The organism is Pseudoalteromonas sp. Bsw20308, from assembly GCF_000310105.2.
Lineage (GTDB): Bacteria > Pseudomonadota > Gammaproteobacteria > Enterobacterales > Alteromonadaceae > Pseudoalteromonas > Pseudoalteromonas fuliginea.
On the sequence record NZ_CP013139.1, the window covers coordinates 634383 to 749725 of the forward strand.

111 protein-coding genes (2 of these 111 cut by a window edge) are annotated in these 115343 nt (G+C 38.0%); 59 read left to right on the top strand and 52 right to left on the bottom strand.

Features of this window, described 5'->3' with window-relative positions; translation table 11 throughout:
• A protein-coding gene (locus D172_RS19990) for a hypothetical protein (RefSeq protein ID WP_007377594.1) crosses the window boundary here: on the bottom strand, positions 1–114 show its beginning. Its footprint begins 306 nt before the window's first position; 114 of the gene's 420 nt are visible here — the first part of the coding sequence; its start codon is at positions 112–114; its stop codon lies beyond the left edge, outside the window.
• Positions 115–382: 268 nt separating this feature from the next.
• On the opposite strand from D172_RS19990, the gene asd reads away from it, so the two are divergent.
• Together asd and D172_RS20000 are read left to right on the top strand one after the other, a co-directional pair.
• Positions 383–1522: an aspartate-semialdehyde dehydrogenase gene (gene asd / locus D172_RS19995; protein ID WP_007377593.1), complete on the top strand. Its 1140-nt coding sequence runs from the start codon at positions 383–385 to the stop codon at positions 1520–1522.
• A gap of 253 nt (positions 1523–1775) precedes the next feature.
• Entirely contained in the window at positions 1776–2900 is a 1125-nt protein-coding gene (locus tag D172_RS20000; protein ID WP_007377592.1) for a DUF748 domain-containing protein, read from the top strand.
• A gap of 88 nt (positions 2901–2988) precedes the next feature.
• On the opposite strand, the gene D172_RS20005 is transcribed toward D172_RS20000, so the two are convergent.
• A complete protein-coding gene (locus tag D172_RS20005; protein WP_007377591.1) occupies positions 2989–3798 on the bottom strand; it encodes an ion transporter in 810 nt (269 codons plus the stop codon).
• A 100-nt stretch (positions 3799–3898) separates the two neighbouring features.
• Between D172_RS20005 and D172_RS20010 the strand changes: the two genes are divergently transcribed.
• The 5 genes from D172_RS20010 (at position 3899) to D172_RS20030 (ending at position 6101) form a co-directional block, all read left to right on the top strand.
• Positions 3899–4111 (top strand): hypothetical protein, encoded by a 213-nt coding sequence (locus tag D172_RS20010; RefSeq protein ID WP_007377590.1) that lies wholly within the window; start codon positions 3899–3901, stop codon positions 4109–4111.
• Between the two features lie 17 nt (positions 4112–4128).
• Positions 4129–4410: a hypothetical protein gene (locus D172_RS20015; RefSeq protein ID WP_007377589.1), complete on the top strand. Its 282-nt coding sequence runs from the start codon at positions 4129–4131 to the stop codon at positions 4408–4410.
• Between the two features lie 69 nt (positions 4411–4479).
• Positions 4480–4671 carry a YwbE family protein gene (locus D172_RS20020; RefSeq protein ID WP_007377588.1) on the top strand — a complete coding sequence of 64 codons (192 nt, stop codon included), beginning with the start codon at positions 4480–4482 and terminating at the stop codon, positions 4669–4671.
• Positions 4671–5189 (top strand): DUF4240 domain-containing protein, encoded by a 519-nt coding sequence (locus D172_RS20025; RefSeq protein ID WP_007377587.1) that lies wholly within the window; start codon positions 4671–4673, stop codon positions 5187–5189. Before D172_RS20020 ends, D172_RS20025 begins: the two co-directional genes overlap by 1 nt.
• Positions 5190–5630: 441 nt before the next feature.
• On the top strand, positions 5631–6101 hold the full coding sequence (locus D172_RS20030; protein WP_007377586.1) for a hypothetical protein: 471 nt from the start codon (positions 5631–5633) through the stop codon (positions 6099–6101).
• Positions 6102–6112: 11 nt separating this feature from the next.
• Here the strand turns inward: D172_RS20030 and D172_RS20035 are convergent, their stop codons facing one another.
• The 3 genes from D172_RS20035 to D172_RS20045 all read right to left on the bottom strand — a co-directional run bounded on the left by D172_RS20035 (position 6113) and on the right by D172_RS20045 (position 8273).
• Positions 6113–7372, bottom strand: a complete 1260-nt coding sequence (locus D172_RS20035) for a Y-family DNA polymerase (protein WP_007377585.1) — start codon at positions 7370–7372, stop codon at positions 6113–6115.
• Complete coding sequence (locus D172_RS20040) at positions 7360–7773, bottom strand: S24 family peptidase (protein WP_007377584.1); 414 nt, start codon at positions 7771–7773, stop codon at positions 7360–7362. The genes D172_RS20035 and D172_RS20040 overlap by 13 nt, the downstream gene beginning before the upstream one ends.
• 80 nt (positions 7774–7853) lie before the next feature.
• Entirely contained in the window at positions 7854–8273 is a 420-nt protein-coding gene (locus D172_RS20045) for a MarR family winged helix-turn-helix transcriptional regulator (RefSeq protein WP_007377583.1), read from the bottom strand.
• A gap of 134 nt (positions 8274–8407) precedes the next feature.
• Between D172_RS20045 and D172_RS20050 the strand changes: the two genes are divergently transcribed.
• From D172_RS20050 to D172_RS20060, 3 genes are all read left to right on the top strand, one after another.
• Positions 8408–9151 (top strand): siderophore-interacting protein, encoded by a 744-nt coding sequence (locus D172_RS20050; protein WP_007377582.1) that lies wholly within the window; start codon positions 8408–8410, stop codon positions 9149–9151.
• A 141-nt stretch (positions 9152–9292) separates the two neighbouring features.
• Positions 9293–10282 carry an LLM class flavin-dependent oxidoreductase gene (locus tag D172_RS20055; protein ID WP_007377581.1) on the top strand — a complete coding sequence of 330 codons (990 nt, stop codon included), beginning with the start codon at positions 9293–9295 and terminating at the stop codon, positions 10280–10282.
• A 297-nt stretch (positions 10283–10579) separates the two neighbouring features.
• On the top strand, positions 10580–11593 hold the full coding sequence (locus D172_RS20060; RefSeq protein ID WP_007377580.1) for a patatin-like phospholipase family protein: 1014 nt from the start codon (positions 10580–10582) through the stop codon (positions 11591–11593).
• A 93-nt stretch (positions 11594–11686) separates the two neighbouring features.
• On the opposite strand, the gene D172_RS20065 is transcribed toward D172_RS20060, so the two are convergent.
• Positions 11687–12118 carry an Lrp/AsnC family transcriptional regulator gene (locus D172_RS20065; protein WP_007377579.1) on the bottom strand — a complete coding sequence of 144 codons (432 nt, stop codon included), beginning with the start codon at positions 12116–12118 and terminating at the stop codon, positions 11687–11689.
• A 172-nt stretch (positions 12119–12290) separates the two neighbouring features.
• On the opposite strand from D172_RS20065, the gene D172_RS20070 reads away from it, so the two are divergent.
• The 5 genes from D172_RS20070 to D172_RS20090 all read left to right on the top strand — a co-directional run bounded on the left by D172_RS20070 (position 12291) and on the right by D172_RS20090 (position 17972).
• Entirely contained in the window at positions 12291–13361 is a 1071-nt protein-coding gene (locus tag D172_RS20070; protein ID WP_007377578.1) for an ornithine cyclodeaminase, read from the top strand.
• On the top strand, positions 13358–14269 hold the full coding sequence (ctlX, locus tag D172_RS20075) for a citrulline utilization hydrolase CtlX (protein ID WP_007377577.1): 912 nt from the start codon (positions 13358–13360) through the stop codon (positions 14267–14269). The genes D172_RS20070 and ctlX overlap by 4 nt, the downstream gene beginning before the upstream one ends.
• Before the next feature lie 121 nt (positions 14270–14390).
• On the top strand, positions 14391–15797 hold the full coding sequence (locus tag D172_RS20080; protein ID WP_007377576.1) for an alanine/glycine:cation symporter family protein: 1407 nt from the start codon (positions 14391–14393) through the stop codon (positions 15795–15797).
• Between the two features lie 138 nt (positions 15798–15935).
• Positions 15936–16985, top strand: a complete 1050-nt coding sequence (locus D172_RS20085) for a patatin-like phospholipase family protein (protein WP_007377575.1) — start codon at positions 15936–15938, stop codon at positions 16983–16985.
• Positions 16986–17036: 51 nt separating this feature from the next.
• Positions 17037–17972 carry a DUF2971 domain-containing protein gene (locus D172_RS20090; protein WP_007377574.1) on the top strand — a complete coding sequence of 312 codons (936 nt, stop codon included), beginning with the start codon at positions 17037–17039 and terminating at the stop codon, positions 17970–17972.
• Between the two features lie 176 nt (positions 17973–18148).
• Here D172_RS20090 and D172_RS20095 read toward each other — a convergent pair whose 3' ends face one another.
• From D172_RS20095 to D172_RS20155, 13 genes are all read right to left on the bottom strand, one after another.
• On the bottom strand, positions 18149–18442 hold the full coding sequence (locus D172_RS20095) for a hypothetical protein (protein ID WP_033023742.1): 294 nt from the start codon (positions 18440–18442) through the stop codon (positions 18149–18151).
• Positions 18432–18869, bottom strand: coding sequence for a hypothetical protein (locus tag D172_RS20100; protein ID WP_033023741.1), 438 nt, complete (start codon positions 18867–18869; stop codon positions 18432–18434). The genes D172_RS20095 and D172_RS20100 overlap by 11 nt, the downstream gene beginning before the upstream one ends.
• A gap of 2 nt (positions 18870–18871) precedes the next feature.
• Positions 18872–19288 (bottom strand): hypothetical protein, encoded by a 417-nt coding sequence (locus D172_RS20105; protein WP_007377571.1) that lies wholly within the window; start codon positions 19286–19288, stop codon positions 18872–18874.
• 350 nt (positions 19289–19638) lie between these two features.
• Entirely contained in the window at positions 19639–19824 is a 186-nt protein-coding gene (locus D172_RS20110; protein WP_007377570.1) for a hypothetical protein, read from the bottom strand.
• An 86-nt stretch (positions 19825–19910) separates the two neighbouring features.
• Complete coding sequence (locus tag D172_RS20115; protein ID WP_007377569.1) at positions 19911–21209, bottom strand: zonular occludens toxin domain-containing protein; 1299 nt, start codon at positions 21207–21209, stop codon at positions 19911–19913.
• Positions 21209–21625, bottom strand: coding sequence for a DUF2523 family protein (locus D172_RS20120; RefSeq protein ID WP_007377568.1), 417 nt, complete (start codon positions 21623–21625; stop codon positions 21209–21211). The genes D172_RS20115 and D172_RS20120 overlap by 1 nt, the downstream gene beginning before the upstream one ends.
• The gene (locus D172_RS20125) at positions 21622–23097 is read right to left on the bottom strand and encodes a hypothetical protein (RefSeq protein WP_007377567.1); all 1476 of its coding nucleotides are present in this window, start codon (positions 23095–23097) and stop codon (positions 21622–21624) included. The genes D172_RS20120 and D172_RS20125 overlap by 4 nt, the downstream gene beginning before the upstream one ends.
• Before the next feature lie 120 nt (positions 23098–23217).
• Positions 23218–23442 carry a hypothetical protein gene (locus D172_RS20130; RefSeq protein WP_007377566.1) on the bottom strand — a complete coding sequence of 75 codons (225 nt, stop codon included), beginning with the start codon at positions 23440–23442 and terminating at the stop codon, positions 23218–23220.
• Positions 23443–23460: 18 nt separating this feature from the next.
• Positions 23461–23703 (bottom strand): hypothetical protein, encoded by a 243-nt coding sequence (locus tag D172_RS20135; RefSeq protein WP_007377565.1) that lies wholly within the window; start codon positions 23701–23703, stop codon positions 23461–23463.
• Positions 23703–24032, bottom strand: a complete 330-nt coding sequence (locus D172_RS20140; RefSeq protein WP_033023740.1) for a hypothetical protein — start codon at positions 24030–24032, stop codon at positions 23703–23705. The genes D172_RS20135 and D172_RS20140 overlap by 1 nt, the downstream gene beginning before the upstream one ends.
• Positions 24033–24035: 3 nt before the next feature.
• Positions 24036–24344, bottom strand: a complete 309-nt coding sequence (locus D172_RS20145; protein ID WP_007377563.1) for a hypothetical protein — start codon at positions 24342–24344, stop codon at positions 24036–24038.
• Complete coding sequence (locus D172_RS20150; RefSeq protein WP_007377562.1) at positions 24341–25753, bottom strand: replication initiation factor domain-containing protein; 1413 nt, start codon at positions 25751–25753, stop codon at positions 24341–24343. Before D172_RS20150 ends, D172_RS20145 begins: the two co-directional genes overlap by 4 nt.
• Complete coding sequence (locus D172_RS20155; RefSeq protein WP_033023739.1) at positions 25737–25952, bottom strand: hypothetical protein; 216 nt, start codon at positions 25950–25952, stop codon at positions 25737–25739. The genes D172_RS20150 and D172_RS20155 overlap by 17 nt, the downstream gene beginning before the upstream one ends.
• Positions 25953–26085: 133 nt before the next feature.
• On the opposite strand from D172_RS20155, the gene D172_RS20160 reads away from it, so the two are divergent.
• Positions 26086–26424, top strand: coding sequence for a DUF3693 domain-containing protein (locus D172_RS20160; protein WP_007377561.1), 339 nt, complete (start codon positions 26086–26088; stop codon positions 26422–26424).
• Between the two features lie 101 nt (positions 26425–26525).
• Here the strand turns inward: D172_RS20160 and D172_RS20165 are convergent, their stop codons facing one another.
• Complete coding sequence (locus D172_RS20165) at positions 26526–27089, bottom strand: YSC84-related protein (RefSeq protein WP_007377560.1); 564 nt, start codon at positions 27087–27089, stop codon at positions 26526–26528.
• Between the two features lie 149 nt (positions 27090–27238).
• Between D172_RS20165 and D172_RS20170 the strand changes: the two genes are divergently transcribed.
• Positions 27239–28450, top strand: coding sequence for a tyrosine-type recombinase/integrase (locus D172_RS20170; RefSeq protein WP_007377559.1), 1212 nt, complete (start codon positions 27239–27241; stop codon positions 28448–28450).
• The gene (locus D172_RS20175) at positions 28450–29649 is read left to right on the top strand and encodes a cation:proton antiporter (RefSeq protein WP_007377558.1); all 1200 of its coding nucleotides are present in this window, start codon (positions 28450–28452) and stop codon (positions 29647–29649) included. The genes D172_RS20170 and D172_RS20175 overlap by 1 nt, the downstream gene beginning before the upstream one ends.
• A 138-nt stretch (positions 29650–29787) precedes the next feature.
• On the opposite strand, the gene D172_RS20180 is transcribed toward D172_RS20175, so the two are convergent.
• Positions 29788–32835 carry a D-2-hydroxyglutarate dehydrogenase YdiJ gene (locus D172_RS20180; protein WP_007379093.1) on the bottom strand — a complete coding sequence of 1016 codons (3048 nt, stop codon included), beginning with the start codon at positions 32833–32835 and terminating at the stop codon, positions 29788–29790.
• A 145-nt stretch (positions 32836–32980) separates the two neighbouring features.
• Between D172_RS20180 and D172_RS20185 the strand changes: the two genes are divergently transcribed.
• Positions 32981–33190: a PGPGW domain-containing protein gene (locus D172_RS20185; protein ID WP_007379094.1), complete on the top strand. Its 210-nt coding sequence runs from the start codon at positions 32981–32983 to the stop codon at positions 33188–33190.
• Positions 33191–33261: 71 nt separating this feature from the next.
• Here the strand turns inward: D172_RS20185 and ppsA are convergent, their stop codons facing one another.
• Positions 33262–35637, bottom strand: a complete 2376-nt coding sequence (gene ppsA, locus D172_RS20190; protein ID WP_007378803.1) for a phosphoenolpyruvate synthase — start codon at positions 35635–35637, stop codon at positions 33262–33264.
• 157 nt (positions 35638–35794) lie between these two features.
• Here ppsA and ppsR point away from each other — a divergent pair, with 157 nt between their 5' ends.
• Positions 35795–36604: a posphoenolpyruvate synthetase regulatory kinase/phosphorylase PpsR gene (gene ppsR / locus D172_RS20195; RefSeq protein ID WP_007378804.1), complete on the top strand. Its 810-nt coding sequence runs from the start codon at positions 35795–35797 to the stop codon at positions 36602–36604.
• A gap of 63 nt (positions 36605–36667) precedes the next feature.
• Here the strand turns inward: ppsR and D172_RS20200 are convergent, their stop codons facing one another.
• On the bottom strand, positions 36668–38017 hold the full coding sequence (locus tag D172_RS20200) for a class II 3-deoxy-7-phosphoheptulonate synthase (RefSeq protein ID WP_007378805.1): 1350 nt from the start codon (positions 38015–38017) through the stop codon (positions 36668–36670).
• A gap of 856 nt (positions 38018–38873) precedes the next feature.
• On the opposite strand from D172_RS20200, the gene D172_RS20205 reads away from it, so the two are divergent.
• Positions 38874–39749, top strand: coding sequence for a DNA replication terminus site-binding protein (locus D172_RS20205; RefSeq protein ID WP_007378806.1), 876 nt, complete (start codon positions 38874–38876; stop codon positions 39747–39749).
• Positions 39750–39816: 67 nt separating this feature from the next.
• Here the strand turns inward: D172_RS20205 and D172_RS20210 are convergent, their stop codons facing one another.
• The gene (locus D172_RS20210; protein ID WP_007378807.1) at positions 39817–41031 is read right to left on the bottom strand and encodes a hypothetical protein; all 1215 of its coding nucleotides are present in this window, start codon (positions 41029–41031) and stop codon (positions 39817–39819) included.
• Between the two features lie 774 nt (positions 41032–41805).
• Between D172_RS20210 and D172_RS20215 the strand changes: the two genes are divergently transcribed.
• From D172_RS20215 to D172_RS20235, 5 genes are all read left to right on the top strand, one after another.
• On the top strand, positions 41806–43044 hold the full coding sequence (locus D172_RS20215; RefSeq protein ID WP_007378808.1) for an AAA family ATPase: 1239 nt from the start codon (positions 41806–41808) through the stop codon (positions 43042–43044).
• A 15-nt stretch (positions 43045–43059) separates the two neighbouring features.
• Complete coding sequence (locus tag D172_RS20220; RefSeq protein WP_007378809.1) at positions 43060–44022, top strand: transcriptional regulator; 963 nt, start codon at positions 43060–43062, stop codon at positions 44020–44022.
• A gap of 423 nt (positions 44023–44445) precedes the next feature.
• The gene (locus tag D172_RS20225) at positions 44446–47592 is read left to right on the top strand and encodes a DEAD/DEAH box helicase (RefSeq protein ID WP_007378810.1); all 3147 of its coding nucleotides are present in this window, start codon (positions 44446–44448) and stop codon (positions 47590–47592) included.
• A gap of 939 nt (positions 47593–48531) precedes the next feature.
• Positions 48532–49998: a DNA recombination protein RmuC gene (gene rmuC, locus D172_RS20230; protein ID WP_007378811.1), complete on the top strand. Its 1467-nt coding sequence runs from the start codon at positions 48532–48534 to the stop codon at positions 49996–49998.
• Between the two features lie 103 nt (positions 49999–50101).
• Positions 50102–50293, top strand: a complete 192-nt coding sequence (locus D172_RS20235) for a DUF3185 family protein (RefSeq protein ID WP_007378812.1) — start codon at positions 50102–50104, stop codon at positions 50291–50293.
• A gap of 75 nt (positions 50294–50368) precedes the next feature.
• Here D172_RS20235 and D172_RS20240 read toward each other — a convergent pair whose 3' ends face one another.
• Positions 50369–51409, bottom strand: a complete 1041-nt coding sequence (locus D172_RS20240; RefSeq protein ID WP_058230579.1) for an IS481 family transposase — start codon at positions 51407–51409, stop codon at positions 50369–50371.
• A gap of 133 nt (positions 51410–51542) precedes the next feature.
• The gene (locus D172_RS20245; RefSeq protein WP_007379075.1) at positions 51543–51950 is read right to left on the bottom strand and encodes a MerR family transcriptional regulator; all 408 of its coding nucleotides are present in this window, start codon (positions 51948–51950) and stop codon (positions 51543–51545) included.
• Positions 51951–52050: 100 nt separating this feature from the next.
• Here D172_RS20245 and D172_RS20250 point away from each other — a divergent pair, with 100 nt between their 5' ends.
• On the top strand, positions 52051–53301 hold the full coding sequence (locus D172_RS20250) for an NADH:flavin oxidoreductase/NADH oxidase family protein (RefSeq protein ID WP_007379074.1): 1251 nt from the start codon (positions 52051–52053) through the stop codon (positions 53299–53301).
• Positions 53302–53387: 86 nt separating this feature from the next.
• Positions 53388–53963: a DJ-1/PfpI family protein gene (locus D172_RS20255; RefSeq protein WP_007379073.1), complete on the top strand. Its 576-nt coding sequence runs from the start codon at positions 53388–53390 to the stop codon at positions 53961–53963.
• Positions 53964–54008: 45 nt separating this feature from the next.
• Here D172_RS20255 and D172_RS20260 read toward each other — a convergent pair whose 3' ends face one another.
• Complete coding sequence (locus tag D172_RS20260; protein WP_007379072.1) at positions 54009–54914, bottom strand: LysR family transcriptional regulator; 906 nt, start codon at positions 54912–54914, stop codon at positions 54009–54011.
• Positions 54915–55020: 106 nt separating this feature from the next.
• On the opposite strand from D172_RS20260, the gene D172_RS20265 reads away from it, so the two are divergent.
• The 10 genes from D172_RS20265 to D172_RS20310 all read left to right on the top strand — a co-directional run bounded on the left by D172_RS20265 (position 55021) and on the right by D172_RS20310 (position 66910).
• Positions 55021–55797: a DODA-type extradiol aromatic ring-opening family dioxygenase gene (locus D172_RS20265; protein WP_007379071.1), complete on the top strand. Its 777-nt coding sequence runs from the start codon at positions 55021–55023 to the stop codon at positions 55795–55797.
• Between the two features lie 75 nt (positions 55798–55872).
• Positions 55873–56571, top strand: a complete 699-nt coding sequence (locus tag D172_RS20270; RefSeq protein ID WP_058230580.1) for a haloacid dehalogenase type II — start codon at positions 55873–55875, stop codon at positions 56569–56571.
• Positions 56572–56655: 84 nt separating this feature from the next.
• On the top strand, positions 56656–57696 hold the full coding sequence (locus D172_RS20275) for an IS481 family transposase (RefSeq protein WP_058230581.1): 1041 nt from the start codon (positions 56656–56658) through the stop codon (positions 57694–57696).
• 590 nt (positions 57697–58286) lie between these two features.
• The gene (locus D172_RS20280) at positions 58287–59144 is read left to right on the top strand and encodes a hypothetical protein (RefSeq protein WP_007378776.1); all 858 of its coding nucleotides are present in this window, start codon (positions 58287–58289) and stop codon (positions 59142–59144) included.
• Between the two features lie 3 nt (positions 59145–59147).
• On the top strand, positions 59148–60656 hold the full coding sequence (locus tag D172_RS20285) for a glycosyltransferase (protein WP_007378777.1): 1509 nt from the start codon (positions 59148–59150) through the stop codon (positions 60654–60656).
• 13 nt (positions 60657–60669) lie between these two features.
• Positions 60670–62052 carry a glycosyltransferase 87 family protein gene (locus D172_RS20290; protein WP_232224839.1) on the top strand — a complete coding sequence of 461 codons (1383 nt, stop codon included), beginning with the start codon at positions 60670–60672 and terminating at the stop codon, positions 62050–62052.
• A gap of 29 nt (positions 62053–62081) precedes the next feature.
• Positions 62082–64436, top strand: a complete 2355-nt coding sequence (locus tag D172_RS20295; RefSeq protein ID WP_007378779.1) for an NAD(P)-binding domain-containing protein — start codon at positions 62082–62084, stop codon at positions 64434–64436.
• The gene (locus D172_RS20300; RefSeq protein ID WP_007378780.1) at positions 64429–65181 is read left to right on the top strand and encodes a glycosyltransferase family 2 protein; all 753 of its coding nucleotides are present in this window, start codon (positions 64429–64431) and stop codon (positions 65179–65181) included. Before D172_RS20295 ends, D172_RS20300 begins: the two co-directional genes overlap by 8 nt.
• Before the next feature lie 241 nt (positions 65182–65422).
• Positions 65423–66169 (top strand): TIGR04282 family arsenosugar biosynthesis glycosyltransferase, encoded by a 747-nt coding sequence (locus D172_RS20305; protein WP_007378781.1) that lies wholly within the window; start codon positions 65423–65425, stop codon positions 66167–66169.
• Positions 66170–66196: 27 nt separating this feature from the next.
• The gene (locus D172_RS20310) at positions 66197–66910 is read left to right on the top strand and encodes a glycosyltransferase (protein ID WP_007378782.1); all 714 of its coding nucleotides are present in this window, start codon (positions 66197–66199) and stop codon (positions 66908–66910) included.
• Between the two features lie 10 nt (positions 66911–66920).
• Here D172_RS20310 and D172_RS20315 read toward each other — a convergent pair whose 3' ends face one another.
• Positions 66921–67787, bottom strand: coding sequence for a LysR family transcriptional regulator (locus tag D172_RS20315; RefSeq protein ID WP_007378783.1), 867 nt, complete (start codon positions 67785–67787; stop codon positions 66921–66923).
• Between the two features lie 114 nt (positions 67788–67901).
• Here D172_RS20315 and D172_RS20320 point away from each other — a divergent pair, with 114 nt between their 5' ends.
• On the top strand, positions 67902–68402 hold the full coding sequence (locus D172_RS20320; protein WP_007378784.1) for a lactoylglutathione lyase family protein: 501 nt from the start codon (positions 67902–67904) through the stop codon (positions 68400–68402).
• A gap of 78 nt (positions 68403–68480) precedes the next feature.
• Here D172_RS20320 and D172_RS20325 read toward each other — a convergent pair whose 3' ends face one another.
• Together D172_RS20325 and D172_RS20330 are read right to left on the bottom strand one after the other, a co-directional pair.
• Positions 68481–69452: a hypothetical protein gene (locus tag D172_RS20325; RefSeq protein WP_007378785.1), complete on the bottom strand. Its 972-nt coding sequence runs from the start codon at positions 69450–69452 to the stop codon at positions 68481–68483.
• 186 nt (positions 69453–69638) lie between these two features.
• Positions 69639–70397, bottom strand: coding sequence for an RES family NAD+ phosphorylase (locus D172_RS20330; protein WP_007378786.1), 759 nt, complete (start codon positions 70395–70397; stop codon positions 69639–69641).
• 609 nt (positions 70398–71006) lie between these two features.
• Between D172_RS20330 and D172_RS20335 the strand changes: the two genes are divergently transcribed.
• The 5 genes from D172_RS20335 to D172_RS20355 all read left to right on the top strand — a co-directional run bounded on the left by D172_RS20335 (position 71007) and on the right by D172_RS20355 (position 75391).
• Positions 71007–71630 carry a fused MFS/spermidine synthase gene (locus tag D172_RS20335; RefSeq protein WP_033015969.1) on the top strand — a complete coding sequence of 208 codons (624 nt, stop codon included), beginning with the start codon at positions 71007–71009 and terminating at the stop codon, positions 71628–71630.
• The gene (locus D172_RS20340) at positions 71623–72507 is read left to right on the top strand and encodes a spermidine synthase (protein WP_007378788.1); all 885 of its coding nucleotides are present in this window, start codon (positions 71623–71625) and stop codon (positions 72505–72507) included. The genes D172_RS20335 and D172_RS20340 overlap by 8 nt, the downstream gene beginning before the upstream one ends.
• Positions 72508–72791: 284 nt before the next feature.
• Positions 72792–73277 (top strand): MarR family transcriptional regulator, encoded by a 486-nt coding sequence (locus D172_RS20345; RefSeq protein WP_007378789.1) that lies wholly within the window; start codon positions 72792–72794, stop codon positions 73275–73277.
• Positions 73267–74331 carry an HlyD family secretion protein gene (locus D172_RS20350; RefSeq protein ID WP_007378790.1) on the top strand — a complete coding sequence of 355 codons (1065 nt, stop codon included), beginning with the start codon at positions 73267–73269 and terminating at the stop codon, positions 74329–74331. The genes D172_RS20345 and D172_RS20350 overlap by 11 nt, the downstream gene beginning before the upstream one ends.
• Positions 74332–74341: 10 nt before the next feature.
• Entirely contained in the window at positions 74342–75391 is a 1050-nt protein-coding gene (locus D172_RS20355; protein WP_007378791.1) for a DUF2955 domain-containing protein, read from the top strand.
• 773 nt (positions 75392–76164) lie between these two features.
• Here D172_RS20355 and arfB read toward each other — a convergent pair.
• Positions 76165–76578 (bottom strand): alternative ribosome rescue aminoacyl-tRNA hydrolase ArfB, encoded by a 414-nt coding sequence (gene arfB, locus D172_RS20360; RefSeq protein WP_007376712.1) that lies wholly within the window; start codon positions 76576–76578, stop codon positions 76165–76167.
• Between the two features lie 227 nt (positions 76579–76805).
• Here arfB and D172_RS20365 point away from each other — a divergent pair, with 227 nt between their 5' ends.
• Positions 76806–77375, top strand: a complete 570-nt coding sequence (locus tag D172_RS20365; RefSeq protein WP_007376711.1) for a hypothetical protein — start codon at positions 76806–76808, stop codon at positions 77373–77375.
• A 122-nt stretch (positions 77376–77497) separates the two neighbouring features.
• Entirely contained in the window at positions 77498–77830 is a 333-nt protein-coding gene (locus tag D172_RS20370) for a hypothetical protein (protein ID WP_007376710.1), read from the top strand.
• Positions 77831–77888: 58 nt separating this feature from the next.
• Here the strand turns inward: D172_RS20370 and D172_RS20375 are convergent, their stop codons facing one another.
• The 8 genes from D172_RS20375 to D172_RS20410 all read right to left on the bottom strand — a co-directional run bounded on the left by D172_RS20375 (position 77889) and on the right by D172_RS20410 (position 87386).
• The gene (locus D172_RS20375; protein ID WP_050554128.1) at positions 77889–81077 is read right to left on the bottom strand and encodes an SdrD B-like domain-containing protein; all 3189 of its coding nucleotides are present in this window, start codon (positions 81075–81077) and stop codon (positions 77889–77891) included.
• Between the two features lie 3 nt (positions 81078–81080).
• Positions 81081–81848: a hypothetical protein gene (locus tag D172_RS20380; protein ID WP_008139447.1), complete on the bottom strand. Its 768-nt coding sequence runs from the start codon at positions 81846–81848 to the stop codon at positions 81081–81083.
• A gap of 102 nt (positions 81849–81950) precedes the next feature.
• On the bottom strand, positions 81951–82460 hold the full coding sequence (locus D172_RS20385; RefSeq protein WP_007376707.1) for a hypothetical protein: 510 nt from the start codon (positions 82458–82460) through the stop codon (positions 81951–81953).
• A gap of 324 nt (positions 82461–82784) precedes the next feature.
• On the bottom strand, positions 82785–83531 hold the full coding sequence (locus D172_RS20390) for an SDR family oxidoreductase (RefSeq protein WP_007376705.1): 747 nt from the start codon (positions 83529–83531) through the stop codon (positions 82785–82787).
• Positions 83532–83543: 12 nt separating this feature from the next.
• Positions 83544–84248, bottom strand: a complete 705-nt coding sequence (locus tag D172_RS20395) for a histidine phosphatase family protein (protein WP_007376704.1) — start codon at positions 84246–84248, stop codon at positions 83544–83546.
• Complete coding sequence (locus tag D172_RS20400; protein WP_007376703.1) at positions 84248–85321, bottom strand: phosphotransferase family protein; 1074 nt, start codon at positions 85319–85321, stop codon at positions 84248–84250. Before D172_RS20400 ends, D172_RS20395 begins: the two co-directional genes overlap by 1 nt.
• 13 nt (positions 85322–85334) lie before the next feature.
• The gene (locus tag D172_RS20405; RefSeq protein WP_007376702.1) at positions 85335–86156 is read right to left on the bottom strand and encodes an SDR family oxidoreductase; all 822 of its coding nucleotides are present in this window, start codon (positions 86154–86156) and stop codon (positions 85335–85337) included.
• Between the two features lie 9 nt (positions 86157–86165).
• Positions 86166–87386 carry an acyl-CoA dehydrogenase family protein gene (locus D172_RS20410; protein ID WP_007376701.1) on the bottom strand — a complete coding sequence of 407 codons (1221 nt, stop codon included), beginning with the start codon at positions 87384–87386 and terminating at the stop codon, positions 86166–86168.
• Between the two features lie 121 nt (positions 87387–87507).
• Between D172_RS20410 and D172_RS20415 the strand changes: the two genes are divergently transcribed.
• Positions 87508–88416, top strand: a complete 909-nt coding sequence (locus D172_RS20415) for a LysR family transcriptional regulator (RefSeq protein ID WP_007376700.1) — start codon at positions 87508–87510, stop codon at positions 88414–88416.
• 401 nt (positions 88417–88817) lie between these two features.
• Here the strand turns inward: D172_RS20415 and D172_RS20420 are convergent, their stop codons facing one another.
• From D172_RS20420 to D172_RS20430, 3 genes are all read right to left on the bottom strand, one after another.
• The gene (locus D172_RS20420; protein WP_007376699.1) at positions 88818–89684 is read right to left on the bottom strand and encodes a bile acid:sodium symporter family protein; all 867 of its coding nucleotides are present in this window, start codon (positions 89682–89684) and stop codon (positions 88818–88820) included.
• 304 nt (positions 89685–89988) lie between these two features.
• Positions 89989–90570: a uracil-DNA glycosylase family protein gene (locus D172_RS20425; protein ID WP_007376698.1), complete on the bottom strand. Its 582-nt coding sequence runs from the start codon at positions 90568–90570 to the stop codon at positions 89989–89991.
• 150 nt (positions 90571–90720) lie between these two features.
• Positions 90721–91077, bottom strand: a complete 357-nt coding sequence (locus D172_RS20430) for a VOC family protein (protein ID WP_007376697.1) — start codon at positions 91075–91077, stop codon at positions 90721–90723.
• A 345-nt stretch (positions 91078–91422) separates the two neighbouring features.
• Here D172_RS20430 and D172_RS20435 point away from each other — a divergent pair, with 345 nt between their 5' ends.
• Genes D172_RS20435 through D172_RS20445 form a run of 3 tightly spaced genes read left to right on the top strand, consistent with a single transcriptional unit; the run spans position 91423 to position 93709 of the window.
• Positions 91423–91779 (top strand): hypothetical protein, encoded by a 357-nt coding sequence (locus tag D172_RS20435; RefSeq protein ID WP_007376696.1) that lies wholly within the window; start codon positions 91423–91425, stop codon positions 91777–91779.
• Positions 91776–93377 carry a PepSY-associated TM helix domain-containing protein gene (locus D172_RS20440; RefSeq protein ID WP_007376695.1) on the top strand — a complete coding sequence of 534 codons (1602 nt, stop codon included), beginning with the start codon at positions 91776–91778 and terminating at the stop codon, positions 93375–93377. Before D172_RS20435 ends, D172_RS20440 begins: the two co-directional genes overlap by 4 nt.
• The gene (locus tag D172_RS20445; RefSeq protein WP_007376694.1) at positions 93374–93709 is read left to right on the top strand and encodes a DUF3325 domain-containing protein; all 336 of its coding nucleotides are present in this window, start codon (positions 93374–93376) and stop codon (positions 93707–93709) included. Before D172_RS20440 ends, D172_RS20445 begins: the two co-directional genes overlap by 4 nt.
• 475 nt (positions 93710–94184) lie before the next feature.
• On the opposite strand, the gene D172_RS20450 is transcribed toward D172_RS20445, so the two are convergent.
• The gene (locus tag D172_RS20450; RefSeq protein WP_007376693.1) at positions 94185–94706 is read right to left on the bottom strand and encodes a lipocalin family protein; all 522 of its coding nucleotides are present in this window, start codon (positions 94704–94706) and stop codon (positions 94185–94187) included.
• Between the two features lie 130 nt (positions 94707–94836).
• Between D172_RS20450 and D172_RS20455 the strand changes: the two genes are divergently transcribed.
• From D172_RS20455 to D172_RS20465, 3 genes are all read left to right on the top strand, one after another.
• Complete coding sequence (locus tag D172_RS20455; RefSeq protein WP_007376692.1) at positions 94837–95292, top strand: YaiI/YqxD family protein; 456 nt, start codon at positions 94837–94839, stop codon at positions 95290–95292.
• A 1-nt stretch (position 95293) separates the two neighbouring features.
• Positions 95294–95857 carry a DUF6942 family protein gene (locus D172_RS20460; RefSeq protein ID WP_007376691.1) on the top strand — a complete coding sequence of 188 codons (564 nt, stop codon included), beginning with the start codon at positions 95294–95296 and terminating at the stop codon, positions 95855–95857.
• Between the two features lie 218 nt (positions 95858–96075).
• Positions 96076–96468, top strand: coding sequence for an ACT domain-containing protein (locus D172_RS20465; RefSeq protein WP_007376690.1), 393 nt, complete (start codon positions 96076–96078; stop codon positions 96466–96468).
• Positions 96469–96556: 88 nt separating this feature from the next.
• Here the strand turns inward: D172_RS20465 and D172_RS20470 are convergent, their stop codons facing one another.
• Both D172_RS20470 and D172_RS20475 read right to left on the bottom strand, forming a co-directional pair.
• Positions 96557–97021, bottom strand: a complete 465-nt coding sequence (locus tag D172_RS20470) for a hypothetical protein (RefSeq protein ID WP_007376689.1) — start codon at positions 97019–97021, stop codon at positions 96557–96559.
• A 126-nt stretch (positions 97022–97147) separates the two neighbouring features.
• Complete coding sequence (locus tag D172_RS20475) at positions 97148–98029, bottom strand: LysR family transcriptional regulator (protein ID WP_007376688.1); 882 nt, start codon at positions 98027–98029, stop codon at positions 97148–97150.
• Positions 98030–98177: 148 nt separating this feature from the next.
• On the opposite strand from D172_RS20475, the gene D172_RS20480 reads away from it, so the two are divergent.
• On the top strand, positions 98178–98783 hold the full coding sequence (locus D172_RS20480; RefSeq protein ID WP_007376687.1) for a short chain dehydrogenase: 606 nt from the start codon (positions 98178–98180) through the stop codon (positions 98781–98783).
• A gap of 454 nt (positions 98784–99237) precedes the next feature.
• Here D172_RS20480 and D172_RS20485 read toward each other — a convergent pair whose 3' ends face one another.
• The 6 genes from D172_RS20485 to D172_RS20510 all read right to left on the bottom strand — a co-directional run bounded on the left by D172_RS20485 (position 99238) and on the right by D172_RS20510 (position 106206).
• Positions 99238–99630 carry a hypothetical protein gene (locus tag D172_RS20485; RefSeq protein WP_007376685.1) on the bottom strand — a complete coding sequence of 131 codons (393 nt, stop codon included), beginning with the start codon at positions 99628–99630 and terminating at the stop codon, positions 99238–99240.
• A 309-nt stretch (positions 99631–99939) separates the two neighbouring features.
• Positions 99940–100596 carry a class I SAM-dependent methyltransferase gene (locus tag D172_RS20490; RefSeq protein ID WP_007376684.1) on the bottom strand — a complete coding sequence of 219 codons (657 nt, stop codon included), beginning with the start codon at positions 100594–100596 and terminating at the stop codon, positions 99940–99942.
• 28 nt (positions 100597–100624) lie between these two features.
• Positions 100625–104275, bottom strand: a complete 3651-nt coding sequence (locus tag D172_RS20495; RefSeq protein ID WP_007376683.1) for an AAA family ATPase — start codon at positions 104273–104275, stop codon at positions 100625–100627.
• Entirely contained in the window at positions 104272–105519 is a 1248-nt protein-coding gene (locus D172_RS20500; RefSeq protein WP_007376682.1) for an exonuclease SbcCD subunit D C-terminal domain-containing protein, read from the bottom strand. Before D172_RS20500 ends, D172_RS20495 begins: the two co-directional genes overlap by 4 nt.
• 79 nt (positions 105520–105598) lie before the next feature.
• A complete protein-coding gene (locus D172_RS20505; protein ID WP_007376681.1) occupies positions 105599–105835 on the bottom strand; it encodes a hypothetical protein in 237 nt (78 codons plus the stop codon).
• A gap of 134 nt (positions 105836–105969) precedes the next feature.
• On the bottom strand, positions 105970–106206 hold the full coding sequence (locus D172_RS20510; protein WP_007376680.1) for a hypothetical protein: 237 nt from the start codon (positions 106204–106206) through the stop codon (positions 105970–105972).
• Between the two features lie 322 nt (positions 106207–106528).
• On the opposite strand from D172_RS20510, the gene D172_RS20515 reads away from it, so the two are divergent.
• The 4 genes from D172_RS20515 (at position 106529) to D172_RS20530 (ending at position 111265) form a co-directional block, all read left to right on the top strand.
• On the top strand, positions 106529–108976 hold the full coding sequence (locus tag D172_RS20515; RefSeq protein WP_007376679.1) for a M1 family metallopeptidase: 2448 nt from the start codon (positions 106529–106531) through the stop codon (positions 108974–108976).
• Entirely contained in the window at positions 108976–109470 is a 495-nt protein-coding gene (locus tag D172_RS20520) for a DUF6702 family protein (RefSeq protein ID WP_007376678.1), read from the top strand. The genes D172_RS20515 and D172_RS20520 overlap by 1 nt, the downstream gene beginning before the upstream one ends.
• Positions 109471–109801: 331 nt before the next feature.
• Positions 109802–110407, top strand: coding sequence for an HAD family hydrolase (locus D172_RS20525; protein ID WP_007376677.1), 606 nt, complete (start codon positions 109802–109804; stop codon positions 110405–110407).
• 132 nt (positions 110408–110539) lie between these two features.
• Complete coding sequence (locus tag D172_RS20530; RefSeq protein WP_007376676.1) at positions 110540–111265, top strand: YebC/PmpR family DNA-binding transcriptional regulator; 726 nt, start codon at positions 110540–110542, stop codon at positions 111263–111265.
• Positions 111266–111489: 224 nt separating this feature from the next.
• Here the strand turns inward: D172_RS20530 and D172_RS20535 are convergent, their stop codons facing one another.
• Positions 111490–113670 carry a malate synthase G gene (locus D172_RS20535; protein WP_007376675.1) on the bottom strand — a complete coding sequence of 727 codons (2181 nt, stop codon included), beginning with the start codon at positions 113668–113670 and terminating at the stop codon, positions 111490–111492.
• A gap of 404 nt (positions 113671–114074) precedes the next feature.
• On the opposite strand from D172_RS20535, the gene D172_RS20540 reads away from it, so the two are divergent.
• Positions 114075–115343 carry the 5' portion of an isocitrate lyase gene (locus D172_RS20540; protein WP_007376673.1) on the top strand. The gene runs 333 nt beyond the window's last position, so only the first 1269 of its 1602 coding nucleotides appear in the window; the start codon lies at positions 114075–114077; the stop codon falls past the right edge of the window.

Genomic DNA, 115343 nt, shown 5'->3' on the forward strand with positions numbered 1-115343 from the left:
GGATACTTTTTCATTTTCTTTTAGCGTTATTGTGCTTGCTGAAAGCGTAGTATCTGCAAATACATTAAGTGATACTGAACTTAAAGTAAGTAGAGCAAGAGTGAATGTCTTCATTATCTTTTCCTTTAGTTGAATGTAGAATTACACAAAACATCTTTATTCAATGTGTCTATTAAGCTTGGTAAATATAAGTTTCAACAAGGTTAAGCTTTTATTAAAGTTTAAAATAAGCACTGCATGCCTTTGCATTTTTTACACTATGAAAAAAATTTGAGTTCTACTTTATTCACTAGTTTTAGGGGGCTGGTGGTGTTATTTTGACGTTAATGAAAATTAAATCTCACGCAATGAATTTAATTTTTAATGTATTAAGGCATCTTTTATGAACAAAACAGTGGAAAAAACAATGAAAAAAGTAGGATTAGTCGGTTGGCGTGGCATGGTAGGCTCCGTGTTATTAGAACGTATGCAGCAACAAAGTGATTTTGCCCATATCGACACTACCTTCTTCACCACCTCGCAAGCGGGTCAGTTAGGACCGGACATTGCAGGCGATGCAAAACCATTGCTTGATGCAAGTGACATTAGCGAACTTGCTAAAATGGATATTATTGTTACTTGCCAAGGCGGCGATTACACCAATTCCGTATATCCAAAACTTAGAGAATCTGGTTGGGATGGCTACTGGATTGATGCCGCTTCAGCACTTCGAATGAGTGACGATAGCATTATTGCGCTGGATCCTGTAAACAAAGATGTTATTGAACAAGGCTTAGCGCAAGGCGTTAAAACGTTTGTGGGCGGTAACTGTACAGTATCGCTAATGCTACTTGCATTAGGTGGTTTATTTGAGCAAGACCTAATTGAATGGGTAAGCCCAATGACTTACCAAGCGGCGTCGGGCGCCGGTGCACGAAATATGAAAGAGCTTATTGCACAAATGGGCGCTATTCATGCAAGTGTCGCAGATAAACTAGATAACCCAAGCTCTGCTATTTTAGAAATTGATAAGATAGTAAGCGAAAAAATGGCTTCAAGTGATTTGCCACAAGACCAGTTTGGTGTGCCATTAGCAGGCAGTTTAATTCCGTGGATTGACGTACCTATGCCAAGCGGTCAGTCTAAAGAAGAATGGAAAGCGCAGGTTGAAGCCAATAAAATTTTAGGCTCTTCTAAGCAACCAGTGCCAATTGATGGTTTATGTGTACGTATTGGTGCAATGCGCTGTCATAGCCAAGCAATGACCATTAAACTACGTGAAGATATTAGCGTAGACAAAATTGAAGAAATTTTAGCCTCGCATAATGAATGGGTTAAAGTTATTCCAAATGAGCGCGAAATTAGCGCTACTGACTTAACCCCAGTTAAAGTAACGGGGACATTAAGTATTCCTGTTGGCCGTATTCGTAAATTAGCCATGGGCCCTAAATACATAAGCGCGTTTACAGTGGGAGATCAGCTCTTATGGGGCGCCGCAGAGCCATTGCGCCGCATGTTACGCATTATTATTGATGATGAGTAAACATTGTTAGTAAATTTTATTTTTCAGGGTTAGCAATTTGCTAACCCTTTTTATTTAACCTGCTTTACCAGTTTATAAATCGGGCTTTATAAACTGGTACATCATTTGCTGTAATTCCCATGTTAACCAGCTAACTACAACAAACCTTATAGAATACGTATTTTACTCGCATTATATGTACTGCTATTACAAAATTGCGTAGTTTTTACATGTTTAAAATACTGCTTTGTAGGTGGAAATAAAGGAAATTACAATGCGTTCATTTTTAAATTCATTACACCGTAAATGGTTCAGCTTTCTTGTCGTAATTGTATTACTGCTAATTACCCTCAGAATAGCTGCGCCTTATGCAGTGCAGCAGTATGTAAATTACCAGCTAAAACATACGCAAGGTATTACGGGACATATAGGTGATGTAGATTTGTTTTTATATCGTGGCGCTTATGCCATTGACGATGTAGAAATTTACGCTACTAACGCAACCACAGCACCTAGACCTTTACTTGCGGTAGAAACACTTGATTTTTCACTTGCATGGTCGGCGCTTTTAAAAGGGAATCTGGTAACAAATATGGCTTTTATGCGCCCCGAAATTGTTATTTATGATAAAAACCCAAACGCAGCAGAGCAAAATCAACGTGTAAAAGATGAAACAACTTGGATCGGACTCGCCAACGATTTAGTGTTGTTCTCAATCGATACCTTAACTATTGAACAAGGTAAGTTGTCCCTAGTTAATGCAACTAGTCAGGGTGAAAAACCCACTTTTATATCAAATATTAATGCCAGAATTGAAAACATAACGAATGCGCAAAACCTATCAAAAACACTTGTGACTACTCTAAACGTAGAAGGTGCGTTAATGGGGGAGGCGGCATTAAGGTTTAATGGCAAATTAGACCCTTTTAGCAAGCACGCTAATTTTGATTTTAACGCAGAGGTACAGCGCTTCTCAGTTAAAAATCTCGACACTGTATTTAAAGTGTATACACCGTTTGATATTGAAGCGGGGGGCATTGATGGCGCAATGGAACTTGTGGCTAAAGATAATAACTTAAATGGTTATGTAAAAGCGGGTGTTCAAAACCTTAGTGTATTTTCTTGGCGCGAAGATATAGAAAAAGATGATGACGGCATATTTACTGCCATATTTGAAGGCAGTGTTGATTTACTCGGCTCTATACTCGAAAACGATGAATCTAAACTTGTTGCTGCACGCATTCCTATTGAAGGTCAACTAGATAATACGGATGTTTCGACTTTCCAAGCCGTTATTTCTGTACTAAAAAACGCATTTTTTGATGCGTTTAAAATGAAAGTAGATAACATCATTTCTTTTGAAGATACGGATAACAAATCTAATAACGAGGAAAATTAAAGCATTTTGGGAATGCATGTTTTAGTTGAATGCCTAAGCTGCACCCACTTTTTAAACTTTAAGTGGGTGCTTTAGTACTCTTATCAGATTAGTTTTTGCGGTTACTCAATAGCGCTTTAAGCTCAGCAATTTGGGATTGTAGTTCGTTTACTTGTCCTTGCGTTGCAGGTAATGAGCTGTCGTCTGCGAGCTCTTCTCGCGCTTTTCGGTGCTCCTCGCTCATAACTTCTAAAATGGCACCTACCATCATATTTAAAAATACAAATGCGGTTAAAAATATAAATGTAAGGTAGTAAATCCAGCTTAATTCGTACACCGCCATTGTTTCGTACATTATGTCGGTCCAATCTTCAAATGTTGCTACCCTAAACAAGGTAAGCATTGATATTGAGACGTCTTGCCAAAGTACGGGGTTTATTTCAGCAAACATCATGCTGCCCATAGCGGCGTAAATATAAAAAATAACAAACATTAATAAAGCGATATAACCCATTTGCGGAATAGCTTTAAGCAGAGAGTTAACCAATAAGCGCAGCTCTGGGATCATCGAAACCAATCGCAGTACTCTAAATATGCGCAGTAAACGAGCAATTAACATAGTAGAACCAGCAGCAGGGTATAAGCTACCTAGTACTATAATTGTATCGAATATATTCCATCCCTTAGAAAAGAAGTCTTTTATACCTTTACTTGCAATAAAGCGGATTATTAGTTCAATTAAAAAGAATGCGGTAATGCCAACGTCCATCCAATTTAGAGCAAGCTCTACCGTTGGATGCAGTGAGTAAGTGTGCGCACCTACTGTCAGGGCAGAAACAATAATTACAGCTATAACAAATGATTGAAATATCTTGCTTTTGTCTATACGCTGAAACAACTTTTGTAACTGCGACATCATAATAATGGGTCCTGTGAGTATTAAGGTTTAATGGCGCTAATATACAATAATATTGTAATAATTTAACGCTTTTTCGATATCGAAAGTGTAAGGAAATTTAATGTTTATCAATAAACTAAAAAACAGCGCATTACTTATTATCGGATTTTGTATTTTGGCTGGTTGCAGCTCTGATGCACGTTTTCACGAAGTTCAATCTGCACGTCTTGATGAGTGCAACTATAAAGCGGATAAAGAATATTACGAATGCTTAAATAAACAGGACTCTAATTACGAAGAGTTTAAAAAGCAGCAGCAAGCCCAGACTAAATAAGTAGCGCTAGTACATTTATGACTAAAACTCAAAAACAACGCGATAAGCAAATTCGCTCAGTATTGACTATTGCGTGTGAAACAATAAAAGAAACCGTATTTGGCTTTCACTATTTAACGCATTCAGTGGATTTAAATAACGAAACAAACACGTTAAAAGTGCAGTGCTTTTTTAATGATGATATAGCTCTTGAAAGTGCAAAACCCCAGCTTGACGAATTAAAAGATATTATACTAAATCAGCTAGCAAGTATTAAACTGAATATTAAACCAGCACATATCTTATTTTTCGCCAATTAATAGTGGTTTAGTTGGTTTGACAGCACAGTGATGTTTATAATTACATAAATTACTTTAAAGGTTTCAATTATGGCCGTTCCTACGCGTTCGCAAATTTCACCAGGCATAACAGTAAATATTGTATTAAAAGAAGATCAACGTAGCGGTACATTAACCGAAGGTGTTGTTGAGCGTCTTTTAACAAAATCACCTAATCACCCGCACGGTATTAAAGTACGTTTAGAAGATGGTCAAGTTGGCCGAGTAAAAGAGATTTTATAATGGCAGCGTTAACAGAACAGGCTTTTTGGGAATTAGTAACCACGCCTGATTTAGGGCTCGATCCGCAAAGTGTGAGCGATAACCTAAAAACTAAACTTAATGATTTAAGCGATCAACACCTTATTGATTTTGATAAGCACTTTGGCATACATATGCGCAAATGCTTTACCTGGGATTTGTTTGGCGCTGCCTTTGTGATGGCTGGGTGTAATGACGATTACGGTTTTAGCGAGTTTAGATGTTGGTTAATTTCTCGCGGTAAAACAGTATTTGAAAACGCCTTAGAAAATGCTGACTCGATAGCGCAGTGTACACCTGTTTATTATTTAAACGAGCAGCCTTACCCGTATATTGATGAGTATGATTTAATAGCCGGTTTATTATTTGAAGAACGCAGCGAAGACGAATTGCCGTTTATTCCATCAGGCAGCGATGAACCCAAAGGTAAACGTTTTAAAGACAAACCTAAGTTTTTAAAGCAAAGCTACCCTTTATTATTTGCAAAGTACTGGCAATAAAATAAACAGTAATTTTTGTACTACTTAAACAATTTAATGAGTCCAATGTCTCCTTACAGGTAAGTGCATTGATATAAATCGTTTTGTTGTTTAAGTACGTATTAACTAAAGTACTTAACAGCAAAACGGTTTGTAATGCAGTATCTAGGAGGAATCTTTGTGGATTTAAACGTATTCAATCTAGAGGGATTTAATCGCGGCACGAGGTGTGTAACCTAGTGAGCTCGGTAATTGCTTCTGCGTTACCTTACTGGCTTACACATGTAAGAATAAGTAATAGTCGAGCAAAGCTTCCGCTAGCTGCTCACGCCTTGGTTCCTGAATACGACTTCTCTCCTTTTATAGTAAATCTCTGTTATAGTTGTTAAAAGTTATAAAAGCTAAGTGATTAGGCATTTTGCTATTATTTAACACGCTGACTCACGAGGATACACCCACGAAATGAAATATTTAACACTCGCTTTATTAACTGTCGCTTTTACAAGTGCAAATGCTTTTTCTGAGCCGAGTAATAAAACACGATTTATACCGCTTTTAAAGTCAAAATTGGGAGCCTACGAAGTTGTGTCGGCTAATTCTGGATTATGTGTTAATAGTAATTTGAGTTTGACAGATGAAAGTGATGCAAGTGCGGGTTTTAAACTAGGTAAGCAAATTATATTTGGATCGCTCCACAATGGTACCCGAACCATTAAAAAACCAAACTTTTGTTTTATAACCAGCACACTTAAATATAAAAGTGATGGCCTTGAAAACGGTTTAAGAATGAGCCGTTGTGAAGATGCAATAAACGAAAAAACAATTAGCCAAAGTATCCGATTTTTAGCTGATAACACACTAAAGTACACATTGAGCAAACCCAGTGTAGAGTGCACATTTAAAAAAGCAGATGAAAGTAAACAAAGTATCTAGTAAGTAGTAAATCATTTGCAGTATATTTTAGGGATATCGCGCCAACGCGTGGTGTACTGCGGCGACAAAAAATCACGGTTCATGTGCCACCGGTCATTTAATTTACTACTAGCTAAACTAAGCATTCCTTTCCCATACCGTGTATTTATAGCATCTAGGCAACTCATTAATTGTGGGTTGTCAGTACGTTGGTTAAACAAATCACTTTGTTGAAATTGCTGTGACGTAAGTTCTAAAGCGCCTACACCACACTTGTAAAACCTAACTGCAGGTTGGTATATTTGATCAAATACCTCAGATACAGCATTAGCCATCACGCAGGTGTCGTTAGTGGGTGAGGGGAACTTATACACAAACGACTTTTTATAATATCTATTTTCGTGCGCGCCACTGGCTGCAAAAATATAAAGCTGGTGAGTGAGCGAACGTTGCGCTCTTAGTTTATTAGCCACTGTGGTTACATGGTTAATTAGCGCCGTTTTAAGGGCTGTTGGCTCACATATGCGCTCTCCAAAACTACGGGTCGAATAAATTTCCCGCTTGTCTTGTCGTACATCATCCCAGTTTAAACATGTTATCCCGTTAAGTTCGCTTACAGTACGTTCAACAACCACACTAAATGCACGGCGCATTGCTTTAGGGTTTTGCTGAGCAAGATCCCAGGCGGTGTGTATATTCATTATTTTAAGCTTTTTAGCTAGTCGCCGGCCTATTCCCCATACATCTTCGCAGCTCATTCTTTGTAAAATAGCTTGGCGAGTTTGTTCGCTATTTATGACTGCTACACCATTAAAACCACTGAGTTTTTTAGCGGCGTGGTTAGCGGCTTTTGCTAAAGTAGGGGTTGGGCCAAAACCTACACCTACAGGAAGCTTCGTTTCGCGCCACACTGTGCGCCTTATTGTATGGCCGTATTCGTGCCAGTCTTTAATTAATGATGTGTAGCCATTAAAGTGCAAAAACGATTCATCAATACTGTATATGTGTTGTGTATCGCAAAAGCGGCCAATAATATTCATCATCTTGTCGCTTAAATCAGCATAAAGCTCGTAATTGCTAGAACGAATAACAACGTTGTTTTGCTCAAGTAAATGTTTAACTTTAAAGTACGGGCCAAATTTAGGAATATTTAAGCGCCGAGCAATAGGGCAAATAGCGCATACACAGCCATCGTTATTAGTAAGTACAACCACGGGTTTGGATCGAATAGCAGGGTCGAATACTTTTTCTGCACTGGCATAAAATGACACAGCATCAACTAAGGCATACATTTTAGTAACTCTGGGCTTTGCCTGTGCATTCTTATTGATAGCGTTACTACGCCTTCTAGCTGAAACTCGTCTGCAGAGGTGAGTTGTACAGGCTTATGTAAAGAGGAAGCTGAAAGCAGCCGCGCATTGGTTTTATCAAGCAGTTTGCATACAAAAAGACCATTTAAGTTAGCAACAATAACGTCACCATTTTTTACCGGCTCTGCACGGTCGATAACTAATAAGTCACCTTCAAAAATTCCGACTTCTTGCATAGAGTTACCCGATGCAATACCAATAAACGTAGCATCTGGATGCTTTATTAAAAGCTCATCAAGGGTTACACCTAGCTCGGTGTACTGCGCTGCGGGTGATTCAAAACCACACACGCCTGCTTCTATATAAATGGGAATGACAAACATAACACAACCTAAAACGCATACACTGTATAAGTGTACAGTATATGAGTTTTGTGTAAGTTATGCCAAGAATGTATGGCTGATCAATCCATGTTTTTGATCATTTGTTGTGCGGTATCTAAAAAGTCTTTGATTTGTTGAGGGTTTAAGTTTTTACACATTTGATTATTTATTTTTTGCTCTGAGGCTAATAACTTATCAAAAAGAACTTTACCTTGCTCTGTGAGCGATAAAATAAAGCAGCGTTTATCGTGCTCACTCGCCTGTTTATTAATTAAATTTAAGCTAATAAGATCTTTAATTAAACGTGCTATTTGCGCTTTATCGCGCTGCGTTTTAGTAACAATATCGTTAGCCGTACAGTTATTTACGTTCGCGATAATATGTATGCAGCGTACGTGCATAGCATTAATACCCAGTTCGCCTGCGTTAATTGCTTCACGAATTGTTACACGGTAATTTTGCATTAATTCAAACAGCGTATTTGATAAAGGTGTATTCATAGAACTCTCAATATAGTTGACAAAGTCAATTAACTTGTTATAGTTGATTTTATCAACCAATGGGGCGTTGTGCAATGCCTGCTTTTTATAGCAGGTTGGTATTAAAGTCTAAGTTTTGTAAAACGAGGTAATACATGAGTAAACAAGTTCGCAAAGCCAACGTATTAAGTACAGAGCAAATCACACCGCATTTACAGCGCATTGTTGTAGGCTCTGAAGATTTTAACGACTTAACCTCACAGTACATTGGTAACTATGTAAAAGTACTATTTCCAAAAGATGGTGAAGTAGATTTTAACTTAAAAACAGCCTGTATGCGATCATACACAATAAGGCATGTAGATGCACAAACAGGCGCGCTAACACTTGATTTTGTTATAAATATGCACCAAGGCCCTGCAACTGACTGGGCTAAAATTGCAAAAGTAGGCGACGAGTTAGGTATTGCAGGTCCTGGCCCTAAAAAGCTAGATAATTATGCGCATTCGCATTATGTATTGCTCGGCGATTTAACATCGGTAAATGCAATAAAAGGGTATGTGCAGCAATTACCTTTAATTTCAAAAATTGATGCCTTTGTACATGTACCCACCGAAAAAGATATTATTGATTTAGAAACAAGCCGCGATGTTAATTGGCTTGTTACCGACAACGCTGACGAGGCGCTACTTAGCGCGCTTCAAAATTTGCACATTACAGCAGAGCCTCCCATTGTATTTATGGCATTGGAAGCTGGGCTTGTTCGTAAAGCAAAAGCACTGCTAACAGAGCAATTTAATATACCACGCGGTAATATTTTTTCCTCAGGGTATTGGAAAAAAGGCGTGGATTCAGAAGGCTATAAAAAGCTGCGCCAACGTGATGCACAGCTTGCCTGAATACCTTAGAGCAAAATAACATATACCTATTTTGTTCTAATACCACTGCGTAACTTGAATTGACCTAATAGCAGACCCATTTAAGTGTTTTATGCTAATGATGTAATCCATTATTAGCATGCATTTTTAGGAGCTGCTATTTTGTTAAATTCCATTCCTTTTTCGTTATTAGAACTTGCCCCCATGATCAAAGGGGACAGCGTTACTAACACTCTTCATAAAAGTACTAAATACGCTCAACGTGCTGATGAGCTTGGCTTTAACCGTTTTTGGCTTGCTGAGCATCATAATATGCCAGGTATAATTTGTGCGGCCACTTCAATTTTGGTTGGTCACATTGCAGGTAATACCAAAAAGATACGCGTTGGATCGGGCGGTATTATGCTGCCAAACCACTCCCCATTAGTTGTTGCTGAACAATTTGGTACATTAGAGAGCTTATATCCAAGGCGAATAGATTTAGGGCTAGGGCGTGCCCCAGGTAGCGACCCTGTAACGAGTCGTGCATTAAACAACGATATGAGCCGTGCAGAAAACTTCCCAGGTGAAGTAACTGAACTGCAAACATTGTTAGGTCCTTACAATGGTACGCATCCTATACGTGCTATACCGGGGGAGGACACAAGCGTGCCTATTTGGTTATTAGGTTCGAGTTTATTTAGCGCGCAACTAGCGGCGCAAAAAGGGTTACCGTACGTATTTGCAGGGCATTTTGCACCGCGCTTTGTGCACGAGGCAATAGCGGTGTATAAGCGCGAATTTAAAGCATCAAGCGTACTTGATAAGCCATACGTAATGCTTGCACTGCCTTTAGTGGCAGCAGACACCGACGATGAAGCGCAATACTTGTCGACTACTTCTAAGCAACGTGTACTCGAACTTATACGCGGTAATGAGCTGTGGCTAAAACCACCTGTTGAAAGCATGGACGGGTTATGGAGCGAACAAGAACGCGCTCATGTAGAGAACTTTTTAAGCCTAAGCGTAGTAGGAGGACATGTAAGTATTAAACACAAGTTAGAGATGATAGCGAAACAGCTAGAAGTAGATGAGTTTATATTTACCAATGATGTATTCGATAGTGAAAAACGCCACCGTGCACTCGAAATTTTAATGGAAATAAAACATTAGCTCAAAAACTATTAGTTTAGATAGTGTAGTTAAGCAAGCGTACACCTTGCCTCTGTTAATGTTGCAGGCATCAATTAAAGAACATTCATTTATACATTGAATTAATTTATGTGATGTCTGCAAAGTTTAAAACCAGTCTTTTTTTAAATAACTAGCTTATAGTAAGTGGATTTAGTAACTATATAGCGTTCTGTTTTATCAATCGAACTGATTTAAACAATCCGTTTTAAGATATCACTTTTATTTTTTATAATGTATGTATTAAACCAAACATCATTAAATAAAGGTAGGTTCACCGTGAAGTCTCTAAATAGCGCAACAGCTAATTCAGTTAACAAAACAGCGCAACCAAAAGTTGCACTGGTTGCTGAAGGTGGCGGGCAGCGAGGGATCTTCACAGCGGGCGTACTTGATGCGTGGTTAGAGCAAAGCTATGACCCTTTTGATTTATTCATTGGTACTTCAGCGGGTTCGCAAAACTTAACTAGCTACTTAGCGCGTCAAAAAGGCTACGCTAAACGCCTGATTAGAGGGCTTTCGCGTAATAAGCGTTTTTTTCAGCTTGGTCGCGGATTAGTGGGTAAGCATATAGTTGATTTAGATTGGTACTTTGACAAAACCACTGAAGTAAACAGAGCTATAGATTTCAAAACAGCGAAAACTAGTTTAGGTGAGCGCGAGTTACTTATAACAGCTACAAATGCACGAGACAGAAAAGCTTATTACTTATCGCCAACTGGTGATAGTGGTCAATGGCGTGATTTGTTAAAGGCTTCTAGCGCACTGCCGTTTTTATACAAACAAGGTGTAAAGTTAACACCTTGGTTAAACGCAAAAGCAGCGAATGAAACACATCTTGTTGAAGAGCAAGCACAGAGCGACTTTTATCTAGACGGCGGTTTAGCCGCTCCACTACCAGTGCGTGAAGCTTACAACCGAGGCGCTCGTAAAATTGTGGTAATAAGAACGGTTGACGCTAATTTTCAAGCGCAATCTGCATGGGTACAAAAGCTAAGAACATTTGCTATAGCATCAGGTTATTGTCCAAAAACATTGGACTACTTAATACAGCACGAAAAAGCGTATTTAGATGAGCTTGAGTTTATTGCAAATCCACCAAGTGATGTGGAAATAATACAAATTTTTGCAGACGAAAAACTGCATAGCAAATTATTAGGTAGTTCAAATAACGATTTACGTTTTGATCATAAATTAGGCTTGGCTGCAGGTCGGTCTTATTTAGCGAAGCAAAGCCAATTTGAGATAAGCAATACGCATAACTACTCACAAAGCGAGTATCGTTACAATTAAGCCAATCGGATACCCAAATCATGAATAATACTGGAACTTGAAGTTGCGGTATTATTCATTCCAAAATTTTTAAATTGAAATATTAAAAATAACTTAAGTTGATGAAAGCAATATGCTTGTTTCACTATTTAAAATACCGTCAATTTCGCGTACTTGCCTTAACACTCCATCAAACTCACTTAAATTTGCAGCTTGTAGTTCTGCAACTAAATCCCATGCACCATTGGTGGTGTGTAATTTTATAAGCTCGGGTATTCCGCGCATTGTTTTAATAACTTGTGAAGTAGATTTACCAACGACTTCTATCATCATAATTGCGCGCACGGCTTCTGTTTCTATGTGTTCGTGAACGCGTACAGTAAACCCTAATATTGCGCCTGAGCTAACTAATCTGTCTAACCTATTTTGCACTGTCCCACGTGATACATTTAAAGAACCGGCTAAAGCTGAAATAGAAGCGCGGCCGTCTTTTCGTAATTCTGCTATTAAAGCATTATCAAGAGAGTCATAAATATAGGGAGTCATAAATCAAACCTTTAAAAGAAGTTACTGACCGAAATACATAAATTGTACATAACTACATAGCAAAATGATAAAAATTAGTACTATTTGTGTAATTAATTGCCATATTAAATAGCACGTAGCCTCGCTAAACTTGTTTTAAATTAACTAATACATTTATTCAAGAGGTTTCCACATGAGTCATTTTATAGCACAGCCAAAACAAGGCGTTCCATTTGTTAGCGTTCAGGCAATGGCTAAGCTTATAAATAGCTTAGGGGTCGAAAACGTTTTGCTAGATCTAACACATAAATTAGAAACCGACTTTGCCCGTTGGACGGAGTTTGATAAGTCACCTCGCTATGCAGCACACTCACCAGAGGGTGTAATAGAGCTAATGCCAGTGAGTGATGGCCAAATGTTCAGCTGTAAATATGTAAATGGTCACCCAAAAAACACCTTTAGAGAACTTCAAACAGTCGCTGCATTTGGTATTTTAGCCGATGTAGATAGTGGCTATCCGGTTATGATAAGCGAAATGTGTTTACTAACAGCACTACGTACAGCCGCAACTTCTGCAATGGTAGCTAAATATTTAGCACCTAAAAACTCAACAACCCTTACTTTAATAGGCAATGGCGCTCAATCAGAGTTTCAGGCACTCGCTTTTAAAGCGGTACTAGGTATTACGCATATTCGTTTATACGATATAGATAAAAGCGCCTCTAAAAAAGCATTTGCTAATTTAAGTGCATGCGGATTAAACGTGGCTATTTGTAATAGTGTACAAGAGGCAGTAAAAGGGGCTGATATTATCACTACCTGTACTGCTGATAAAACTAACGCTACTATTTTAACAAACGACATGATCCCACAAGGTGTGCACATTAATGCCATAGGTGGTGATTGCCCAGGTAAAACAGAGTTAGATGCTAGATTGCTTGAGCGTGCTAATGTATTTGTTGAGTACGAGCCGCAAACTCGAATAGAGGGCGAAATTCAACAAATGAGTCCAAGCTTTACAGTAACTGAGTTTCATAACGTTATTAATAAGCAGTCGCTTGGGCGTACTAGCCAAGATGAATTAACCATTTTTGACGGCGTTGGCTTTGCGAGCGAAGACTTTACCGCACTGGTATTTATACGCGATGAGTTAATTAAAACGGGCGAGTTTGCTTTGCTTGATTTAATTACACAACAAGCGGACCCTCGTAATTTATTTTCAGTGCTTAGTGATCAACCATTAGTAAAAGAGCATGTGGCATGAGCGAAGTAAACCAAGCCCCCAGAGCTGTAGTGATGGTAAGACCGCATCACTTTACATCTAACCCACACACAATGCTCGATAACGCATTTCAAAGTGAATGTTTAGCACAAAATCAAAGTGAACAAGCATTTAAAGAAGTGACTAATGCCGTACAAATATTAAAAAATGAAGGGGTAACAGTTCACCTTTTTGAAGATGAGCAAACACACACTCCCGATTCAGTTTTTCCTAACAATTGGTTTTCAACTCATCAAAGTGGCCAATTAATAATCTATCCAATGTTTGTAGAAAACAGAAGGTTAGAATATCGAAAAGATATTATTGATTTTTTAACGGATCACTATAAAGTGTCTTCAGTGACTGATTATTCATTTTTATCGAAAGAAAATTCATTTCTTGAAGGCACTGGTTCACTGGTTATCGATCATCAAAATAAACTCGCTTACGCGGTAGAATCAAAAAGAACTACCAAGTCGGTGGTTAATACAATATGTGAGCAATTAAAACTATCACCCATAGTGTTTAACGCATATGACGAGCAAGGAACTGCGGTTTATCACACTAATGTTTTAATGTGTATTGCTACAAAATTTGTAATGATCAGTTTAAATATGGTGCCAATTAATCAACGTGCACAGTTAGCTAAACATTTTTTAAAAAGCCATCATCAAGTGATCGATTTAACGCTTGAGCAAATTAATAACTTTTGTGGCAATGCTATTGAGCTACAAGGTAAAAATGGTCGTATTTTAGCCTTATCGCAAACTGCGTTTAATGCACTTACACCGGCACAAATAACAGTTATACAAAAAACGGCTAAGCTTGTGCCATTACCAATACCTACTATTGAGTCGGCTGGTGGCTCAGTTAGGTGCATGATTGCAGGAGTTCATTTGCAAAATAAATAATGTATAGTTTTAAGGCAGCTTAGCTGCCTTATTTGCATTAAATTTTTAGTCGATGTCGTAAGCAAATGCCGTTATACCCAAAAAAGGGTATTAATATAAAAAATATAAGAAGGAATTAGCAATGTTCGATACCGTCGTCAAAAGCGTAAACAACCTTTTATGGGGAGAAGGGCAAGTACTTATTTATATACTCTTGTTTACGGGGGTATGGTTTTCAGTACGACTAAAAGCAATTCAAATACTTAAATTTAAACATATGTTTAGTCTTTTAAAAGGCAGTAGCAAATGTAAAAAAGACGATATTTCATCATTTCAAGCGTTGTGTACAGGGCTTTGCGCACGGGTAGGTACCGGTAATTTAGCTGGTGTAGCGGTTGCAATTTCACTTGGTGGCAGCGGCGCTATATTTTGGATGTGGGTAATAGCCATATTGGGCATGGCTACAGGCTTTGCCGAAAGCGTACTTGGGCAAGTATATAAAGTACGCGATAGTGGTGGCGAGTTTAGAGGCGGGCCTGCGTATTATATTCAACAAGGTTTGGGTAGCCGAGCGTTTGCAATTGTGTTTGCCGCATGTTTATTTTTAGGTTACGGCTTCACGTTTAGTGCAATGCAAACTAACACAATTACCGACGCACTTAATTACGCGTTTGAAGTTCCTACATTTTATTCAGGCCTAGTTATTACAGTACTAGCAGGCTCAATTATACTCGGTGGCTTTAAAGCAATTGCCCGATTTGCAGAGCGTGTTGTGCCAATAATGGGCATTGTGTTTGTACTTGCTGCGGTAATTATTACGATTATAAATTTCACGCAAGTACCTGCCATGCTTAAAGATATATTTTTATCAGCGTTTGGTTTACAAGAAGCCGGAGCGGGTGCAATGGGCGCTGCCATTAAAAACGGTATTCAACGTGGTTTATATTCTAATGAGGCCGGTGCAGGTAGTGTGCCGCATGCTTCAGCAAGTGCCAGCCCAATTCCTAATCACCCAGTAACGCAAGGTTACATACAAATGCTAGGCGTATTTTTCGATACAATAGTACTGTGTAGCTGTACCGCGGTGATCATTTTATTAGCCGATATAGACATAAGCGGTGAAATGGAAGGCATTCGTTTAACACAAAGCGCGATGACCGCTCATTTAGCACAAGGTGGTGTTTATTTTGTCGCAGCTGCTATTACCTTATTTGCTTTTACATCGGTAGTGGCAAACTACGCCTATGCAGAGAGCAACTTGCACTTATTTAAACTCGACAACAAAGTAGGGCGCGGTATTTACACTTTGCTTTATTTATCAATGATGTTGTGGGGCGCGTCGGCCACATTAAAAGAAGTCTGGGATTTAGCCGATATTGCCTTAGGGTTAATGACAGTGGTTAACGTTATCGCTATTATACTGTTAACGCCGACTATTTTGTCTGTTACGAGCGATTACCACGCACAAAGAGACAAAGGTTTAGAGCCCGAATTTAAAGTAAAAGATGTAAAAGTACAGGGTAAATGCGAAGATGGCATTTGGGATTAACTCACGTACTTTAAGCACACTTAACTATAAAAAGCGGTTTTATGGCAACATAAATCCGCTTTTTACTTTGCATAAATATTCACTTTCAGTATTGTAAAAATAACTGAAGCAACCAAAATAAAAGGCATTATTTTTTAGATGATCGAGATTCACGCAGGGAAAACAGCGGCTAAAATTATTAACGAACAGGGCTTTAAACCTGAACTTTTCACCTCTTTTTTAGGTGCAAGTGGCGGTCCTAAATGGTTTACATTATTTGGCTTAGATAAATATATTTTTGGTGAATTTTTTAAAAACCGCACCCAACCACTTAATTTAATTGGCTCATCTGCCGGCGCTTTTCGATCTGCATGTTTTGCACAAAGCGATCCCGTTGCTGCCATTGAGCGATTAGCAAAATCGTATTCGCAAACCCGATATTCAAGTAATAAACCAACACCAAATGAAATAACAATAAAAGCGCGCGCATTACTTGAAGATGTTTTTGGCGATAACGGCGTAACCGAAATTATAAATAACCCAATATTTAAAGCGCACTTTATAGTAGCAAAATCGAATGGCTTTATTGCCAGCGAAAATAAACTTATACAACTACTGGGCTTGTCAAAAAGTTACATGCTTAACCGCGTTAACCGAAAATTATTAGGCTCACAGTATGAGCGTTTTATATTTGGCCCAGCAACAAGTGACTTATCAATTACCGATACCTACAATTTTAAAACGCAAAATATAGCGCTTACTCAAAATAATTTAAAAGACGCGTTACTTGCATCGGGTTCAATACCACTTGTTATGCAAGGCATAAAAAATATTGCAGGCTCGCCGCAAGGAATATATCGCGACGGCGGAATTATCGATTACCACTTTGATTTAAAAATTAATAACCCAGGACTTATTTTATATCCGCATTTTAATTCAGAGCCAAAAGCAGGGTGGTTCGATAAAAATTTAAAACGTAAAGTATCACCACTTAATTACGATAACGTGGTAATGATTACTCCATCAAAAGAATTTATAGCAAGCTTACCGTACGGAAAAATTCCAGACAGAAATGATTTTACCGATCTTGATGCAGATACACGCATTAAATATTGGAATACTGTTTTTAGTGAAACAGAAAAGTTGGCTGAAGCGTTAGATAAAAATTTAGAAAATAAATTATTTAGTACCATAGATATAATGGGATAGGATTATTTATTTAGTTACTTGTTATAAATAAGAAATTAAAAAGGAGATTTTATGAAACTATACAAATATTTATCTGCTGATGCTGCTACGGCATTCTTAACAGAGCCTACACTTAGGCTAAGTCAGAACAATAGTCAGAATGATCCTTTTGAAGTTTTACCAACAGGAATAGATATAAATAAAATAAAAGATGTCAGCCAAGAGACTATAAAAATTTGTGGGAGAGAATTTAATTCGCACAGAGATATAAATCCATATTTAGATTTATATGGTTATGTGTCTTTAAGCAAAAATAAAGAAAGTATGCCAATGTGGGGTAACTATGCAACTAACAGTAAAGGTATATTAGTTGAATTTGAAGTTGATGAAGAAGATCCATTTTCTATTTTTGATATAGATAAAACTAATGATATTGAAGCCTACCTGAGTGACAATGTTATTTATAATAGAGAGCGAAGCTATAGCAAAAATATCACTACTTTATCAGATGATGAGGTTAATAATTTTTCGAAACATTATTTCTTTAGTAAACATGAATCTTGGAAGCACGAGGAAGAGTATAGATTTGCACTACCATTTACGAACTGCAATAAAGTCATAACACTTGGTAATTCAGACGAAACCAAAAATAAACTGAGCTCACTGGGTTATAAAGGTGATTTAAGAGAAAAAATTAATGATCTATCTAATGTGTTTTTTCTAGCAGGCTTTTGTGAAAATGACCTTTCAAGATGGAATTCAGTTTGGAGAAATTATGAAGCTTATCAAGTGATGTTCTTAATTAAAGTTAATCCAAGTAAAATATCTAAAATTTACTTAGGAGTAAATTCAGATGTAAAGAAAATGAAAGAAGCAATAATAGAGGGGACTAAGTTAGCATCTGGAAATAGAGGAAGGTTTTATAATAGCTATGAGAATTTTAGAAATGTCTATAAATGTAAACTTGACAGCAATTTATTTGAATTGAAATATGAAAAACTTACGTAGAATACTTCAGCATAGAAAGATAGAACACAGCCTATAAATTACGGTATGTAGTTAATAATAAAAGGGCGAAAAGCCCTTTTCTATTAATGGCTTATATTCACAGTCTCCTGTGACAGTTTGGCTTGGTTGATGCCTTTTTAATAAATAAATAGAATGATTTTAGGATATGTGAGTTATTAAAGTTCTTCACAATATTTATCCATGCTTTCTTTAGTTAAACGGATCTGATTTTTAAAAAACTCTTTAGTCCAAAAGTCACATAACTCAGTGTTTTTTCTTTTTTCATTAACTATTTCTATTTGTTTAGATAGTAATTTTAATAAAGGTATTTTATTAATTTTATTATCAGAGATAGAATATGTTGAAACTTTTATATCTATGAAAAATGATTTATAAATAATCATGAGAGATAAACCAGATAAGACAATGCAAAAATATAATTTTATAAAATTCATATTATTAAATCTCATCTTCAAACCATAAATACCCTAAAAATTTAGCTGATTCATTATGGATATCATTAAAAAGACTCAATGCTTCTATATTAATTTTATTTAACCTGTCATCTAAAGAAGCCGCTTGCCACTGCTGATAACCTTCATGTTGATGCATACAAATTGCAATTGCTTTATGACTCAGAAAATTTCTCTCATTCTTAAAACTGTTCAATCTGCTAATTAATTCTCTGTTATCACTGAATTTTTTGAAATGTTTTATTAGCCCCTCAAGTGAAGAATTGTCAAAATCCGAGCCTGACATCCCAAAAAATATTCGCTCACCTAATCGTTTTTTTATAAGAGCGACTGCATTCGTTAGGTAAAGTTTTAATTCAAATTCAACCATTTGACAACCAGAAAGTGCTGTAGATACTTTCAAAAAGAACTCATCTTGTTCCATTTTTAACTCCCTGTTCTTTCGGATATTTCACCAATGATATTAAGCAATTTATCTTGTAAATCAGATAAATATATATCTTGCGTTTTATGATTTTTCTTAAGAGTTTTATACATAGACTCTGATTTTCTCGCAGACCATTTGTACCTTTGAACTAGTTGAACATCAGAAGGATTAACCTTTCCCCAAGGTGTACTCATTGTATGATCATCTACGGAGATTTTACAGTCTGCCCATGCACCTGTCGCAGGTAAATAACCACGGTAAATAATAGCTGTTAACTTTTCAACAGGTAAACTTGCTTTACCTGCTTTAACATACCGTCTTACTTGCCTTTCACTAACACCTAATTCTTGAGCTCCTTTAGCGTAGTCGTAGCCGAATAGAGATAAGAACTGCCTATGAAATTCTGATTTAAACATTGTGATTTTTACTCCTTTTTAAAAAAATCACGATGCAAAATCGGCATAGGTGTTAATTTTCGCTCCCCCCCTATTAGTATACGGGGGGAGGGGTGTTTTTCTTGGCATCTTCATTACTCTAAATTCCGTATGGTTTATCAGTGGGCGCAAGCGCGGCCTTGTGTGACTAAATAGAACGGTAGCGCTTCGCTTATTTGCGGCCAAGTTAGTCAGGAGGAATATTATCATAAGTGTTTGGCCTACATGGCTACGCCATAAGTGATAGGTTCGTTAGTTAAGGTTTTGGCTAGTACGTAATAATTGACAAATTATTACGTACCTTTTTAGAAAGTACGTAATAAGTTACGTACCTAAACAGCTTTTTTCATCCGGCCAGTTTTAACACTTCGTGCCATAAAAGGTATATGGTCTGGGTTATCGATTAAAAACTCCATCATTTGTTTTATTTCAACTTCTGAGTTGTCAGGTATCCAAAGGGTTACTTTCTTTAACCCTTTGTCTTTTTGCTTTTGTTCGTACTTTTGATTTCTAGTCATAGTGTCACCAGTGACATATTGTTAATTTAGGTTGAAAGTTAAACAAGCCGCTACGCTCAGGCTTCGCTTGGCGGCTTGTTTTTAATTTATAAAGATGAAAATAACGTAATTTCATTATCAGATTGTTCTTGTTCTGGCTGTACATAGGGGTTTGGGCTACACAGGGCACGATAGACAAATGAGCTGTTTTTTATAAGTACATTGCATGAACTGAAATACTGAATACTAAAACCCATGCTGGCTAGTTCATAAGAATTGATACTAAAATTGCCGTATTTTTCTGTGATGAATTCAAAAATAAACTCTCTATGCATACGGTCTGGGCGTTTAACTTCTTGAATACCAGTAACAAAAATATCAGTAGCGCCATAAGGTAGGTTTAGAAAAACAGGGCTAGCATCAGAAATCTGAATATCAGCATTAGGGCCAGTAACAACAGAACCTTTTTTAACACCTTCCACAATTTCTGCATTGGGCTTTTCATCATTTTTAGTAACGGTTTCACTACTGGTAAAATACCATAGCCAATAAGATACGCACAAAATGACAGCAACAAGCGGAAAGGCAAAAATAGGAGTGTAAATGAAATTTTTACCTTGTCCTTTTGTAATACCTCCGGTTGCTGTTGATTTGTAGCACTTGTGTACTTCGACTGGGATTTTTTTCCAAGTAATTGTGTTTGCTTTGGTCGGGGTTTTTCCGTCAAGCTTTGGGTTGTGGTCAAAGATTCGCGGTCTTCTGTTGTAATAAGGGATTCCCGCGAGGCCATCGAAATATTTGTGTGAATATGCGTACTGGCTAACGTTTCTAATGTATTTGTGAACACTGGTAATGTCGGGGGTGCAGACGATAATGTCCCAGTTGTATTTGCGGTGTCGCATGTAACACTCTTTAAGTGTTTTGGGGTAAATAATGTGGCCATGTTCGTTAAATAACTCCTTTCCTAAATCGTCAGTATCACCACTAGTTAAATTTTCAGGTTTAAACTTTTCTAGTTGCTCATAATGATATTTATACCAATGCTCGGGTATCAAATCTTTGTAATTATCTACATGTTTGTAGTTGCAAGATTCGGGTTTAAAAGTAGATTCAGTTGGGTAAACGTCTTGCACTTCATCAATTAAAACCAATGCACCTGTAGGCATCCAATGATACCAATTGCGCCAAAGTGATTGTCCTTCCTCATTCTGTGAAGACAAACGCCAAAGCTGAGCGCTCTCAGGGAAAGTTTCTTGTAGCTCTGTTTCGATTTCATCTAAAGGTAAAATACCTTCGATATTGGTAACAACTAAACGGCCTTTTCTTAGTGCTGGTAACACTTCAAACCACGTAGCGCTAGCAGATTTAAAAGAACCAGGTGCACCATGAAAAATTGAGCTAGCCATTACAAGAACCTCATAACATAACGAGCTATAAAAGCTTGAACGATAATGTTTAAACCATCGAATAAACGCAAATCTACTAAAGCGGCTTTTACGTCTTGTGGTAAACCACTTGCAGCGCTTGCGATTTTTGAACCAACTTGAAAACTCTCGATAACACTTTTTGAAATAGACCAAGCAAGTTTCATAGCTTCAATTTGTGCTGTGATTTTAAATAAAACGACCTTTTCAATTATGTAAGCTAAAGCGCGTTTAAAAAAATTAGGGACATCATTATCAAAGAAGTCCCAAAAATCAGACATGAAGTTACCCGCAGAAGTTACAACACCTTGAGCACCTGTAAGTGTTGTGGCTGTTGCGTTGGCCATTAAGAAAAATGGTAAACAAATCAAAATTAAGAATATAGTTTTTTTTATCATTCTTTGTTACTACCTAATATTATAAAAAGAGCTGCAATTGAAGCTATTAAAATAATGGCTGGGGCTATCATCTGATAAAAATTAGAAAATCTACCAACACCCAAATCGACTTCAACGCCTTTAATTATTTCCTTATGTTCAGTATAAGAACCTGAGATATTAGGGTCTAAATCTAAAATTGATTCGGATTCAGATTGAATTGTTTCAATATATTCTGTTAATTCAGTTTTTTTATCTTCTATTTCAGTTTTAACTAATAACAAATCTGCATCACTGAACAAGTCATTCAAACCGCCTTTTTTACGACCAGCAGTAATAGTGAAATCTTCTTTTTCTGTGTTTTCTTTGATTTCATCTAATAAATCAATGCCTTCTTTTTGACCTTCTTTAATGCCATCAAGAATATCAACACCTTCTTTTGTTCCTTCTTTAATGCCATCTAAAAAATCAGTGCTCTCTTTTATCCTATCCCTTATTACGGTTGCTGAATCATCAATATTTAAAGTATTTGCTTTAACAGAAGAAAGTAATTCATTAGAATTTTGTATCTCTAAAGCTACTCTATCCAAGCGCTCTGTATTGGATTCAATCCCAATATTCATATTGTCGTTAATAACATTTAAATTATCATTTACTTGATTGACGGCATCTAAAATATCAGTTTTATCTGAATCATCAGCTTCTTTGGGTTCTTCAGGCTCATCTGGTGCAGGTGTTGGGGTTGGGTCATCAGGGTTATCAGGTTTGTCTGGGTCATCGGGTTCATCTGGTTCTTCCGGTTCTTCTGGCTCTGGGTCAGGAACACATTCAGCGGGTTCAGTAGAACCATAAGAAATAGGAATATAATAACCCCCATTAGAATCCGTTTTTATTTCACATTGACGTCCGTTAGGAGCAGGAAAACAAACAGAACCACTACCACCTGTACCAAAAACAAAGGGGTCATTGTCGGTGGGTTCTGGGCAGTCGGGGTCTTTCTCTGGCTCTTCTGAATCAAGAGATTTAGCACACATGAAAGTAGGCCCTTCTGTTGGCACTGGGCTTAAGGGAACATTAATATCATAATCTGGCTCATGGTCTGGCGGGCATGAATAAACAATATCATTTACTAAATTACCATAAGTAATAGAGGAGTATGTACTAGAGGGAGTACAACCATAAGGTGGATAGGCCTGTTTAATACAAAATTTTGTTATACGTACTGGTCTAGAGCCTGATTGAGGTTTATATCCACATTCAAGAGAATAATTTTTTCTGTCTGAAGTGTCTGGTGGTACATCTGCATTATCAATGTAAGTTAAACATGCTGCTAGAAAGGCGTCGTCCTCTTTATCAGAGCAGCCCTCATATCCAAAAGCAGTAACACAAAAGTTTAACTCTTGCTTTGGCGAAATTAAGTGGCTTAAATCAGGTTCAAAAGCAGAAACGGAAAAAGCGCTTAATAGCGCCAATAAAAATATTAGTAATCGCATGTAAGCGCCTTAAAAAAAGGGCGGTTTTACCCGCCGTTATTAACTGGCTCTTACGCCACTTGAGAATCCTTCGACGAAGCACCACACAAGAAATGAAGCAAGACCAATTGAGGTAACCATCTACTTGTTTAGCTTTGATACAATCATGCCAATAGCAAAACCGATTGCAGCAACAGTAATTACACCTGCAATAACAGCTGTATAGTTTGTTGTGCCATCTGATACAGCGGTACCAATTTCTGCAGAATAATCAGCTGCGAAAGACGAACCAGAGGCAACGATTGAACTGAGTAATAAACCAGCTTTTGCGCGTTTTGAAACTAATATATTTTTAACGTTTTCCATTTGGGTATTCCTTATAAGTTATGTTTTGCCCATTACTCGAACAACGCGCCCGATACAATGTGCAGTTATAAAAGCGACTAATGCCGCCGTATTTATTAGGCCGAAATCGGCCAAGCTAAAAGCGAACAATTCATTAAGAACGTTCACTAATCCGTGTTGCTGTAGCTCTAAGAACTCAGCTTGTGTAACCATCACAAAATCACAAACGCCAGTAACGGCTTTTAATGTTTGGTCGGGTTGGATGGCTACACATTGAGACATTATTTTGTATCCTCGTTGTATTGTTCAATTGCGGCGTGTTGGCCGTCTGTGAATTGGTTTGTGTTTGTGTATTGTTCGACTCGTTCAAGAAGTAAATAACCAAAAATCATAATCAAATTAGAAAAAAACATGACACCGCTATTTTCAAAATCATTCGTAAGAAGAAAGGCTAAACCAAAAATATTAAAAGCTAAAAAAATAAGTATCATGATACTAGCTCCGTGTTGCTGTAGCTCTAAGAACTCAGCTTGTGTAACCATCACAAAATCACAAACGCCAGTAAAGGCTTTTAATGTTTGGTCGGATTGGATGGCGACACATTGAGACATTTTCTATTTCACCAATGAGACATCAGAAACAATGTTACGAGACATGTTTTCTGGGTCAGGCTGTAAAACTAAATCAACTTCACAGATACCATTATCAGAGGTTATTTTTTTAAACTTGTTGTACAGTTCTTGGCTATCAAGCATCGAAACACTTTTAGGCTCATAACCACACTTTTGAATATTATGGTCGCCTTGAATAAAATCTTTCTCTGGTACTAAGTACGAAACAGACGAAAAAGCGTAATGCTTTGGTGCACCCGACTTACTCGAAACGCCTTTACCAGTTGCGGCAGATAATAAAATTACTTTCATGTTGTTAACTCCATTTGGTTGGGTGGTGTAATACAGGCCTTGTTAATAGAGTCGGGTATATCCCAAGGATTTAGGCCTTTGGTTAATCGGTTGATTATTTCTATATCTGATAATTCTTTGATATGACGTAAAAAGTTTAAGTATTTACCGTAAGACTGAACACAATAACGCTCTAAACGCTCAGCAATTAAAGCGCCGTTGTTTTGTCTTTGTCTGCTTGTAGTTCTGATTTCAAGACGTTCAACAGCAATAAAAGCAAAAGCAGGATAGGCAGCAGCAAAAACGGCATCGGTATTGAGTAGTGCATCCAAGGAGATAACACGGTCAATACTGCGCAACTCAAGCTCAGCACGAACCCAATTAGGTTGAGATTCACTTTCCATTTGCTTTCCTTTTTCATACATACGTGCCATTTTTCCATTTTTACGACTCCCTACGTAAAGCGTATTGCCACCATTGGCGACACAGTCATATCGTTTTTGCCAGCCGTGTTTTTTCTTAAACTCAGCTTGCTGTAAATCTGTTAACTTTTTGAGTTCACCCGTTTGTATAAACGAGAAAGAGGGCGCTTGATTGGTTTTACAGAAACCGCCTTCTTCTAAATTTTGGAAGTAATCAAGTACGGTTCTATTGCCTTCATAATCATCATAAGCAATGTCTAAGCGCGTGATTTTTACATTAGGCATTTTTTTTAGCATTGCGTGCAATTTTGGAATATCTAAACCAGCACAACCAGTACCAGAAAATGAAATCATTACGCCGCCATTATTAGCGCCCCAAGCAATTACACCTGAATTAATATCATGGCGATAAAGCGTTGCTGATTTTTCGTAAGTGAACATACCGCCGGAATTATCGCGGTATGACCAGCTAAGTGTGTCACTGGTTAAGCGGTCGGCAGCAGTGGCAACTTCTGTATTTAATAGGTGCATGAATTTGGAAATATCACCCTCAATCAATGATGTAAGTGCTTTATAACGCTTTGTTTTTCTTACAACATTTTTAAGAAAATGCTTGCGTTCATCTTCTGGTATTTCTTTGATTGAGTTGTATTGACGGTACTTTGAAGAGCCTGCAAGGTTACTATCAAACAGTTCGTTGTAGTAATAATCAGAGTTAAAAATCACAGTTTCACTTACATCAACTTCTAAATCGTCAGTTGCAATGTTGTTTTTTAGGTCAAAATTTGATTGATTTGCATCAGCTGTGAAGTCATCAGTTGCAGTGTTTTCGAACATTTCAGCACATAACATGGCGTTATATGCTTCTTTATAGGATGAAAAATCACCATTTCCGAATGCTAATTTAGCATCAAAACGACAGCGAGCAACTTCATTTGGAGAGAAAACGACCGTTAAATAATCGATTTTAGTGAGTTGTTGAGCTGGATTTTTAGCGTTCTGGGTCATAATCGAACACCCCAGAATCGAAAAGTTCTTGCCAATTATTATCGTCTACATCAATAATTTCGAAGCTTTCGCCGTTACAGTAATCAATGCAAAATGCCATTGCTTCCGAACGTGAAGAATACATAAGCGGGTGTTCAATTTTATTGAAACCTAATGCGTATTCTTCTATGCCTTGAATGTATTGAAGATAGAATTTCAATTCGTAAATCCCTGTATAATGACAAAGTGTCAACGTTGACTCTTTTCTGGAGTCTAGCGGTCACTATTGACACTTGTCAACTTTTTTAATTATCAAGATTGACAGTTATAATAGAAGTTAATAGGAGAACAATATGAACTTTAGCTACGAACTTATTGAAAAATATAAAATTTCTCAAGGTTACAGCCAAGACAAACAAGTAATTGCCGATTTTGAAGAATTTAATTCTGGTAACATGAGTAAAATAAAACAGGGCAAAAGACATTTAACAGCGAACCAATGTATAAAAATGGCTAACGCAGTTGGAATAGATCAAAAAGAAGCACTTTTAAATCTTGCTATAGAGAAATCTAAAAGTAAGGAAGAAGGTAAAATCTGGTCTGATATTGTAAAAAAGATTAGTGCAGCATGTGTAGCGCTAACACTAGTTGCAGGTTTAGCAAATGACCCAACAGGGGACGCATTTGCGTAATAGCGATAGCCCATAAATTACGTTATGTTAAATTGATTGTGTTTTAATAAAGCGAGCGTGATTATACAAAACAGCTCGCTTTTAGGAGAGTAATTTGGTGGTTAATTAAGCTCTGAATCAACCCAAAACTTAGTTCCCTTTAATACAGCTTGTAGTGCAAGGCCATTTTCGGTTACAGAATATACAGTCACTTGATCTGCAATCGCTTCGGCAACCAGTGCACCGCCTTTATCTTCATATTTAGCTGCCGCATCAGCGTTTCCGCCAAATGCCCAACCATGTTCAATAAATCTATTTAGTGCAGCTTGATTATGAAAAACCATTACAACGTTAAAATCTTTTACACCTAAACCAAGCCCTAAACCGGCTTCACCCATATTCATGTAAGTCGATTTACCAGTAAGGTTATTTTTAACTACGCCGTAACCGCCACCAAAACTGGCTAAAACAACATTTACGTTCGCGTTATCAAAAACAGCGTAACCAGCCGAATTAGCAATTTGTTTTTTAACGTCAGGTTTTTCAGCGTATAATTTATCTAATGTATTTGTTTTCATACTTTGTACAAGTGAACGTTTTTCGCTTGGTGATGCACTACCTGTAGTAGCACACCCAGTTAACGAAACAGTTAAAGCAAGTACGCTTAGTATAATTAGTTTTTTCATGATTTTTTCCTTAATAAGATATAGCAACCAACAACCATAGAATAATCACGGCATTAAAATAATTAGAGCTTTACTATGTCCAATACTAGACAGTATCGGACTTTAACGTTATTCTGTAAGCCTATTATTTAATTGAATATTTATACATTATGCTTGTTGCTTTGGTTGATACGTTAAAACAATTAAGATATCAAATTGCCCATCTAGATGACGGTACTCTCAATTCAGAATACCCAGAACTTGCATCCTTTATACAGGAAGTTGGCTTGACTGTAACTGAATCAAAAGCCGATCTGACATTCTTATATCAGTTTTTATATGTTTATGGCAGAAAATCAGAAGCTACTTATAGCCGTTTTCGAAATGAACTTGAACGCTTTTATTTATGGTCGTGGTTAATAGCAGAAAAATCAGTATTCGATTTAAAACGTGAAGATATTGAAGCTTACGTTGATTTTATGGTTGAACCTGATAAAGAATGGGCTGCAACTTCAGTGCAATGGCGTTATAAAGATGAGCAAGGAATTCGTAGATTAAATCAAAATTGGCGCCCTTTTATGCTAAAAGAATCAACTGCCAGCCAACAAACTTTATCGGCCATGTTTACTGCCTTAAATGTATTTTATAAGTTTGCCCTACTCGAAGAAAAAACATTCGCGAACTTTGTCCCTGTTGTTAAAAAAAATAGCCCGTATTTAGTTGTTCAATCACAAATTCAAATTCCTGATACATTAAGTGATATTCAATGGGAATACGTTTTTGGTGTAACGCGTGATTTATGCGAACATAACCCTGATTTAGAGCGAAACTTATTTACGCTTGCCTGCTTAAAAGGTCTTTATTTACGAATTTCAGAATTATCTGAGCGCCCACAATGGTCGCCGGTAATGTCTCATTTTTGGCAAGATAATGATGGATTTTGGTTTTTACGTATAATGGGTAAAGGTAATAAATTACGAGATGTAACCTTAAGTGATGATTTTGTTGAATATTTAAAACGATACAGATTATATCGAGGGCTACCTGCCCTTCCTCGGGTTGATGAATCTGAGCCGTTAGTTCATAAAATTCGCGGTCAAGGTGGCATGACCGTAAGGCAAATTAGGCGTTTAGTTCAACAAAGTTTTGATTATGCTCAGCAATCATTACTTGATGATGGTTTTAAAGATGATGCTGAACAACTTGGCGCTGCAACTGCACATTGGCTTCGTCATACTGGTGCCACACATGATGCGCAAACTAGACCGCTTAAACATTTATCAGAAGATTTAGGTCATTCTAAAATTGCGACTACCGATCAAATTTATATTCAAACAAATATTAAAGAGCGAGCAAAATCAGGACTTAAAAGGAAAATTTAATGGAGTATTTAGTAATAGCATTTATAGGCGGACTATTTTTAATTTATTCTTTAACACTTCGCCAGTTAGAAAAAACAGAAGTAACAGGTCCAATGTTTTTTGTTGTCGGCGGAATATGTTTAGCTTTTATGCTACCCAACGAAGGACATAAAATAAAAGAAGGCGTTGATCTTTTATTACCATTTATAGAGCTTACGCTAAGTATATTTTTATTTTCAGATGCAGCTAAATCAAAGCTAAGTGTTTTAAGGCATAGTTTTCAGTATCCTAGTTTACTATTGTTTGTTGCCCTACCCTTAACATTATTACTTGGTATTGCTGTTGCTTTATTTTTCTTTGCTGAGCTTTCACTTATTCAAGCGGCGTTGCTCGCAATTATTTTAACACCTACCGATGCAGCATTAAGTAAAGGGTTACTAGCAAGTACACAAGTGCCTGAAAAAATACGTGAAGGGATAAATACTGAAAGTGGTTTGAACGATGGATTATGCGTGCCCATATTTTTAATATTTATATTACTCGCTAAAAATCCGGATTCAGCTATTACCGCCACACAAACATTAAGCGTGTTTGGACGAGAACTTGGCTTGGCTTTATTAATAGCTATTACAAGTATCGCTGTTTTTATACCGAGTTTAAACTTTGCAATGAAACGTCATTACTTTGCACAAAATACCAGTCCATTTTTATTACTTGGTTTTGCTATGGCTGTGTTTTCTGTCACTCAGTATTTTCATGGCAGTGGATTTATTGCGGTGTTTATTGCAGGTTTACTATTTGATAAATTTTCGACTGAAGAAGTTAGAACAGAATTAATTGAAGACTCAGAGCACATCGCAGATTTTACATCGCTAATGATTTGGTGCTTGTTTGGGTTTGTTTGTGCTTACTTAGTTATTCCAAAATTAAATACTGAAATTATAATTTACGCTTTATTAAGTACAACATTAATTAGAATAATTCCTGTTATGTTGTCTCTGCAGTTTACGGCATTGAATATTAAAGAGCGTTTTACATTTGCGTGGTTTGGACCAAGAGGTTTAGCATCAATTGTTTTTACATTGATGGTGATTGATACGCAAATAGAAAACAAATATCAAATTGCGACAATAGCAATGACGACTATTTTGTTTAGTGTATTTATTCACGGTATAAGTACAAAGCCAATTGCAGACAGTTTCTCTAAAAAATCTAAATAGCTTTTATAAAAATTAGTGAATTTTTTGCCGAGGTATCAAGGCGTTTTTCCAACCTCAAAAACGATCATTTAATTAAGCGAATGGGTATTAATAAAAAAGGCGTAACTTATTTTTAAGTTACGCCTTTTTTAACTTTTATTAGCTAAGTACCTGTGCGAGTAATTCAATTGGGTGTTTTGGTTTAAATTTCTCAAAACGTTTAACTTGGCTACGACAAGAAAAGCCCGTAGATAAAAGTTGCTCTGGTTTATTTTTATCTACAATTGGTTTCCAACTCATTTCGTAAAGCGCACGTGAGTTATCTTGATTTTGTGCTTCGTGGCCATAAGTTCCCGCCATCCCACAACAACCTGTATTTGTTGTTTTTAATGTTAAACCAATATCATTGAAAATTGTTTGCCATACATTTGCTGCTTTTGGCAGCGCAGTTGTTTCAGTACAATGACTCAGTAATGTAAATTCGGTATCTGTATTTTGTTTTGCGCTTAGTGATTTAAACGATTGTGTTTCTAACCACTCATGTGCAAGTTGCACATTAAATTCACCACGGTTATTTTCTAAAATTGTATTATATTCATCGCGGTAACACATAACGAGTGAAGCATCTAAACCGACTAGCGGTGCATTAATATCCTTTAATTTATTTAAAAACTCAGCTGCATTTTTAGCTGTAACTTTAAATTCATGCAAAAAACCTTTTACGTGTTGCGGTTTACCATTTGGTTTAAAAGGTAATAGCATTGGTTTTTTGCCAAGTTGGGTTATTAAAGTAATAAAACTTTCTACTAGTTCTGCTTCGTAAAAGCTCGTAAATGGGTCTTGTACTATTAATACATATTCACTTTGTTGCTCTGCATTTAATTTATTTAATAAATCAAAATCAAATTTTTGTGTTTTAGTAACACGCTTTGAAAGTGCAGGAATACTTAACTGTGGTGTATCAACATAGCCAACTGTTTTTTTAATAACATTGCTTACTAATGATGTTTTAACAATTGGGTTTATAACTTTTGCAAACTTTGCCATTAATGGCGCGCTGTTTTCTATGTTACCAACAAGGTAATCTTTTAGCGGACGTGCATAATAACTATGATAATAATTTAAAAAGCGCGAACGAAAAGTAGGAACATCTACTTTAATTGGGCAAGCAGTTGTACATGCTTTACATGCTAAACATTCATCCATTGACGCTTTTACTTCGTGAGAAAAATCGTAAATACCTTTTCGTTTTTCACGGCTGTGAACAAAACGTTCCCACCAGGTAATGACTTCACCTTTGTTAAGCTGCTTTTCTACTTCGAGTAAATCTACATTTTTTGACTCTTGTAATCGAAGCCATTCGCGCATTAAACTTGCGCGACCTTTTGGTGAATTACGACGATCGCCAGTTACTTTATACGATGGACACATAGGTGAATTTTCATCGTAATTAAAGCATATGCCATTACCATTACAGGTCATTGCATTGTTAAAACTGGTTTTAACTTCTATTGATATTTGCTTATCGAAGTGTGATCTCTTTTGTCCATCAACACTAACTAGTGAGTCTTCACTATCGATAGGAGTGCATATTTTACCGGGGTTAATACGGTTGTTAGGATCGAAAGCTGTTTTTATTTTACGAAGTTGCGTATATAAATGCTCACCAAAAAATTCAGGACTATATTCACTTCGGTAACCTTTACCGTGTTCGCCCCACATTAAACCGCCGTACTTAGCGGTTAGTTTTACTACCTGATCTGAAATAGTTCTAAGTAGTTTTTCTTGTTCTGGGTCGCACATATCAAGTGCTGGGCGTACGTGTAAAACGCCCGCATCAACATGGCCAAACATACCATATTGTAAATTATGGCTGTCGAGTAATGCTCTAAATTCGACAATATAATCTGCTAAATTTTCAGGGGGTACAGCGGTGTCTTCTGCAAAGGCGAGTGGTTTTTGACTGCCTTTTACATTACCTAATAAACCCACTGATTTTTTACGCATTGCGTAAATTTTTAGTATATCGCTTTTATCACTGGTTAACTGATAACCAATAACGCCATTAGTTTGATTTGCTACGCATTCATCTAGAAGCTTACAAAGTGTGTCTACTTTGTCTTTTATATCATCGTTTGATACTGCATTAAACTCGACCATGTTAAGGCCTTGCATATCTTTATTTGGTACGTCGGTTATTAAGTCCGATACTAAATTCCAAATGATGTCTTCACGCGCTAAGTTTAAAACTTTGCTATCAACGGTTTCTACCGATGTTGCGCGTGCATCAACTAAAAACGGTGAATGACGAAGTGCAGAATCAAAACTATCGTATTTGATATTTATAAGGGTTTTAAATTCGGCAATAGGCGTTAGGTTTAATTTAGCTTCAGTTACTATACCTAATGAGCCTTCTGAACCCGTTATTAAGCGGCTCATGTCAAAAGTAAGTAAGTCATCACTTAGCACATGCTCTAGGTCGTAGCCGGTTAAAAACCTATTTAACCGTGGAAACTTAGCTAAAATAGCTGCGCGTTCATTAACTGAAATATCTAAAACTGTTTTATATAAACTACCAATTAGAGAGTCTTGCTCGGCTATAATTTTTGCTTTGTCGATGTCTATTGGTGAGGTACACATAGGTGTACCATCGACTAAATAAGTTGTAAGCCCTAAAACATGATCGCTTGTTTTTCCGTAAACTAACGAACCTTGCCCAGAGGCGTCAGTACTTATCATGCCACCAATAGTTGCCCTGTTACTGGTAGATAAATCGGGCGAGAAGAAAAAACCATAAGGTTTTAAAAAGTCATTAAGTTGATCTTTTATTACGCCGGTTTGAACGCGTACCCAGCCTTCTTCTACATTTATTTCGAGGATTTCGCGCATATAGCGAGACAAATCTACAACAATGCCTGGTGTTAAAGATTGACCGTTAGTACCTGTTCCGCCACCACGAGGGCCAAAAGTTAAAGATAAAAATGGGTCGCGAGATGCAGTTTGCAGTGCGAGTTGAATATCTTTTTCATTTTTTGGAAAAATAACACCTTGGGGTATTTCCTGATACACACTGTTATCGGTTGAAGCAGTAATACGCGTTGCATAACTTGCATCGGTATCTCCACTAAAACCTTGGCTTGCAATGGTACTTAGGTAATTTGCGACAAGTTCTGTCGCGGCATCTTGCTGTGTAATTGTTGCTATCATGACGGCGATATTTTAGGGCATTTGACTAATTATATCATGGTGATGGCGAATAGAAATTGAAGATTTTACAGTTTGTAACACTCTTTTAGTCGATTTTAATGCAGCTTAAATTATACTCAAGTTAACGAGTAATGAGGTGTGTTATATGAAAAAATTACTATTACAGATCAGTGGCGTGCTATTTATTTTGCTAGGGCTATTTTTTGCGGTCGTCCCTGGCCCATCGATTATATTTTTTATGGCGGGTTTATTGTGTTTTTCGTTTTACTACCCTAAAGCGCGACATTACTTATCACTTTGTCAAAAGGCGTTAACTAAATCATGTGCTTATTTAGATAAAAAATTAGCCCGTTAATTTAACTTTTAATTGGTTATAAAAAAATGCCAGCAATACATTGCTGGCATTTTTTATAGCTTACCTATTTATTACTTTGCTAATTTTTTAGCTAGGTATAACCATGTTTCTATTACTGTGTCTGGGTTTAGTGAAACAGAGTCAATGCCCTGCTCTACTAACCATGCTGCAAAGTCTTCGTGATCTGAAGGACCTTGACCACAAATACCTACGTACTTGCCTTTTTCTTTAGCTGTTTTAATTGCCATAGAAAGTAGTTTTTTAATTGCTGGGTTACGCTCATCAAATAAATGTGCGATTAAACCTGAATCACGATCAAGACCAAGCGTTAACTGTGTTAAATCGTTAGAGCCGATAGAAAAACCATCAAACATTTCTAAAAATTCATCAGCAAGTAATGCATTTGAAGGCAGCTCACACATCATGATTACTTTAAGACCATTTTCACCACGTTTAAGGCCATGCTCTTCTAGTAATTCAATTACGCGTTTACCTTCTTCAAGGGTACGTACGAATGGGATCATGATTTCAATGTTTGCCATATCCATGTCGTTTCTTACGCGTTTTATAGCTTCACATTCTAGTGCAAAACAATCGCGGAAGTCTTCAGAGATATAACGTGCGGCGCCTCGAAAACCAATCATTGGGTTTTCTTCTTCTGGCTCGTATTGCTGGCCACCAACTAGGTTTGCGTATTCGTTTGATTTAAAATCAGACATACGCACAATTACACGCTCCGGTGCAAAAGCACAACCAAGCGTTGAAATACCTTCAACCAGTTTTGTTATGTAAAACTCTACTGGTGATTCGTAACCGGCAATCATGTCAGTAATTTCTGCTTTTAATGCATCTGTTTGCGCATCAAAATTTAATAACGCTTTAGGGTGAACGCCAATCATACGGTTGATAATAAATTCAACTCGCGCAAGGCCAACACCTGCATGCGGTAAGCGTGCAAAGTCAAAGGCGCGATCGGGGTTACCCACGTTCATCATTACTTTCATTGGTAGTTCTGGCATTTTATCAACGCGTGACGTTAGTATTTCAAAATCTAAAATACCTTCGTAAATAAAGCCGGTATCGCCTTCGGCGCACGATACTGTTACTTCTTGGCCCGCTTTAATTAAATCAGTTGCATTACCACAACCAACAACTGCCGGAATACCAAGTTCGCGTGCAATGATTGCAGCGTGACACGTACGGCCACCACGATTTGTAACAATCGCTGCTGCACGTTTCATGATTGGTTCCCAATCAGGGTCGGTCATATCGGTAACTAAAATATCGCCTACTTGTACCTGATCCATTTCTTTGATTGAATCAAGAACACGTACAACACCGCTACCAATTTTGTGACCAATTGCACGGCCTTCAACAAGTACATTACTTGTGCCATTTAATTGAAAACGTTCCATTACGTTTGAGTCTTCGTTTGAGCGGACAGTTTCTGGACGTGCTTGAACTATATATAGTTTGCCGTCGTTTCCGTCTTTTGCCCATTCGATGTCCATAGGACGACCGTAATGTTTTTCAATGATTACAGCTTGTTTGGCAAGATCTTGCACTTCTTCATCTGTAATCGAAAATTTATTAGAAAGCTCAGGGTCAACATCTACGATGTCTACTTGCTTACCGTGTGCTTTGTCTTCTGAGTAAATCATTTGAATGGCTTTAGAGCCAATATTACGACGTACTACTGAAGGTTTGTTTTTAAGGAGTGTTGGTTTATGAACATAAAATTCATCAGGGTTAACCGCGCCCTGTACAACCATTTCACCTAAGCCATAGCTTGATGTAATAAATACAACGTCTTCAAAACCAGACTCTGTATCAATACTAAACATTACGCCAGATGCTGATTTATCTGAACGTACCATGCGCTGTATACCTGCTGATAACGCTACACCACGGTGATCGTAACCTTGGTGAACACGATATGAGATTGCGCGGTCGTTAAATAATGAAGCAAATACGTGTTTAATAGCGACCATGACTGAATCGATACCGACAACGTTAAGGAAAGTTTCTTGTTGGCCTGCGAATGATGCATCTGGCATATCTTCAGCGGTAGCTGATGAACGTACTGCAAATGAAACATCTGCTGCAGTATCGCCATGGAGTTGGCTATATGCGTCGCGAATGGCTTGATCTAGGTTTGGTTGGAATGGTGTGTCGATTATCCATTGGCGGATATCGGCACCGACTTTAGCGAGTGTATTTACATCATCAACATCAAGTGTATCTAGGATGTCATGAATTTTGGCGGTGAGTCCTGATTGATCTAGAAACTCATTAAAAGCATCTGCGGTAGTTGCAAAACCACCCGGTACTTGTACACCAGCGTTTGCGAGGTTTGAAATCATTTCGCCAAGTGAAGCGTTTTTACCGCCAACTCGAGGAACATCTTGCATACCAAGCTCTTGATACCAGAGAACGTATTCTTGCACGGATCTTTCTCCAAAAAAAACAAATTGTAGGTCTAACTGTGAGAGTTAAGAAAGAAAACCTTTTATAAAGGTCGTCATCATTCTACACTGGCAACAGTCCTCACGTAAACCGTGGGAAACCCATTTTAGGGATTTAAACGCAATAAAAAGGTTAATTATGAGAACTGCTTTTTATATATCAGATGGAACAGCAATTACTTCAGAGGTGTTTGGGCATGCGACTTTGTCGTTGTTTCCTATCGATTTTAATCATAAAACAATTCCATTTGTAGAAACTGAAGATAAAGCGCACGAAATTAAAGCTTTAATTAATGCAACCGCTGCAAAAACAGGTGAAAAGCCTTTCGTGTTTTTTACTTTTGTGAATCACAATTTAAGTGAAATTATAAAATCGGCTAATGCAGTTACGTATGATTTTTTAACTACGTATAGCGAAAAAATAGAAAAAGAGCTCAATGTAGCCCCTGTTCCAAAAATGCATCGTACGCATTCTATCCACGAAAAAAGTTATGATTTTAGAATTGATGCGGTTAACTATGCTCTTATGAATGATGATGGCGGAAATATTAAAAACTTTTCCGAGGCAGACATCATTTTAATTGGCGTTAGCAGAAGTGGTAAAACACCGACAAGCTTATACTTAGCACTGCAGTACGGCATTAAAGCGGCTAACTACCCTATTACAGAAGAAGATTTAGATAATGAAGGTTTGCCTAAATGTTTAGTCCCTTATAAACATAAGTTATTTGGACTAACGATTGACCCTGAGAGGCTTGCGGCTATAAGGCATCGTCGTATGGCTAACTCTAAGTATGCTTCAATTAAACAGTGCCGTATTGAGGTGCGCGAAGTGGAAATGTTGTATAAGCGTCACAAAATAGCTTTCTTTAATTCTACGCATCATTCTGTTGAAGAAATTTCTGCAAAAATACTGATAGAAACAGACTTGGAGCGACGTAAGTACTAACTTACTCATCAGATTTGAAATAAAAAAACCGCAATTAAGCGGTTTTTTTAGTATCAACAAATATTATTTACGTGCGTCTTTTAGTAAATCTGCGACTAAAAAGCCTAACTCTAATACTTGGTCGGCATTAAGGCGTGGATCACACTGAGTTTTGTAACGCTGTGCTAGGTCATCGTCAGATAAACCGTAAGCACCGCCTGTACACTCTGTTACGTGCTGACCTGTCATTTCTAGGTGAACACCACCTGCATATGAACCTTCTGATTTGTGTACAGCGAAGAACTGACTGATCTCACGCATGATATTATCGAAGTTACGCGTTTTGTAACCTGATGTCGCTTTTTCAGTATTGCCGTGCATTGGATCTGAGCTCCAAATTACTTTACGGCCTTCTTGTTGAACTCTTCTTACTAGCGCTGGGAGTTTTTCTGGCAGTACGTCTGCACCCATACGCGTAATTAGCGTTAAACGACCAGGAATGTTATCTGGGTTTAATGCATCAATTAAACGAATTAGGTCATCTGGGTCCATACCTGGGCCAACTTTAACACCAATTGGGTTTTTAATGCCTTTAAAAAATTCAATATGTGCATGGTCTAGTTGACGAGTACGTTCACCAATCCAAACAAAGTGAGCAGAACAATCGTACCAATCACCCGATAAATGGTCGCGACGAGTAAGCGCCTCTTCGTAACCAAGTAATAAAGCTTCGTGAGAAGTGTATAAATCGGTTTCTTTTAAGCTTGGCGCAATTGTAGAGTTAATTCCGCACACTTCCATAAACTCTAGTGCGTCTTGAATTTTATCTGCAAGTTGTTGGTATTTTTCTTTAAGTGGATTTGCAGCAACAAAGCCCATGTTCCAGCGGTTAACCTGGTGAAGATCGGCTAGGCCACCTTGTGCAAATGCACGTAATAAGTTTAACGTAGCGGCACTGTGATGATAAGCCGTCATTAAACGTTGTGGATCCGGTATACGTGCTTCTTCAGTAAACTCAATATTATTAATGATGTCGCCACGGTAAGATGGTAAAGACACGCCATTAATTGTTTCTAAGTTTGCTGAACGAGGTTTAGCGTATTGACCAGCCATACGCGCTATTTTAACTACAGGGCATTTACCGCCGTATGTTAATACAACTGCCATCTGTAAAATTGTTTTGAATGTATCGCGAATGTTAGCTGCATTAAAATCGCTAAACGACTCTGCACAGTCACCACCTTGAAGTAAAAATGCACGGCCTTCGCACACATCTTCAAGTTGTTTAAATAAGCTTCTTGTTTCTTCAGCAAAAACTAAAGGCGGAGCCGTCTTTAATTGGCCTTCTACTGATTTAAGTATTTCTTGATCTGGGTACTGTGGTTGCTGCAGTATTGGCAGCTCTCTCCAGCTATTTGGGTTCCACGATTGCATGTTCTTTCCTCATTCCTACATTACCTGATAAGAAGAAATTACCGTATGCAGGCCCCTATGTTCAAGGACTAAATTCACTATTTACCAATTATTTAGTTATGAGTTAAGTATAATAGTAATCTTATTTAATCCATGTGGTTATATAACATACACTTTAGTTTTATCTTTAATAAACTAAAGTGTTTAAATACAAGCAATTATAGAGCGCTAATTGCAATTTTAGCGCATTGAGAATAAATAGAGCATAAGGGTTTATTATATGTAACTTAATAAAGAACACATCATACTTAAATGGTAAGTAATGTAGCCTTAACTTTACAGTGAAATTTAATTAATAGTTAGCAACTACTATGTGCAGGCATTAATGTATGATATAGCGGGTGTTAATCATTTATTTGCATAGTAAAGTATTCACAAACAGAACTAGATTCACAAGCGCCAAAACGTAAAGGTGTGGTACGCAATTTACGTTTTCTCTACCAACACGATAGTGTTTATCATGATTAAAAACCCAAATGGTAGAGATATCTTTAGAATGATGCTGAAGTTAAAAACTTTTATATTTAGTCTCATTACCGTGTTACTAATACGATATAAGTTCGTTTAACTCACCTTCCCTACTCTTAGTTAATCAGCCAATTCAGAACTAAGCGCATTAACTGGTTGATGTAATACAAAGATCTAATATGTAAAGTTTAATTCTTAGTTTAGGGATTTCACTTTAGACAAAGAACACATCATACTAAATTTAATTAATAAATATATGTGGCGCTGAGTGAATTTGATTATTTATTTAGACAAAGCAAAGTGCATGTAATAATATTGACCTAGTAAGATGTGTTCTTTGAGGTGGGTAATGGTAACTAAGGTACAAATTAGAAGTCAGTTTGATTTAATGAACGAGTTAACTTTAAGGTTAATTGAAGAACTGAAAGAGTGTGAATTTTCCAAAGCAGAGTACTATCAGTTACCTGATGTTAGTAGTATAGATGAAAGTAAAGTTCCAGAATCTATAATCGTTTCTAAAATATCGGGCGCTCCGGCTCAAAAAGCAATCCTTCACTCCTTTTCTGACATTTATAAAAAATCGGGCTTAAGCAGTCGTGTTTTAAAAAGGCACCCAGGCTTGCTTGTTATTAAAAATGCAGATAAACATGCTTTAAATAATCGTATAGCCCAAGTGAATAAAGCTAAAGCTACATTTAAAGAATGTATTTTAGCTATTGATAGCAACGATGCGCGATTTGAAGCTGTTCACAATGCTATACCAAATTTAATAACGCTTGCTGCATATCGTAAAATTCATAGTGAGAGTGAATCCCCATTTTCAGTTAGGTTTACCTGGATGCACAAACATGCAACAAAAACACTTACTAAAAAAATGGCACTAGAGATGCTTGATAAATCGGCCGGTTATCGAAACCCAAGAATGATCGATCAGCAAAAGTGGCAATTACTTGTAGCTCAAGAACAAGCACGAGTTGCTAGTTTAGGTGAAAAAGAAAAACTACGAATACGCCGCCCTACTCGCGTAAGTCCTCAAGTAAATGTAAGATACACGGCACAAAATAGGTATCACGTTAGTGCAGCATTGCCATTTATCTTAATCAATCCGGAACCCGATGTAAAACTTGGCATATTACAAAACTATGAAAAACCATTAAGCCATCCACGCAAACGAGATTATGACTTTTTAGTCAACAGACTTTACTTAGAACAAGTAGATAAATGATTATGTTAAAAAGGCCACATTAAGTGGCCTTTTAGGTAGTTTATTGGATAATAAAATAAATTCGTTGCTATTTTTCTACTATCTCTTCAATTTTATCTTCATCTATCAAAACCGCATTTTCAACAATGCGTTTACCACCTTGAATCTCAATACGTTTGTTATGCTTATTTAATGTCAGTATTTCGTCACAAAATTGATCAGATGGATGCATCTCATATGTGTAATCAATAATGTTACCAGTTTTGTCATCTTTGACGTTTGTAATGCTGTATTCTGATATCGCACCTTTTTCAATCAAATCTTTCATTGTTGTTGTCATATCACGGCGTAATGCTTTTAATTTATTCTCAGTAATATTGTCAGTAGAATAAATAGAACCGTACTTTTCCATAATAGAAAGCAATCTAAAATGATATGTTTTACCTGGAGCAGCATATCGCCAAAGATGGTACAGACGAAGCATCATCCAACGCGATAATCCCCGTTTTAATTCTTGTGCGCTATTAAAGTAATACCCTTTGTATTCAAGGTTATCAATCATGTTATGAACAAATGCATTTAAACAAGCTACACATTTAACATTGCCGCCTTGACCTTTTTTCCCACTAAAATGTAGTGACGATAAAAAGTTCATGTTTGATTCGTAAAAGGAATCATCAATGTCAGTGTTTTTTGTATCTGTTGCCGAATATTTAAACGAAAGTTTAGAGCCTTGTAATGCTTCAAGTGATTCTTTAATTGCAGGATACGGCATTGATTGCCCTACCGCTTTGAGTTCTTGCGCTAACTCGTTCATAGAAAAAACCACGGCATATTGAATACCGGACTTAAAATTAATTTTTACTATTTTACCTTTTGAAGCCAAACGAATTAAGGCTCGCTCTACTTTTTCTTCTCTATCTGATGGCCAAACCAAATATTCTACATCTTCGCCATCTTTACGAGTACTCACAACAGCAGGTGTTATTTTTATTTCGCCATCGTATAAAATACCGTCCACTTTTTCTGATATTTTACGTGTAATGATTGTTTTTTTCGGTGCTTCTTCAAGCGGCAATTTCTTATGGCCAGAACGAACAAAGCGTCCCCATAAATCATAGTGATTAAACGTATTTGAATAAGCACGTAATCCATGAGCAGCATTTTCAATAGAAATGCGAACATCTTTATTATCTGTAAATAGTGCTAAACTCTCGTTATCAATTGCACTTTCCACCCCGTGAATTTGGCCTCTTAGTGTATCAGGCAAGTTATCTACCGAGATGTTGACCTTTCGGCTCATTGTTCTTATTTCCATTTTTATTGCGACAGTTAATAACAACACATAAAACAAGAAAAGTTAAATGTTTAAGTTAGTATAAAAGTGATCTGACTTTAAATAAAACATTCAGATCACTTTTATACCAACTGTTGTCAATTTTTGGTGTTTTCAGATCATTATTATACTAACAAGTGAGTTATAAATCTCTTTTTTACTAACTCAGCTATTATTTTGTCCAGTGTAATTGATATTTTATTAAATTAAACACGACAAATTACGCCTTTAAGTAATTCTCCTGTGGATAAAGTAATATCGAGTTAGAATAGATCTGATCTGTACTTACTACAGATCAGATCTATACTAATTCAATGCCCCTTTTATCTAGTAGACCCGTGCATAACTTTATAATTTACTTAGTAAAAATCGGATCTAAAGAGGTATTTTTGTTCATAACTTAATGAGTAAGCTGTGCATAACTATATATCTCAATTACTCCTTAGTAAAAAGCTGATCTGAGTGTTAATAAAGATCTGATCTTAACCAAGTATAAAGGTGATCTGCTTTTTTTAATATTATTCTTATTTATCATCAAGTTATATGCTAATTATACACCCTTAATCTTTATTACCTTATATATTTAACCACCTTTAAGCTTCTTTATTTATACTAAGCAATATTAATGATGTAAAAATATTATTAGATGTCTTCTTTTTAAAATGCATGTCGCCATAAATAGTTGTTTACAGCAAATTGAATGGACATTATACTTACTGCCTAACTTTGAGGAAGGAAAGTATGTCTATCAACAATAATGCGCTAAATACCTATCGACTTTTAAAAGCAACTGCTGAAGTTGCAGAAAAGTCATTAGAAGGACGTATTCAACATTATCGCGCTCATCTTAAATCCGAAGAAAAAGAGTTAAGAACATACACCCAAAAAGCTGCAGCCGATTTACTAGGTTGTAATAATCGTACCTTAAAAAGACGCCATGATAATGGTGATTTTGATGATTTAAACATAAAACGCGGTGCAAATGGCCATTATGCTTACACACTTGTAAATATTTTTGCAATGGCTGATATTATGGATATCAAGCCTGATCACCGCACTAGCGACGACAAACTTCAAGTTATTGTTATAAACTCCCTCAAAGGCGGTTGTGGTAAAACAACCAGTATGGTTAATATTGCAGCGGCACTTGCTACAACCAATATTAAACGTTATCGCATTGGTATTATTGATTTAGATCCACAAGGTTCATCATCTAGCTTCTTCCCCTCTAGCGAACATGATCCAATTACTGTTGGTGATTTAATGCGCGATTGCATAGATCTAGACGAAGGCGAAACATGGCCTGAATTTGTATCAAACTCATTTTTACCTACGCATATTCCAAATATTCGCGTTTTACCATCAGGTATGGATGACTTTTATTTTGAGCACGAAACTGCCACTTTATTAAAAGATACTTCAAATTATGAGCAAACTCGCCATTATCATAAGTTATTAGAAAAAGTAATCGAGCCGGTTCAAGATGAGTTTGATATTTTACTTATTGATACAGCTCCAACTCTTAACTTTATGTTTTATAATGCATTAATGGCATCTACAGCGATGCTTATTCCTGTTCATCCTGAAGCTGTCGATTTTGATGCAAACAATAAATATCTAAAAAGGTTAGGCGAGATTTATCATACTGTTGCTGCGCTTGGACATGAAGGTTGGGACTTTATGCAGTTTCTTGTGACCAATTATGTAAAAGGTAACCATTCACAACGCGATATTGTTAAAGATGTTCGAAGTGCATTTGGCCGCCAAGTAATGAGTTACCCAATTAACCACAGTTCTGCAATTACAGCGAGCTCTTCATCTTTTAATACTATTTTTGATCAAAAAGCGTCTGATAGTTTAGCCAGTCGTGAATCGCTTATGCGTGCACAAGAAAACATTAAAGATGTTGTTGACGAACTTGAAATGCTAATTCGATCTAATTGGCAATCCACACAATCAAAATTAAATACGCCTAAGTAAGGATGTTAAATAAAAATGGCTAAAAAACGTAAAAATGACACCCGCTTAGATCCATTTGCAACAGCTGTAGGCAGCAGTAGTCTTGATGCATTACTAGAACAAGCGAATGCTGGCGATGTAATTAGAATGCCTGCACCGAGCGACCCTGCTCGTCAAATTACGCTTGTTTGTAAAGTGATCGCACATGCTGATATTGAATCTACCACTGGTGTATATGGCAAAAATCGTCGCGTACAGGCACTTCTTAACGAAAAGTCAGTATCAGATATTCTTCCTGCAATTAGCGATGATGGTCGAAATCAGCACCCTGCTTTGCTTTGGGATCAAGGTGACAAAAGTTTAGTTCTTGCAGGTTCACGTCGTCGTATGGCCTGTATTCTAGGTAACGCTGATTATTTAGTGCTTAGCTCAAGTGACTTTACTGAACAAGATGCAAAAATTTTAGCTGTTTCATCTGATCAATACATAGCACCAAGTTTATGGGAGTTAGGACAAGCTTATCAACAAACTAAAAATGAATTAATTGAACAAGGTAAAAAAGGATCTTACCGAGAAATAGCTGCTCTTGAAGGTGTTTCGCATACTGCCATTGCAGATGCAATTAAAGCCTATGAACAAATACCAGCTGAGGTTATTGCGCTTTATCCTACGGCTAATCATGTTGGTAGAGAAGTTGCTAAAAAGCTTGTTATTGCAAAGGAGCGTGATCCTGAGAGCTTTAATCGGTTGGTTCAAGAGCTAGCAAGTAACAATGACATTAACGCGATTACAAGCGACGACAAGCGTGCAATGGCTGTTACTAAATGCTTAACAGCTGAACCGCAAACTACAGTAAAACGCGAAGCTGTTCTCGAAAATGATTTTGTTTCACTTCAACGAAATCTTAAAAGTGGCGATGTTTCTATAAAAATAAACAACAAAGTGATGACAGACAAGCGCTTAGAGCAACTTACAAAGCTATTAAGTGCTTTTAATTAGTTAGTAAAATAGCGATCTATCCAGTTTGTTTTGTTAGTTAAATATTGATCTGCAATATTATTTAGTTAGTATAAATCTGATCTGTACACGCCGTTAATGTGCTTATTTAGCCTGTTTTATTGCGTAGATCATTTTTTTACTAACTATTCGCCTCTTTTTTATCTATTCACCATATGTTTTAAAAAGTGTTAGTAAAATTCTGATCTAAAAGCGCTCTAACTATTGTTTAAGTTGTTTTTATTTTTTGAATCAGCAACATTTTGCAATTTATTCAACAAAATCCATTCTAAATTTAGTTATAAACCAATTTTTTACTAACCAATCAACTCCAACCAGTTTATATTGCGTTAATATAGCTTTAGCTCAGAGCACATAAGGCATATACTGGCAGAATTATTTTTAAAAACTAATCCTTAGAGTGACATGTCTGCTAACTTATCAAAAAATGATTTACTGGCTATTTTTGAAGAAATTAAAAATGAGCAGGCTACTCAGTTTCCTCTTTCAGAACGCTTTATAAATAAGCTGTTTCGACCCAATGTGCTAGCCAAAGGTAAAGAGTATTACAAAAACGGAAAAATCAGTTGGTTAGAGCATACTTCTAACTTTTCTGTTGTTGATTCAACTGTGCAAGGTGATAACGGTACACCGTTCAATCAGCGTATAGAGATCAGTAAAATACCAACTGGTTATTCGGTTGATACACATTGTACGTGTAATATAAAAACTAAATGCCGTCACCTAGCAGCAATTTTATTAAAACTAAAAATAGAGCACTCTGGTGAATACGGAGAAGATTACTTTATTAATGATTGGTTTAGTGAGTTAAGCGCACTCAAAAGCGCCGAGCAAACAATACCGTCGCAAGTTTTACTCTTTGTATTAGATATTGAAAATAACAAAGTATTTTTATCACCTAAAATAGCTAATTATGATAAAGATCAAAATTACACATTAGGTCGTAACCTTACCGATCAGCAACTTAATAGCTTTATAACCCCGAATGATTTACTCGAAAGTGATTTTAGACTTTATAGTTGGATCCGTTCACAAAATGCTGTAGGTAATATTGAACTCAAAGGTTTATGGGGTTTTAATGCGTTGCAACAACTTATTGCTACAGAACGATTATTTTTACAACGCTCTCGTGTTGCAATTAAGCCACAAAGTGCCCAAGCGCTGAACTTTAATTGGAAACAAGAAAAAGATTTAACGCAGTTGGGTATTAATTTGGAGCAAAGCAAAAATTGGGCACTGATTAAAACAACGCCACCTACATACATAGATTTAGATTATTTAAAAATAGGGCGTATACGTACGCCATTAAGCGCTGATGAAATCTCACATTTGCAAACAATACCCGCTTTACATAGTGCTAACTTCGATCGGATTTATAAGCAGTTAGCAGATAATTTTGGTGCGGGCGTTATACCACATCCAACAAATTCACAAACAACGCTACCTAAAGCAGCTAGTAATGCTGTTTTAAAAGTAACTACGGGTGAACAAGGCTTAACGCTTTCATTATTATTTAAGTATAAAAACAAGAATTATTTAGCAGGTGCAGCGCCTGCTAGTTTAATAAACAATGCGTTTGAAAATACCGTTAAAAATGAATTAGTGAATTTAGGTTTTGAGTTTTGTAAAGGGGGTTTACAAAGTGAGTTTGTTTTTACCAAGCAGTCCCCTATTCATTTACATTGGCTTACCTATGAAGTATTTCCAAGTTTTAAAGAGCGCGGTTGGAAAGTAGCGATTAGCAAAATGACAGTTGCCAATCCACAAAGCGAAGTTACACTTTATGCGAATAGAGCCGCAGGGCATCAAATGCATTGTAAAGTATTACTTAGTGGTGCAAAAGCTGCGCTACTTTTTAATAATGAAGATTTAACTTATCAATCATTAAATCGTCAAAGTGAGCTATTTCATTACTATCCAATGGGTCGTCAATTTGGCGTTATCAATAAATCAGCTATTAATTTACTAACTGAATTTAAGCAACGCTTTGAGTTTGTAAAAACAAGAGACGAATTTAATATTCCGCTTTCGTACTTGCCTGAGCTTGTAAAACACACCGCAATAAATGTTGAGCTTCATGACGACTCTTTAGAGCTTTACTTACAAGAACTAAATAATACCGACCACGCTATGCCAAAGGTATCTTTACATGGCTTAAATGAGTCGGTAGAGCTTAGAGAATACCAACAACAGGGCCTTGATTGGTTAAGCTTTTTAAAACGTCATAAGCTTGGTGGTATTTTAGCTGACGATATGGGTTTAGGGAAAACACTGCAAGTGATTGCTTTTTTAACTAGCACGTATAATCGTCCGCAAGCTGGCCCTACTTTAATCGTGTGTCCGACAAGTTTGGTGAGTAATTGGGAAAATGAAATAACTAAGTTTGCTAAAGGCTTAAAAGTGACAACTATTTTTGGTTCTCATCGAAACGAGCCACTACAGCACCTTGCTCAATCGCAATGCATACTGACAACTTATCCGCTGTTAAAACGTGATATAGCATATTACTCGCCATTATATTTCGAAAATATAATTCTCGATGAAGCGCAATACATTAAGAATGACACAGCACAAGTATCGCGCTTAGTTAAACGACTTAATGCTGATTTTAAGTTATGTTTAAGTGGTACGCCAATCGAAAATAATTTACTTGAGCTTAAATCTTTACTCGATTTTGCTATGCCATCATTACTTGGTTCACAAGCCCATTTTAAGCAACATTTTCAAACTCCAATTGAACGTGAAGCTGACATGGAACGTGCTGAACAGTTAAAAGCGTTGATTATGCCTTTTATATTGCGCCGTACTAAAGCGCAAGTAGCTCAAGAGTTACCTGAAAAAACAGAGATAACAAAAGAGTTTGAGTTTGAACCTAAACAAAAAGAAATGTATCAGGGGATTACACGCTCTCTTGAAGAAAAGTTAATAGACTTATTTGCAGAGCAAGGTGTTCAAAAAAGTAAACTAGCCTTTTTAGAAGCATTATTAAAGCTTAGGCAAATTTGTTGTCACCCTAAATTAATAGAGCCTGATACGCAAGCTGGCTCTGCTAAATTAGAATGGCTCACGACCCATTTACCATTGATGTTGAGCCTTGGTCGTAAAGTAATTATATTCAGCCAGTTTACTTCGGCACTCGACTTAATTGCTAAGCGCCTAGATGAAATAAATATAGATTTTAGTCTACTTACAGGACAAACTCGCCATCGAGATAAAGTAATTGATGAATTTACTAGCGGTAAAACATCGGTATTTTTAATTAGTTTAAAGGCCGGCGGCACAGGTCTTAATTTAACGCAGGCAGATACCGTTATACATTTTGACCCTTGGTGGAACCCCGCAGTAGAAAAACAAGCAACCGATCGCGCTTATAGAATTGGACAAACGAACCCTGTGTTTGTATATAAACTCATAATGAGTAACTCAATTGAGCAAAAAGTATTTAAAATGCAAGAAGATAAGCAAGCTTTAGTTGATGCATTATTTACCGATAAATCAATGAGTTTTACCCAGTTTGATGAACAGCAAATGTTGTCATTAATAAAAAACTAGAATCTTTTTTGAACTTAATTAATTAAAGTGCGTCTACTACTTTGCTTGTTGTTAAATTGCAGTTTACACAAGCGATAATGTTGATTTCCCTATTTAGTTACTAATTTTAGTAATGATTGAGCCAGCCCATTTTGAGTTGGCTTTTTTTATGTCTAAAATTTAGCGTTAAGCACTTATTTTAAAATTTTTTATTTTTTTATGAACTTAATTTAAAAGCAGGCGTCTACTATTATGCTTGTTGATTAATTGCAGTTAATACAAGTTTTATGTTGATTTCCCCCTATTTAATTACTAACTTTAGTAATAATTAAGCCACTTCATTTTGAACTGGCTTTTTTATGGTCAAAATTCATCATTTAAATATTATTTAAATTTTTTTGAGTTTTTACTGAACTTAATTTAAAAACAGGCGTCTACTATTATGCTTGTTGATTAATTGCAGTTAATACAAGTTTTCATGTTGATTCCCCCTATTTAATTACTAATTTTAGTAATAATTAAGCCACTTCATTTTGAACTGGCTTTTTTTATGCCTAAAATTTGCCAATTCCAATCAACCACTACTCAGATAAACGAATTTGTACCAATCTGCTTTGGTATGAAGTGATTTAATTCGTTCAGTTGTTCAAATACTTATGCTGATTGGTATCACTTAAAGTTATTAAATTATTTTTGAATTAATTACTTCATTTACCGGTCTACTGTAATATCTGTTGTTATACAACTTAGCCAAATAATGTAATTTATTTTGGCAAATGTGTATTTAAGTTGCAGCTTGCTCGGGTACATGTTGATTTTCCCTTTGATTACTTAATTTAGTAATATTTAGCCAGCTTATTTGAGCTGGTTTTTTTATGTCTGTAATTTCTTTGCTCCTCTACTTCTATTGCTTGTTATTGGTTATGATGGCATGTCTCTAAATCTTATAAGTTTATTTTTATGCTCACTCAAATACTCACTAACATCGATTGGTTAAGTGCAGGCGCTGGTGCTATTTTAGGTATTGTATTTTATGGTGTTATATCTGCGCAGCTTAGCAAAAAGCTACACCTAAAAATAAGCGAACAACAACAACAGCTTTCACTCTTACAAAATCAGTTTGATAATAAAGAGCTACAATACAGCACCTTACTTGAGGATCACGAACTACTCGAACATACTCACCAAGAGCAGCGCGATGAGGCGCAGCATTTTAAAACGCGTTTTAGCGAACAAGAAAAACAAAGCATTCAATACAACCATTTTTGGCGCAAAGCCGAAGACGAGCTTACAATGCTTCGTGAGCAATATAATCAACGCGATGTTGAGTATAATAATATGCGCACCACCCTTGAGCAGAAACAGCAAAGCTTTAGCGAGCAACTCGCGCAAATTGAGCAAAGTAAAAATATGCTCAAAAAAGAGTTTGAAAATCTAGCCAATAAAATTCTAGAAGAAAAATCACAAAGCTTTAAAACCTTAAATCAAGAAAGCATTGAGCAATTATTAAAACCAGTTCAAGGCGAGCTAAAAGGTTTTAGAGAAAAAATGGAATCAATACACGTTGAAGATATAAAGCAACGGACCGCGCTAAAAACTGAGCTACTGCATTTACAAGCCAAAAGCCAAGCTATAACAGATCAAGCCGATAAGCTCAGTAACGCGCTACAAGGGCAAAAGAAGACCCAAGGTAATTGGGGGGAACTCATGCTCGAAAACGTGTTAGATAGCGCAGGCTTACGCGCAGGTGTTGATTACAAGCGCGAAGTGTCGTTTAACACTGAAGATGGCCGCTTACGCCCTGATGTAGTTGTGTACTTACCACAAGGCCGCCACTTAGTTATTGATGCTAAAACATCATTAAATGCTTATACACGCTACGTGAATGCTGAAAATGAGTTAGATGCTAATCAAGCGATTAAAGAGCATGTAAATGCGGTTACAGCACGTATTAATGAGCTTGCGAGTAAATCTTACGACCGTTTGCCTGGTATTAACTCGCCAGAAGTGGTGGTTATGTTTGTACCAATAGAATCAGCTTTTGTTGAAGCGCTTAAATATCAAAGTGATATTTACCAACAAGCAATCGAAAAAAATATATTAGTAGCCACCCCCACTACCCTGCTGACTAGTTTAAATATTGTTAAACAGCTTTGGCGTTTTGAAGAGCAAACCAAATATTCAAAAGAGTTGGCAAATCGAGCTGAGCGTTTTTATAACAAGCTCAATGGTTTTTTATTGAGTATGGAAGGCGTAGGTAAGCAGCTTGATAAAGCGAAAGAAAGTTACGACAAAGCGTTCTCGCAATTATACCGCGGTAAAGGTAATTTAATTAAACAAGCATCAGAGTTTAAAGAGCTTGGTGTATCGGTACAAAAAGAGTTACCTAGTGAGAGCGTTGAACGTGCGCAGCTAGAGCTCGATTAAATTATTTTAAGTGTTTTGACTTAAAATAAAAACTTACCTTAAGTTTTAAAGCACACTTAAGTAAATATTATTAAATAATGTACGTTAGAGATTAGAGGTGTTTATGAGTAATAAGATTATAGGTATTGTTTTAATCGTTATAGGTATCGCTTTAATTATGTGGGGATATGACGTGTATGATGCGGCGGTTTCGCAGTTAAGCCGTGCATTCAGTGGTGATACACCAATAGAAGCATGGGCGGGTATTATTGGCGGTGCCATCTGTGTATTAATTGGCATTAAAAAGCTTAAGTAATATAAAATACAGCTTATTTGTACTAGCTCAGACTTGATCTGACAGTTACCCATTTTTCTAATGGTGACTGTTAGTTTAGATTTGAGCTAAATTCTTTTCTGCCCAAACCTTTTTTCCATCCAGTAATGTTTCAAGTGGTGTTCGACCGCAACATACTTTTCCTTGATGAGTCCGATCATTGTTGTAGTAATCCATCCATTCGTCCAGATCTTTTTGTAGTTCTTCCATTGAATCGTACAACTTTTTGCGGAATGTGATTTGATAGAACTCGTTCAAAATCGTCTTATGGAAACGCTCACAGATACCATTTGTTTGCGGGGACATTGCTTTCGTTTTTGTATGATCGATGTCGTTAATTGCCAAATATAGCTGATAATCATGATGCTCAACTCGCCCACAATACTCAGTTCCTCGGTCAGTTAATATTCGAAGCATAGGCAATTTGTGACCTTCGAAATAAGGCAATACTTTATCATTGAGCATGTCAGCCGCTGTAATTGGCGTTTTCGTTGTGTAGAGCTTCGCAAAGGCGACTTTACTGTAGGTATCCACAAAGGTTTGTTGATAGATACGACCAACACCTTTAAGGTTACCAACATAAAATGTGTCTTGTGAGCCAAGATAACCGGGATGCGCTGTTTCAATTTCACCACAGGCTTCATCGTCATGTTTTTTCTTTTCTAGCGCAGCAACTTGAGCGTCAGATAAAATAATGCCTTCATTAGCGACTTTGTTTTCCAATGCTTTCAATCGTTTTTTGAAGTTTTCTAAATCGTGACGCAACCAGATTGAACGAACACCACTACCTGAGACAAACACGCCTAACTTACGAAGCTCATTGCTGGTTCTATGTTGACCGTGAGCAGGATAGTCAACTGCATAGTTAATGACGGCTTGCTCTGTTTCTTCGTCAACGCGATTCTTTATATTTGGTGTACGGCGGTTCTTTTCGATTAATGCATCGATACCACCTTTATTAACGAGTTCTTGATAACGATAAAATGTATCTCGTGATACGCCCATGACTTTACAGGCTCTTGATACATTGCCTAGTTCTTCGGCAAGGTTAAGTAAACCAGCTTTGTGTTTTATGATTGGATTGTTAGTATGCAACATGAGAGTTACCTTTTTGTTTGTTTTGATTTAAAGATTCGACACCTTTATCAAAACGGGTAACTCTCACTTTTTCAAGTTGAATTGTCAGATCTTGTCTGAACTAATACAGCTTATTTTAGTAAGCTGTATTCATTTATTCGTAATCTATCACTTTTAGTAATTCATTCAATTTGCCTTCTGGCAGGCATTCGCCTTTATCCCAATAAGAGTTGAGTAACGTAGTTAAACTGCCAATACGTTGTGACTTTTTCTGCATTTTCTCAATCAAAATTTCAGCTTCTTTTTGTTTTTTTTCTAAACGTTCAATTATTACTGTGTGGTTTAGCTCGTCGTTTTCGTTACGTAATAAAGGTATTTCGTTGAGTGAAAACCCCAAGCTTTGTGAAAATTTAATTAACTGCAATTTTTCTAAGTTTTGTTGGGTGTACAGCCTATAACCATTAGCACTGCGAGTGGTTGGTGTTAATAACCCTTTGCTTTCGTAAAAGCGAATAGTACTGGCGGGTATGTTGGTAAGTTTTGCAAGTTCGCCTATTTTCATAACTAATAATAACTCCACTTTACATAAACTTAGTAGGTTGACCTTCAAGCTAACTTTAAGGTTATAGTCGCTTTAATGTCAATTTAATTAGCCCATAACTATGCGTAACCCTGTATTTACCCCTTTTACCTTGCCAAGTGGTTTAGTATTAAAAAACCGTATTGCCAAAGCCGCTATGGAAGAAAACCTTGCGCAAGAGGATCAAACGCCCTCCCAAATACTCAAAAATGTTTATAGCGCATGGGCAGAGGGGGGAGCAGGGCTAATTATTACTGGCAATGTAATGATTGATCATTTAGCGATGACAGGCCCAAGCGGCCTTGTGCTTGAAAAAAGTACCGATATTACTGCCTTTGCAGAGCTTGCTCGTTTATCGCAGCAAAATAATTGTAAAGTGGTGATGCAAATTAATCACCCTGGTAGGCAAGTATTTAAAAAAATGGGTGGAAAGGCTCTATCAGCGTCAAGTGTTGCACTTAATATGGGTAAGCACTCGCACTTGTTTGGCGTACCAAAAGCGATGACGAAAACTGATATTGACGATGTTATTACCCGCTTTACACAAACTGCGCAGCAAGCTGAAAAAGCAGGTTTTAATGGCGTACAAATACATGCAGCGCATGGTTATTTACTGGCTCAGTTTTTATCGCCACTAACCAATAAGCGCGACGATAAATGGGGAGGGAGTTTACAAAATAGAGCTCGCTTACTTCTCGAAATAACCCGCAGTATTAAAGCAACTTGCTCACTTACCTTTTCGGTTTCGGTAAAGTTAAACTCTGCTGATTTTCAACGAGGTGGGTTTGAACCCAGTGACGCGCAAGTTGTAGTGGACTTATTGAATAAACTCAATGTTGATTTTGTAGAGCTTTCGGGTGGTAGTTACGAAGCACCTGCTATGCAAGGAAAAACAGGTGATCAGCGCACGCTTGCCCGCGAAGCGTATTTTTTAGAGTTTGCAAAAGCGATTAGCCAACGCTCATCAGTCCCAATAATGACTACAGGCGGTATTAGTCGCTTATCTATTGCCAACAACGTGATTGAAAGTGGCGTTGCCCTCGTGGGTATTGCCACTGCGATTGCATACCAACCAAATTTACCAAACAAATGGCAAAATGAGCCACTGCAATCAGCCGTGTTACCCAATGTTACTTGGCAAGATAAAACCCTCGCAGGACTTGCCACTATGGCACTGGTTAAAAGACAAATACGCCGTATAGGCCAAGGCAAACCCGTAAAAATAAATGCCTCACCTGTATTTACTTTAATTAGCGACCAACTACGTTCGGTTAAATTAACTAAGCGTTACCGTAAACGCTTTGCTCATGAGCTTAATGTTGAGGCTAAGTAGGGTTTTTTAAATTAAAATAATACACCAATGATGATTTTATAGGCTAAGGTAAAGCTTCATATTAATTTGAGCTTTTTGAGACCTAAATGAATATAGGCATTTATATTTATGATAACGCAGAAGTACTCGACTTTTCAGGCCCTTTTGAAGTTTTCAGTACCGCTAAGCGTTTAGCTGAAAATAACTGGAATGTATTTTTTATTGCGGAGCAAAGTAAGCCTGTAATAGCGCGCGGAGGTTTTAGTGTAAACCCCCATTACAACTTTTTAGATCACCCCCATATTGATTTATTAATTGTGGTAGGTGGCGATCACACCGCCGAATTTAATAAAAAGCAGGTGATTGATTGGATCAGTAAAAGTGCAAAAACAGCTACTCGTGTTGCGTCTGTATGTACGGGCGCGTTTTTGCTCGCAAAAGCCGATTTATTACATGGCTTAAATGTAACAACGCATTGGGAAGATCAAAATGAATTGGCGTTATTATTTCCTGATTTAAATGTAATTAGTGATAAACGTTGGGTGCAGCATAATCAATTTATCACATCAGGGGGGATCTCGGCTGGCATAGATATGAGCCTGCAATTAGTCGCATTGTGCAGTACTGATGAATTTGCTTGCTTAACAGCAAAAAAAATGGAATATCAGTGGCATAAAAAATAACAGGCCCAAGTAAAACTACTTATACAACTGTTTGTAATCGACATATCACTCCCATAAGTCCCAGTATGGGGTATCGCCATAAAAGTCGCTCGCAAAATCAACAAAAGCACGCACTTTGCTCGGTAAAAACTGTCTATTAGCATACACCATGTAAAGCCCCATTGGGTCGGGTTCATAGTCTTGTAAAATGCGCACTACTTTACCTTGAGCCAGCGCTTCGCCTGCAATAAATGTGGGCTGCATAGCAATACCACCTCCCGCAATGGCTGTATTTAGTAGTAAGTCACCATTGTTAGCCACAAAGTTACTTTCAAGCTTTAGCTCGCTTTTTAGCTCATTAACTCCAAATAGGCGTTTTGTGGGCTCGCTAAGGGAATAGCGTAAATAATTATGCGACTGTAAATCTAAAAGTGTTTGTGGCATGCCATGGCGTTCTAAATAGTCGGGTGACGCAAATACAGATAAACGTATAGGGGCAATTTTTTTAGCTATGAGCGTTGAGTTTTTTAATACGCCAATGCGCAGCGCAATATCAATACCTTGCTCTACTATGTCTACATATTGGTCAGTGAGCCGTAAGTCTAACTTTAAATTTGGATACTGCTTTTGAAAATCAACCAGCAAACCTGCTAAATGCTTAGTACCAAATGACATAGGCGCACTAATACTAAGCACTCCCGAGACATTCTCGCTTAAGTTATTGAGTGAGTTTTCCATATCTTCAATATCAATAATCACCTGCTGACAACGCTGATAATATTGATTCCCAGCCTCTGTTACACTTACTTTTCGCGTTGTACGGTGTAATAAACGCGTGTGTAGATTATCTTCCAGCGCAGAAATATATTTGCTGACTAACTGCGGGGAAATATCGAGCTTATCGGCCGCTTTTGAAAACGATCCTTCTTGCACAACGGCCAAAAAGGTTTTCATGGTGGTGAGTTTATCCATCTTTAACAATACTTTATTGATAATGTATAAATAAATACCATATTTATCGTCAAAATAAAAACTAATATAGTGCTTAATAACACATCTATTTGTTTAAGGTTTTAGCATGACTCAGCCCGCTTTATTTATATCTCACGGTTCGCCAATGATGGCTGTACAGCAATCGGCTACGTCAGATTTTCTTGCATCATTAGGGCAAACGCTTAGTAAACCACGAGCTATTGTGGTGTTTTCTGCCCACTTTGATGAAGCGCACGATATAGTTATTACATCGGGAGATGCGCCGCAGACTATTCAAGACTTTTATAACTTTCCTAAGGCCCTGTATGAAATTCAATACCCAGCACCGGGGGACCCTAAGCTCGCTAATACTATTTGTGAGTACTTTTACAAGGCGGGTATTACAGCCGTGCAAAGTGCCAAGCAAGGTTGGGATCATGGTGTGTGGATCCCGTTGCGCTTAATGTACCCAGCAGCTAATATTCCCATTGTTCAGGTATCTATTAATACACGTCTTGGCACTAAAGCGATGTATAAATACGGACAGTTACTTGCACCACTGCGCAGCGATAACGTATTAATTATTGGCTCAGGCGGTATTAGTCACAATCTACGTGAAATATTTAAAAGCCCCGCTACACCTAACCGTGTTCAAATGGTTAATGAGTTTACCCATTGGGTTGAGCAAAAGTTAATAACGCAAAACACCCAAGCGTTACTTAACTATTTAGATGAAGCACCCCATGCTTTATTTAACCACCCTACTGCAGAGCACTTTTTACCTCTTTTTGCTGCGCTTGGTAGTGGTGACGGTCAAGTTGAAAAAATACATGAAGACATCGAAATGGATATTTTAGCGCTTGATGCATACAAGTTTTATTAAATTGAGCGTTCGTTCAAATTAAGTTAAGCTGTAAGCAAGTACTCTAAAACCAACTTATTTTATTGCGGAGCAAACATGGCAACTACACTTGCATTTGACGTATACGGTACGCTAATAAACACTCACGGCGTACTGTCCCTACTCGACGACATGATTGGCGATAACGCCCAAGCATTTTCAAATACATGGCGCGAAAAGCAATTAGAGTATTCATTTAGACGTGGATTAATGCAAAATTATATTCCCTTTTCGCTATGTACAAAACACGCACTCGATTACGCCTGCTTAGCGCACAAAACCGAGTTAAGTGAAGATCAAAAAGAGCAACTGCTAGAGCTTTATAAAACGCTTCCTGCGTTCGATGATGTAAAAGCAGGTCTTGAGCAACTAAAAGCAAAAGACTACCGTTTGTTTGCATTTTCAAATGGGGCTGCCGACGCAGTTCATACCTTATTAGAAACCGCTGGCATTAGTGAGCTTTTTGAAGGGGTAGTAAGTGCCGACGATGTTAAAACCTTTAAACCAAACCCAGGGGTTTATAGCCACTTTTTACGCGAAACCAATTCGACAGGCGCAAACACGTGGCTTGTATCAAGTAATCCGTTTGATGTAACCGGTGCTATATCACATGGTATGCGTGCAGCGTGGATTCAACGATCTGAAGAGTCTATTTTCGATCCGTGGGAAATACAGCCAAATACAATCGCAAGCGATTTACTCGATTTAAAAGTAAAATTAGAAAGCGTTAACTGTATTAGTTCAGACAAGATCTGACAATTCAACTTGAAAAAGTGAGAGTTACCCGTTTTGATAAAGGTGTCGAATCTTTAAATCAAAACAAACAAAAAGGTAACTCTCATGTTGCATACTAACAATCCAATCATAAAACACAAAGCTGGTTTACTTAACCTTGCCGAAGAACTAGGCAATGTATCAAGAGCCTGTAAAGTCATGGGCGTATCACGAGATACATTTTATCGTTATCAAGAACTCGTTAATAAAGGTGGTATCGATGCATTAATCGAAAAGAACCGCCGTACACCAAATATAAAGAATCGCGTTGACGAAGAAACAGAGCAAGCCGTCATTAACTATGCAGTTGACTATCCTGCTCACGGTCAACATAGAACCAGCAATGAGCTTCGTAAGTTAGGCGTGTTTGTCTCAGGTAGTGGTGTTCGTTCAATCTGGTTGCGTCACGATTTAGAAAACTTCAAAAAACGATTGAAAGCATTGGAAAACAAAGTCGCTAATGAAGGCATTATTTTATCTGACGCTCAAGTTGCTGCGCTAGAAAAGAAAAAACATGACGATGAAGCCTGTGGTGAAATTGAAACAGCGCATCCCGGTTATCTTGGCTCACAAGACACATTTTATGTTGGTAACCTTAAAGGTGTTGGTCGTATCTATCAACAAACCTTTGTGGATACCTACAGTAAAGTCGCCTTTGCGAAGCTCTACACAACGAAAACGCCAATTACAGCGGCTGACATGCTCAATGATAAAGTATTGCCTTATTTCGAAGGTCACAAATTGCCTATGCTTCGAATATTAACTGACCGAGGAACTGAGTATTGTGGGCGAGTTGAGCATCATGATTATCAGCTATATTTGGCAATTAACGACATCGACCATACAAAAACGAAAGCAATGTCCCCGCAAACAAATGGTATCTGTGAGCGTTTCCATAAGACGATTTTGAACGAGTTCTATCAAATCACATTCCGCAAAAAGTTGTACGATTCAATGGAAGAACTACAAAAAGATCTGGACGAATGGATGGATTACTACAACAATGATCGGACTCATCAAGGAAAAGTATGTTGCGGTCGAACACCACTTGAAACATTATTGGATGGAAAAACGGTTTGGGCAGAAAAGAATTTAGCTCAAATCTAAACTAACAGTCACCATTAGAAAAATGGGTAACTGTCAGATCAAGTCTGAGCTAGTACACGTTAACTAATTTTAATCATACCCTTTATACCTTTGGTGCTTGTGCATTTTAGGTGTAAAGGGGGTTTACGTTTGAACCACTATTAATGCTATATTTTTAAGCAAGTGTTTATTTACTCGTCTAGTTTTTTACCCCTACCCTCTTAACTTAATCTCTGTATTAATAAGCGCAATTAATGCCCTATTTCATCTGAATTAGAGCTTATATCAGAGCGCTCATTCCCTATTGATAAAATGTGATAATTTTGTGATTAATTCGTGACACAGTTGCGAAACTTACCTTCCATAATGTTCCTAAATTAAATAACAAACTTTAGGTTTTAGCTTAGAACAGCATTACTTGATATCAACAGGTTTAGATTAATTAAAAAAATTATCAGTTTTTGATTTTTTTCATAAATAAGCATTATTTATTTTATAAACGTCTGGTTTTTTAAACTTAAAGCGAAATAAAACATGCTAATTGAAAATCACGATAAAAATTTAGTTAATTACTTCAAAATTTAAATTTAATAAATTAGTGGAAAATAAAAATGAAATTTAAAAAAGATCACAATGAAAAAAGTTACATATTAAAGGGAATATCTTTTTCAGCCATCGCTCTATCTATCAGCTTAGCGTCAGTTAACGTGTCGGCTGGGGCATGGGTTGGTGAAGAAGGAAGTGGTTATATTAAGTTAGGTTACGCTGATTATACGTCGAGCAAATATCGTGGAAACAACCCAACCTTTGAGCGTTTTGAAGGGCAAAATACATCACTTTACTTGGAGCATGGTTTAGGGAATAACTTCTCTATTTATGGCTCATTATTACATCAAAGCTATGAACAAGAAGATTCTGTAACGGGCACAAGTAGCGCCAGCGGTTTTGGTGATACCGAGGTTGGTATTCGATATCAATGGCAGGCAGAACCTTTTGTTCTATCTACTTCTTTTTTAGTTAAAACCCCTTTTTTATATGATGAGGATGATGGGTTAGGAAATAACCAAGAAGACTACGAAGCCAAAATATTGTTAGGCAAAGGGTTGGATAAGTTTGGTTATATTGGGGCTGAAGTTGGTTATCGGGTTCGTACCGCAGAGCCTTCTGACGAATACAGATACTTGCTTGAGTATGGTTTTAACGTTAATAAAAACATTTATATGCGTGCCAAACTTGACGGAATACTAAGTGCAGAAAATGCAGATTCGTCAACTTCAATCAATGCTGCAAATTTATCAAATCCTTTAGAGTTTGACTCAGGAAAATTTGAACTGGCTACAGGTTGGAATTTTGATAAAAACTCGTCATTAGCTGGCTTTGGTATTGAGCTTACTTTTACACGTGAAATTTACGGTAGCAATATCCTGCAAGGTAATAATATTCAATTTGGTATTACTAAGGTTTATTAAATTATGTCGTTAATTGGTTCGTTAGTACTTGTTGTTCATTTTTTATTATTAGCTATTTTATCTTTATTTGGTTTGCACCGTTTGTCTATGGTATTTCGATGGTTTAAATATCGAAATTTTACACCTCAATCACCTAAAATGTTTGAGAAATTACCAAAGATAACAGTTCAAATTCCACTTTATAATGAAAGGTTAGTTGCCAAAAGGATTGTTGATTCAATTGTATTATTGGAGTATCCGGCTGATCGTTTACAAATACAAATTGTTGATGATTCTAATGACGATACAAGTGAGGTTATTGCTGAACGTGTATCGCATTATAAGCTACAAGGCATAAATATTGAGCACGTACAGCGAACCAATCGTCATGGTTTTAAAGCTGGTGCATTAAAAGAGGCAATGACAACGGCCGATGGTGAATTTATTGCTATCTTTGATGCTGACTTTATACCTACTCCGGATACATTATTAAAAAGTATTCATTTTTTCACTCAAACTGATATTGCCATGGTGCAGTTGCGATGGGAGCATTTAAATCGTCGTAGTAGCTTATTAACAAAAACACAGGCTGTAATGCTCGATGCTCATTTTGGGTTAGAACAGCATGTGCGCTGTGCGAGTGATATGCTTTTTAACTTTAATGGGACTGCAGGTATCTGGCGTACTTCAGCCATTATTGATGCAGGCCATTGGAGTGCTGATACTTTAACTGAGGATTTAGATTTAAGTTATAGAGCTCAACTAGCTGGTTGGAAAATGCAGTATTTAAATCATATAACATGTCCAGGTGAGCTGCCTGCTGATATGAATGCGTTTAAAACTCAACAGTACCGTTGGGCTAAAGGTGGCGTACAAGTCATGCTTAAAATGCTAAAAACAGTATGGAAAGCAAAAATACCGCTTGTTAAAAAACTTGAATCAACGTTTCATTTATCAAATAACCTAGCTTATTTAGTCATGATGCTAGATACATTATTTTTCTTATTACCTAGCTTATATTTACGTGCGCAATATGATTACATAAACGTTTGGTGGATTGATATTGCCTTATTATTGATGTCTTCAGGCGGACACATTGCATACCTATATTTTGGTCAAGTGGTTTTAGGTCGCTCAAAGATACGTGCATTAGCAAAATTACCTAACTTAGTATTGTTAGGTATACAGTTGGCAATTAATAATTCTAAGGCTGGTTTTGAAGCTTTAATGGGCAAAGAAAGTGAATTTGTCCGCACACCTAAAACAGGTGAACTACAAAAAGCAGAACATACTTATAAAAGTGAAAATCAAGCTTCGCAGGGCTTTAAAAATAAGCCGCACTATAAACCTTTACCTCCTAAAGGTGCCATTTTTGAATTTTTAGTTGCAGCTATCTATGTCGTAGTTTTAGTGTGGGCTGTTATTTACCAATATTGGTTTATATTGCCATTTGTATCGTTGTTAGCTCTTGGGTTTGTTATGTCTGCAGTTAATAGCTTTTATAGTCATTATCAGCTATCTAGACACGCTTAAAATGAACCTGCAATTGTTTAAGCCAAGTTTCACAACTAAAAGTAAATCTTGGCTTTATTTTATAAGCTTAGCTAGTTTAATTGCCCTGAGTTTTTCGAGTTATTTTTTAGCAAATACGTCGCAAAGCAATACTGAATTTCCTGTTAGCAGTATTGGAGTTTATACCATTATTCAATATTGTTTAATGGCATTTTTTATGTTGGTAGCTTGGTCTTTATCTCCTAAATCACGTTATTTAAAAAATTATAAGCTGCTACTAATCACCGCTTTTCTAATGCGTATTGTATTGATTGACGTTGAGCCTTATACCTCTAATGACACAAGTCGTTACCTATTTGATGGGCGAATAGCATATGAAGGCTACGACCCTTATAGCATCAGCCATGACGCGATTGAATTAACACAATTGCGAGAACAGTGGCAACCACCTAAAGAGCATGCAGCTTATGTCACTATTTATCCTCCATTAGCGTTGGCTTTATTTACTTTTTCATCATCATTTGGAGTTGAAAAGGCACAGTTGGTATGGCGGTTTTTGCTATTACTTGCAGGGTTATTAACGGTGTACGTGTCGGCTTTAGTATTAAAAAAGGCCAACAAATTAAATAATTTAGCACTTGTTGCGTTGTCGCCACTGCTGATTTTAGAAACTGGTGTTGGGTTACACATAGATGCTTTTTCTGCATTGGCAGTTGTTGTCGCAATTTATTTTTGGCAGCGACAATTACTTTTATATTGCGGTATCGCTATTGGTATTGGTATGTCGCTGAAAATTTTACCCGTTATGTTATTACTGCCATTATTTTTTTTACAAAAATCATTAAAACCCGCTCTAATGTTGGTGCTCAGCTGGGTTACGACTGTCGCGCTAATTTATGGTACTACCATTGCGCTTGGGTACGTACCCGTAGGCAGTATTAGTGTGTTTTTTGAAAAATGGCGTAATGCGTCCCCTATTTTTACTGCACTTGATTCTCTATTAACTAATTCTCAGGTTGTTTTAGCGCTTTTTGTTATGGGAGTTATTGCGGTGTTGTTTATTGCTTATACAAGTTTTAGATACAGTAAAGCCCGCTACATGAGTACATCGGTTATTTATTTTTGTATGCAAGCAGCCTTGGCTTTACCTCTTATGTTAAGCCCTGTGCTTTTTCCTTGGTATTTACTCCCGTTAGTTCCCTTGCTTGCCTTGCGCCCAAATATTTATTTACTTACTTGGTTATTACTTATGCCCATGACATACGAAGTGCTCGGTAATTTCCTTTGCTGTCAACAATGGCAACCTGCGCTTTGGCCTGTTGTACTTTTAGGTGTTTTATACGCGTTAACGTTATTGAGGCTGATTTATCACGGCATCAAAAAGACTTCAAAGCTGAATCACATTGATAATTCATAAACATAAAACTTTATATTGGAATATACAAATTGAATATTATTAATAATTATTATCACTGGTTGCACGGACAATGGCCTGATCGCACTGTAGAAAAGCAACCATTAGTGAATGCCGATGGCACAACCAATATTAAAGGTGTGTATGTTGTTGGTGATTTAACGGGTATTCCTTTACTTAAATTCTCCAGCGATACGGGCGCTAAAGCTATTCGCTCCATTATTGCTGATACTACTTTTAGTACCCGTACGCAAACAGCTGATGTTGTAGATATTATTGTTATTGGTGGTGGTGTTAGTGGGTATTCTGCCGCTATTGAAGGTAAAAAACAGCAGCTTAATGTTACGTTGTTAGAAGGTAATAAACCATTTTCAACGATTGAAAATTTTCCTAATAATAAACCTATTTATACTTACCCCACTGACATGAAGCCTGAAGGCGAATTACAATTTTCAAATAAAGTAAGTCATAAAGAAAACCTGTTGAGCGAACTTAAAGAGCAAACTACTGCCCACAGTATTGAAGCTAAACTGGCGCAAGTTAGCCATGTAAATAAAGAGGGCAACAAACTACGTGTTACTTTAGAGAATGGTGATAGCTTAGTGGCTCACCGTGTGATTGTTGCTATTGGGCGCTCTGGAAATTATCGAAAATTAAATGTTGAAGGTGAAGATTTACCAAAGGTAGCAAATCGTTTTATTGACGCACAATACTATAAAGATAAAGAACTATTAATCGTTGGCGGAGGTGATAGCGCATTAGAGGCTGCGATTGCAACAGCAGAGGAAGGCGCTAAAGTTACTTTATCTTATCGACAAACTCAGTTTAACCGGGCAAAACCAGAGAATGTCGAACAAGTAACACAATTAGTAAAAGATGACAAAGTGACGCTTAAAATGGCGACTCAAGTCAGTAAAATTTCACCACGGTCTGTGCAGTTAAAAAATAAAGATGGTACAGATGAAATATTAGATAACGATAGCGTGTTGTTAGCGACTGGTCGTGAAGCCCCGCTAGATTTCTTCAGACGTTCAAAAATCAATATCAGTGGTGAAAGCACATGGTCTGGCTGGGCTTTCTTTGCCCTGTTTTTAGTCGCATTAACTGCATTATACGATTGGAAAGGCTATGGTTTTTTAAATTCATTTTGGAGTACTTTTTCTTATCCCGATCAAATGCCAACCTTAATTGCAGGCTTTGGCGAATGGTGGCAGTTGCAAGTGAATGATCGCAGTACCTTAATTGGCACAATAGCGGTTTCTTTAAAAAGTCGTTCGTTTTACTACACCGTTCTTTATACCCTATTAATTGGTATTTTTGGTTGGCAACGAATTAAACGACGCAAAACACCTTATGTAACAGTACAAACGTCAGTTTTGTTTGCGATTCAATTGTTTCCATTATTTTTATTGCCAGAAATAATTTTACCATTACTTGGCTATAACGGTGTATTTGATGCAGGAATAGGCAAAAGCTTTGCCGATGCGTTGTTTCCCAGTTATATCTCAGCGCAAGAACTTGCGACGCATACATGGCCTGAATGGGGACACCCACGCGCTTATTGGCATGCATATAGTTTTATCTTCGCTTGGCCGTTAGGTGTGTATACCGTATTTACCGACACTCCCCAAGTTGCTTGGTTAGTTATTGGGGCTATTCAAACATTCGTTATTATTCCAATTATTGTGATGAAGTGGGGCAAAGGCGCTTATTGTAGTTGGATTTGCTCTTGCGGTGCTATGGCTGAAACTATGGGAGATCAGCAACGCCATAAAATGCCACACGGTTCTAAGTGGAATAAGCTAAATATGCTTGGTCAGTTCATTTTATTAATAGCTGCAGTGTTATTAGTCATTCGTGTTTTAGGGTGGATATATCCTGAGTCATGGATGAACCATATGTTTAATCTGTTTTTAAAAGGCGAGAACAAGGACTACCAATTAGTAAACGCATTTAGTTATAAGTGGGTTGTTGATATTTTATTAGCCGGTATTTTAGGGTTTGGCCTTTATTTTAAATATTCAGGGCGTACATGGTGTCGGTTTGCTTGTCCATTAGCGGCATTAATGCATATATACAGTCGCTTTGGTCGCTTTGCTATTGTTAGTGAAAAATCGAAATGTATTAGTTGTAATCAATGTACAACTGTATGCCATCAAGGCATTGATGTTATGGCTTTTGCAAGTAAAGGCCAACCAATGACCGATCCACAATGCGTTCGTTGCTCCGCCTGTGTACAAACCTGCCCAACAGGCACATTGTCTTTTGCTGAAATAAACCGAAAAACTTCCGCCATTATCAAAAAAGATACACTCGCAGCTAGCCCTGTGCAAATGTCTGAAGAATCACGTGGCGGCGTTAACATTATTGAGATTAAAAATGTATAAAGGTCATAAAGTTGCTGTTGTTATTCCTGCTCTTAACGAAGAGCAAGCTATTTCCATTGTGGTCAGAAATTTGATTACTTTAATGTTTGATGAGCAGGCGGTTATTGATAACGTTATTGTTTGTGACAATGGTTCCACAGACAACACTGCAAAAGTAGCAACCGCTAATGGTGCTCAAGTTGTTCATCAAAGTACACCTGGTTATGGTATTGCCTGCTTAACCGCTATTGCTAAGCTTCCCTCATGCGATATTGTACTTTTTGTAGATGGTGATGATTCTTGCTTTGTAGATCAAGCCCTTTCATTACTAAATGGGATTGTTAATGGTGACGATCTTGCTATTGGATCAAGAACCTTAGGCACCATTGAAAATGGAGCTTTAACTAAACCACAACTCTTTGGTAACTGGCTATCTAGCCACTTAATAACACTATTTTGGCAGCAAAAAATAACTGATTTAGGGCCATTTAGGGCCATTCGCTTCTCGTCGCTGCACACTTTAAATATGGCTGATACCTCGTTTGGCTGGACTGTAGAAATGCAGGTTAAAGCGATCATTCTTGGTATGCAAGTGAGCGAATACGCTGTTGACTCTAAAGTGCGAATAGGACAATCAAAAATTAGCGGCACAGTAATGGGCTCAATTAAAGCTGGTATCGGTATTTTATCCATGATTGCAACGTTATTTATTCGCCAATCCAGTGTTAAAAATACAGCGCAGCTTAAAGGTAGTGAGTATGAATAAGCGTGGGCTAAGTAATAACCGAGCAACAAAGAGTAAGTCGTCTTTAGGACGACCTAAGGGCAGTACATGCTTGGCATTGATGTTGCGTTATTGCCTCTTTATGGGAAATAACAACACCACATAGGCTCAGCCCTACCTAAAAACCAAACATACGGCTGCAAACTCAGCCTAGAAAGATAAACAAGCCCTAGTTATAAATGCGAATTACAAAATTATTAGTGCTACGTGAGCTGTGATTAAAATGAATAAAATAAACCAAAGTAATAAAGCGTCAAAACAAACAATTAGATTAGTTATAAATCAAGCGACGTTAGTTGTTTTTTGTAAACGGCCTAAACTCAACCAAGGTAAGCAGCGGCTTGCTGAAGGCTCGAATGCGCAATGCGCACTTAAAATTGCACATGCATTATTAGCATGCGCAATAGAAGATGCTAATAATTGGCAAGGGCCTGTTGTTATTGCTTGTTCAAGCGAAAGCGATATTCAGTGGGCGCATTCTTTAGTAAGTAATGCCCACGTAATAACGCAATTACCGCTTGGGCAGTTAGGCAACTTAGGCGATAGATTAAACTATGTTGATAATCAGCTGCGAGCACAAGGGCATGAGCAACTAGTGTTCATAGGTACTGATGCTCCAATACTTAACCATCAATATTTTGAGGCAACGATTAGTGCATTACAAAGTAATGACGTAGCTTTGCATCACGCTGATGATGGTGGCGTCATCATTATGGCTAACAAAGTAGCTTGGCCAGTACTAACCCATTTACCTTGGAGCACGAATGAATTATCACAATCATTATCACAACAGTGTAGGCAGAATAAATTATCGGTGAAGTATTGCTTACCAGGTTACGATATTGATTATGTCAGCGATCTTAAAAAATTATTTATTGATCTACAGTCAGATACTCGCCCAGCACGTAAAGCTCTATTACATACAATTAATGATCTATTCTCGCTCGCTAAAGTGAGTTTTCATGAGTAATATTCTGAACTATGAGGTTATAAAAGTATGTTAAGTATTATTATCCCTACTTTAAATGAAGAAAAAACAGGGTATTTACAACGGATCCTCAAGGCGTATCAACATTTAAAAAACTGCGAAATAATTTGTGTGGATGGGGGAAGCACCGATAACACCATCGATATAATTAATGCTGCGGGCGTGTGCTTAATTAAAACCGATATAGCATCACGAGCAGGCCGGCTCAATGCGGGTATTGTGCAAGCAAATGCTGACACAATTGTGCTTCATCACCCTCGTAGCATAATTGATATTGCAGGGTTGAATGCGTTAAACAAACACGCAGATCAGATGTCGTGGGGGGCTTTTACCCATAAATTTAATATACGCCATCCATTACTTCAGTTTACCTCTTGGTATTCTAATTATATTCGCGGTGATAAACGGGGAGTGTATTATTTAGACCATTGTTTATTTGCAAAAAAACAACTTCTACTCGACGTAGGTATGTTGCCGCTAATAGATATTTTTGAAGATACAGAGCTATGTTTACGGCTTAAACTCAAATGTAAAGCAAAGCGTCTACCGTTTATTAGCGAAACCTCTGCGATACGCTTTCAAGTTAACGGACTCTATCGACAGGCTTTAACTAATCAGTACATGAAGTGGTTATATTATTTTAACCGTTCAGATACTGCGATGAATCAGCGCTATGAAAAAGGTATTCAGCTTAATACTCAATACGACGAAAGACAAAAATAAGGTATTTACCTTAACTTGACTTAATTAACTCAATCACTGTATTCATCCGTTTTGCCAGTGGCCTATTTCGATGGTGACATGCATAAATAGTCTCATTAACGGGATTGGCTAAATAGTGCGTTTTAATAAGCTCAGGCTTATTAAAAGCACCTACCGCATTGGCAGGTAATACCGTAAAACCTAAGCCTAAACTTACAGGCTCTAGTATTAAGCTAATTTGGTTGGAAAACCCCGTCTGCTTTATTTGCTCAATATGTTCAAATTCATCGTAGTTTTCGCTAAGTAGTAGTTGCGCATGATGGTTTGCATCAGGATGAGCAATAAAACCCAGCTCACACAGTGTTTGCCAATTCGGTGTATTTATACCCGCAGGTGTAATAAGTAATAGCGCTTCTTTATCAATTTTATAACTGATCACTTCGCTAAGTGTAGGGGCTTGGGTTAAAAAGCCAATATCGGCACTGTAATTTGCCACAGCTTGCTCCACACTCACATTTGGCGCAAAGCGGTAATCAATAGTTAGTGCTTTATGCTCACATTGCAGTGCTAATAATTGATTGTAAAACTTTAAACCACAACTGCCCGGCGATTGAATTTTTACTGCTCCGCTAAAAGGTGAATCATCTTTTAATTGCTGCTCTAAAAACTGCCAGTCTTTGATAAGTTGGCTACCCTGCTGATATAAGTTTTGACCCTGTGGCGTGAGTGAAAACTGCTTACCGTGGCGCTCAAGTAAAGCACAATCAACTTGTTGCTCTAGCTTTTTAATATGCTGGCTTACACCAGACTGCGTCATATAAAGGCGCTCAGCTGTTTTGGTAAAATGATTTACCTCAACCAAGGTGCAAAATGTGTTTAACCATGTCGGATTTATCATTACAAAACGTACTCAAAGTTATGATTAATGATAATTTTACTTAATGTTTGTCGATTCGTAAACTAACTCCATCAACGAGTCACAAGATAAGTCACACGTTAAAGAGGAAGCATTATGAGTCATACATACCCACGTAGTTTTTCGCACATTGGTATTTCGGTTCCCGACGTTGAAAAAGCCGTTGAGTTTTACACTAAGGTTATGGGTTGGTACACCATTATGGAACCCACTTTAATAACCGAAGACAAAAGCCCCATTGGCGAAATGTGTACCGAAGTATTTGGTGAAAAATGGGAAAAATTCAAAATAGCGCACCTTTCAACGGGCGATCGTATTGGTGTAGAAATTTTTGAATTTAAAAACCAAGAAAACCCAAAAGACAACTTTGAATACTGGAAAACAGGCATCTTCCATTTCTGTGTTCAAGACCCTGATGTAGAAGGCTTAGCAGAGCGTATTGTAGCAGCTGGCGGTAAAAAGCGTATGCAAGCCCCGCGCTATTACTACCCTGGCGAAAAGCCATACCGCATGATCTACATGGAAGACCCGTTTGGCAACATCCTTGAGATTTACAGCCACAGCTACGAGCTAATTTACAGCGCAGGCGCTTATTAAAAGCATTGAGCTAAAAACAAAGGCCGCAGTATTTATTAGTGCAGCCTTTTTGTTTCAGCTATAGCGCTTTTATTTTTACTAATCGTGAGGGTATACGGTGCCGTTTTTATTTATGATTGCGCTCCACTGCTCTATTATTTCATTTGCACTGGCAAGTTCACTTTCGCTAAGTTGCGGATACTGTCGCTGCTCAAACCACGCATAGCGATTATAAATATCATTATTATCGGTGATTTCCATAATTAATCGGTTTAGCGCGTAAGACTTTGCAAAACTTTTTTCACCAAGCTGCTGTGAATAATACACATTAGATAAAGAGATTAATGCCTTTTCACTACCATGTTGAGCAGCGTATTCTAAAAATACTATTTTTTGTTTATTAAAATTATCTCTTTTTTTAATGAACTCAGCGCGTTTTAGTGTCGAAAAACCTTGCGACTTCATAAAAAACTCAGCCGTTAGATTAACAAATGACTCTTGTGCGGCGACAAACCCATTTTTCGCTGCATCTTCTAAATACGCATAAAATTGGTGACGCTCAATACTATTAATGCCCTTACAATAATCAAACTTTTCTATTTTTCTATCAGCGGCTTCGCCGACATCACTGTACTGAGAGATCTGTTCTAACTCAGCCTGTAGAGCGTTGTCATCAATTGGTGCCGACAAACAATACCTTAAGTTTGTAGCGATGATATATTTTGCTTCGTTATCACCATCGTTTGCTGCCGCTTGTAAACGTTTAAAGTGCTCCCTAAACTCCCCTTGCAGTTTCCATTGCGGTCTGGTCATAATAACTCGCTGATACTTACCTTCGCTTGATGAAAGGGCACTGTTAGTCACCTTTTTGTTTGTCAGTAAGTCAGTATTGACTGCTTTTTCAGGAGTTTTTTGAGGTAATACAGTTAAATAATTAGAGGTTTGCTCTGCTGAAGTCGGTGGAGCCGACGCTTTATTGTAAAAATAACCAACAGTACATAACAGTAGAGAGACTATTAAAAATATAGATAGATAAACCCACCCTAGCTTATGCATGTTATTGTTTTTCAAATCACTTACCTTATAAAAAGAACATAAGAATGGTAATTAAGACGGGTCTCTTGATTATAGATTATTCATTACGGGAGATGAACCGCCCATTGCACTTCCTGCCAATAAAAAGCGCATGATGGTTGGTATGGGCGCTGGAGGTTAGAGACCTCCGGCTACCCGATTAGGTGTTACCACGCTCAGCTGTCAGGATGAGCTTCCATCCAACTTCTCGAAGTCAAATTTAGCCTTGGATACTACAAATAAGTCACACTGAACAACAGCCGCATCATTTAAATTAAAAAGAACATAATTACGCCCTTTAGTTAAAGAGCTTTTATAAATAATCCCGTCATACCCTTTCGATTTAATAAACTCTGATATTATTTGCGTCGGCACATATTCTGACTTGAAATCAGATCCCGTTACAGGCCAAGAAAAAGCAATATCCATCGCAGCCCACACAGCGTCAATTCTCTGATTAATAGAAGGTTCGCCGAAGAAGAAATATGGGTACTGTTCAGCATCAGCCGTCTCCGAAAAATCAATCAACTTCACATCCTTTGTCAAATGCAATTGGGCAATTGTTAAGGTTAATCCAGGCCAAGGTCTCACTTCGTGTATCGCAGTTTCCGCATCTGCTGCTACATATAAACAAGGAATCCCTTTTGAGTTCGCCCTCCCCTCAGAGGCGTTATTGGTCAATGGCTTCATTCGTTCGAATGGGAAAGGAATACGCTTATCAACATGGAACTCTTGCTCTACATTATCAGAAGCCTTCTCCTCACCACATCCAGTTTGTGCGCGCCACACCACAGAACCAACTTTTAAGGTTTTAACCCTGTCACTACAAGTGTCATTAATTGAATTTAGAAATTCACTCGACTCATTATCTAAAATGTAGCGCAGCTTAGAGCACGCTTTTTCAGAAAAGTCAGAATAGCTTAACCAAGATTTGAAGCTCATTCATACTCCTTAGTTTGTAGTAACACATAACATTTTAGTATTTATGCGACACGGAGTTTGTGTTGCAGTGTCGCTTATCGGACTGAGGCGCCACCTGCTCGGTGTTGTTTATGCTATGAACTTTACATTTAAAGAAAGGCTTTTTGTGACATCAACTACATTAAGCCTATTTAATCGGCGCGCCTGTCGTATCTGAGCTGTCCCTGCATTGTTCAGTGTTTATTATGTTGTTATTACACCTAAATTTTGTTTGATAAGCAACTAGGTTATTTAAACACACAGCCGCTAATAGCCTGAACAATTAAGCAGGTTAGCTCATTGAATGTTTGGTTATCGCTTAAGATCATAGTGCTGGGTAGCTCAACATGATCGTACTTTGTTTATTAAGTAACGATTACTCTAAAACATCTACTACGAGTCACCTTTGCCTGCGCTGCGTGTTTCACCACGATAAACTTAGGTTATTACTAAATTACTCTATTGCGCACCGCTAATATGAAACACGGTTAATTTGCTTTTAAAAGGTTTGCCTTGAGTGATTTTTACACTAGCGGGCATGTTTACATCACGTTAGTATGGAACTTTATTAAGTTACAAAACGATAATTACATGACTTTAAAAACAAACGCATTAATTTATTTTTTAGCCTTTTGCAGTGGTTTTTGCATTATGGGGATTGAGCTTTTAGGAGGGCGAATACTTGCGCCTTTTTTTGGGAGCAGTGTACATATTTGGGGCAGCATAATAACGGTGTTTATGCTCAGCTTATCATTTGGTTATTTACTTGGCGGTAAGCTAAGTACTAAAAATGCATCGCTTACTAAATATGGTTTAATATTTTTAGTCGCCAGCATTATGGTGGTGCCTATTACGTTATTTTCGCAGCCAATAATGGAGTTTATATTCACGCATATTGAAGATAGCCGTTATGGTTCGCTGTTAGCTTCAACTGCATTATTTTTTATTCCAACCGTTATTTTAGGTATGATTTCGCCCTACTCAGTACGTTTATTGGTAACCGATAGCGATAAAAGTGGTCAAGTAGCGGGGCGTTTATACTTTGTAAGTACGCTTGGCAGTGCGCTGGGTACTATTATCACCTCTTTTTACTTTGTGCTCGCGTTTGACGTAAATACAATTATTGGCGCTTTTGCTTTAACGCTTGGGTCACTTGGTTTAGTGGCTATTGTTGTTAATAGCTTGGTGAATAACAAGGAGCTTGCTCATGCTTAAATATTTACTACTGCCGTTAATCGTGTTTTCGGGGGTTGCGTTTAGTAAGGTTATTCATGAAGAGCGCTCGCTTTATCGCAATATTATTGTTGAAGACACTAGCGACTTACGTTGTCTTAAATTTAATACTAAAAGTAGCCAAACAAGCCAAAGCTGCATGTACAAAAATGACCCTGACAAACTTGTTTTTAACTACACTAAACTTACTTTTGCCAGCCTTTTAGTAGCCGATAACCCTAAAAATGTACTTATTATAGGATTAGGTGGCGGTACGCTTTCTAATGTTATTCATGAACTATACCCCACAGCAAAAATTCATAATGTTGAAATAGATCCCGCTGTAACTAAAGTTGCACGCGATTACTTTAACTTTATAGAAAACGACTTAGTGACATCAAGCGTGCAAGATGGCCGTATTTTTATAAAACGCGCCGCTATTAAAAAGCAAATGTATGATTGGATAATTTTAGATGCCTTTAACGGCGACTATATTCCGGAGCATTTACTCACTAAAGAGTTTTTTGAAGAGGTACAAAGCGTATTGGCCGAAGGTGGTGTTATAGCTGCAAATACATTTTCAAGTAGTAAGCTTTATGAGCATGAGTCGGCAACTTACCACGCTGTATTTGGCGACTTTATAAATGTAAGCCGTGAAAATCGTAGTAACCGTATTATTTTAGCGGGACTTAAAGCGCCGTCAACTAACGAGCAAATAAAGGCACAGGTTAAAATACTTGAGCCTCGCTTGGCAAAATACGGCATTGATATAAAAGCAATTAGCGAATTTATGCATTTTACAAAAGACGGTCAAGATTGGCCTGCTGATACGAAAGTGCTTACCGACCAATATTCTCCCGCTAATTTACTTAATTTTTAAGGTGCTTTTATAAAGCGCTAAGTAATAGATAAGTTACTTGAGCGCGAAGTAAATTCGCACCTACAAGTTCGGCGTTTATTTAGGTAGGTGAGGTTTTATACCTCGCTTATATTTTTATTTGCAGGCAAGCGCGAAGTGAATTCGCACCTACAAATTCGGCTTTTATTTTGAGACACCTCGCTTTATGCCTTACTGCACATCTTTAATCCATTTTTAACTAATATATTTACGTTGTTTATTAAGTAGTGATATTATAGTTAGCCTGCTAACTAATTAAGTGCGCTATGGTTAAAAACATTCCATTTTATGAAACTCTTGATTTAACACTTTGCGGCAATATGGGCCGTGTGCATCGCTTATGCCGTGAAGCGGTAACTATTGCTGTTGAGCCTTTAGGGTTAACACAGTCGCGCTGGACTGCCTTAATGCATATAAATATGCTCAAAGAGGGCGTTACCCAGTTAGCGCTTTCACAGAGCTTAGGCATAGAGATGCCGTCGCTTACGCGCACGCTCAAACAGTTAGAAGAGCAATCGCTGATTGTGCGCCGCGTAGATGAGCACGATAAACGCAGTAAAAAGCTTTATTTTACCGAGCAAGGTCGCAGCATTTTACACACCTTAAATGAGCGAATAACAGATATTAAAGCGCAGTTATATAATGGTTTTAGTCATGCACAATTAGATGCAATGGCATACGGCTTGGTAAAAATGGAAGAAAATGCACTCAATTGCATTAAATCTCAAACAAAGGCTAAAAATGACACCTGATCAAAAATTTGCCCGCTATGTAAGACTCTCCCTCATTGGGTTTGTTTTAGTGTTTATTTACTATTTAATGGCTGATATTTTTTTACCTGTAACGCCTCAAGCGCGCGTGTATCATCCTGTTGTGCAAATATCGCCACAAATAAGTGGCCGAGTAACTAGTGTATTAGTAAGTAATAACAAACCTGTGAAAGCAGGCGATATTTTGTTTCATATTGACCAAGGACCTTACAACTTAGCGTACGAACAAGCTAAGCTGGCACTTGACGATGCTAAATTACAAAATAAACGACTCGATACAAATGTAAAAGCGCTTGAGGCGCAAATAAGTGCTGCAAAAGCTAAACAACATGAGCAAAAATTATTAAAAAGCCGAGGCGAAAAGCTCTACAAACAAAACTCCATATCAGAGCAAGAGCTTGAAAGCATTCGTGCTAATTATCAAGCAAGCAAAGCAAATGTAGCAGCGTATGAGGCGCAATTATCGGAAGCTATTTTAGCCCGTGGCGAGTCAGGTGATAAAAACTTAGCAATGCGCCATGCTGCAAACCAGTTAGCGCAAGCTGAGTTGAATTTATCGTATACGCAAGTGCGTGCATTGAGTGATGGCATAGTTGCTAACTTACAATTGCTTGATGGTGCATATGCCGTTGCAGGTAAACCGTTATTAGCGATTGTGGCTAAAAAAGCCGACTTAGTTGCCGATTTTAGAGAAAAATCACTGCTGCACATGAAGCGCGGTAGCCTAGCAAAAGTCGTTTTTGATAGTCGCCCTGGAGAGGTTTATGACGCGACACTTGAGACGTTTGAGGCCGGTGTAAGCAATGGTCAGTTAAGTGCCAATGGTTTGCTCAGTACTACAGAGATCAGTAACCGCTGGGTGCGCGATGCGCAGCGACAACGTATTCATCTAAAATTAGTTAACAACCAAAATTTAATTGAAAATATGCCAAGTGGTGCACGTGCTACAGTGCAATTATTGCCAGAGTCAACTATTGGGCAGTGGTTTGGCGCAGCGCAAATTAGGTTTATTAGTTGGTTACACTACATTTATTAATGGAGGAGGTATGACTCAAGTTGTTAGCCAAGGACCACAATTAGATTCTAATGGCCTTCGCCAAGCACTGCGTATCGCTGGCGGATGTACTATCGGTTTTGCCATTAGTAAATTGATGAATTGGCCAAACGGTATATTTTTTACTGTTTATCCTATGTTGTTACTCGGTATGGTGCCTACATTAAGCCGAGGTGTTATCAATCAATTTATAGCGTCGGCGGCTTTTAGTGCATTTATAGTACTTGTAATACAGGGGCTATTTTCTCATTTGCCTGTCGTTATGACGCTACTTGTATTTGGCATATTTTGTTTTTTATTTCATAAAATGAGTAGCGGTAGCGCCTTTTTATTTGGTGCTTTAGGCGTGGTTAGCCTTTCAATTCAACTGCATTTTTCGAGCTATGTTGATCAAGGCAGTAGTATTTATCCGCTGATTTTAAGTAACGGTTTGGCTATCCTATTAACTGTGATTATTGCCGCGATAATGCATGGGGTATTTCCTGATGTAACCGCAAGGCCTGGTCGAGTAATGCCAGCTAAACCTAAAGAAAGCATTCGCCATGAGGTACTACTTTGCGCCAGTGTGGCAACGCTTTCGTTTGTGGTTTTTCAGGTGCTTGATTTACAAGATTCAATTTCAGCACAAGCAGCCTCAGTACTTATTTTATTTTCATTGTGTTGGAAAGCAGCAGGTATGGCAGGCTGGCAACGTGCAATTGGTACATTGATTGGTTGCAATGCAGCGCTGTTATCACAGTTGTTTTTGTACAACCATAGCGATTTTTTACTTTTTCCGGTTGCTATATTGTGGATTTTATCCTTTGTGTTTGCACGGTTTCACATTTTAGGCGGCGGTATTCCTGGTATCGGGTTTGGTGTATTAACCACATTTGGTATTTTATTTGGGCAGTCGTTGGGCCCAGGACAAGACTTAATTTACAGTGCGTTGTATCGATTTAGTTCGGTATCGGTGGCGATTATTTTAAGCTTGTGCGCTGTATATGTTATGCATCATTTACTTAATCGCTTTAGTGCAACGCGCCATCATACCTTTGATTAAATAAATTTTAATTATTAAGCCATTTTAAAAACTGCGTTTTTACACGCCAGCAAGCTGTGCGTCTACCAGTTAACAAGGTTGCACATTTTGTAGACGTAGAGCTTGCTCACGTGAGAAGTAAGGCTTCTAATTATTAAGTTATTTTAAAACTGCGTTTTTACACGCCAGCAAGCTGTGCGTCTACCAGTTAACAAGGTTGCACGTTTTGTAGACGTAGAGCTTGCTCACGTGAGAAGCAAGGCTTCTGATTATTAAGTTATTTTAAGAACTGCGTTTTTACACGCCAGCAAGCTGTGCGTCTACCAGTTAACAAGGTTACACCGTTTTGTAGACGTAGAGCTTGCTCACGTGAGAAGCAAGGCTTCTAATTATTAAGTTATTTTAAAACTGCGTTTTTATACGCCAGCAAGCTGTGCGTCTACCAGTTAACAAGGTTGCACGTTTTGTAGACGTAGAGCTTGCTCACGTGAGAAGCAAGGCTTCTGATTATTAAGTTATTTTAAGAACACACGCCAGCAAGCTGTGCGTCTACCAGTTAACAAGGTTGCACGTTTTGTAGACGTAGAGCTTGCTCACGTGAGAAGCAAGGCTTCTAATTATTAAGCCATTTTAAAAACTGCGTTTTTACACGCCAGCAAGCTGTGCGTCTACCAGTTAACAAGGTTGCACATTTTGTAGACGTAGAGCTTGCTCACGTGAGAAGCAAGGCTTCTAATCATTAAGTTATTTTAAAAACTGCGTTTTTATACGCAAGCAAGCTGCGCGCCTAGCAGTTAAATTTTCACACTGCCACGCAATGCTTTGTTTTGGCCGTGCTTGGTTTTTTTATCCATGCGTTTGCGCTGAGAATTTCTACTTGGCTTGGTGGCTCTTCGAGCCTTGTTCACCACGGTTGCACTTAAAATAAGATCTTTTAAACGCTTAAGTGCATCATCTCTGTTCAATTCTTGGGTCCGGTGGCTTTGGGCTTTAATTATTAAAACGCCATCTTTAGTGATTCTAGAATCTTTTAAAGCGAGTAAGCGTTCTTTGTAAAAGTCAGGTAATTTAGAGCGGTTAATGTCAAAACGTAAGTGTATAGCACTTGCTACTTTGTTAACATTTTGACCACCGGCACCTTGAGAGCGAATAGCTGTAAGCTCTAGTTCCCACTCATCAATTGTGACTGTATTTGAAATTGTTAACATTGTGTTCAGCTCTCGTTGTCAAAAATGCATTATATCATTTGTACATTGACTTAGGGTGAATCAACTAAAATCGTAGTACTTTAGGTCAACTCCCATGAATTGTACTGTAAAATTCGCCAATACATTATTATGTATTGGCATATGCAATTATTTAGTTTCTAATTGCACTGCCCTATCTATTTAGGGCTTCATATAATAATAGCTCCACGATAATAGGAAATGCCTGCATGAAAAAAATACTCGTATCACTTAGTTTGTTAGCAATGAGCTTCTCTGGTGTTGCAAAAGATATCACTGAAGGTGATTTACAAAGCTACATGAAAGCACTACCAGCGGTAACAAGTTGGGCGAGCGCTCAAGATTCTCTAAAAGGGCTGGACCTAGGAAGCATGTTAGGTGCGTCGGCTGACCAAAAAACATCAGAGCAAGGCTCGCTAGCTAACAGCGCGCTTAGCATGATTAAAGAGCAAGACTTATACAAAAGTTTTGAAGGCGTAACGAGTCGTTACGGTTTTACTCCAGAGCAGTTAATTACTGTCGGTTCTGAAGTGTCTATGGCTTACATCGAAAACCTTAAATCTGGCTTATCTACTGAAAATAAAGAAACAGCAGATAAACTAATGGGTGGTTTTCAAAGTATGAAAAGTGTTAAAGACAAAGGCGCTAGCTCGCTAATGGGCTCATTAGGTAACGCATCAAGTGCCGCTAAATCAAGTGAGCCAGTCGTTAGCGAAAGTAACCTTGAGCTTGTGAGCGAGTACATGCCACAACTTAAAAAGCTTTTTGCACTTCTATAAGTTTTTGTTTTATAAAAAGGTGGCTTTTGCCACCTTTTTTAATGCCTAAAATAATCTATAAACAGATGCATAAAGTTTATTTACTTCTACAATTTAATTATCTGTATTTTTAGGTGTAATGTATGAAGCAATGGCATGTGGTTATTGGTTTATTCTTTATTTTTACTGCGTATTTTTCGGTATCCACGTACGCAAAATCAACCCAAGCTTTTAGTGCTGGAGTTATTGCTCAGGAGCAAATATTTCCAATAAAAGTATTGCAGCTTGGTAATTATGCGCGTTGTGCTGTTGTTTCTGCACAAAAAGAAGATGCATTTTATTCTGCTTGTTATATAAAAAAACAGTCTCAATCCAATTGGATTGCAGAATCGGCGGGTGCACGCTGCGAAATAATGTGTATAACGCATCTTGACAAAAATGGCCTCTCACAAACGACATACTTTACAGCTCAATAATACTAATTTTAATTAATACATGAGTATTTTAAGCGCCAAATAACTCATTAATTTAAGGCTATTTGTATAAGTCGCTCCAGGATTTTTTTATTGGTGTAGAGCCTTCGTTTATTTGCCGACTAGTTAAAGCGCTACATGCGCTCTGTGGTTGCTCAATATGTGGGCCTGAGAGTAATAAAAAATATTTTTTACCATTAATATTTCTGTTGATAGTGAACAGTGGGAAATCAGCTTTTATCAATTGAGGTTTTATTGTTTTTTTAGAGGTATACGCGGCATATTGACAATAATAGAGCTCTTTCGTATCACTTTTTTGCTCTCCCCATGCGTGCATTAGTTGCCAATCTGTAGATGTATAACGTCTAGCGTCGACCATAAAGCTGCCATGTAATGCAGGCGTTGAGTAGACATCGTTAATTGTTGTTTGCGCGTCTTGGGCGTTTGCATAAGGGCCTGTTACTAAATAGTAACTGTTGCGGCTTTGATGTTTATATAATTTTAAAGGATGCGCTTTTGAGTCAATTTCCTTTGCTACTATTACTGCCGATTCAAATTTTTTAAATACACCAAGCTGAACAAAAAAAGACTTTTCTGATAACTTATCAACTAACTCTATTGAGTCTATTGCATTGTTTTTAGGTTGTAGAACGATATCTTTTAGAATAATAGTATCACCTGTTTTTGAGGTAACAACGCGCTCTGGTAAGTTTTTAGTAACGAGGCTTTTTATATTTAATGTATTTGCTTCAACTTCAATTTTGTAGTTTCCTTGACTCACATTAGAAAAATAATAATACCCGTCGTACTCGGTAGTTGTTGTGTATTCTTTGTCGCCATTAATTTGCTTTAAAAAAACGGTTACGCCTGAAACAGGCTTACTTTTATCGTTATTTTCAAAATAAACAGTCCCTTCTACTTCATTAAAAATAACCATTGGTACATCAACTTTAGTCTGACCTCCTCGGTGAGCGTAGGTTTTTATTTTTCCAAGTACAGGTTGCAAATATGGATTAGGTAAAGTGCGTAAATCGACCTCTAAAATTTGCCCGCCGTGACTACTTGGCAGTAGCGCTTTACCTGTATTGTTGGTGAATTTATTTCGCCATAAATAATTACCGGTAAAGCGAACGTCTTCTAATGCTTCATCACCTTGATCAAATACTCGATTTTCGTTCCAGTCAATAAAAGCAGATGCTTCAAGCTGTCCGCCGCTAAGAGCTCGTGGGGTGTCAAATATCATATCTAACTCAAGATGATCAAAGCTAAATGTGCCGTTTAAACCTAATGACACGCGCCAGTCACCACGACTATCGTATTGGCCTGAGACTTGAACATTAAAAATATCATAGCGATAAGTATACTGATGGCTTAGTTGCGCGGTCGCTGATGAATCAGGGTTATACGATAACTGGGTTTGGTTAAAGGTCTGTTGTGTTTGCGGCCAACGTAAATTACTACGCAGGCTAACAAGCTTTCCCCCATTTATAGGCAGCCAATCGAGTGTATTTGTCCACTTCCAAGAAGCGATATCAATAGATGAATAAAGTTGATTGGTTAATTCATCTTCTTGCTCATCATAAAACAGGCGTCCAGCCCATGTACCACCAATGTGATTTTTATTGATACCTAATGAAAATGTATTGTTGTTTGATTTATTTTCACGATTTTCGTTAAGCCATTTCATATTCCAGTTTAAAGAGTCAAACGAATCAGAACGACCATTTAAACTAATTGATAATTTATTTTTAAGCACATTATTTTGTGGTAAAAACAATGCGCTCGAGAAATCATCTAAGGCGGTATATTCTAAATTGACGTTTACGTCGTTATAAAAATCATTAGAGAACAAGCCCCTAAAGCCTGCATAATAAGCGCTGCCAGCATTGAGTTGTTTGCTAGATAAAAATCGATAGCTGCCATGCTCCGTAAGTATATTTAATCCTGATGATATATAGCGAGAGCGCTCATCAGATGCTAGTTGGGTGATTTGTGCATCATAGGTTAAATTTTCACTGATCCCATATGAAACACTGGCTTTAAACGTGTCACTAAATGTATTTTGAGTATTTTGGTTGTTATCAAATACGCTTTTATCTGTTTCAATTAACTCAACTTGATAGCTTATTTTCCCTGGTGATAGGGCATCCTGCCCTATCGTGTATTTTTGAGTGCGTGTAATTTGTTCACCTTGGGGGCCAAAAAGCTTTATTTCAAAAATATTATTGCCATAAAATGTTTCTATATCGATAAACTTAACTAAATTATCGTCATTTGCTTGTGTGGTCGCTAAAAATTGCCCATTGCGATATAGCTCAGCTTGCCAACCGGGTAAAGCGGGTTCTTCAATGGTTATTGACGAAAAATTTTGTGCTGAGCGTGGATCGGCATTCGAGATATAAATACCTCTGCCTTGGCTTGAAGCTGTCGTCAGCTGATCTGATTGAGATTGAATATCACCTAATTGATAATGAATGCGAGCTAATGAATGATCTTCATCGGTTAAGCTAAAGTCTTTGCTAATTTTAAAAAACGTATTATCGCTGTTTTCATTTTTATTAAACCGAACCTCTGCTCGATGGTGAAATAAATCAAAATAGCTGTTGAGCCTAATTAAACCCTTATAACGTGCTTGCTCAGATGTGGCACTTGATGAAACCGTGTACTCAGAAATTGGGTATGTTAGTAAACGGTATTGATCTTCAATAAAGTGATCATATTGCGGGGCTATAACCTGCTTATGTGTGACAGTTATGCTTTTTTTATCATTTGTGGTGCTTAATAAATCGCTCATAAAGGTGACTTGCATGAGCGAGTAATCAAATATTGAGTCGGTTTCTAAAAGCGTATTAATAACGGATAAGTCTATGTAGTAGTCGTAATCATCTTTAGCCCAAAAAGATGCTGTTGGTGTTACCGGTTGTTTTGTTAGCAAAGTTGAACTTAGCGTTAGCTCAGTTGCGTCAACTGTTGCAGTTAAGCTATTTTCGGTAACGCTAAAGTTAATGCCCATCGTTGATTTAAGAACACTTATTGGTAGCAACAGCTTATTTGATGGCGTGTAGTAAGCTTCTAAGTCGGATACAACCGATCGGCCATTTACTTTTACATTTACGATCACGAACGCCTCTTCATCAATAGCCCATTGATGAAGAGGCGTTAGCTCATTAGCGACTAATGTTTGAGGCGCAATAACAATGAGCAACAAACTAATTAAAGCGCCATAACGCAATGCGTTTAGCTTAAACACGTGTTATTGAATATTAACGGGTATTGCTAACTCAATATTGCCACCATATTGGGGATTTTCTTTGTATTTAAGTGTAAGCGGACCGACAACAGGCTGTTGCAACGAAATATAGACTTTACGACGCGATAAAGGCGTATAAACGGCTACGTTTGTTACTTCCCCAACAGACAAGTTATTACTATCTAGCAGTTCAAAATTGCCATATAACGAACGATTTCCCGTTAGCGTTTGCCAAAACGTAACGGTTGGTCGACCATTTTGGCTAATTAGTTGCGGGTTGATTAGTTGTGAATCAGCTTCTAACTGCCCATGGCGCACAATTACCGGAACGCTGTAAGATATTTTAGGGCGTATGGTTATTCCTTCTGCATTAGGGGCTGGTGCTTCTGACGCAACTATTTTAAGTACCGCTCTGTATTCTCCTGCGGGTAATTCTGCTTTTTTTCGTACCGTCATTCTTATCGCTTGCATGCCTTTGGGCGCTATAGAACCTCGGCGTGGAGAAAAGCGTAACATGCCAGCAGCAGAACGACCCTCTACTTGCTTAGGTGTTGCATCTATTAGTGACCCTTCTTCGGTCATGTCTTTGTGCGTGATACTAAGCTTAAAGTCGAGGTTTTTATCAGATGTATTTCTGATCATTAATGAATTATTTTTAGTTCGTCCATCAAAATATAAACGATATTCAGATAGAGAAAGATTAGCACTGCAAATTTGAGGTAATAGAAGAGTCAGGCAAAGCGTTGCCCAGCGAAAAAATTTAAAACTCATGAGACAACTCAACAACATGATAAAGCAAAAAATGAGGAGCATTAAGCTCCACACAATTTATATTATTAGTAGCCTAGGGCTATAATAATATAAGAAATAATATTACTGAAAAGATACATCGACAGTGTAGTCTACTTCATAAGCATCGCCAGCTGTAAGATCGGCAGCTACTGTCATATCACCATAAACACCGATTACGATATCAGTTGCGCTTGCATCAGTTGTAAATGCAGAAGCAACAGTATTAGCCGTTGTTACAGTTGAAGTACCATCAGTGGCAGTCGTTACTGGAGCGAAAGTAAGGTTGGCACTTGTACTGCCTGATACAGTGATGTTCATTGCTGAATTTGGAGCCAAACCTGAAACAGTTACGCCACCTAATTGAATGTTTGCGTCTGAAGCATCACAATCGCCCGTTACTGCGCCAGCATTATCCATTGTACAAGTAGAACCTGTAGCTAAGCGAATTTTACCAAAATGTACTTTGTTATTTTCTAAAAAAGTTGGTTCGCTCCAACCATTTACACTTGCTTGTAATGTTTCGCTAGATGCAAGTAAAGAAGTCGAAGTCATAGCAAGTAAAGCGGTTGCTGCAAAAATTTTTTTATTCATAATTTTTCCGTATTTAAATAATTATTATTGTATTACGTCCTTGTTTAATCTCATTTTCTAAGAACTCGTAATCCGTTGGCGCCAATTTAAACACAGGAAGTGCATTTTTTAAATGTTTTATTAACAAATGCAACTTTAAGGATAATAAATAAGAAAAAATCATTAGCAATAAAAGTTGGTTAATTTATTTATGGTTGTTTTTAAAGCAAAAAAAGTATGTTTTTTTACAGATATAAGGCAAGAGGATTTCTTTTTGTTAATATATTGCTAGGTTATTTGCAATGATAAACTTAAGCCCACAACAATTTTGGGGCGTGAGTTTATTTAAGACATTTTACGAAGTGTAGTCAGCGGGGCTATACGTAAAATCCAATGTAAAAATGCCCATGGCCACGTTGGTATAAAGCTGTTGGCTTTTTCTTTATTTATAGCTGTTACAAGTGCTCTACAGCCTGTTTCAGTATCGACAATAAAGGGCACTGTTTTTACTTTTTCGTTTATTTCACTTCTAATAAAACCGGGGTGCACACAACTTACCTTTATTGGTGTATTTATTACGTCTATGCGAATGCCTTCGCTCAGTGATGTTATTGCAGCTTTGGTCGCTGCATATACCGTCATAGCGCGTCTAAAACCACGCACTGCACTAATTGACGAAATAGTCACTAAGTGCCCGTGGTTTTGCGCTCTAAAAATCTCCATTGCAGCTTCGGCCTGCGCCAGTGCTGCTACAAAGTTGGTCTCAGCGGTTTGTTTATTGGCAGTAAAATAGCCTGTACCAATAGATGCGCCCTTGCCCATTCCTGCATTTATAATGATGCGGTCAAGCCCGTTAAACTCTTCATTAAAGGCTTTAAACACGCAAAACACTTGCTCGTGGTTGTTTACATCAAGCACTTTGATGCTGACGGTAATGTTAGGATTTACTTGCTCAAGTTCGGCTTTTAACAGCTCTAATAATTCATATCGGCGAGCGCATAGAGCAAGGTTACAGCCTTTTTTAGCAAACTCTTGTGCCATGCCTTTTCCTAAGCCGGAACTTGCACCTGTTATTAGTATATTTTTGCGCATTATATTTGCTCCTTAGGTATAGGTAATTAATTTTTGTTGTGGGTATTGCTCTAAAAAGTGATACTCGTTTAAGCTGCTTATACCTAACTTACGGCTTGATCCTCTGCCTCGCGCCACAACTTTAGTAACACCTGCGTTAACTAAACCCCAATTAATATCAATAAAGCGCTCAAGCTTTAATCCCATTAAATGACTGGTAATAATACTAATAGGCCCGCCTGAAGTATAAATAATGACTTTTTTACCATCATGTTCTTTGGCTATTTTTTCAAGCGCACCCAATACTCGAGCACAAAAAGCATTAAAGCACTCTTTATAGAGCGTGCTGTCAGGATTAAGCATCCACTGCTCTATGGCGTTAATAAATACTGTTTTAAAATACTCCATTGGATCGATTTGCTTACTAAGCACGGCATGTACTTGGCTTGGAGTGGTAAGCTCAGGATTAGAAACCGCTAAAATATGCTCGTGGTCGTACTCATTTAAGCGCGCATCATTAATTACAGCGGACGTATTATTAAGTGAAGCTAAACTGAGTTCTGCGGTTTGATTGTGGCGCTGCATAGTGCCTGTAATTACTACATCGGGTATGAGTTGTTTTTGCGCTAAATACTCGCCCACTAATGTAGCTTGTTGTTGCCCTTTTACCGAAAGGTTATCGTAATCATCTGCGCCAAAGCTTGCCTGCCCATGGCGTACTAAATATAAAATACACATTAGGCGTTTCCTTGATTGTTAATGGCTTTTTTACAGCGCCATAAAAGGTAATGCACAAATACCCAAAAGTTTTTAAATGCGGGATTTGTTGTTTGCCCATGATGATAACGATAATAAATTTGCTGAACTATGCCTGCTAATCTAAACAAGCCATACACTTCGTAAAAAGTGAAATCGTCGACTGTAATATTCATTTTTTTACAGTAATAAGCCACAACTTCTTTTCGTGTCAGCATGCCTTTTAAATGTGTTGGTTGTCGGCGTGTAGCTTGCGCTAAAAAGTCATCCCCAGGCTCTACCCAATACGCGAGTGTGTTACCCAAATCCATTAATGGATCGCCAAGCGTGGCGAGTTCCCAATCTAAAATACCCCGCACTTTAGTGTAGTCGTTGACATCAAGCACAACGTTATCAAATCTAAAATCGTTATGAGTAATACAAATATGCTCAGTGGCAGGCATATTATTATGAAGCCACTTAATGATTTTTTTACCACTGGGGACATTCCATGTTTTTGCTTTGATAAAGCGCTCACTCCAACCGCTAATTTGGCGTTGTGTATACCCTTCGCCTTTACCTAAGTGACTTAAATTAGCGTGTTTGTAATCAACTTTGTGTAGTTCTACTAAGCAGTCGAGTACATTTTCGCAAAGTTGTTTTGTGCGCTCAGGTGTTGTAGTTAGTTCGCGCGGGAAATTTCTACGCGCAATAATGCCGGTTAGCTTTTCCATTACATAAAAGTCGGTGCCGAGTATGCGCTTATCTTCGCAAAATACTTTCATTGTTGGCACGTAGCTGTAAACCGGTTTTAGTGCTTGTTGTAGTTTAAACTCGCGGCCCATATTGTGAGCGCCTTTGGCTTTAGTGCCTTTTGGGGCACGGCGTAAAATAAGCGACTGCTCTGGGTAGTCAAGGCTGTAGGTCCAATTTGACGCGCCACCGGCATATTGTGTAACATTTGGCTCACCGCTTAAATTACTCATGTGCAGCTTAAGCCAGACATTTACTTTTTGTATATCGAGCTCTTCGCCTTGGCGCACGCTTTTGGCTTGATCTAATAATTGTGTGTTCATCGTTGGCCTTTTATTATTTTGATTTTAAGCGCTGCATAGAACGTGTTTTTTTCAGCATGTTTTTAATGTAGCACTCAACAGGTAATAGCTTTTTCATTAAAAACGCCTGTTTACCTAATTTATGGGTCAAAATTAAAAATGGCCGTTTGAGTGATTGCGTGTAAATAATATCAGCCACTTGCTGGGCATTAATTGGGGAGCGTTCAAATGCACGGTTAAGCATAGTTCGCATAGCAGGCTCGCTTGTGCGCATTGATTCGTTTAAGTTGGTTTTAAAAAAGCTGGGGCACACAACGCTCACATCAATGTTGTCGTGAACTAATTCAAGCTTTAAGGTTTCGCTAAAGCTAACCACGGCAGCTTTTACTGCATTGTAACTACTCATAAACGGAATAGGCGTAAGACCAGCCTGTGAGGCAATGTTAATAAAGTAACCTTTACCTTGTTGTTTAAATACGGGATAAAAGGTTTTACAAACACGCACCACCGAAAGCAGATTAATATCCATTATCCACTGCCATTGCTCAATTGTCTCGCCCTCAAGTGAACCGCCGGTAGCAACGCCGGCGTTATTAATAACGATATCTACGCCTTGCCATTTGGTTTGTATTATATCGCGCAAGCTCTCTATATCAGCTTGCTTAGTTATATCGCAGGCGTAATAAAACGCATCGGCTTTTAATGCTTGCAGCTCGGCAATTGTCGCTGCTGCGCGCTCGGCGTTTATATCGGCAATACAAATTTGTAAGTTGGCGCCTAAGTTATTTGCATAACTTAGTGCTAATGCTTTACCAAGCCCTGTTGCTCCACCTGTTATTATGAGTCTTGTTTTCATGTGGTAGCCTTAGCGGTATTTGTTTATTTCGAGGCGAGAAACCATACCCATATGTACTTCATCGGGGCCATCAGCCAGGCGTAAAATACGCCCCATTGCATTAAACGATGCGATAGGGAAATCGCTCGACACCCCTGCCCCCCCAAATATTTGCATAGCCATATCAGACACCATTTGCAACATGTTTGGTACCACTACTTTTATGCTCGATATTTCGGTCATGGCGTGTTTAACACCAACGGTGTCTATTTTCCATGCTGCATGTAAAGTAAGTAGCCGAGCTTGATCGATTGCCATACGCGCTTGTGCTACTCGCTCTAAGTTACCACCGAGCTTTATAAGCTGCTTACCAAAAGCACTGCGCGACATACCTCGCTTAATCATCATTTCTAAACAGCGCTCTGCTGCGCCAATAGCGCGCATACAATGATGAATACGCCCAGGCCCTAAACGTCCTTGTGCAATAGCAAAGCCTTTACCTAAGCCTAAAATAAGATTTTTTTTTGGTACGCGTACGTTATTAAATTCCATTTCGCCGTGGCCGTATGGAGGGTCAAAATCACCACAAGCACTTAGCATACGTTTAATATTTACACCCGACGTACTTAGCGGCACCAATACCATTGAGTGCTGACTGTGTTTATCGTTTTCTGGATTGGAAAGTCCCATAAAAATAGCCACTTGCGCATTAGGGTGGCCAAGTCCTGTAGTCCACCACTTTTTACCATTTAAAATTAGGTCGTCGCCATCAACATCTATTGTTGCTTGCATATTTGTTGCATCTGAGGAAGCTACCTCGGGTTCGGTCATGGCAAATACAGAGCGTATTTCACCGTTTAATAATGGTGTTAGCCATTGATGTTTTTGCTCATCGTTTGCAAAGTGATATAGCACTTCCATATTGCCGGTGTCGGGGGCGTTGCAATTAAAAACGTCTGATGCAAATAAACAATGCCCCATTTGCTCTGCAATGGGAGCATATTCAAGGCAACTCAAACCTTGTGCTAACGTGCTATCGGGTAAAAATAAATTCCAAAGCCCAGCTTGTTTTGCTCTTGCTTTTAATAGATCAATCTGAGGTGCTAATTGCCAGCTTGTCCAATCGTTTGTGCTATTTTTTGCGTGGTTGTGCGCAACGACTGTTTGCTCAACAGGGAGTACGTGATCTTGCATAAATGCTTTAACACGATTTAAGTAATCTTGGCTCTTTTGGCTTGGCTCAAAGTTCATACGGTTGCTCTGTTTATTTAAAACCTAAATTCAGCATAAAACATTCGATCCAATGAATTAAATGAAATATATTACCAATCAAATGTGAATTATATTCATAAGTTAAAGGGCGTAAACTCGAATGATAGAAGCTAAAAATATTCAGCAGCTCGATTTAAATCTTCTTAAAATATTTGAGAGTTTGTACTTTGAGAAAAACATGAGCGAAACAGCCAAGGTTTTATATATAACCCCTTCAGCGGTAAGCCATGCGATTAAACGCCTGCGCAGCGTATTGAAGGATCCTTTATTTGAACGCCAAGGGCAATTAATGCTGCCAACACCTGCGTGTCAACGCATGGCGCCTGCGCTAATAGATTTACTCGAAAAGTTACGCCAAGTATTACAAGCGTGTGGTGAGTTTGATTTAGCCACTACCGCTCAAACTTTTAAAATAGCGCTGCACGATGCTATTGAGCCAATAGTACTGCCTAAACTACAACTAATACTTGCTGAACACGCGCCAAAGGCAACGCTTGCCAGCGTAAAATTGAACCGTGATGATATGCACAAACAATTGGCTAATCATCAAATTGATATAGCAATAGATGTAGCCAGAGCAATTAAATCACCTATTAGCCATGCCGTACTTTCGAGCGATCACTTTTGTGTATTAATGAAAAAAGATCACTCACTTAAAAACCAATTAAATATAGATAATTACTTAACGGCCAAACATGTAGCTGTATCTAACAGACCAACGGGTACGGTTATTGAGGATATAGCATTATTACAGTTAAGCTTAAATCGTGAGGTTGCTATACGTTGTCAAACGTATTTTTCAGCAAAAGAGGTAATAAAAAATTCACCATTTTTACTCACTTTGCCCTCCATGGTGGCAAGTCAGCTACTTGATGAAACTTTAATTGCGCGTCCAGTACCAACTACCATGCCTACTATTTATCAGCACTTATATTGGCACCAAAATACAGATAAAGACGATGCATTAATATGGCTACGCAGCCAAGTAGAAAGTATATTTAAGCGTTAAGTACAGCTTATAACGACACTTAAAAATCATTCTCAAGTGGATTTGTTTTAAGTCTACAGCAAAGTCTAATAATGAATTTATATTTGTAGATGTCTAGGGCATGTTTATACTAATCTGCTCATATAGGCAGATTAGTATAAACATGCCAAATATGCGGCTGCTCTTTGGAGGCGTCCTTGGGGTGACTTACTCTTTATTGCCTATATGGTGGTAAGGGATATCATCAGGACGCAGGAGCAGTTACCGAGTCTCGTGATTAAATAATCCCTAGATAGAGCAAACTTTAATCCGCAAAGGTTAACAGGTCCAAGCGTGGAGAGTGAAATGTGTCCGTGTAAAGTAAATTTTAAGAATAAACAGAGCTTACACAAGCAATAATAAGCCCTGCTTTTTAGCTATAACTACATGGTGCGTTTATTTTTAAGCTTTAATCCGCCAATTAACAGCAGTGGCCCTATAAACATTGCCAGGCCATAAATACCGCCAGTAACTGCGTATTCTGGTTTATTTAAAAAACTAATCGCAATTAAAATAGCCAGTGATGCATTTTGAATCCCAACCTCAATAGAAAGAGTTAGTGAATCGGTTAAATTTAATTTTGAACACATAGCAATTAACCAACCTACAATCATCGAGCCTACATTCAGTGCTATACATGCCCAAAATACATCGTTAAATGAGCTAACTAATAAAGCGCGCTCTTTTATTACTAGTGCGGCAATCATAATGAGCATAAAAAACAATGAGAAGCGTCTAAAAAACGGTTCTGTTTTAATAGCAAAATCATTTTTAAAATGGCGTAACCAAATACCTACAGCAACAGGCACTAAGGTAATAAAAAATAACCCAAGTGATGTCGTCAAAATAGAAAAACTAGCGTTATCTGCTGGCGCAAACTGGCTCATAGCAAAGCCGATAATAAACGGTGTGGTTATTATACTAATAGCGGTGGAAGCGGCTGTTAAGCTTACCGAAAGTGCTAAGTTAGCTTTAGCAAGCTGGCTTACTACATTTGACATGGTGCCGCCGGGACAAGCGGCTAATATCATTAAACCAATGGCTATAGGTGTTGATAAGTTAAGTAAATAGCATAGGCCTAATGCCAATAAAGGCATTGCTACAAGTTGGCCAATTAAACCCATAACGATGGCGAGTGGGCTTTTAAATAACCGGGTAAAGTCGTTTGTAGTGAGCCCAAGTCCCATGCCAAACATAATAAGTGCAAGGGCGAGCGGAAGTATTACTTCAGTTAATATAGATGCATTCAAATTAGGTAACCTCGTTTGTTATTGTTTTTAATTAGAGTGTTAATTCTTAAGCTAACTGTATACCAATTCGCTTAATTAAGTGATCTATTTTGAGGATGGAAAAACGTGTTGATAGCTAGGCAAAAAATTCGCTATTTAGTTGTTCTCGGCAATTGCTCCTGCATTGCTCTACCTTCTGCATCCATGCAGTCGTAAATGAGAATTTTTTAACACAGGTAGCGACACGTTTAGCCCCGCAAAATGATTAAGTATTATTGCGGATTGGTATAACGCCCCTTTACAATAAATCCTAATGCTAGAAGTGTTACTTATTTAAAATAGTCGCAATTCGTTTACCCAGTTCTGGAAGTACATCTTGTTCAAACCACGGGTTTTTTTTAAGCCATATATTATTGCGCGGACTGGGATGAGGAAGCACTAAATAGTTTGGCCAATACTCACGCCACGATTTTACTAACTCCGTGAGTGGCATTTTTTTAGTGTCCGGTAAGTGATACGCCTGTGCGTATTTACCAAGCACTATTGTCAGCTCAATATTTGGTAGTGCAGCCAATAATTGCTCGCGCCATGTAGGTGCGCATTCTTTTCGAGGTGGTAAATCACCCGACTTCCCCCTACCCGGGTAGCAAAAGCCCATAGGTAAAATGGCTATATTATTGGCATCGTAAAATTCATCTCTTGTTAGCCCAAGCCATTCTCGTAGGCGATTACCGCTTGCATCGTTAAATGGCACGCCTGTTTCGTGAACTTTTATTCCAGGTGCTTGGCCTGCAATTAAAATACGTGCGTTTGGGTTAAATTGTATAACAGGGCGAGCCCCTAAAGGTAAATCAGGTTCACAGATCACGCATTTACTAACTTGCTCTATTAATTGGTGACTATTCATGTCTACTTGGCCTTAAATGCTTAATTTTTATCCCAAATGGCCATTTAGAACAAATGAGTTGGTAAAATATCGGTTTATTTTAATTAAAACGGGCGTTAGTTAGTAAAATCGTGATCTTTAACTACTTCCGGGCTACAGGCCTTATAAAATCTATTGTTTGTCTGCCCATACAGCAAACTCATTGCCGCTTGGCTCTGCAAAGTGAAACCGACAACCACCCGGAAATTCAAAAATGGGCTTTAATATTGTGCCGCCATGCAGCTCTATTTTTTTATAGGTATCGTGGATATCATTACTATAAAAAACTAAGAGTGCAGCCCCGTTTTGAGTTAACGATTTAAGCGGTGCGTTAAAAAATCCACCATCGAGCCCTTGGCCGCTAAACGCCGTATATTCGGGGCCGTAGTCTGTAAATTGCCAATTAAATACATTGCTAAAAAAGGTTTTAGTAGCAGGTAAATCATAAGCAGGGAACTCGACATAATTTAGTTTTTCGTGATCGCTCATCGTTATTAAAGCTCTTATTAAAGTGTAATAAACAACCTTAAACCTTAGTTAGTTGCTAATCAAATATACTGATGTTATTTGAGATCACTATTTTACTAAGTAGCCTGAATTTTGGATAATAAATCTATCTCAAGCAGTTACTTTCAACGTTAACTGCGGTGAGTTTAAATATCATTATGGTTCAATATGTTAAAAAATTACTTTATCAGAGAGCAGGTGAGTAATAAATTTTTTGGTTGGATAAACTTAAATATCACGAATGATAATAACTATCTTTTGTATTTGTAGGCTATATAATAACGCTTTATTTTTTCACCCGCTGTATTTATAAGAGATTAATTCATTATGCAGGCACACCCGTTGAGTGCGCAGCCCACTAAACTACGCGTTATTGAGTTGTTATCGCAATTTTTTAAACTATCACCTATTTTTAGCTATCGTTTTTCAGTGTTTTTACGCTTTTTAATTGCCATTGTTGGCGGCTATTCTTTTACGGCTGCGAGCACTGCTTTGCTGAGTTTTTTATTACCGCTGACCAAATCAGATGCGGTACTGCTGTGTGTATCATTAAGCATTCTAATTTATGCATTAGTTTTTATTTATGCGTTTTATATTAAATCGTTAAAAACAGTTTGGATCAGTATTTTACTAACGACTAGTGCGCAAATTTGTTTATTAGCTGTATTGAAGGGTTGGCTATGAAAGACAGTTTTTTCCGCTCAATGACCTGGCTACATACGTGGGTAGGGTTACTCGTTTGTTGGTTATTATATTTAATATTTTTTGCTGGCACTCTTAGCTTTTTTAGAGACGAAATAACCTTATGGAATCAACCAGCCATACATAATGTGCAAGCCCAAGCACAGCGTATAGAAGCGCAAAAGCAACAAATAATTACCGGATTTGATTACTTAGCTAACCATGGAGCTAACTCATCAAGCTGGCGTATTACATTACCTGAGCCGCGTATTCCTTATTTAATTTATGGTTATGCAAAGCCAAAAGAACCAGGCCAGCGCCGCAGTAAGTTTGAAAACACGCAGCTTAACCCTAATACCATGCAAGAGCTTGAGCCCTTTGTAGATACTAAAGGTGGTAACTTTTTTTATCGGTTGCACTATGATTTACATTACATGGATGCAATAACAGCACGCTGGATTGTATGCTTTGCTAGCTTTTTTATGCTGATTGCCATTATATCGGGCGTGGTTATTCATAAGCGTATTTTTAAAGATATGTTTAGCTTTAGGCGTAACAAAGGTAGCCGTACGTGGTTAGATGCCCATAACTTAAGCTCTGTGCTTGCCCTGCCTTTTCATTTAATGATTACCTACACTGGCATGATTACGCTCATATTTATGTTGTTTCCCTACCCTGCAAAAGTAACTTACGATAACGGCATGCGTGGCTTTTTTAACGATGTAACCCCTCGCAACACCATGACCGATAAAGCTCAAGGCGAATCATCAATGGTGCCGATTCAAAGCATTTTGGATCAGGTTTATACTAAGTGGCCTCATGCAGATATTACTCGCATACAAGTTAACCAACCAAATATGGCAGCTTCAACAATTACCGTATTGGTAAGTGCAGGTAAAACACTACGTGACCAAGCACCACGCTTAATATTTAGTGGTGCTACAGGGCAAATGGTCGCTAAAACTGATGACGAGCTAACTAGCAGCAAAGCGCTTTACGAATCGCTTAATTCTATGCATACAGGGCGTTTAGCTACGTGGTTGTTGCGCTGGTTATACGTATTAGGCGGTATTGCAGGCTGTGTAATGATTGGCTCTGGCTGTATTATGTGGGCAAAACGAATTCGCGAGCGAACTAAAAATAACGTTAAACCTTCGTTTGGTTTAAAACTAGTTGAAGGGTTAAACCTAGCCACTATTATGGGACTACCACTGGCAACGTGTGCATTTTTTATTGCTAACAGACTACTTAGCCCAACTACCGCAGAGCGCGCCGATAAAGAAATACTCGCGTTCTTTTTAACATGGCTAGCGGTTGCTCTTTTAGCACTTATAAAGCGCGACACACTGCAATGGCGAGTTATGGCAGTAATAAATGCTGTTGCATGTTTAAGCGTACCGGTTATTAATGCACTTACAACTAACGGTAATCTAGTTAGCTATTTGATGCACAAACAGTGGGCTTTATTTACTTTTGATGCACTGTTTTTGTTATTTAGTATATTGTTTTTTATACAAACCGAAAAATTACGTACTGCTAAAAACAACTCAAAAATAACCAGCCCTAGTCAATCTAATAACCTTAAAAGGCAAAAACCATGATTGATTTACTCGGTTTTAGCCTATGCCTGCTCAGTTTTAACTGTTTTGCGCTGGCTAAGTATAATCATTTTAAAGACGTATTTAAAAAACGCCCTACAGAATCCCAACGTAAAAAGCTGTTATTAGCTGCTTGGATCAGTATTTTACTAAGCTTAGTGCTTTGTTTAGTTACTCAAGATGGATATGGTGCATTACTATTTTGCGGATTTATGAGCCTAAGTGTCTTAATTATAATGGTTTTTTATAATTTTTTAGTAGACTACGTAAAGTGGTTTAGTGTTTTAAATAGCGTGTTAGTTGTACTAAGTGGGTTGTTTTTAGCATTAAACTAGCCTTAGTTAGTAAAAACGTGATCCGTTATTTTCCTATATATTAGGGCGTGTTGATCTTTGGTGGGTGAATTTGCAGCAGACTGTTTGGTATTTAGGCAAGGCAGAGCCTATGTAGTGTGGTTATTCCCCATAAATAGGCGATAACGCAGCATAAATACCAAACATGCGCTGCCCAAAGGGTTCTTTCTAGGGACGATTAACTCTTTGTTGCTCGGTTTTTACTTAGCCCACTAGGTTACAAACCTCGCGCCGCGATTTAATCGCCCCTAGATTGAACAGATTTCAATCCACAAAGATCAACACGCCCTAGGCAAAAAAAATGGCAAGCTATATAGCTTGCCAACAATAGGGGATATTCAGTGTTTCCAATACTTGCTGTCTCACGGCAAGTACACACAATATAACCATAATATATTTAAGTTACTTTACTGTTAGATGACTCTTTTATGACTACTGTAAAGGGGCTTTACATTGTTTATTGCTCAACCCAAATTATTTCATCGGTAGCAAAGCCCAACTCTTTAGCTTTAGTTAAAAAGTGTTCTTTAAGCTCTTTGCTAACCGTTGGTGTACGCGACAAAAACCACAAGTAATCTTTGTTGTAACTGGTTATAAATGCATATTGATAATCGGGTTGGTCAAGTTCAAAAATCACGTAAGCGCCATAAAATGGACCAAAAAACGAGACTTTAAAATGCCCTGTGTCTGTGCCCTCTACAAACTTGGCTAAGCCTTCGGCGTCATCCCATTTTTTATCATCCGTTAAATACCCTTTGTTAAGGACCTTTACTGTGCCGTCGTCGTTAATTGAATAAGTCGCGGTAACTTGCTCCATACCTTCTTCGAATGAGTGATTAAGACGCGCTATTTCAAACCATTTGCCTTTATATTTTTGTATATCAAAGTTTTTAACGGGTGTTATTCCCTCAGGAGGGCTGGTGCAAGCACTAAGAAAAAATAGCCCTGTAATAAGTAAACCGTATTTAATAGCCTTCATGTAAGCTCCTTTTTAAATTACATAAATAGTACGTATTATCTAAATATATATGGATATAAAGTTTGCTAGCCGATTAAAAAATTTTGCTATAGGATCATATTAATTCTAAAGCAATAAAAATGACCATAGCATGAAAATTTGGGTAGATGCAGACGCGTGTCCTGTTGTTATAAAAGAAATACTTTTTAGAGCTGCAGAGCGTATGAAAATCGAGACTATTTTAGTGGCTAATCACGCAATGCGTATTCCGCCGTCAAAATACATAAGCCGCGTTCAAGTATCGTCGGGGTTTGATGTAGCCGACGACGAAATAGTAAAACGTATTGAAAAAGGCGATTTAGTTATTACGGGCGATATTCCGCTAGCAAGTGAAGTAATTGATAACGGCGGGCAAGCACTCAACCCGCGTGGCGAGCTTTATACCACCGAGAATATCCGCTCAATACTTAACGTACGCGACTTTATGGATACCATGCGCTCAAGTGGCGTAGAAATGAGTGGTGGGCCGCCGCCACTTAGCCAAACCGATCGCCAAAACTTTGCAAATAACCTCGACCGTATTTTAGCGCAAAACAAGGCTAACTAACTTGAATACCCAATTAGTTGGCTTAGGTGATACGCAATTTAGCGTGGCGGTATACGTAGCAAAAGCGCCGCCAATGCCGTTTTTTGAAACACTCGAATGCCTTGAGCCGGTTATAAATGAGCAAATAAATACCATAAACCAGCACTGTGGTAATGGTTGGCGCAAAGTGTTTAACGTGTACGCAAAAGTGCTATTTGCCCTGCCAAGTGAGCATTATTCATTTGCTAAACAAGCCTCTACTTGGCAACAATATCGCGATGAGTATTTACTGCAAAAAAACAGTAAAACTGCCCTGCTATTTAGCGCGCCTAACACTACTATTACGTGTGCAAATAAAGCTACTAGCAATAAAAACCAGTTACACATAATTGCCGGTCGTACGCACGCTAAAAACTTATTACAACAAGGTAAGTTACATGCACAATTTGATTGGCTCGACGACGAGTTTGCAATAGACACCAGTAACAACATTATTGTGTGCCCATATTTTGATTATAGACAGTTAAGTAATATAAAAATTGCGAGATTAAGCGAACTAGTCGCGCAGCTAAAAATGACTAAATAACCTGAACTCTGGATAATAAATCTATCTCAAGCAGCTATTTTCAGCGCTAACTGCGTTGAATTTACTTGCAATAGGCCAGCTATTGACGCGTAAATTCGCCTTGCTTTCACTGAAAATCTCTGGCTAGAGAAAATAAATTTAAATATCAAAATAATTTAATATGTTAGTAAATATCTTAACCAGAGTTCAGGTTAAATAACACATTGTAAGGAACGACTATGGCCGGAATTTTAGAGTTAAACGAATTATTAAAATCAATGCAGCCAGCGCTTAAGCAAGGCGAGTATATTTTTTGTTGCTTAGCAGGCTCACTTGCCGATTATGTTCATTTAGAGCCACTTGCCACTTATGTTGAAGAGGAAGGGCTAACCCTTATTTTAAAAGCTGAAACCGCCGATAAAGCAGGTATTACTTACGAGGGTAAATATAATTTAATTACTCTTAATGTACATTCAAGCTTAGAGGCCGTTGGGCTAACTGCTGCGGTATCGACAAAGCTGACTGAGCATGGCATTAGCGCTAACGTGGTAGCTGCGTTTTATCATGACCATATTTTTGTACAAACAGACAAGGCACAAGCCGCGATGAAAGCACTTGGAGAGATTGGTTAGGATTTGCTGGCACAGCCATGATTTGAGTGATGTGGATATTATAGCCTCGGTGGAGCTTCGCTTAACCGACCTATAAAAACTGATACTGCTATAGAGCAATATCAGTTTTTTTGTGCACATTTGAGCTATTTTCGCAGTATTGCTTATCAACAGGTTCAAGTTTTACTTTATCGCCTGCAGTAACGGCTACACATTGCGTATTTTTATCGAGTTTTTGCTTTTGAATTACAGTAAATTCACCTTCGTTGGCAGCGTATAAATTATATTGATAGGCGTCATTACCGCCTTCAAATAATGCGGTAAATAACCCTCCTATTAAGCCGCCAATTATGGCTCCGCCTACCATTTCTTCAGTGTTACCATCTAAGCTGTCTACAAAGCCAAACCCAGCGCCTGCTGCTATGCCTGTGCCTACTTCTGATGAAAGTGTTACGTATTGCATAGATTCTACCGCTGCATAGTAACGCTTAACTATTTTGTTTTGGTTGTTACGGTCAACCCCTTGTGACGCACAACCTGAGAGTAGCAATACCGCTATAAGATATTTTTTCATGCTGATTTCCCTTTTAATCATTTAATAGGGAAATAATAAGCATCAGAGCATAAAAAATATGTGAGAGCTTTGTTTGTATCTGTCAGAAGTTGTAAGCGTGTGTAGTGAAATTAAAAACATATTTTTTCACTCAACAACCAGCTTTGATACCACCCATTTATGCAGTGGGTTTTTACTGTAACGCGGATGCCATGCGGCTACTACATCAAACGGGGCTGGTAACTGTTGCAAATCAATTTTTACCAGCTCTGAGCTTACTGCGCGTGAGGGTAAAAATGCAATGGAGTCTGTAGTTTCTAGATACATCGGTACAATAGAAAAACACGGAGCCGACACAACAACATTGCGTGTTAAATCAAAGCTTTTAAACCAATCGTCAATAGAGCCTTTGAAATTTGGACGCGAAGGCGAGGCAATAATGCTTGGGTAACTGGCTATTTGTGCAAGCGTTGGTTTAGTCCCTGCTATTGATGAGTTAGGTGAGGTAACGCAAATATGTTGCTCTTCAAATAGCTTAACAATGGGGTAAGTACTTGGAATGTAGTCGGGGAAAGCTATCGCTAAATCGACTTTACCGCTTTCCATTAAATCGTGCAGACTATCGAGTTCAAAGTCTCTTATTATTAGCTTTAAATTGGGCGCATGTTCTCTTAGCTCTTTTACAAGTGTAGGCAAAACAACTTGTTGTGCGTAGTCTGTAGCGGCTATTACAAACGCACCATTAACCGTTTGTGGGTCAAATATTTTAGGGGCCAGTAATGTCTGGAAATCGTTTAGTAATTTGTCTATATCTACCGATAGCTCCTCAGCATATGGCGTAGGCACAAAACCGGTAGTTTTTCTTAAAAACAACTGATCGTTAAACACATCACGTAGCTTTTTAAGTTGCTCACTCACTGCTTGCTGGGTTAAGCCCAATTTACTTGCCGCCTTTGATGCGTTTTTTTCACGTATTAGCGCTTGAAATATACGTAGTTGTTTTATATCTAGCCTGTCTAATTTGTTCATGCAATTGTCTTTACCGTTTAAGCAGTGGTGCTTAATTTAACATATTACCAAATTTTCTTGTATCACTTACATAAAATGGTTGTTTCAAATTGTTGAGCTGCCCCCTTACTATGCCCCTACACACTAATTTGAATGATTGGAGCAAACAATGAAAACAGTAATTTTAATAGGCGCACGAGGTAAAATGGGTCAAGCGGCATTAACTGGTTTAACTAAGCACAAAGTAATTACGGCGGGTCGCTCTGGCGATGTTGATCATATTGTTGATATTACCAGTGAGCAGTCAATTACTGAGCTGTATGAAAAAGTAGGCCATTTTGATGCCGTAGTTAATACCGTAGGTTTATGCGAGTACGAAACATTTGCAGATATGAGCGAAGCCCAGTGGATGAGCACTATTATGAGCAAAATGATGGGGCAAATTAACCTTGTGCGCATTGGTCAAAAGTACATTGCTGATGGCGGTTCATTTACTTTAATTAGCGGTATTTTAAACGTTAAGCCGATTCCGTTTGCGATTGCTGATGCAACAATCAGCGGCGCAATAGATACCTTTGCAAAATGCGTATCACTAGAAATGCCACGAGGCACACGTATTAATGTGGTAAACCCTACCGTACTTGAAGAAGCATGGGGCGTTTACGGCGAAATGATGCCAGGTTTTCAGCCAGTACCAGGCAAACTTGTAGGTAAAGCGTTTGAGCGCTCGGTTGATGGCTTCATTACTGGTGAAGTTATTTTTGTAGACGCATAAAGCCTAATTAGTAGCCTGTTATTGAGAGTAACCTAATGAAAAGTCATGTACTGATATTAATATTAATTTCTATCGCTCTTTCTGGCTGCAGTAGCGTGCCAGTAAGTGGTGTAAATAGTACTGTTGAAAGCCCTACTAATACAAATAAAACGTGTAAAAGGGTACTTAGGCATAAAACACATATTAAGCATTGTAGGCCAGAAACCAAGCTTAATTGATACATGTTACAGGTCGAATAGTTTGCTATTCGGCCTGTAACATTTGAAGCTATTTAATGTAATTAGATTCGATTTAATTCTACAACCATAATAAGTTAGAGTGTGAAGTGGTTGCAGATTTTAATCATTAAAACTTATTTTTTATGAGAAATTTGAATGTTAATGACTAAATCACTCATAACTGAGGTTATGAACTTAGCCCAGCCTCTGAGAGATTCTTTGATAATTAAAATTGATTAAACTATCGATTCAACAATTTTTAATGCTTTAAGCTCGTTTTCATCGGTAATGCCATCAGCTTCAATCACTTGTTTGAGAAGTTCTAATACAAATACCCTCATTGGTTGATCAATAATATGTGTCATCCGATGTTGAATAAATGAATCTATTTCACCGCTCTGCACGGCTAAAACACATTTTCTGGTCATATCTACAATATAATTATCAAGCTCAATGGCTGAGTTCCACTCGATCTTATGTGCCCATGCTTCAACAACATTTAGCTCTTCATCAGCGATAGAACCATCCACGGTAACAAAAAGTAAAGCAAGGTCTAAAAGTGATTCTTTTTGTAGTTGTTCGACACAGATACCCATATCAAAATTATTTAATAATTGCTCAAACTTCATAACGATCCTTTGATAAAATAAAGATAGAGTATTTGAGCTTATACCAAACCATTTTAAAAAGTAACCTAAATAGGCCTCACAAATTGGGTGTGTTCGATTTTAGACAGTTAAGCTTTTAATTGAGATTGCCTTTGTAGGCAAGGCTGAGCTTACTTTACTTTACAGGTTATTATTAACTTTGAATCGCTATTTCACTGTATATTTTGCCCACAAACGCGGTGCTAGGTCGTAGTGAAATTTGTACAAAAACACCGAGCTAGTTTACTCGGTGTTTAATAGTTCTTAATAGCGAGTTTGGTTTTGTACAAACTAAACAACGTATCCGCTAAAACCTAGCGCTTTAAAATACAGCTTCGGAATACCAAATTTGCACTCATTTAGCAATTCGCTAAAGCGCATTCTATCAAGCGGGTAAAACTCATTTTCTAAGTCATGCCCTGTTTGCGTTTTACCTGTTTCAGTTAAACCCAATTGCGCGCACGTTGTAAGCTGGGCTTCGCGCTCAAATGAAGTTTCGGGGCGCATTAAATCTGCAATATAAAGGTTTGCGTCTTTTTTGAGGCTTCCTTTAATTGCTTTTAATAACTCTTTTTTATCGCCGTTATCTTCTAAAAAATGCATTACCAATAAACATAAAACGGCATCGGCTTTAACCGAGAATTTATTAACAGGTCCGGTGTGAATATTGACGCGGCTTGCTATGCCTTGCTCATCAAATTGCTGCTGTGCGATAGCAAGCATATCGGCTGATGTATCTTGCGCAGTAAATTGCCATGTAGGGTTTAGTGCAGCCAGTGCAAGCACTTCTTTGCCTGTGCCTGCCCCTACTACCAAAATATGTGCATTGTCGCTTAGCGTTGCTTGTAGTTGCGCATTAGTGAGCTGATGTAATAATTCATAACCAGGAACTACACGGGTTATGCGGCTATCGTATTGTGTTGCTTGCTCGCCTGTAAACGTTGGCATTGTATCTCCTTGTTTTCAGTAATGTTGCTTATAAAACTTCAACTGTGGAATATCCACCTGGCTTTTTGGCTACATGCACTTGAGTGGCTACACGCTCGCTCATTTGTGTTACGTGCGATATAACGCCTACTTTTCTGCCTTGTGCTTGCAAAGAATCCAAAGCGTCCATTGCAATGCTTAGGGTTTCGCTGTCTAACGTACCAAACCCTTCGTCAATAAACAAAGAATTGATTTGTACTTTGTTAGACGAAAGCGATGCTAAACCAAGTGCAAGCGCTAGCGATACTAAAAATGACTCGCCGCCCGAGAGCGTATTAACAGAGCGTTGCTCGTCGGCCATGTCGCGGTCGATAATTGCAATGTCGAGCGTTTGCGCTATGGCGGTTAATTCATAGCGTTTGTTGAGTGTTTTTAAGTGGCTGTTGGCATAGTGCAGTAATATTCTTAGCGTCTGTGTTTGCGCTAAGTTACGCATTTTTTTACCTTCTTTATCTCCAATTACCTTATTAAGCAAGTGCCACTGATCAACCTGTGTTTTAAGTGTAGTTAACTCAGCCTGCTTACCTTCAAGCGACTTTGCGTTTTGGTTGTGTTGCTCAATAGCGGTATTAGTCGCTAGTAATGCGTTTTGCAGCTGCGTTTGTTGCTCGTTTAAGCTACTTAGTTGAGTATTTGAAGCCTCTACATTTTGTGTTGGTTTATCGCTACTGTTGTGTTTTTCAAGCGTAAGTTGCTGCTGTTTTAATGCGGCATTTGCATCTGTTAACGCTTGAGTTAACTGCTCGTGCTGATTTAAATGCGCTTTAATAGTATCGCTACTGAGCGTTAGTAAAATTTTGACCTGTTCGTGCGTTGCATTGCTATATTGCGCTTTAAAGTCAGTAAACCACTGGTTATAACGTGCCTCAAGTGTTGCTAGTTCTTGGCTGTTTTCAAGTAAGCGTTGCTCCACATTTTTAAGCGTTATAGCGTGCTCATCTCGTTGTTTTATAGCGTCGTCATAAGCTTTTTGACTCGCTTGAACCTGCGATTGTTTCTGCTCTTGCTCACTTGTGAGTTTTGCTTGGAAGTCGTCTGCGCTTATTTGCTCATTATTAAATAAAGCTGAGCGCTCACTTTGTACCGCGTTTAATAGCGCTTTAGCTTTTACAAACTCTTCATTAAGTACTTTTAACGATTGCTCGTTGTTACTTATAAGCGGTGTGAGCTGCTTTATTTGCTCATTAGCTGTGTCTTGGCGCTTTTGGCTTTGCTCAAGTTGCGTTTGAGTTTGCTGATACTGCGCAACCCGCTCGTGCAGCTCGCTAAGTTCAAGTGTATTGGCTTGTAGTTGCTGCCAAAAATCACTGTTTTCAAATTGGCTATTGAGCGTTGTACCCAGCTCGTTAATTTGTGCACTTAGCTCGCTACGCTTACTCGTTATTTGGTTTTTCTGGTGTGTAAGCTCAAGGTGTTTATTACTCAGTTGCTGCTGTATTTGCTGCTCTGCTTTAAGTGCTGCTTGTAGCTCATTTACTTTAGTTTGCAGTATACGTTGACGTTTTTGTTGCTCAAAGTATTGCGCTTTCTGATCGTTTAATTGCTTATAAGTTACTTCAAGCTGATCAGGGGGCAAACTAAAAAGTTCTGTGCGAGCTGCTTGCATAGTGTTGACAATTTCAAGCCGCTTGGTGAGTGCCGTTTGTATTACTTGCTCAAGTTGCCCGTGTTCAGCAGTTAAAACGGCATGTTGAGTTTGGTGCTTATGCAGCTCGCTTTGTGCATGATCAAATTGCTTTTTAGCTGTATTAAAAGCATTTTCAAAATCAGTAATTAAGTTATTTAATTGCTGATTTTGATTTACCGCATAGGGGTGCTCAGTTGCGCCGCACACTAAACAAGGCTCATTAGGGCGAAGCTCAGTGCGTAAATGTTCTACGTTTTCGCTCGCTCTTAAGTGCGCTTGGTTAAGTGCGTACTCGCTACCTTTAAGCGCTTGCTCGCTGGTTATTAAATGCTGATTAAGTAAAGTATGGGCTTGCTGGCTTTCATTTAACTGCTGATTAAGTACTTGTTGGCGTTGAGTGCTTTGTTTTAGTTCTGCGTTAAATTGCCCGTAACGCTCGCGCTGCTCTTTTAAGTAATCAATACTTTTTAACTGCGCGTCGCAGTGCTCTGCATTAAATTCATTAAGCTGAGTATTTAATGCCTGTAAAGTTGATTGCTCACCACTAAGTGCCACCTCGCACTGCTGCACTTTATTATTTTGCGCATTTAAAAGATCGTTCTGACCTGCAAGCTCGCTATTAAGAGTTTGGCTTTGCGCAGCGTTTGCGGTTAATTGCTGCTGTGCATTTAAGTAGGTATTGAAGCTTTGCTGATAGTAGCTCCAGTCTTTTGCTAAAACATGCAGCTGTGCATGCTCATTAAGCCATTGCTGGCCTTTAGTTGAGTCGGTATTAGCAAATTCAAGTTCGTTATTGCTTTGTTTAAGCTGCTGTGTGAACTCATCTAATTGAGATTGCTCTTTGGTTATTTGCGACTCTGTGCCTTTTACAGCTTGAGTTTGCAAAGCAATGCTGCTGTCGAGCTCTCTCGCTTTAGCTATAATAGGCGCTGCATTTTGTTTTTGCTCATTGGCGTTATTAAGTAGCTCGGTATGCTTAGCAAGCGCGGTATTACGCTCGTTAATTACCGCTAAATGATCAACACTTTTAAGTGATGTTATTTGCTGAACCAACGCCGTATTTTGATCGGTTAACAAATTAAAACGGCTGCGGTTATCTTTTATTTCAAGCGCTTGTTTAGCTTGTTTTGCCTGCTCGCTTTGCTCAACGATACTTTCAAGCGCTGAGCTTGCTTGTTGCTGGGTTTGCTGTGCTTGCAGTAAGTTTTGCTCAAGCACTGTAGCTTGCTGATACCAGTTAAGTGCTTTTTCGGTTTTGGATAGCTCTTTTTTAGTGTGTTCTGTTTGCACTTTTAAATCGGTTAACTTGGTTTGTTGTAGCTCAAGTTCATCGCGCGTTAACAGAGTATAGCTTTGAAGGCCTGCTTTAAGCGCTTCAAGCTTTGCTACTTGCTCTTTATGGCGCTCAAAAATACGCACGCCAATACGGCTAAATTTATCGGTGCCTGTTAAACACTCTAAAAGCTGCGCTCGCTCATCGCCAGTGGCTTTTAAAAATGCAGCAAACTCATGTTGTGCTAAAAGTACGGCACGGGAGAACTGCTCAAAGTTAAGCCCTATTTTGCTCTCAACTTCTTTTATTGTGTGGCTTTTGTCAGCTATTAAAGTTTCGTCTGGCAGGGTAACTAATGTGTGCTCTGCTACTTTAAGTTTGCCTGTTACTTTTTTATGAGTGCGTGAAATTGTATAGCGCGCGCGATAAAGCTGTTTATCTTGTCCTAAAAAGTCAACCTCGGCGTAGCCTTCCCAGGTACCTCTGCGCAGTAAATTACGCGCGTCATTGAGCTTTATGCTGTCGCCATTAAACTCAATTAAGTTACCTTTATCACCGCGTAGCCTCGCTGTTTTTGTATAAAGGGCTAAACATATCGCATCTAAAAAAGTACTTTTACCAGCGCCGGTATCGCCTGTTATCGCAAATAAGCCTGCATCTTTTAATGGGGCTTTAGTAAAGTCTATTTCAGCGTCAACTATTGAGGCTAAATTATGAATACGAACTGCGGTTATTTTCATAGTTTTTCTTGCTCCGTAAGCTCGTTTATCACGTCACTTAAAAGTGCTTTTAGCTCATCGGGTACGCTTTGCCCTGCCATGTCTTTATCGTTTGCAAATGCTTGTTCTAATAGGTTTAGTGGGTTGAGCATTTCAACTTCGCTTAAATCTTCAAATACGGTGTTATCGTCATTTTGCGCTGATTGTTCACGTACACGTTCAATACCACAAAATTTAATATGTTTGCCTTCAAGTGCTTGTTCTATTTGTTCTCTGAAGGTGGTGTCGATATCGCTTGATTTAAGCTTTACACGTAAATAAGGCGCTATTGTATTTTGTGCAGTGTCGAGCGCTTTAATTTGCTCGCATAGTTCGCTCAATGGTACACACTCCCCTTTTGGTAAAATAATTACATCGGCAGAGCGCGGGATGTAAAGGGGGTTTACAGTTGTACTAATGTGTTGTTTTTCATCAATAATAAACTCAACAACGTTTACTTGGTGCGTGTAGTTACGCTCTGAAAACGACATAGGGATAGGTGTGCCGCTGTAGCGAATAATATCGCTTTTAGCGACTTGTTGCGCTTTGTGTAAATGCCCAAGGGCAACATAGTTGGCTTGTTTACCAAATACATTGGCTGAAATAGACTCCTCACCACCTATTACTAAGTTACGCTCAGAATCACTTGAGATATCCCCGCCTTTTGCGTGTAAATGCCCCATAACTATTAATGGTGAGTTTTGCTCGTTTATATTAGTAGCGTGTTCTAGTGCAAGCTCGTAAGCTTTTGCAACGCCTTGAGAATAACTAGGACCGCTTTCAGTTTGGCTAAGTAAACTTACATCGCTTGCACGTAAAAATGGCATAGCGACGATTACAGCGCGTTTACCATTGGTATTTATGGTAATAACCGTTTCATCGGGTATTGCGACATCAAAGCGCCCTACTACGTGTGTATCAAATTGCGCTAGTAATGGCTGAGCTGCCAAAATACGATTCGCAGAGTCGTGATTACCCGCAATAATGACTATGTGTAATTGTGGGCATGCCTTTTTGGCGTCTTTAATAAATTGGTAAAGCTGATTTTCGGCGCTAGCGCTTGGAGTTGCGGTATGATAAATATCGCCAGCAACTAAAAGTAAGTCTATTTGTTGTTCAACAAGAGTGGCTAATAACCATGTAAAAAAGGCTTGGTGTTCAACACGGCGGCCGTGTTCATAAAATTGTTGGCCAAGGTGCCAATCTGAGGTGTGGAGGACTTTCATGTCGCGCTCTTAAAAAACCAGTAAGAGCGCCAATATACCCAAGGTAATTAAAGATGCAAGCCTAAGGACCATTTTAAGATTAGGTTAAACTATACCAGCCTACAAAAATAATCGGTAATGCTAGCAATGCCATAATTAGTGGGTACTTTAGTGTTTTAGTTTGCTTAGTTTGTAGTACTTTTAAAGCATTAACTTCGTTACATGCTGCTACTTTATCAATGTAAAAATAACCAGAATCGAGATACTGTTTACAGTTGTTCTCATTTGCCGGGATAGCAATTAGTTCTTGTTGTTTTTTTAGGATATAAAAATCCATGAGTCCACCGCATTTATTGCTACTAATCTATATTTATTTGAGGATAAATGTGACGAATTTATTTGCCTCAAATAAAAGGGTGGGCGATTTTAAATACAAACAGCATTAAAGATCAATAAAAATATTAACTATTTTTAATTTATCGTATAAATAGCCAATATTATTGAGATTGCAGCAATATTTACGCCAATAATAACGCGTTTCTTATTACTTTTTTGTATGGATGGGAGTCGTTTTAACGCATCCTGTTTGTTACATGCCGACACTATATTTACGTATTTGTAGTTATTATTTTGGTAACTTTCAAGCAATTCTTCTTCAGCTGGAATAGCTTCGAGCTGCTGATCTTTTTTAACAATATAAAATTTCATAGCAGTCTCCGTTTTTACTAATGTAATTTGAAGTTAATGTAAGTTAACAAATATACCTACACTGTAGTTTGTTGTAATGAATTAGGGATGAACTCTATAAATTGAGTTGTTTGTTCCTATTTTAATACTAAGTAATTGTGTTTTTTGTAAACCCCCTTTACAGTTTTGCTCCCGTTTATTTTAGTCATAGTTTTATACATAATAAAAAGCTGTAAAACGTTAATGAATACCACCTTATAAAAGCTGCACTTTGTCGTTAATTTATTGAACAATAGCCATTATTTTGTCAAAGTACGCCTACTAAAATCTATCAGGACTAACAATGAAAAAAACAGTTCTTACGCTGAGCGCTTTTGTATTGCCATTGGCAATGTCGAGTGCAGTTATGGCGTCTTCAGTTGAGCAAACAAAAGGTTCTTATGTTGATAAGTTTCGTCAATTAGACGAAGCTCTGCCAACACCAAATGTTTACCGTAGTGCGGCTGGCGAACCAGGAGAAAAATACTGGCAGCAACGTGTTAATTACGATATTGATGTAAAGCTAGATGAAAAAAAGCACCGTATTACGGGTAGCCAAAATATTGAATATAAAAATAACTCACCACATACGCTTAAATATTTATGGTTACAGTTAGATCAAAATATTTTTAAAAGTGATTCAATTGCCGAAACAACAAAAACATTTAAAAGCACTTTAGAAAGCTTACCAGCTCAAAAGCCAGCTAAATTAAGTTTAGGTGAGCTACGTCGTCAGCAATTTATGAGCGACAACGAACTTGGTTACACTATTAGTAGTGTTAAAGACGAAGACGGCAAAGAGCTGCGCGTAACTGTTGTTGATACTTTAATACGCGTTGATTTAAACGAGCCATTGAAACCAGGTAAAGAAGTAGAATTTAGCATGAACTTCGCCTTCAACATTGTTGAAGAAGATGCTGTAGGTGCACGTTCTGGTTACGAGCATTTTGAAGAAGACGGCAACGACATATTCTTAATTGCTCAGTGGTTTCCTCGCTTAGCCGCTTATACCGATTATGAAGCATGGACAAACAAACCATTTTTAGGTTCTGGTGAATTTACACTTGAGTTTGGTGATTACGATGTTGAGATTACCGTTCCTGCGGATCACATTGTATCGGCAACAGGTAAGCTTGATAACGCGAGCAAAGTACTAACAAGTACGCAGCGCAAACGTTTAAAGCAAGCTGAAACATCTAAGCGTCCTGTGTTTATTGTTAACGCAGAAGAAGCGCTAGAAAACGAAAAAGAAGGCACCGACAAAACTAAAACGTGGCACTTTAAAGCGCAAAACGTACGCGACTTTGCTTGGGCGTCTTCTCGTAAGTTTATGTGGGATGCAAAAGGCTATCAACAAGGTGGTGACGTTCAACCTTTAGTTATGGCTATGTCATTTTTCCCTAAAGAAGGTGGCGACTTATGGAAAAAGTACTCAACTGAAGCGGTAGTACACACAATGGAAGTGTACTCTAAGTATTCTTTTGATTACCCATACCCAACAGCTCAATCTGTTAATGGCCCTGTTGGCGGTATGGAATACCCAATGATTACCTTTAATGGTCCGCGCACTAAGCTACAAGATGATGGTACACGTACTTATTCTCAAGCTGAAAAACGTTTTTTACTTGGCGTAGTTATTCATGAAGTGGGTCATATTTATTTTCCAATGATTGTTAACTCAGATGAACGCCAATGGACGTGGATGGATGAAGGCTTAAATAGCTTTTTAGATGGCGTTGCCGGTCGTGAATGGGATCCTACTATTCCTTGGGGTGTTGAGCCTCGCGATATAGTGAGCTACATGAAGTCACAAAACCAAGTGCCAATTATGACTCAGTCAGACAGCGTATTACGCTTAGGTCCTAATGCTTATACTAAGCCTGCCGCAGCACTTAATATTTTACGTGAAGTGATTTTAGGCCGTGACTTGTTCGACTTTGCATTTAAAGAGTATGCTCAGCGCTGGAAATACAAGCGCCCTACCCCAGCAGATTTTTTCCGTACAATGGAAGAAGCCTCTGGTGTTGATTTAGATTGGTTTTGGCGTGGCTGGTTTTACACCACAGACCATGTTGATATCTCTTTAGATAAAGTGTATCAACTTCGTTTAGACACTAAAAACCCTGATATTGATTACAGCCGTTTACGCGATATTGAAGCAGACAAGCCTACTTCATTATTTGTTGAGCGTAACCGCGCAGAAGGTAAAAAAACATGGGTTGAGCAAAACCCTGATGTTACCGATTTTTATGACGAAAACGACCGCTTTACTGTAACCAATAAAGAACGCAACTCGTACAACAAGTTTTTAAAAGGCTTAGAGCCGTGGGAGCGTAAAACCCTTGAACGCGCTTTAGAAGAAGATAAAAATTATTATGTAATGGAATTTTCAAACATAGGTGGTTTGGTAATGCCTATATTACTTGAGCTAACATATGAAGATGGCACTAAAGAAGAGCGTTATATTCCTGCTGAAATTTGGCGTCGTAATTATAAAAACGTCCAAAAGCTGATTGTTACCGATAAAAACAAGCCGCTTGTATCAGTGACTGTCGATCCAGGTTGGGAAACAGCTGATGTAGATGTTGAAAACAACAATTACCCTCGCCGTATTATTCCTTCACGTATCGAAGTGTTTAAAAAGGAAAAGAGTAAAGCTAAAGTGAGTCGCGATATCATGCAAGATATTAAAACTGAGCTTAAAAGCGATGAGAAAAAAGACGAAAAGGATGACGGTGGGGAGCCGCAATAATGCGCTTTTTGCTTATTATTGTTTGCCTTTTAGTTGCTGCGCCAAGTATAGCGCATCAACTAAAATCGTCAGTTACAACGGTGCTTTTTAACAAACGAACGCATAATGTTGAGTTAATGCATCGCTTTTATTTACATGATACCGAACATGCCGTAGGAACATTATTTGAAGGCAAAATCGATATTATTAGTAATAAAACCGATCAACAACGTTTTGCTAAGTATGTTGAATCGCACGTTGCGCTACAAACACTAAGTGGTGAATCTATACCGCTTAGCTTTGTAGGTGCACAAGTTGATGGAAAGTTTTTTTGGGTTTACCAAGAAGCACCTATACCAAAAGGGATTGAAGGGATTAAAATGAGTAATGGTGCACTGCGTGATTTATGGCCAACTCAGGTGAATATGGTTAATGTTGAGGGGAAAGGGAGGATTAAAACCTTAAACTTTGCCCAAGATGATACGTGGCTTGAAGCCCGCTTCGAGCAAAATTAATTATTATTTGGATAAACCTTTCCCAATCTACGCGCACTGTAATTAATGTGCGCGTATTCTCTTCTTTTGTTTAAGATACATTCATAATTGATCTGTACTATGTAAAGTACCGTAAAATTAATCAACTTGTATTGTATATTTACCTTGTTTCGCGCAATCTAAAGGTAATTACTAAGTTTTTATTTTTTCTTTATTATCAGTTGATTGATGTGTTTACGCATTATTAATTTAAATATAGTTGATGTTATTTCCCCATAATTTGGGCATAAGTAGTAGAGCATTTTATGTTTAAAGTACGTTTAGTTAATTATTATTACACCCAAGGAATGATATGACGACTCAGGTAGAGGCTATTCATGGTGTTATTTTTGATTTAGATGGCACATTGGTATCGTCTGAATTAGATTTTTCGCTTATAAAAGCACAAATAGGCTGTCCTTGTGAGCAGGACTTACTCGATTTTATAGCGCAACTCCCATCACCTTACATGCGTGAAGAAGCTATGAATATTGTGCATCAGCATGAGTTACTCGATGCTCAACATGCCACGTTATTACCAGGTGTTAGCGAAGCTATTGCACAGTTAAAAGCTAAAAAAATTCCAATGGCTATAGTTACTCGAAACTTTGATAAAGCAGCATCAATAAAACTTCAGAATAATCCATTACCTATCAGCACGGTTTTAACGCGAAGCGACGCACCCGCAAAACCAGATCCAAGTGCATTAAATGCAATTGCTACGCTTTGGGATATTAGTTCTGCTAATTTGCTCTACGTTGGTGATTACTTATATGACATACAAGCTGCACACAACGCAGATATGCGTGCTTGTTTATATGCTCCTGATGTGACTCCTGGTTATGCAGATCAAGCTGACTACGTTTTACATGACTTTTATGAGCTAGTTGGATTAATTGATAATTACTCAGAAAATTAGAGTTATGTTAAATAGCGTGTTACTTAATTTAATTAGTAATAAGTAGTACACTATTTAAATTACAAAACTAGCCCAATACGTTTTGAATTGGTAAAATACTGCAAAACGTAACGTATTCATTAGAGGCACAAAATGGGCAGAGCATTTGTAGTTCGTCAAAGTTCTATGATCAAAACGGCTAATGCTAAAACGAAAATAAACTCAAGGTATGGTAAAGAGATTTACGTTGCAGCAAAAAGTGGTGAACCCGATCCCGAAGTAAATCAAACATTACGCCGCCTAATCGAAAAAGCTAAAAAAGACCAAGTTCCCGCACACGTTATTGAAAAAGCAATTGAGAAAGCAGCCGGTGGAGCAGGGGAAGACTATTCAGTTGCCCGTTACGAAGGCTATGGCCCTGGTAATTGCATGGTTATTGTTGACTGTTTGACCGATAATCCGAACCGTACTATCAAAGATGTACGTTTGCCATTTACTAAAACAGACTCAAAAATTGGTACTCCTGGCTGCGTAGCGCATATGTTTGATCATTATGCGGTACTTGGCTTTGCAGGCGATGACGATGAGGTCGTATTAGAAGCATTAATGATGGCTGATGTTGATGTAACCGACGTTGAAGCCGAGGACGGTAAAATATCGGTATTTGCACCGCCAACAGAATACTTTAAAGCTAAAACAGCCCTTGAAGATGCATTTGAAGGTATTAATTTTGAAGTAGACGAAATTACGTTTATTCCTCAAGTTAATATTGAAATTGAAGACGAAGAAGTTATCGCTAACTTCGATAAGTTTATAAATATGCTTGAAGATTGTGACGATGTACAAAATATTTATCACAACGCGATTGTAAAAAATTAAACGTAAACGGTTAAAAGCTTTAAAAAGCGTGTTTTGTGTATGCAAAACACGCTTTTTTACGTTTGAATAAATGTTAGATATTCATGTGTATTATGCTTATTTGAATATATATTTTTAAAATGCCATAAAAGCGCTGCTATTTTAATTCTAGGCGATAAAAAACCAGCCCGAAGGCTGGTTTGACTCAAAAAACAACTCAAGCACGTGTTAAAAATTTGGAGTGATTAACAATGTTGTGCTTTGTATTTAATACGGTAGCTATGCAGTAATGGTTCAGTGTAACCACTAGGCTGTGTTACGCCATCTAAAACTAATGCAGTAGCGGCTTGAAACGCAATGCTGTTATTAAGGGTTTCTTCGTCTGTTGCCATGGGTGTATAGGCAGTGTCATGCTCGTTTTGACCATCAACCACTTTGGCCATTTTAGCCATAGTTGATTTTATTTGCGCCTGTGAGCACACGCCATTTAGCAACCAATTAGCCATATGCTGGCTTGAAATACGCAGTGTGGCTCTGTCTTCCATTAGCCCAATATGGTTAATGTCAGGTACTTTTGAACAGCCTACGCCTTGATCAATCCAACGTACAACGTAACCTAAAATACCTTGTGCGTTGTTTTCTAGCTCACTTTGAATATCTTCTTTTGAAAGCGTTTTAGGGTCTGTCATTAGCGGCGGTGTAAGTAGGTTATTAAGGCTAGCAATAGTACGTTTAGCTATGCTTTGCTGCTCATTAAATACGTTTATATCGTGATAATGCATTGCATGCAGGGTAGCAGCTGTAGGGGAGGGCACCCATGCTGTATTAGCGCCTGATTTAGGATGCGCTAGTTTTTGCTCCATCATTAATGCCATTTTATCTGGCATTGGCCACATGCCTTTACCTATTTGTGCTTTATGACTCAAGCCACAAGCAAGGCCAATATCGACATTGCGATCCTCGTAAGCTTGTATCCATGGTTGCTGTTTAATCTGTGCTTTTGGAAGTACAACGCCCGCTTGCATAGAGGTATGAATTTCATCGCCTGTGCGGTCTAAAAATCCAGTATTTATAAATATAACACGCTCTTTGGCTGCACAAATACAGGCTTTTAGGTTTACAGAAGTGCGGCGTTCTTCATCCATAATACCCATTTTAAGCGTGTTTTTAGGTAAGCTTAGCGCTTCCTCTACTAAGCTAAATAAAGTGTTAGTAAATGCTACCTCTTCAGGGCCATGCATTTTTGGTTTAACTATATTAATACTTTGCGCGCTTGAATTTTTTATACCTGTTTTTTTATTTAGGTCGTGCAGGGCAGCAGTAGCAGTAAACATCGCATCCATAATGCCTTCAAATACCGGTTGATTGTACACATCGGTAATAGCAGGGTTCGTCATTAAATGGCCAACGTTTCTTACAAACATCATGCTACGGCCTTTTAAAGTAACTGTGCCACCATCAAGTGCGGTGTATGTTTTATCACTTTGCAGAGTGCGCTCAACAGTTTTATCGCCTTTTTTAAACGATTCAACTAAGCTACCTTGCATCAACCCAAGCCAATTTTTATAAACTTGTACTTTATCTTCTGCATCTACCGCAGCTACTGAATCTTCACAATCCATAATGGTGGTAAGCGCGGCCTCTAGCACTACATCTTTTAAGCCTGCTTTATCAGCTTGGCCAATAATGTGGTGGTGATCGATATGTAGCTCTATATGTAAGCCATTGTTTTTTAATAACACTACAGTTGGATTTTGCGCTTCTCCTTGATAGCCAATAAGCTGAGATGGGTCAGCTAATGTGGTTTGAGAGCTATCACGCAAGGTAATTAAAAGTGCGCCATCTACTACTGAGTAATTCGTGCTTTCTATATGCGAGCCATTAGTCAACGGCAATGCTTTATCTAAAAACTGGCGAGCGTAGGCCATTACCTTAAAGCCACGAACAGGGTTGTAGGTATTACCTTTTTCAGCCCCGTCATCTTCGCTTAGTACATCAGTACCGTATAAAGCGTCGTATAACGAGCCCCAACGCGCGTTAGCGGCATTAAGTGCAAAGCGTGCGTTACTTACAGGCACAACCAATTGAGGGCCTGCTGTAAGGGCCACTTCAGGCTCTACATTTTGGGTTTCAATTGTAAAGTTGGCAGGCTCTTTTACCAAGTAGCCAATATCTTGTAAAAAGGCATGGTACTTGGCGCTATTCCACGTTTTATTAGCTAGATGATAGTCATCTATTTGCTGTTGAAGCAGCTCTCGCTTTTCAAGCAGTGCCTTATTTATAGGGGTAAGCGTTTGAACTATATGTGCAAAGCTTTGCCAAAATTGCAGCTCACTTAAGTGAGTGCCAGGGAGTAATTGGCTTTTAACAAAATCAGCGAGTTGTGTGTCTACGCTGAGTCCTGAGTGTGTGAGAGTGTGGGACATAATTGCCCTCCTTAAACGGTCGCGATGTTGTTGTGCGCTTGTGCGTTAAGGCAACAATAACGCAAAAAAGCAATGTTGAGTGCTTTTTAGTCATTCATAAAATATATAGCCGTAATAACAACTATAAATTTACTAAATCTAAAAAATGAGCCTAATGTTGATTTAAGCGCTACGGAGCATGAGTAACGTAGCCACTCTCACAACATTAAAATAATTTATACCAATCTGCTTATGTATGGGGTCTATTTAACGTTAAGAAAATTACGCTAGAGCTAGGCAAAAATTTTTGTATCTAGTTATTCTAAATAAAAAATTTTTAACGACGTTATAGTGCAATTTAATTCGTTAAATTGATCAAAGATTTATGCAGGTTGGTATTACACACCCGTTCGAAGGATTTTATTATGACAACATATCAACGCGAAACAGACACACTCTCAACTCTTTGCCAATCTCAAGGTAGCGCATGGCACGCAATCAACCCTGAATATGCAAGCCGCATGCGCTTGCAAAACCGTTTCCGTACTGGGATTGAAATTGCACAATACACAGCAGACGTAATGCGTGAAGATATGGCAGCATATGACGCAGATACAAGCCAGTACACACAATCTTTAGGCTGTTGGCATGGTTTTACAGCACAACAAATGATGATGGCTATTAAGCGCCATCAAAAAACAACTAAACGCAGCTATGTATACTTAAGTGGCTGGATGGTTGCAGCGCTTCGCTCTGCATTTGGTCCGCTGCCAGATCAAAGCATGCACGAAAAAACATCGGTACCTGCATTAATTGAAGAAATTTACACATTTTTAAAGCAAGCAGATGCACGTGAACTCGATCACTTGTTTAACGACCTAGATGAAGCAAAAGCGAACGGAGGCGATGTTCAAGCTGTTATTGATAAAATAGACAACTTTGAAACCCATGTTGTGCCAATTATTGCTGATATTGACGCAGGTTTTGGTAACGAAGAAGCAACTTACTTACTGGCTAAAAAAATGATTGAAGCCGGTGCGTGTGCCATTCAAATAGAAAACCAAGTATCTGACGCTAAACAATGTGGTCACCAAGCGGGTAAAGTGACCGTTCCACACGAAGACTTTTTAGCAAAAATTAACGCAGTACGTTACGCCTTTTTAGAGCTAGGTATTGATAACGGTATTATTGTGGCACGTACAGATTCATTGGGTGCCAGCCTTACGCAAAAGGTACCTGTTTCGCAAACGCCAGGTGACTTAGCAAGCCAATACAATGCATTTTTAGAAACCACGCCAATTAACGGTGTTGATGACTTAAATGAAGGCGACACGGCAATGAAAATTAATGGCCAGTTATGTAAACCAACTCGTCTAGATAACGGTTTATTCCAATTCCGTGAAGGCACGGAAAAAGATCGTGTAGTACTAGATTGTATTACTAGCTTGCAGTCGGGCGCTGATTTACTGTGGATTGAAACAGAAAAACCACATGTTAAACAAATTGCAGAACTGGTAAATCGTGTAAAAGAACACGTGCCAAATGCAAAACTGGTATACAACAACTCGCCTTCGTTTAACTGGACGCTTAAGTTTCGTGAGCAAGTGTATCAAGAGTGGGAAGAGGCAGGCCGTGACCTTAGTGCTTACCCAAGTCTTGGCGATAATAAAGGCCTTATGGCACCAGAAATGGAT

Excerpts from the sequence above, each read along its gene's own strand:
- D172_RS20220 (WP_007378809.1), top strand. The coding sequence starts at position 43,060 with ATGGCTAAAAAACGTAAAAATGACACCCGCTTAGATCCATTTGCAACA.
- D172_RS20350 (WP_007378790.1), top strand. The coding sequence starts at position 73,267 with ATGACACCTGATCAAAAATTTGCCCGCTATGTAAGACTCTCCCTCATT.
- D172_RS20010 (WP_007377590.1), top strand. The coding sequence starts at position 3,899 with ATGTTTATCAATAAACTAAAAAACAGCGCATTACTTATTATCGGATTT.
- D172_RS20415 (WP_007376700.1), top strand. The coding sequence starts at position 87,508 with ATGATAGAAGCTAAAAATATTCAGCAGCTCGATTTAAATCTTCTTAAA.
- D172_RS20450 (WP_007376693.1), bottom strand. The coding sequence starts at position 94,706 with ATGAAGGCTATTAAATACGGTTTACTTATTACAGGGCTATTTTTTCTT.
- D172_RS20500 (WP_007376682.1), bottom strand. The coding sequence starts at position 105,519 with ATGAAAGTCCTCCACACCTCAGATTGGCACCTTGGCCAACAATTTTAT.
- D172_RS20310 (WP_007378782.1), top strand. The coding sequence starts at position 66,197 with ATGTTAAGTATTATTATCCCTACTTTAAATGAAGAAAAAACAGGGTAT.
- D172_RS20080 (WP_007377576.1), top strand. The coding sequence starts at position 14,391 with ATGTTCGATACCGTCGTCAAAAGCGTAAACAACCTTTTATGGGGAGAA.
- D172_RS20145 (WP_007377563.1), bottom strand. The coding sequence starts at position 24,344 with ATGAAAGTAATTTTATTATCTGCCGCAACTGGTAAAGGCGTTTCGAGT.
- D172_RS20515 (WP_007376679.1), top strand. The coding sequence starts at position 106,529 with ATGAAAAAAACAGTTCTTACGCTGAGCGCTTTTGTATTGCCATTGGCA.
- D172_RS20365 (WP_007376711.1), top strand. The coding sequence starts at position 76,806 with ATGAAAAAAATACTCGTATCACTTAGTTTGTTAGCAATGAGCTTCTCT.
- D172_RS20530 (WP_007376676.1), top strand. The coding sequence starts at position 110,540 with ATGGGCAGAGCATTTGTAGTTCGTCAAAGTTCTATGATCAAAACGGCT.
- D172_RS20100 (WP_033023741.1), bottom strand. The coding sequence starts at position 18,869 with ATGGAACAAGATGAGTTCTTTTTGAAAGTATCTACAGCACTTTCTGGT.
- D172_RS20005 (WP_007377591.1), bottom strand. The coding sequence starts at position 3,798 with ATGATGTCGCAGTTACAAAAGTTGTTTCAGCGTATAGACAAAAGCAAG.
- D172_RS20535 (WP_007376675.1), bottom strand. The coding sequence starts at position 113,670 with ATGTCCCACACTCTCACACACTCAGGACTCAGCGTAGACACACAACTC.
- D172_RS20430 (WP_007376697.1), bottom strand. The coding sequence starts at position 91,077 with ATGAGCGATCACGAAAAACTAAATTATGTCGAGTTCCCTGCTTATGAT.
- D172_RS20455 (WP_007376692.1), top strand. The coding sequence starts at position 94,837 with ATGAAAATTTGGGTAGATGCAGACGCGTGTCCTGTTGTTATAAAAGAA.
- D172_RS20510 (WP_007376680.1), bottom strand. The coding sequence starts at position 106,206 with ATGAAATTTTATATTGTTAAAAAAGATCAGCAGCTCGAAGCTATTCCA.
- D172_RS20140 (WP_033023740.1), bottom strand. The coding sequence starts at position 24,032 with ATGTCTCAATGTGTCGCCATCCAATCCGACCAAACATTAAAAGCCTTT.
- D172_RS20345 (WP_007378789.1), top strand. The coding sequence starts at position 72,792 with ATGGTTAAAAACATTCCATTTTATGAAACTCTTGATTTAACACTTTGC.
- D172_RS20160 (WP_007377561.1), top strand. The coding sequence starts at position 26,086 with ATGAACTTTAGCTACGAACTTATTGAAAAATATAAAATTTCTCAAGGT.
- D172_RS20115 (WP_007377569.1), bottom strand. The coding sequence starts at position 21,209 with ATGGCTAGCTCAATTTTTCATGGTGCACCTGGTTCTTTTAAATCTGCT.
- D172_RS20210 (WP_007378807.1), bottom strand. The coding sequence starts at position 41,031 with ATGAGCCGAAAGGTCAACATCTCGGTAGATAACTTGCCTGATACACTA.
- D172_RS20270 (WP_058230580.1), top strand. The coding sequence starts at position 55,873 with ATGGCAACTACACTTGCATTTGACGTATACGGTACGCTAATAAACACT.
- D172_RS20355 (WP_007378791.1), top strand. The coding sequence starts at position 74,342 with ATGACTCAAGTTGTTAGCCAAGGACCACAATTAGATTCTAATGGCCTT.
- D172_RS20040 (WP_007377584.1), bottom strand. The coding sequence starts at position 7,773 with ATGTTTGTCATTCCCATTTATATAGAAGCAGGCGTGTGTGGTTTTGAA.
- rmuC (WP_007378811.1), top strand. The coding sequence starts at position 48,532 with ATGCTCACTCAAATACTCACTAACATCGATTGGTTAAGTGCAGGCGCT.
- D172_RS20030 (WP_007377586.1), top strand. The coding sequence starts at position 5,631 with ATGAAATATTTAACACTCGCTTTATTAACTGTCGCTTTTACAAGTGCA.
- D172_RS20520 (WP_007376678.1), top strand. The coding sequence starts at position 108,976 with ATGCGCTTTTTGCTTATTATTGTTTGCCTTTTAGTTGCTGCGCCAAGT.
- D172_RS20250 (WP_007379074.1), top strand. The coding sequence starts at position 52,051 with ATGCGTAACCCTGTATTTACCCCTTTTACCTTGCCAAGTGGTTTAGTA.
- D172_RS20095 (WP_033023742.1), bottom strand. The coding sequence starts at position 18,442 with ATGAGATTTAATAATATGAATTTTATAAAATTATATTTTTGCATTGTC.
- D172_RS20390 (WP_007376705.1), bottom strand. The coding sequence starts at position 83,531 with ATGCGCAAAAATATACTAATAACAGGTGCAAGTTCCGGCTTAGGAAAA.
- D172_RS20130 (WP_007377566.1), bottom strand. The coding sequence starts at position 23,442 with ATGGAAAACGTTAAAAATATATTAGTTTCAAAACGCGCAAAAGCTGGT.
- D172_RS20320 (WP_007378784.1), top strand. The coding sequence starts at position 67,902 with ATGAGTCATACATACCCACGTAGTTTTTCGCACATTGGTATTTCGGTT.
- D172_RS20035 (WP_007377585.1), bottom strand. The coding sequence starts at position 7,372 with ATGTATGCCTTAGTTGATGCTGTGTCATTTTATGCCAGTGCAGAAAAA.
- D172_RS20435 (WP_007376696.1), top strand. The coding sequence starts at position 91,423 with ATGCAGGCACACCCGTTGAGTGCGCAGCCCACTAAACTACGCGTTATT.
- D172_RS20185 (WP_007379094.1), top strand. The coding sequence starts at position 32,981 with ATGAAAAAATTACTATTACAGATCAGTGGCGTGCTATTTATTTTGCTA.
- D172_RS20405 (WP_007376702.1), bottom strand. The coding sequence starts at position 86,156 with ATGAAAACAAGACTCATAATAACAGGTGGAGCAACAGGGCTTGGTAAA.
- D172_RS20025 (WP_007377587.1), top strand. The coding sequence starts at position 4,671 with ATGGCAGCGTTAACAGAACAGGCTTTTTGGGAATTAGTAACCACGCCT.
- D172_RS20485 (WP_007376685.1), bottom strand. The coding sequence starts at position 99,630 with ATGAAGTTTGAGCAATTATTAAATAATTTTGATATGGGTATCTGTGTC.
- D172_RS20170 (WP_007377559.1), top strand. The coding sequence starts at position 27,239 with ATGCTTGTTGCTTTGGTTGATACGTTAAAACAATTAAGATATCAAATT.
- D172_RS20330 (WP_007378786.1), bottom strand. The coding sequence starts at position 70,397 with ATGAGCTTCAAATCTTGGTTAAGCTATTCTGACTTTTCTGAAAAAGCG.
- arfB (WP_007376712.1), bottom strand. The coding sequence starts at position 76,578 with ATGTTAACAATTTCAAATACAGTCACAATTGATGAGTGGGAACTAGAG.
- D172_RS20340 (WP_007378788.1), top strand. The coding sequence starts at position 71,623 with ATGCTTAAATATTTACTACTGCCGTTAATCGTGTTTTCGGGGGTTGCG.
- D172_RS20110 (WP_007377570.1), bottom strand. The coding sequence starts at position 19,824 with ATGACTAGAAATCAAAAGTACGAACAAAAGCAAAAAGACAAAGGGTTA.
- D172_RS20465 (WP_007376690.1), top strand. The coding sequence starts at position 96,076 with ATGGCCGGAATTTTAGAGTTAAACGAATTATTAAAATCAATGCAGCCA.
- D172_RS20180 (WP_007379093.1), bottom strand. The coding sequence starts at position 32,835 with ATGATAGCAACAATTACACAGCAAGATGCCGCGACAGAACTTGTCGCA.
- D172_RS20125 (WP_007377567.1), bottom strand. The coding sequence starts at position 23,097 with ATGCGATTACTAATATTTTTATTGGCGCTATTAAGCGCTTTTTCCGTT.
- D172_RS20150 (WP_007377562.1), bottom strand. The coding sequence starts at position 25,753 with ATGACCCAGAACGCTAAAAATCCAGCTCAACAACTCACTAAAATCGAT.
- D172_RS20280 (WP_007378776.1), top strand. The coding sequence starts at position 58,287 with ATGAAATTTAAAAAAGATCACAATGAAAAAAGTTACATATTAAAGGGA.
- D172_RS20215 (WP_007378808.1), top strand. The coding sequence starts at position 41,806 with ATGTCTATCAACAATAATGCGCTAAATACCTATCGACTTTTAAAAGCA.
- D172_RS20070 (WP_007377578.1), top strand. The coding sequence starts at position 12,291 with ATGAGTCATTTTATAGCACAGCCAAAACAAGGCGTTCCATTTGTTAGC.
- D172_RS20265 (WP_007379071.1), top strand. The coding sequence starts at position 55,021 with ATGACTCAGCCCGCTTTATTTATATCTCACGGTTCGCCAATGATGGCT.
- D172_RS20235 (WP_007378812.1), top strand. The coding sequence starts at position 50,102 with ATGAGTAATAAGATTATAGGTATTGTTTTAATCGTTATAGGTATCGCT.
- D172_RS20085 (WP_007377575.1), top strand. The coding sequence starts at position 15,936 with ATGATCGAGATTCACGCAGGGAAAACAGCGGCTAAAATTATTAACGAA.
- D172_RS20305 (WP_007378781.1), top strand. The coding sequence starts at position 65,423 with ATGAATAAAATAAACCAAAGTAATAAAGCGTCAAAACAAACAATTAGA.
- D172_RS20285 (WP_007378777.1), top strand. The coding sequence starts at position 59,148 with ATGTCGTTAATTGGTTCGTTAGTACTTGTTGTTCATTTTTTATTATTA.
- ppsR (WP_007378804.1), top strand. The coding sequence starts at position 35,795 with ATGAGAACTGCTTTTTATATATCAGATGGAACAGCAATTACTTCAGAG.
- ctlX (WP_007377577.1), top strand. The coding sequence starts at position 13,358 with ATGAGCGAAGTAAACCAAGCCCCCAGAGCTGTAGTGATGGTAAGACCG.
- D172_RS20225 (WP_007378810.1), top strand. The coding sequence starts at position 44,446 with ATGTCTGCTAACTTATCAAAAAATGATTTACTGGCTATTTTTGAAGAA.
- D172_RS20370 (WP_007376710.1), top strand. The coding sequence starts at position 77,498 with ATGAAGCAATGGCATGTGGTTATTGGTTTATTCTTTATTTTTACTGCG.
- D172_RS20480 (WP_007376687.1), top strand. The coding sequence starts at position 98,178 with ATGAAAACAGTAATTTTAATAGGCGCACGAGGTAAAATGGGTCAAGCG.
- D172_RS20020 (WP_007377588.1), top strand. The coding sequence starts at position 4,480 with ATGGCCGTTCCTACGCGTTCGCAAATTTCACCAGGCATAACAGTAAAT.
- D172_RS20240 (WP_058230579.1), bottom strand. The coding sequence starts at position 51,409 with ATGTTGCATACTAACAATCCAATCATAAAACACAAAGCTGGTTTACTT.
- D172_RS20015 (WP_007377589.1), top strand. The coding sequence starts at position 4,129 with ATGACTAAAACTCAAAAACAACGCGATAAGCAAATTCGCTCAGTATTG.
- D172_RS20045 (WP_007377583.1), bottom strand. The coding sequence starts at position 8,273 with ATGAATACACCTTTATCAAATACGCTGTTTGAATTAATGCAAAATTAC.
- D172_RS20000 (WP_007377592.1), top strand. The coding sequence starts at position 1,776 with ATGCGTTCATTTTTAAATTCATTACACCGTAAATGGTTCAGCTTTCTT.
- D172_RS20120 (WP_007377568.1), bottom strand. The coding sequence starts at position 21,625 with ATGATAAAAAAAACTATATTCTTAATTTTGATTTGTTTACCATTTTTC.
- D172_RS20105 (WP_007377571.1), bottom strand. The coding sequence starts at position 19,288 with ATGTTTAAATCAGAATTTCATAGGCAGTTCTTATCTCTATTCGGCTAC.
- D172_RS20165 (WP_007377560.1), bottom strand. The coding sequence starts at position 27,089 with ATGAAAAAACTAATTATACTAAGCGTACTTGCTTTAACTGTTTCGTTA.
- D172_RS20495 (WP_007376683.1), bottom strand. The coding sequence starts at position 104,275 with ATGAAAATAACCGCAGTTCGTATTCATAATTTAGCCTCAATAGTTGAC.
- D172_RS20205 (WP_007378806.1), top strand. The coding sequence starts at position 38,874 with ATGGTAACTAAGGTACAAATTAGAAGTCAGTTTGATTTAATGAACGAG.
- D172_RS20475 (WP_007376688.1), bottom strand. The coding sequence starts at position 98,029 with ATGAACAAATTAGACAGGCTAGATATAAAACAACTACGTATATTTCAA.
- D172_RS20065 (WP_007377579.1), bottom strand. The coding sequence starts at position 12,118 with ATGACTCCCTATATTTATGACTCTCTTGATAATGCTTTAATAGCAGAA.
- D172_RS20275 (WP_058230581.1), top strand. The coding sequence starts at position 56,656 with ATGTTGCATACTAACAATCCAATCATAAAACACAAAGCTGGTTTACTT.
- D172_RS20255 (WP_007379073.1), top strand. The coding sequence starts at position 53,388 with ATGAATATAGGCATTTATATTTATGATAACGCAGAAGTACTCGACTTT.
- D172_RS20300 (WP_007378780.1), top strand. The coding sequence starts at position 64,429 with ATGTATAAAGGTCATAAAGTTGCTGTTGTTATTCCTGCTCTTAACGAA.
- asd (WP_007377593.1), top strand. The coding sequence starts at position 383 with ATGAACAAAACAGTGGAAAAAACAATGAAAAAAGTAGGATTAGTCGGT.
- D172_RS20090 (WP_007377574.1), top strand. The coding sequence starts at position 17,037 with ATGAAACTATACAAATATTTATCTGCTGATGCTGCTACGGCATTCTTA.
- D172_RS20400 (WP_007376703.1), bottom strand. The coding sequence starts at position 85,321 with ATGAACACACAATTATTAGATCAAGCCAAAAGCGTGCGCCAAGGCGAA.
- D172_RS20395 (WP_007376704.1), bottom strand. The coding sequence starts at position 84,248 with ATGTGTATTTTATATTTAGTACGCCATGGGCAGGCAAGCTTTGGCGCA.
- D172_RS20245 (WP_007379075.1), bottom strand. The coding sequence starts at position 51,950 with ATGAAAATAGGCGAACTTGCAAAACTTACCAACATACCCGCCAGTACT.
- D172_RS20470 (WP_007376689.1), bottom strand. The coding sequence starts at position 97,021 with ATGAAAAAATATCTTATAGCGGTATTGCTACTCTCAGGTTGTGCGTCA.
- D172_RS20490 (WP_007376684.1), bottom strand. The coding sequence starts at position 100,596 with ATGCCAACGTTTACAGGCGAGCAAGCAACACAATACGATAGCCGCATA.
- D172_RS20525 (WP_007376677.1), top strand. The coding sequence starts at position 109,802 with ATGACGACTCAGGTAGAGGCTATTCATGGTGTTATTTTTGATTTAGAT.
- D172_RS20200 (WP_007378805.1), bottom strand. The coding sequence starts at position 38,017 with ATGCAATCGTGGAACCCAAATAGCTGGAGAGAGCTGCCAATACTGCAG.
- D172_RS20380 (WP_008139447.1), bottom strand. The coding sequence starts at position 81,848 with ATGAGTTTTAAATTTTTTCGCTGGGCAACGCTTTGCCTGACTCTTCTA.
- D172_RS20260 (WP_007379072.1), bottom strand. The coding sequence starts at position 54,914 with ATGGATAAACTCACCACCATGAAAACCTTTTTGGCCGTTGTGCAAGAA.
- D172_RS20175 (WP_007377558.1), top strand. The coding sequence starts at position 28,450 with ATGGAGTATTTAGTAATAGCATTTATAGGCGGACTATTTTTAATTTAT.
- D172_RS20335 (WP_033015969.1), top strand. The coding sequence starts at position 71,007 with ATGACTTTAAAAACAAACGCATTAATTTATTTTTTAGCCTTTTGCAGT.
- D172_RS20050 (WP_007377582.1), top strand. The coding sequence starts at position 8,408 with ATGAGTAAACAAGTTCGCAAAGCCAACGTATTAAGTACAGAGCAAATC.
- D172_RS20440 (WP_007376695.1), top strand. The coding sequence starts at position 91,776 with ATGAAAGACAGTTTTTTCCGCTCAATGACCTGGCTACATACGTGGGTA.
- D172_RS20315 (WP_007378783.1), bottom strand. The coding sequence starts at position 67,787 with ATGATAAATCCGACATGGTTAAACACATTTTGCACCTTGGTTGAGGTA.
- D172_RS20425 (WP_007376698.1), bottom strand. The coding sequence starts at position 90,570 with ATGAATAGTCACCAATTAATAGAGCAAGTTAGTAAATGCGTGATCTGT.
- D172_RS20410 (WP_007376701.1), bottom strand. The coding sequence starts at position 87,386 with ATGAACTTTGAGCCAAGCCAAAAGAGCCAAGATTACTTAAATCGTGTT.
- D172_RS20445 (WP_007376694.1), top strand. The coding sequence starts at position 93,374 with ATGATTGATTTACTCGGTTTTAGCCTATGCCTGCTCAGTTTTAACTGT.
- D172_RS20505 (WP_007376681.1), bottom strand. The coding sequence starts at position 105,835 with ATGGATTTTTATATCCTAAAAAAACAACAAGAACTAATTGCTATCCCG.
- D172_RS20385 (WP_007376707.1), bottom strand. The coding sequence starts at position 82,460 with ATGAATAAAAAAATTTTTGCAGCAACCGCTTTACTTGCTATGACTTCG.
- D172_RS20135 (WP_007377565.1), bottom strand. The coding sequence starts at position 23,703 with ATGTCTCAATGTGTAGCCATCCAACCCGACCAAACATTAAAAGCCGTT.